General features: G+C 43.3%; 119 protein-coding genes (2 of these 119 only partly in view). 117 read left to right on the top strand and 2 right to left on the bottom strand.

The window, feature by feature from the left end; translation table 11 throughout:
• From remA to spoVM, 15 genes are all read left to right on the top strand, one after another.
• On the top strand, positions 1–39 hold the 3' portion of the coding sequence (gene remA / locus MOC09_RS04980; protein ID WP_003154355.1) for an extracellular matrix/biofilm regulator RemA. 231 nt of this gene lie to the left of the window's left edge; only the last 39 of its 270 coding nucleotides appear in the window; the start codon falls outside the window, past its left edge; its stop codon occupies positions 37–39.
• 7 nt (positions 40–46) lie between these two features.
• Positions 47–661: a guanylate kinase gene (gene gmk, locus MOC09_RS04975; RefSeq protein WP_268358670.1), complete on the top strand. Its 615-nt coding sequence runs from the start codon at positions 47–49 to the stop codon at positions 659–661.
• Positions 662–664: 3 nt separating this feature from the next.
• Positions 665–868 carry a DNA-directed RNA polymerase subunit omega gene (rpoZ, locus tag MOC09_RS04970; RefSeq protein WP_003221520.1) on the top strand — a complete coding sequence of 68 codons (204 nt, stop codon included), beginning with the start codon at positions 665–667 and terminating at the stop codon, positions 866–868.
• Positions 869–948: 80 nt separating this feature from the next.
• On the top strand, positions 949–2,169 hold the full coding sequence (gene coaBC / locus MOC09_RS04965; RefSeq protein ID WP_268369744.1) for a bifunctional phosphopantothenoylcysteine decarboxylase/phosphopantothenate--cysteine ligase CoaBC: 1,221 nt from the start codon (positions 949–951) through the stop codon (positions 2,167–2,169).
• Entirely contained in the window at positions 2,166–4,583 is a 2,418-nt protein-coding gene (gene priA, locus MOC09_RS04960) for a primosomal protein N' (protein ID WP_268369742.1), read from the top strand. Before coaBC ends, priA begins: the two co-directional genes overlap by 4 nt.
• A 26-nt stretch (positions 4,584–4,609) precedes the next feature.
• Positions 4,610–5,092, top strand: a complete 483-nt coding sequence (def, locus tag MOC09_RS04955) for a peptide deformylase (RefSeq protein ID WP_268369741.1) — start codon at positions 4,610–4,612, stop codon at positions 5,090–5,092.
• 4 nt (positions 5,093–5,096) lie between these two features.
• Positions 5,097–6,050 (top strand): methionyl-tRNA formyltransferase, encoded by a 954-nt coding sequence (fmt, locus tag MOC09_RS04950; protein ID WP_268369739.1) that lies wholly within the window; start codon positions 5,097–5,099, stop codon positions 6,048–6,050.
• Entirely contained in the window at positions 6,037–7,380 is a 1,344-nt protein-coding gene (gene rsmB / locus MOC09_RS04945) for a 16S rRNA (cytosine(967)-C(5))-methyltransferase RsmB (RefSeq protein WP_268369737.1), read from the top strand. Before fmt ends, rsmB begins: the two co-directional genes overlap by 14 nt.
• A gap of 3 nt (positions 7,381–7,383) precedes the next feature.
• Positions 7,384–8,475 (top strand): 23S rRNA (adenine(2503)-C(2))-methyltransferase RlmN, encoded by a 1,092-nt coding sequence (rlmN, locus tag MOC09_RS04940; protein ID WP_268367103.1) that lies wholly within the window; start codon positions 7,384–7,386, stop codon positions 8,473–8,475.
• A 6-nt stretch (positions 8,476–8,481) separates the two neighbouring features.
• Positions 8,482–9,246: a protein-serine/threonine phosphatase PrpC gene (gene prpC / locus MOC09_RS04935; protein ID WP_268360655.1), complete on the top strand. Its 765-nt coding sequence runs from the start codon at positions 8,482–8,484 to the stop codon at positions 9,244–9,246.
• Positions 9,240–11,186, top strand: a complete 1,947-nt coding sequence (gene prkC, locus MOC09_RS04930) for a serine/threonine protein kinase PrkC (protein WP_268369735.1) — start codon at positions 9,240–9,242, stop codon at positions 11,184–11,186. Before prpC ends, prkC begins: the two co-directional genes overlap by 7 nt.
• Before the next feature lie 14 nt (positions 11,187–11,200).
• Positions 11,201–12,097: a ribosome small subunit-dependent GTPase A gene (gene rsgA / locus MOC09_RS04925; protein WP_268360659.1), complete on the top strand. Its 897-nt coding sequence runs from the start codon at positions 11,201–11,203 to the stop codon at positions 12,095–12,097.
• A gap of 4 nt (positions 12,098–12,101) precedes the next feature.
• Positions 12,102–12,755 (top strand): ribulose-phosphate 3-epimerase, encoded by a 654-nt coding sequence (gene rpe, locus MOC09_RS04920; protein WP_268360661.1) that lies wholly within the window; start codon positions 12,102–12,104, stop codon positions 12,753–12,755.
• A 70-nt stretch (positions 12,756–12,825) separates the two neighbouring features.
• Positions 12,826–13,470, top strand: coding sequence for a thiamine diphosphokinase (locus MOC09_RS04915; protein ID WP_268360663.1), 645 nt, complete (start codon positions 12,826–12,828; stop codon positions 13,468–13,470).
• Between the two features lie 69 nt (positions 13,471–13,539).
• The gene (gene spoVM, locus MOC09_RS04910; RefSeq protein ID WP_003221545.1) at positions 13,540–13,620 is read left to right on the top strand and encodes a stage V sporulation protein SpoVM; all 81 of its coding nucleotides are present in this window, start codon (positions 13,540–13,542) and stop codon (positions 13,618–13,620) included.
• A gap of 73 nt (positions 13,621–13,693) precedes the next feature.
• Here spoVM and rpmB read toward each other — a convergent pair whose 3' ends face one another.
• Positions 13,694–13,882 (bottom strand): 50S ribosomal protein L28, encoded by a 189-nt coding sequence (gene rpmB / locus MOC09_RS04905; RefSeq protein ID WP_003221548.1) that lies wholly within the window; start codon positions 13,880–13,882, stop codon positions 13,694–13,696.
• A gap of 278 nt (positions 13,883–14,160) precedes the next feature.
• Between rpmB and MOC09_RS04900 the strand changes: the two genes are divergently transcribed.
• The 13 genes from MOC09_RS04900 (at position 14,161) to ftsY (ending at position 29,223) form a co-directional block, all read left to right on the top strand.
• The gene (locus tag MOC09_RS04900; RefSeq protein WP_003238605.1) at positions 14,161–14,523 is read left to right on the top strand and encodes an Asp23/Gls24 family envelope stress response protein; all 363 of its coding nucleotides are present in this window, start codon (positions 14,161–14,163) and stop codon (positions 14,521–14,523) included.
• Between the two features lie 15 nt (positions 14,524–14,538).
• Complete coding sequence (locus tag MOC09_RS04895) at positions 14,539–16,200, top strand: DAK2 domain-containing protein (RefSeq protein WP_268360665.1); 1,662 nt, start codon at positions 14,539–14,541, stop codon at positions 16,198–16,200.
• A 138-nt stretch (positions 16,201–16,338) separates the two neighbouring features.
• Positions 16,339–17,001: an L-serine ammonia-lyase, iron-sulfur-dependent subunit beta gene (gene sdaAB / locus MOC09_RS04890; RefSeq protein WP_268360666.1), complete on the top strand. Its 663-nt coding sequence runs from the start codon at positions 16,339–16,341 to the stop codon at positions 16,999–17,001.
• A 23-nt stretch (positions 17,002–17,024) separates the two neighbouring features.
• Positions 17,025–17,927: an L-serine ammonia-lyase, iron-sulfur-dependent, subunit alpha gene (gene sdaAA / locus MOC09_RS04885; RefSeq protein ID WP_268369733.1), complete on the top strand. Its 903-nt coding sequence runs from the start codon at positions 17,025–17,027 to the stop codon at positions 17,925–17,927.
• Positions 17,905–19,953: an ATP-dependent DNA helicase RecG gene (gene recG, locus MOC09_RS04880; protein ID WP_268360669.1), complete on the top strand. Its 2,049-nt coding sequence runs from the start codon at positions 17,905–17,907 to the stop codon at positions 19,951–19,953. Before sdaAA ends, recG begins: the two co-directional genes overlap by 23 nt.
• Before the next feature lie 108 nt (positions 19,954–20,061).
• Positions 20,062–20,628: a transcription factor FapR gene (fapR, locus tag MOC09_RS04875; RefSeq protein WP_003221561.1), complete on the top strand. Its 567-nt coding sequence runs from the start codon at positions 20,062–20,064 to the stop codon at positions 20,626–20,628.
• Positions 20,629–20,641: 13 nt separating this feature from the next.
• On the top strand, positions 20,642–21,643 hold the full coding sequence (gene plsX, locus MOC09_RS04870; RefSeq protein WP_268360670.1) for a phosphate acyltransferase PlsX: 1,002 nt from the start codon (positions 20,642–20,644) through the stop codon (positions 21,641–21,643).
• Between the two features lie 18 nt (positions 21,644–21,661).
• Entirely contained in the window at positions 21,662–22,615 is a 954-nt protein-coding gene (fabD, locus tag MOC09_RS04865) for an ACP S-malonyltransferase (protein ID WP_268369731.1), read from the top strand.
• Positions 22,608–23,348 (top strand): 3-oxoacyl-[acyl-carrier-protein] reductase, encoded by a 741-nt coding sequence (gene fabG, locus MOC09_RS04860; protein WP_268360672.1) that lies wholly within the window; start codon positions 22,608–22,610, stop codon positions 23,346–23,348. Before fabD ends, fabG begins: the two co-directional genes overlap by 8 nt.
• A gap of 82 nt (positions 23,349–23,430) precedes the next feature.
• Positions 23,431–23,664, top strand: coding sequence for an acyl carrier protein (acpP, locus tag MOC09_RS04855; protein WP_003154310.1), 234 nt, complete (start codon positions 23,431–23,433; stop codon positions 23,662–23,664).
• A 139-nt stretch (positions 23,665–23,803) separates the two neighbouring features.
• Positions 23,804–24,553 (top strand): ribonuclease III, encoded by a 750-nt coding sequence (gene rncS / locus MOC09_RS04850; RefSeq protein WP_003232030.1) that lies wholly within the window; start codon positions 23,804–23,806, stop codon positions 24,551–24,553.
• Positions 24,554–24,653: 100 nt separating this feature from the next.
• Positions 24,654–28,214: a chromosome segregation protein SMC gene (gene smc / locus MOC09_RS04845; RefSeq protein ID WP_268369729.1), complete on the top strand. Its 3,561-nt coding sequence runs from the start codon at positions 24,654–24,656 to the stop codon at positions 28,212–28,214.
• A gap of 19 nt (positions 28,215–28,233) precedes the next feature.
• Positions 28,234–29,223 carry a signal recognition particle-docking protein FtsY gene (gene ftsY, locus MOC09_RS04840; RefSeq protein ID WP_003232026.1) on the top strand — a complete coding sequence of 330 codons (990 nt, stop codon included), beginning with the start codon at positions 28,234–28,236 and terminating at the stop codon, positions 29,221–29,223.
• Positions 29,224–29,257: 34 nt separating this feature from the next.
• Here the strand turns inward: ftsY and MOC09_RS04835 are convergent, their stop codons facing one another.
• Complete coding sequence (locus tag MOC09_RS04835; RefSeq protein ID WP_268369727.1) at positions 29,258–29,743, bottom strand: Ig-like domain-containing protein; 486 nt, start codon at positions 29,741–29,743, stop codon at positions 29,258–29,260.
• A gap of 178 nt (positions 29,744–29,921) precedes the next feature.
• Here MOC09_RS04835 and MOC09_RS04830 point away from each other — a divergent pair, with 178 nt between their 5' ends.
• From MOC09_RS04830 to yfmF, 89 genes are all read left to right on the top strand, one after another.
• Entirely contained in the window at positions 29,922–30,254 is a 333-nt protein-coding gene (locus MOC09_RS04830; protein WP_003238590.1) for a putative DNA-binding protein, read from the top strand.
• Between the two features lie 13 nt (positions 30,255–30,267).
• Positions 30,268–31,608, top strand: a complete 1,341-nt coding sequence (gene ffh, locus MOC09_RS04825; RefSeq protein ID WP_268362903.1) for a signal recognition particle protein — start codon at positions 30,268–30,270, stop codon at positions 31,606–31,608.
• Between the two features lie 105 nt (positions 31,609–31,713).
• Complete coding sequence (gene rpsP / locus MOC09_RS04820) at positions 31,714–31,986, top strand: 30S ribosomal protein S16 (protein ID WP_003220815.1); 273 nt, start codon at positions 31,714–31,716, stop codon at positions 31,984–31,986.
• Complete coding sequence (locus tag MOC09_RS04815; protein ID WP_075746093.1) at positions 31,986–32,231, top strand: KH domain-containing protein; 246 nt, start codon at positions 31,986–31,988, stop codon at positions 32,229–32,231. Before rpsP ends, MOC09_RS04815 begins: the two co-directional genes overlap by 1 nt.
• Positions 32,232–32,351: 120 nt before the next feature.
• A complete protein-coding gene (locus MOC09_RS04810; RefSeq protein WP_268362902.1) occupies positions 32,352–32,738 on the top strand; it encodes a YlqD family protein in 387 nt (128 codons plus the stop codon).
• A gap of 4 nt (positions 32,739–32,742) precedes the next feature.
• A complete protein-coding gene (gene rimM / locus MOC09_RS04805) occupies positions 32,743–33,267 on the top strand; it encodes a ribosome maturation factor RimM (RefSeq protein WP_268362901.1) in 525 nt (174 codons plus the stop codon).
• The gene (gene trmD / locus MOC09_RS04800) at positions 33,264–33,995 is read left to right on the top strand and encodes a tRNA (guanosine(37)-N1)-methyltransferase TrmD (protein WP_268362900.1); all 732 of its coding nucleotides are present in this window, start codon (positions 33,264–33,266) and stop codon (positions 33,993–33,995) included. The genes rimM and trmD overlap by 4 nt, the downstream gene beginning before the upstream one ends.
• Positions 33,996–34,133: 138 nt before the next feature.
• On the top strand, positions 34,134–34,481 hold the full coding sequence (gene rplS / locus MOC09_RS04795; protein ID WP_003220825.1) for a 50S ribosomal protein L19: 348 nt from the start codon (positions 34,134–34,136) through the stop codon (positions 34,479–34,481).
• A gap of 143 nt (positions 34,482–34,624) precedes the next feature.
• The gene (ylqF, locus tag MOC09_RS04790) at positions 34,625–35,473 is read left to right on the top strand and encodes a ribosome biogenesis GTPase YlqF (RefSeq protein ID WP_009967235.1); all 849 of its coding nucleotides are present in this window, start codon (positions 34,625–34,627) and stop codon (positions 35,471–35,473) included.
• 69 nt (positions 35,474–35,542) lie between these two features.
• Entirely contained in the window at positions 35,543–36,310 is a 768-nt protein-coding gene (rnhB, locus tag MOC09_RS04785) for a ribonuclease HII (protein WP_268369725.1), read from the top strand.
• A 30-nt stretch (positions 36,311–36,340) separates the two neighbouring features.
• Positions 36,341–38,068 carry a hypothetical protein gene (locus MOC09_RS04780; RefSeq protein WP_268369723.1) on the top strand — a complete coding sequence of 576 codons (1,728 nt, stop codon included), beginning with the start codon at positions 36,341–36,343 and terminating at the stop codon, positions 38,066–38,068.
• Positions 38,065–38,346, top strand: coding sequence for a FlhB-like flagellar biosynthesis protein (locus MOC09_RS04775; protein WP_268360416.1), 282 nt, complete (start codon positions 38,065–38,067; stop codon positions 38,344–38,346). The genes MOC09_RS04780 and MOC09_RS04775 overlap by 4 nt, the downstream gene beginning before the upstream one ends.
• A gap of 173 nt (positions 38,347–38,519) precedes the next feature.
• Complete coding sequence (gene sucC / locus MOC09_RS04770) at positions 38,520–39,677, top strand: ADP-forming succinate--CoA ligase subunit beta (RefSeq protein ID WP_268360415.1); 1,158 nt, start codon at positions 38,520–38,522, stop codon at positions 39,675–39,677.
• A 28-nt stretch (positions 39,678–39,705) separates the two neighbouring features.
• Positions 39,706–40,608 carry a succinate--CoA ligase subunit alpha gene (gene sucD / locus MOC09_RS04765; RefSeq protein WP_268360414.1) on the top strand — a complete coding sequence of 301 codons (903 nt, stop codon included), beginning with the start codon at positions 39,706–39,708 and terminating at the stop codon, positions 40,606–40,608.
• 60 nt (positions 40,609–40,668) lie between these two features.
• Positions 40,669–41,562 carry a DNA-processing protein DprA gene (dprA, locus tag MOC09_RS04760; RefSeq protein WP_268360413.1) on the top strand — a complete coding sequence of 298 codons (894 nt, stop codon included), beginning with the start codon at positions 40,669–40,671 and terminating at the stop codon, positions 41,560–41,562.
• Positions 41,563–41,748: 186 nt separating this feature from the next.
• Entirely contained in the window at positions 41,749–43,824 is a 2,076-nt protein-coding gene (gene topA, locus MOC09_RS04755) for a type I DNA topoisomerase (RefSeq protein ID WP_268360412.1), read from the top strand.
• Positions 43,825–43,899: 75 nt separating this feature from the next.
• Complete coding sequence (trmFO, locus tag MOC09_RS04750; protein WP_268369722.1) at positions 43,900–45,207, top strand: FADH(2)-oxidizing methylenetetrahydrofolate--tRNA-(uracil(54)-C(5))-methyltransferase TrmFO; 1,308 nt, start codon at positions 43,900–43,902, stop codon at positions 45,205–45,207.
• A gap of 67 nt (positions 45,208–45,274) precedes the next feature.
• Positions 45,275–46,189: a tyrosine recombinase XerC gene (gene xerC / locus MOC09_RS04745; RefSeq protein WP_268360410.1), complete on the top strand. Its 915-nt coding sequence runs from the start codon at positions 45,275–45,277 to the stop codon at positions 46,187–46,189.
• A 12-nt stretch (positions 46,190–46,201) separates the two neighbouring features.
• Positions 46,202–46,747: an ATP-dependent protease subunit ClpQ gene (clpQ, locus tag MOC09_RS04740; protein ID WP_003238555.1), complete on the top strand. Its 546-nt coding sequence runs from the start codon at positions 46,202–46,204 to the stop codon at positions 46,745–46,747.
• Positions 46,748–46,763: 16 nt separating this feature from the next.
• Entirely contained in the window at positions 46,764–48,167 is a 1,404-nt protein-coding gene (hslU, locus tag MOC09_RS04735) for an HslU--HslV peptidase ATPase subunit (RefSeq protein ID WP_419901062.1), read from the top strand.
• A 39-nt stretch (positions 48,168–48,206) separates the two neighbouring features.
• Positions 48,207–48,986, top strand: a complete 780-nt coding sequence (gene codY / locus MOC09_RS04730; RefSeq protein WP_003220850.1) for a GTP-sensing pleiotropic transcriptional regulator CodY — start codon at positions 48,207–48,209, stop codon at positions 48,984–48,986.
• Positions 48,987–49,367: 381 nt separating this feature from the next.
• A complete protein-coding gene (gene flgB, locus MOC09_RS04725) occupies positions 49,368–49,757 on the top strand; it encodes a flagellar basal body rod protein FlgB (RefSeq protein WP_268360742.1) in 390 nt (129 codons plus the stop codon).
• On the top strand, positions 49,757–50,209 hold the full coding sequence (gene flgC, locus MOC09_RS04720; RefSeq protein ID WP_268360743.1) for a flagellar basal body rod protein FlgC: 453 nt from the start codon (positions 49,757–49,759) through the stop codon (positions 50,207–50,209). The genes flgB and flgC overlap by 1 nt, the downstream gene beginning before the upstream one ends.
• 11 nt (positions 50,210–50,220) lie before the next feature.
• A complete protein-coding gene (fliE, locus tag MOC09_RS04715) occupies positions 50,221–50,541 on the top strand; it encodes a flagellar hook-basal body complex protein FliE (protein WP_268360745.1) in 321 nt (106 codons plus the stop codon).
• Between the two features lie 45 nt (positions 50,542–50,586).
• The gene (gene fliF / locus MOC09_RS04710; RefSeq protein WP_268369721.1) at positions 50,587–52,197 is read left to right on the top strand and encodes a flagellar basal-body MS-ring/collar protein FliF; all 1,611 of its coding nucleotides are present in this window, start codon (positions 50,587–50,589) and stop codon (positions 52,195–52,197) included.
• A 12-nt stretch (positions 52,198–52,209) separates the two neighbouring features.
• The gene (fliG, locus tag MOC09_RS04705; protein ID WP_014663967.1) at positions 52,210–53,226 is read left to right on the top strand and encodes a flagellar motor switch protein FliG; all 1,017 of its coding nucleotides are present in this window, start codon (positions 52,210–52,212) and stop codon (positions 53,224–53,226) included.
• Positions 53,219–53,971: a flagellar assembly protein FliH gene (fliH, locus tag MOC09_RS04700; protein ID WP_268369720.1), complete on the top strand. Its 753-nt coding sequence runs from the start codon at positions 53,219–53,221 to the stop codon at positions 53,969–53,971. Before fliG ends, fliH begins: the two co-directional genes overlap by 8 nt.
• A complete protein-coding gene (gene fliI, locus MOC09_RS04695; RefSeq protein ID WP_268369718.1) occupies positions 53,968–55,284 on the top strand; it encodes a flagellar protein export ATPase FliI in 1,317 nt (438 codons plus the stop codon). Before fliH ends, fliI begins: the two co-directional genes overlap by 4 nt.
• Positions 55,285–55,286: 2 nt before the next feature.
• On the top strand, positions 55,287–55,730 hold the full coding sequence (gene fliJ, locus MOC09_RS04690) for a flagellar export protein FliJ (RefSeq protein WP_268360750.1): 444 nt from the start codon (positions 55,287–55,289) through the stop codon (positions 55,728–55,730).
• An 11-nt stretch (positions 55,731–55,741) separates the two neighbouring features.
• Positions 55,742–56,356 carry a MotE family protein gene (locus MOC09_RS04685; protein WP_268360752.1) on the top strand — a complete coding sequence of 205 codons (615 nt, stop codon included), beginning with the start codon at positions 55,742–55,744 and terminating at the stop codon, positions 56,354–56,356.
• A 12-nt stretch (positions 56,357–56,368) separates the two neighbouring features.
• Complete coding sequence (locus MOC09_RS04680; RefSeq protein WP_268369716.1) at positions 56,369–57,832, top strand: flagellar hook-length control protein FliK; 1,464 nt, start codon at positions 56,369–56,371, stop codon at positions 57,830–57,832.
• Positions 57,829–58,251, top strand: a complete 423-nt coding sequence (gene flgD / locus MOC09_RS04675; protein ID WP_268360754.1) for a flagellar hook assembly protein FlgD — start codon at positions 57,829–57,831, stop codon at positions 58,249–58,251. Before MOC09_RS04680 ends, flgD begins: the two co-directional genes overlap by 4 nt.
• Positions 58,252–58,271: 20 nt before the next feature.
• Positions 58,272–59,066, top strand: a complete 795-nt coding sequence (flgG, locus tag MOC09_RS04670) for a flagellar basal body rod protein FlgG (protein ID WP_268360755.1) — start codon at positions 58,272–58,274, stop codon at positions 59,064–59,066.
• 39 nt (positions 59,067–59,105) lie between these two features.
• Complete coding sequence (gene swrD, locus MOC09_RS04665; RefSeq protein ID WP_268360757.1) at positions 59,106–59,321, top strand: swarming motility protein SwrD; 216 nt, start codon at positions 59,106–59,108, stop codon at positions 59,319–59,321.
• Positions 59,318–59,740, top strand: a complete 423-nt coding sequence (fliL, locus tag MOC09_RS04660) for a flagellar basal body-associated protein FliL (RefSeq protein WP_019258401.1) — start codon at positions 59,318–59,320, stop codon at positions 59,738–59,740. The genes swrD and fliL overlap by 4 nt, the downstream gene beginning before the upstream one ends.
• A gap of 33 nt (positions 59,741–59,773) precedes the next feature.
• Positions 59,774–60,772: a flagellar motor switch protein FliM gene (gene fliM / locus MOC09_RS04655; RefSeq protein WP_003220879.1), complete on the top strand. Its 999-nt coding sequence runs from the start codon at positions 59,774–59,776 to the stop codon at positions 60,770–60,772.
• Positions 60,762–61,904 (top strand): flagellar motor switch phosphatase FliY, encoded by a 1,143-nt coding sequence (gene fliY / locus MOC09_RS04650; RefSeq protein ID WP_268369714.1) that lies wholly within the window; start codon positions 60,762–60,764, stop codon positions 61,902–61,904. The genes fliM and fliY overlap by 11 nt, the downstream gene beginning before the upstream one ends.
• A gap of 25 nt (positions 61,905–61,929) precedes the next feature.
• Positions 61,930–62,292 (top strand): chemotaxis protein CheY, encoded by a 363-nt coding sequence (gene cheY, locus MOC09_RS04645; protein WP_003220882.1) that lies wholly within the window; start codon positions 61,930–61,932, stop codon positions 62,290–62,292.
• A 14-nt stretch (positions 62,293–62,306) separates the two neighbouring features.
• On the top strand, positions 62,307–62,966 hold the full coding sequence (gene fliZ / locus MOC09_RS04640; protein ID WP_268360759.1) for a flagella biosynthesis regulatory protein FliZ: 660 nt from the start codon (positions 62,307–62,309) through the stop codon (positions 62,964–62,966).
• Positions 62,959–63,624, top strand: a complete 666-nt coding sequence (gene fliP / locus MOC09_RS04635; RefSeq protein ID WP_003245692.1) for a flagellar type III secretion system pore protein FliP — start codon at positions 62,959–62,961, stop codon at positions 63,622–63,624. The genes fliZ and fliP overlap by 8 nt, the downstream gene beginning before the upstream one ends.
• Before the next feature lie 14 nt (positions 63,625–63,638).
• Entirely contained in the window at positions 63,639–63,908 is a 270-nt protein-coding gene (gene fliQ / locus MOC09_RS04630; RefSeq protein WP_014113798.1) for a flagellar biosynthesis protein FliQ, read from the top strand.
• 7 nt (positions 63,909–63,915) lie between these two features.
• A complete protein-coding gene (fliR, locus tag MOC09_RS04625; RefSeq protein ID WP_268369711.1) occupies positions 63,916–64,695 on the top strand; it encodes a flagellar biosynthetic protein FliR in 780 nt (259 codons plus the stop codon).
• Positions 64,695–65,780, top strand: a complete 1,086-nt coding sequence (flhB, locus tag MOC09_RS04620; RefSeq protein ID WP_268369709.1) for a flagellar biosynthesis protein FlhB — start codon at positions 64,695–64,697, stop codon at positions 65,778–65,780. The genes fliR and flhB overlap by 1 nt, the downstream gene beginning before the upstream one ends.
• 32 nt (positions 65,781–65,812) lie before the next feature.
• A complete protein-coding gene (gene flhA, locus MOC09_RS04615; protein WP_268369707.1) occupies positions 65,813–67,846 on the top strand; it encodes a flagellar biosynthesis protein FlhA in 2,034 nt (677 codons plus the stop codon).
• Positions 67,846–68,946 carry a flagellar biosynthesis protein FlhF gene (locus MOC09_RS04610; RefSeq protein ID WP_268369706.1) on the top strand — a complete coding sequence of 367 codons (1,101 nt, stop codon included), beginning with the start codon at positions 67,846–67,848 and terminating at the stop codon, positions 68,944–68,946. The genes flhA and MOC09_RS04610 overlap by 1 nt, the downstream gene beginning before the upstream one ends.
• Complete coding sequence (gene flhG / locus MOC09_RS04605) at positions 68,937–69,833, top strand: flagellum location/number ATPase FlhG (protein WP_268369704.1); 897 nt, start codon at positions 68,937–68,939, stop codon at positions 69,831–69,833. Before MOC09_RS04610 ends, flhG begins: the two co-directional genes overlap by 10 nt.
• 1 nt (position 69,834) lies before the next feature.
• Positions 69,835–70,905 (top strand): protein-glutamate O-methylesterase CheB, encoded by a 1,071-nt coding sequence (cheB, locus tag MOC09_RS04600; protein WP_268369702.1) that lies wholly within the window; start codon positions 69,835–69,837, stop codon positions 70,903–70,905.
• Positions 70,906–70,910: 5 nt separating this feature from the next.
• Positions 70,911–72,926 (top strand): chemotaxis protein CheA, encoded by a 2,016-nt coding sequence (gene cheA / locus MOC09_RS04595; protein WP_268369700.1) that lies wholly within the window; start codon positions 70,911–70,913, stop codon positions 72,924–72,926.
• A gap of 21 nt (positions 72,927–72,947) precedes the next feature.
• Positions 72,948–73,415 (top strand): chemotaxis protein CheW, encoded by a 468-nt coding sequence (cheW, locus tag MOC09_RS04590; protein WP_268369698.1) that lies wholly within the window; start codon positions 72,948–72,950, stop codon positions 73,413–73,415.
• Between the two features lie 18 nt (positions 73,416–73,433).
• Positions 73,434–74,063 carry a CheY-P phosphatase CheC gene (gene cheC / locus MOC09_RS04585; RefSeq protein ID WP_268369696.1) on the top strand — a complete coding sequence of 210 codons (630 nt, stop codon included), beginning with the start codon at positions 73,434–73,436 and terminating at the stop codon, positions 74,061–74,063.
• A complete protein-coding gene (gene cheD / locus MOC09_RS04580) occupies positions 74,060–74,560 on the top strand; it encodes a chemoreceptor glutamine deamidase CheD (RefSeq protein WP_268362140.1) in 501 nt (166 codons plus the stop codon). The genes cheC and cheD overlap by 4 nt, the downstream gene beginning before the upstream one ends.
• A 22-nt stretch (positions 74,561–74,582) precedes the next feature.
• The gene (gene sigD, locus MOC09_RS04575; protein ID WP_268362143.1) at positions 74,583–75,347 is read left to right on the top strand and encodes an RNA polymerase sigma-28 factor SigD; all 765 of its coding nucleotides are present in this window, start codon (positions 74,583–74,585) and stop codon (positions 75,345–75,347) included.
• A gap of 29 nt (positions 75,348–75,376) precedes the next feature.
• Positions 75,377–75,880, top strand: coding sequence for a DUF6115 domain-containing protein (locus MOC09_RS04570; protein ID WP_268362145.1), 504 nt, complete (start codon positions 75,377–75,379; stop codon positions 75,878–75,880).
• A gap of 143 nt (positions 75,881–76,023) precedes the next feature.
• A complete protein-coding gene (gene rpsB, locus MOC09_RS04565; RefSeq protein WP_003220918.1) occupies positions 76,024–76,764 on the top strand; it encodes a 30S ribosomal protein S2 in 741 nt (246 codons plus the stop codon).
• A gap of 100 nt (positions 76,765–76,864) precedes the next feature.
• Positions 76,865–77,746, top strand: coding sequence for a translation elongation factor Ts (gene tsf, locus MOC09_RS04560; protein ID WP_268369695.1), 882 nt, complete (start codon positions 76,865–76,867; stop codon positions 77,744–77,746).
• Between the two features lie 145 nt (positions 77,747–77,891).
• The gene (gene pyrH, locus MOC09_RS04555) at positions 77,892–78,614 is read left to right on the top strand and encodes a UMP kinase (RefSeq protein WP_003220923.1); all 723 of its coding nucleotides are present in this window, start codon (positions 77,892–77,894) and stop codon (positions 78,612–78,614) included.
• Position 78,615: 1 nt separating this feature from the next.
• The gene (frr, locus tag MOC09_RS04550) at positions 78,616–79,173 is read left to right on the top strand and encodes a ribosome recycling factor (RefSeq protein WP_268362150.1); all 558 of its coding nucleotides are present in this window, start codon (positions 78,616–78,618) and stop codon (positions 79,171–79,173) included.
• 130 nt (positions 79,174–79,303) lie between these two features.
• The gene (locus MOC09_RS04545) at positions 79,304–80,086 is read left to right on the top strand and encodes an isoprenyl transferase (protein ID WP_268362152.1); all 783 of its coding nucleotides are present in this window, start codon (positions 79,304–79,306) and stop codon (positions 80,084–80,086) included.
• A gap of 3 nt (positions 80,087–80,089) precedes the next feature.
• The gene (gene cdsA, locus MOC09_RS04540; protein ID WP_268362154.1) at positions 80,090–80,899 is read left to right on the top strand and encodes a phosphatidate cytidylyltransferase; all 810 of its coding nucleotides are present in this window, start codon (positions 80,090–80,092) and stop codon (positions 80,897–80,899) included.
• A gap of 60 nt (positions 80,900–80,959) precedes the next feature.
• The gene (dxr, locus tag MOC09_RS04535) at positions 80,960–82,111 is read left to right on the top strand and encodes a 1-deoxy-D-xylulose-5-phosphate reductoisomerase (protein WP_268362155.1); all 1,152 of its coding nucleotides are present in this window, start codon (positions 80,960–80,962) and stop codon (positions 82,109–82,111) included.
• A gap of 6 nt (positions 82,112–82,117) precedes the next feature.
• Positions 82,118–83,386: an RIP metalloprotease RseP gene (gene rseP, locus MOC09_RS04530; protein ID WP_268362157.1), complete on the top strand. Its 1,269-nt coding sequence runs from the start codon at positions 82,118–82,120 to the stop codon at positions 83,384–83,386.
• Positions 83,387–83,418: 32 nt separating this feature from the next.
• Positions 83,419–85,113, top strand: coding sequence for a proline--tRNA ligase (gene proS, locus MOC09_RS04525; RefSeq protein WP_268369694.1), 1,695 nt, complete (start codon positions 83,419–83,421; stop codon positions 85,111–85,113).
• A 108-nt stretch (positions 85,114–85,221) separates the two neighbouring features.
• Positions 85,222–89,535: a PolC-type DNA polymerase III gene (locus MOC09_RS04520; protein WP_014476824.1), complete on the top strand. Its 4,314-nt coding sequence runs from the start codon at positions 85,222–85,224 to the stop codon at positions 89,533–89,535.
• Between the two features lie 329 nt (positions 89,536–89,864).
• The gene (gene rimP / locus MOC09_RS04515) at positions 89,865–90,335 is read left to right on the top strand and encodes a ribosome maturation factor RimP (RefSeq protein WP_003231915.1); all 471 of its coding nucleotides are present in this window, start codon (positions 89,865–89,867) and stop codon (positions 90,333–90,335) included.
• 34 nt (positions 90,336–90,369) lie between these two features.
• The gene (nusA, locus tag MOC09_RS04510) at positions 90,370–91,488 is read left to right on the top strand and encodes a transcription termination factor NusA (RefSeq protein WP_268358439.1); all 1,119 of its coding nucleotides are present in this window, start codon (positions 90,370–90,372) and stop codon (positions 91,486–91,488) included.
• A 13-nt stretch (positions 91,489–91,501) separates the two neighbouring features.
• Entirely contained in the window at positions 91,502–91,777 is a 276-nt protein-coding gene (rulR, locus tag MOC09_RS04505) for a glucose-induced regulator RulR (protein WP_010334283.1), read from the top strand.
• 1 nt (position 91,778) lies between these two features.
• Positions 91,779–92,081: a YlxQ family RNA-binding protein gene (locus MOC09_RS04500; protein ID WP_003220946.1), complete on the top strand. Its 303-nt coding sequence runs from the start codon at positions 91,779–91,781 to the stop codon at positions 92,079–92,081.
• A 19-nt stretch (positions 92,082–92,100) separates the two neighbouring features.
• Positions 92,101–94,248: a translation initiation factor IF-2 gene (gene infB / locus MOC09_RS04495; protein ID WP_268358438.1), complete on the top strand. Its 2,148-nt coding sequence runs from the start codon at positions 92,101–92,103 to the stop codon at positions 94,246–94,248.
• A complete protein-coding gene (locus tag MOC09_RS04490; protein WP_003220950.1) occupies positions 94,245–94,523 on the top strand; it encodes a DUF503 domain-containing protein in 279 nt (92 codons plus the stop codon). Before infB ends, MOC09_RS04490 begins: the two co-directional genes overlap by 4 nt.
• 16 nt (positions 94,524–94,539) lie before the next feature.
• On the top strand, positions 94,540–94,893 hold the full coding sequence (gene rbfA, locus MOC09_RS04485; RefSeq protein WP_009967251.1) for a 30S ribosome-binding factor RbfA: 354 nt from the start codon (positions 94,540–94,542) through the stop codon (positions 94,891–94,893).
• An 83-nt stretch (positions 94,894–94,976) separates the two neighbouring features.
• Positions 94,977–95,906 carry a tRNA pseudouridine(55) synthase TruB gene (gene truB, locus MOC09_RS04480; RefSeq protein WP_268358436.1) on the top strand — a complete coding sequence of 310 codons (930 nt, stop codon included), beginning with the start codon at positions 94,977–94,979 and terminating at the stop codon, positions 95,904–95,906.
• An 18-nt stretch (positions 95,907–95,924) separates the two neighbouring features.
• A complete protein-coding gene (gene ribF / locus MOC09_RS04475) occupies positions 95,925–96,875 on the top strand; it encodes a bifunctional riboflavin kinase/FAD synthetase (protein ID WP_268358435.1) in 951 nt (316 codons plus the stop codon).
• Positions 96,876–97,031: 156 nt separating this feature from the next.
• Positions 97,032–97,301 carry a 30S ribosomal protein S15 gene (gene rpsO / locus MOC09_RS04470; protein WP_003220957.1) on the top strand — a complete coding sequence of 90 codons (270 nt, stop codon included), beginning with the start codon at positions 97,032–97,034 and terminating at the stop codon, positions 97,299–97,301.
• 172 nt (positions 97,302–97,473) lie between these two features.
• The gene (gene pnp, locus MOC09_RS04465) at positions 97,474–99,591 is read left to right on the top strand and encodes a polyribonucleotide nucleotidyltransferase (RefSeq protein WP_268358433.1); all 2,118 of its coding nucleotides are present in this window, start codon (positions 97,474–97,476) and stop codon (positions 99,589–99,591) included.
• A 116-nt stretch (positions 99,592–99,707) separates the two neighbouring features.
• Positions 99,708–100,667 (top strand): polysaccharide deacetylase family protein, encoded by a 960-nt coding sequence (locus MOC09_RS04460; protein WP_268369692.1) that lies wholly within the window; start codon positions 99,708–99,710, stop codon positions 100,665–100,667.
• Positions 100,668–100,706: 39 nt separating this feature from the next.
• Positions 100,707–101,936, top strand: coding sequence for a M16 family metallopeptidase (locus tag MOC09_RS04455; protein WP_003238480.1), 1,230 nt, complete (start codon positions 100,707–100,709; stop codon positions 101,934–101,936).
• An 81-nt stretch (positions 101,937–102,017) separates the two neighbouring features.
• Positions 102,018–102,275, top strand: a complete 258-nt coding sequence (locus MOC09_RS04450) for a YlmC/YmxH family sporulation protein (protein WP_003220966.1) — start codon at positions 102,018–102,020, stop codon at positions 102,273–102,275.
• A 191-nt stretch (positions 102,276–102,466) separates the two neighbouring features.
• On the top strand, positions 102,467–103,360 hold the full coding sequence (gene dpaA, locus MOC09_RS04445) for a dipicolinic acid synthetase subunit A (RefSeq protein WP_268369690.1): 894 nt from the start codon (positions 102,467–102,469) through the stop codon (positions 103,358–103,360).
• Between the two features lie 2 nt (positions 103,361–103,362).
• A complete protein-coding gene (dpaB, locus tag MOC09_RS04440) occupies positions 103,363–103,965 on the top strand; it encodes a dipicolinate synthase subunit B (protein ID WP_268358428.1) in 603 nt (200 codons plus the stop codon).
• Positions 103,966–104,090: 125 nt separating this feature from the next.
• The gene (asd, locus tag MOC09_RS04435; RefSeq protein WP_268358426.1) at positions 104,091–105,131 is read left to right on the top strand and encodes an aspartate-semialdehyde dehydrogenase; all 1,041 of its coding nucleotides are present in this window, start codon (positions 104,091–104,093) and stop codon (positions 105,129–105,131) included.
• Positions 105,132–105,222: 91 nt separating this feature from the next.
• Complete coding sequence (gene dapG, locus MOC09_RS04430) at positions 105,223–106,437, top strand: aspartate kinase (protein WP_268358425.1); 1,215 nt, start codon at positions 105,223–105,225, stop codon at positions 106,435–106,437.
• Positions 106,438–106,467: 30 nt separating this feature from the next.
• The gene (gene dapA / locus MOC09_RS04425) at positions 106,468–107,340 is read left to right on the top strand and encodes a 4-hydroxy-tetrahydrodipicolinate synthase (RefSeq protein ID WP_268358424.1); all 873 of its coding nucleotides are present in this window, start codon (positions 106,468–106,470) and stop codon (positions 107,338–107,340) included.
• A gap of 178 nt (positions 107,341–107,518) precedes the next feature.
• Positions 107,519–109,186, top strand: a complete 1,668-nt coding sequence (gene rnjB, locus MOC09_RS04420) for a ribonuclease J2 (protein WP_268358423.1) — start codon at positions 107,519–107,521, stop codon at positions 109,184–109,186.
• Positions 109,187–109,301: 115 nt separating this feature from the next.
• A complete protein-coding gene (tepA, locus tag MOC09_RS04415; RefSeq protein WP_268358422.1) occupies positions 109,302–110,039 on the top strand; it encodes a translocation-enhancing protein TepA in 738 nt (245 codons plus the stop codon).
• Complete coding sequence (tepJ, locus tag MOC09_RS04410) at positions 110,036–110,248, top strand: TepA modulator TepJ (RefSeq protein ID WP_268358421.1); 213 nt, start codon at positions 110,036–110,038, stop codon at positions 110,246–110,248. Before tepA ends, tepJ begins: the two co-directional genes overlap by 4 nt.
• 130 nt (positions 110,249–110,378) lie before the next feature.
• Positions 110,379–112,742, top strand: a complete 2,364-nt coding sequence (spoIIIE, locus tag MOC09_RS04405) for a DNA translocase SpoIIIE (protein WP_268358420.1) — start codon at positions 110,379–110,381, stop codon at positions 112,740–112,742.
• A gap of 142 nt (positions 112,743–112,884) precedes the next feature.
• Positions 112,885–113,610: a GntR family transcriptional regulator gene (locus MOC09_RS04400; RefSeq protein WP_268369688.1), complete on the top strand. Its 726-nt coding sequence runs from the start codon at positions 112,885–112,887 to the stop codon at positions 113,608–113,610.
• A 139-nt stretch (positions 113,611–113,749) separates the two neighbouring features.
• Positions 113,750–114,961 (top strand): bacillibactin exporter BcbE, encoded by a 1,212-nt coding sequence (gene bcbE / locus MOC09_RS04395; protein ID WP_268358443.1) that lies wholly within the window; start codon positions 113,750–113,752, stop codon positions 114,959–114,961.
• 259 nt (positions 114,962–115,220) lie between these two features.
• Positions 115,221–115,343 carry the 5' portion of an EF-P 5-aminopentanol modification-associated protein YfmF gene (yfmF, locus tag MOC09_RS04390; protein ID WP_268369686.1) on the top strand. The gene runs 1,158 nt beyond the window's last position, so 123 of the gene's 1,281 nt are visible here — the first part of the coding sequence; it begins with the start codon at positions 115,221–115,223; the stop codon falls past the right edge of the window.

The raw sequence follows: 115,343 nt of genomic DNA, 5'->3' as shown, positions 1-115,343 counted from the left end.
TCTGTTAAAGAAGAAATTATGGATGAAGGGCAGGGATAGTTGCCGCATGAAAGAAAGAGGGTTATTAATCGTTCTCTCAGGTCCCTCAGGAGTTGGTAAAGGAACGGTTCGGCAAGCGATCTTTTCGCAGGAAGACACAAAATTTGAATACTCGATTTCAGTAACCACAAGAAACCCGCGTGAGGGCGAAGTGAACGGAGTCGATTATTTTTTCAAAACAAGAGAAGAATTTGAGCAAATGATTGCAGACAACAAGCTGCTTGAATGGGCGGAGTATGTCGGCAATTATTACGGCACGCCTGTCGATTATGTTGAACAGACGCTTCAAGAAGGAAAAGACGTCTTTTTAGAAATCGAAGTTCAAGGGGCTCTTCAAGTAAGAAATGCTTTCCCGGAAGGCCTGTTTATTTTCCTTGCGCCTCCAAGCCTTTCTGAACTGAAGAACAGAATCGTGACAAGAGGAACGGAAACTGACGCTCTCATTGAAAATCGAATGAAAGCCGCAAAAGCTGAGATCGAAATGATGGATGCTTATGATTATGTCGTTGAAAACGATAATGTCGAAACGGCTTGCGATAAAATCAAAGCAATCGTTCTCGCTGAACATTTGAAGCGCGAGCGCGTTGCACCAAGATATAAGAAAATGCTGGAGGTTGAATAACAAATGTTAGATCCGTCAATTGACTCTTTAATGAATAAATTAGATTCCAAATACACGCTCGTGACGGTTTCTGCGAGACGTGCCCGTGAAATGCAAATCAAAAAAGACCAAATGATTGAACATACGATTTCACACAAATATGTAGGCAAAGCTTTAGAAGAAATTGATGCAGGCCTGCTTTCGTTTGAAAAGGAAGACCGCGAATAGTAGCACAAGTAGCAACCTATATCATGTAGGTTGTTATTTTTTTCCGTGCGGTTTTGTAAAGTGCAGAGGGGGAGAATTCATTGCTTAACAATCGAAATGTGTTACTTTGCGTGAGCGGAGGCATCGCTGTCTATAAAGCCTGTGCATTAACGAGCAAGCTTGTTCAGGCAGGAGCAAATGTCAAAGTGATTATGACTGAGTCTGCTTGCCGATTCGTTTCACCGCTGACATTTCAGGCATTGAGCCGCCACGAAGTCTATACAGATACATTTAAAGAACAAAATCCAAGCGTCATTTCTCATATTGATGCTGCAGACTGGGCCGACTTGGTTATCGTGGCGCCGGCTACGGCTAATGTGATTGGAAAAATGGCTAACGGCATCGCTGATGATATGCTGACGACGACATTGTTAGCAACGACGGCCCCCGTTTGGATCGCGCCGGCCATGAACGTTCACATGTATGACCATCCGGCAGTCAAACGGAATATTTCTGTCCTTTATCAGGACGGTTATCGTTTTATCGAGCCTAGTGAGGGCTATTTAGCATGCGGTTACGTCGGTAAAGGCAGATTGGAAGAACCCGAAAATATCGTGAAACTGGCCGAAAAGCATTTTGCTGACGAAAAAGTCGCTCCTTTAGAAGGCAAACATGTAGTTATCACAGCTGGCCCGACAAGGGAAGCGGTTGATCCTGTCCGATTTTTCACCAATAAATCAACGGGCAAAATGGGATACGCATTAGCGGAGGCGGCTGTCCAGCTCGGCGCGCGGGTAACCTTAATCTCTGGCCCTGTTTCGCTTGATCAGCCTAAAGGCCTTGCTCAGTTTATCCCTGTTCAATCGGCTGCAGATATGCGCGAAGCGGTGCTCTCTGTGTATGGCTCAAGCGATATTGTCATCAAAACAGCTGCGGTAGCCGATTTTACGCCGAAAACAGTTTTTGATCATAAAATGAAAAAACAAGACGGCGGCATGACCTTAGAACTGAAAAGAACGGTCGATATATTAAAAGAATTAGGCGAGAAAAAGCAGGAGCAGGTATTGGTCGGATTTGCAGCTGAAACCCAAGACGTTGAACACTATGCCCGTAAAAAGCTCGCCTCCAAAAATCTTGATATGATTGTGGCAAATGATGTGAAAGCAAATGGAGCCGGTTTTGGTGCTGATACGAATATCGTGACAATCTTTTTCAAAGACGGGCGCAAACGCGAGCTTCCGATCATGTCTAAGCTTGATGTTTCCTTTGAAATCCTTCAGGAAATTGCAGCCCTCTCAAAACAAACCGGAGAGCACTCATGAATTTTGCCGAAGTCATTGTTGATGTCAGCACCAAAAATATAGACAGGCCTTTTGATTACAAAATCCCAGATCATCTCAAAGGCATGATCAAAACGGGCATGCGGGTCATTGTTCCGTTTGGCCCCCGTAAAATTCAAGGGTTTGTGACAGCTGTCAAAGAAGCATCTGATCTCACGGGGAAATCTGTCAAGGAAGTGGAGGACTTATTAGATCTTACACCTGTTTTGACAGAGGAGCTTATGAATCTGTCATCATGGCTGTCCGACAAAACGCTGTCTTTTAAAATAACGGCGCTTCAAGCGATGCTGCCAGCCGCATTAAAGGCAAAATATGAAAAAGAGTTAAAAATCGCACACGGCGCCGATCTTCCGCCGCAAGTGGAACGGCTGTTTTCTGAAACAAAGACTCTGCTGTATTCAGATATACCCGATCATGATACGCTGAAAATGATTCAAAAGCATGTTCAAAAAGGCAGCATTGACGTGACGTATAAAGTCGCGCAAAAAACCAATAAAAAAATGGTCAGACACATTCAGGCCAATGCAAGCAAAGAAGAGCTGGCCAAGCAGGCTGAGGGACTATCCCGCCAAGCCGCCAAGCAGCAGGCAATTCTTCACTTTTTCATCGCTGAGCCGGAAGGTGTAAAGATCCCTGCAGCAGATTTGTGCAAAAAAACGGACGCGAGCTCTGCGACCATTAAAACACTTATCCAAAAGGGGCTATTGAAGGAAACGTATGAAGAGGTTTACAGAGATCCCTATCAGGACAAAATGTTCAAAAAAACAGAGCCGCTGCCGTTGACAGACGAACAGAGCGCAGCCTTTGAGTCAATACGTCAGACATTGGACAACAATGAGCATAAAGTGTTCCTCCTTCACGGCGTGACAGGAAGCGGAAAAACGGAAATTTATCTGCAATCGATTGAAAAAGTACTGGCGAAAGGAAAAGAAGCCATCGTCCTTGTGCCGGAAATATCGCTGACGCCGCAGATGGTTAATCGCTTCAAGGGACGTTTCGGCTCTCAGGTGGCAGTCATGCACAGCGGATTATCCACAGGGGAAAAATATGACGAGTGGCGTAAAATCCACCGGAAGGAAGTGCGGCTTGTCGTCGGCGCCAGGTCGGCTATTTTTGCCCCGTTTGAAAATCTCGGAATGATTATCATCGATGAAGAGCATGAATCCTCGTATAAACAAGAGGAAATGCCGCGCTATCATGCGAAAGAGGTGGCAATCAAACGGGCTGAGCATCACAGCTGTCCTGTTGTGCTAGGCAGTGCTACGCCAACATTAGAGTCATATGCGCGGGCGCAAAAGGGTGTGTACGAGCTTCTTTCGCTCAAGCATCGCGTTAACCGCCAGGTGATGCCTGAGGTTTCGCTTGTCGATATGAGAGAGGAGCTCAGAAACGGCAATCGTTCAATGTTTTCAGTTGAATTGATGGAAAAGCTTGAAGAAACGATTGCCAAGGGTGAGCAGGCTGTCCTGTTTTTAAATAAAAGGGGCTATTCTTCCTTTGTGATGTGCAGAGATTGCGGATATGTCCCGCAATGCCCGCACTGCGACATTTCCATGACGTACCATCGTTACGGCCAAAGGCTGAAATGCCATTATTGCGGACATGAAGAGCCTGTTCCGCATACTTGTCCCGAATGCGCAAGCGAGCATATCCGCTTTTTCGGAACGGGAACGCAGCGAGTGGAGGAAGAGCTGACAAAAGTGCTGCCAAGTGCGAGAGTGATTCGGATGGATGTTGACACGACATCGCGGAAAGGCGCCCATGAAAAGTTATTGTCAGCTTTCGGAGAAGGAAAAGCGGATATTCTTCTCGGAACGCAAATGATCGCGAAAGGGCTTGATTTTCCGAATGTCACACTTGTCGGAGTGCTAAGTGCCGATACAACACTTCATATTCCTGATTTCAGGTCAGCCGAAAAAACATTTCAGCTGTTAACGCAAGTCAGCGGCCGGGCAGGCAGGCATGAAAAGCCCGGACACGTCATCATTCAAACGTACACGCCATCCCACTACAGCGTCCAGCTGACGAAGACGCACGATTATGAAACGTTCTATCAGCATGAAATGGCGCACAGGAGAGAGCAATCTTATCCGCCCTATTACTATTTGGCTCTTGTGACTGTTTCTCATGAGGAAGTGGCGAAAGCTGCTGTCACAGCTGAAAAAATTACCCACTTTTTAAAAGCAAACTGCGGAGCTGACACGAAAATTCTCGGACCGAGCGCGTCGCCGATAGCCAGGATCAAAGATAGATATCGCTATCAATGCGTGATAAAATACAAACAGGAAAACCAGTTATCCGCTTTATTGAAGAGGATACTGGAACATTATAAACGCGAAATTGAACAAAAGCATGTAATGATTTCAATTGATATGAATCCTTATATGATGATGTAAGATCTCACGTCTTGGAGGGTAACAAATTGGCAGTAAAAAAGGTTGTCACACATCCTGCTGAGGTGTTGGAAACACCTGCGGAAACCGTGACTGTTTTTGATAAAAAATTAAAAAAACTGCTTGACGACATGTACGACACCATGCTTGAAATGGATGGAGTAGGGCTGGCAGCGCCGCAGATCGGCATTTTAAAAAGAGCGGCTGTCGTAGATATCGGGGATGACAGCGGCAGAATTGATCTCGTTAATCCCGAGATTTTAGAAAAAAGCGGTGAGCAAAGTGGAATTGAAGGATGCCTGAGCTTTCCTGGCGTCTATGGTGATGTCACACGTGCCGATTATGTCAAAGTGCGTGCGTTTAACCGTCAGGGAAAACCGTTTATTCTGGAAGCGCGGGGCTTTTTGGCGAGGGCCGTGCAGCACGAAATGGACCATTTAGACGGTGTGCTGTTTACATCTAAAATCAGTAAATACTATACAGAAGATGAACTAGCGGATATGGAAGGATGATTTGATGACGAGAATCGTATTTATGGGGACGCCGGATTTTTCAGTTCCTGTTCTAAGAACCCTGATTGAGGACGGATATGAGGTAGTGGGGGTCGTCACACAGCCGGACCGTCCGAAGGGCAGAAAAAAAGTACTGACACCTCCTCCGGTAAAGGAAGAGGCTATGCGTCACGGCATCCAGGTTCTTCAGCCGGAAAAAGTCAGATTGAAAGAAGAAATTGAGAAAGTGCTGGCATTAAAGCCGGATCTTATCGTAACGGCAGCGTTCGGACAAATTCTGCCTAAGGAGCTTCTTGACAGCCCGAAATACGGCTGCATTAACGTTCACGCGTCTCTTTTGCCGGAACTGCGGGGCGGGGCTCCGATCCATTACTCTATTTTGCAGGGAAAGAAAAAAACCGGTGTCACCATTATGTATATGGTAGAAAAATTGGATGCCGGCGATATGATCTCAAAAGTGGAAGTGGACATTGAGGAAACCGATAATGTCGGAACGCTGCACGATAAATTAAGCGTAGCTGGCGCGAAGCTATTGTCTGAAACGATACCAAACGTCATTGCCGGAACCATATCACCTGAAAAGCAGGATGAAGAGAAAGCGACATATGCGCCTAATATCAAAAGAGAGCAAGAGCTGCTCGACTGGTCCAGAACGGGCGAAGAGCTTTACAACCAGGTCCGCGGCTTAAATCCTTGGCCAGTTGCCTATACGACGTTAAACGGGCAAAACTTGAAAGTATGGGCGTCGAAAAAAACACCCGCACAAACAAAAGCTGAGCCCGGCACAGTCGTTGCAGTTGAAAAGGAAGGAATTATTGTTGCCACAGGTAATGATACGGCCCTGTTATTAACCGAACTTCAGCCGGCCGGCAAAAAACGCATGAAAGGCGAGGACTTTGTGCGCGGCGCTCATGTTGAAGCCGGTGATGTGTTAGGAGTATACAATGAAAAAAACTAGTGTTCGTGATATCGCCCTAGAGGCGCTGATCAAGCTGGAACAAAACCAGGCATACAGCAACCTTCTACTGAAATCGGTCATTAAATCAAATGAACTGAGTGATCAGGACAGAGGGCTTTTGACTGAACTTGTCTATGGTACATTGCAAAACAAGATCGCGCTCGATTATATGCTCAAACCGTTTATCAATAAGCCTCAAAAAGTAAAGCCTTGGGTGATTCAGCTTCTGCGCCTATCCTTATATCAAATGGAGTATCTGGAGAAAATTCCAGACAGGGCGGCCATTCATGAAGCGGTTGAGATTGCTAAAATCCGCGGGCATAAAGGCATTGCTTCATTTGTCAACGGTGTGCTTCGTTCTATTCAGCGCGAAGGTGTTCCATCCTTTGACGCTATCGAAGATCCTGTCCGCCGGCTGGCGACAGAGACAAGCCATCCGATATGGCTTGTGAAAGAGTGGGCGGATGCATATGGATTTGATGCGGCCGAAAAGATTTGCCGGATCCACCTCATTCCGCCGAAGCAGACACTGCGTGTCAATCAAATGAAAACAGACAGAACGCATTTGCTTGATCAAATGGCTGCCGAGGGAATCGAAGTTGAAAAAGGCGATCTCGCTGAAGACGCTGTGAAGCTCTTAAAGGGAACAATTGCTGGAACTCATTTCTTCCAAAACGGCGAAGTTTCCATCCAGGATGAGAGCTCCATGCTCGTCGCCCGCGCCCTTGACCCTAAGCCTGGTGAAACGGTGCTTGACGCGTGTGCGGCGCCTGGCGGGAAATCGGCTCATATTGCAGAATTAATGGAGAACAAGGGAAGTGTTACGTCGCTTGATCTTCACAAACATAAAGTGAAGCTCATCAAAGAAGCGGCAGACCGGCTTGGCCTTACAATCATTGACCCGAAAACAATGGACGCGAGAAAAGCTGGGGAAACGTTTGAAAACGAACAGTTTGACCGGATATTGGTTGATGCCCCATGCTCAGGCTTCGGCGTCATAAGAAGAAAGCCGGACATGAAATACACGAAAAAGCCTGACGACAGTGCGCGGCTTGCTGAAATCCAGCTGTCGATTTTAAGGGAAATCGCTCCATTAGTAAAAAAAGGTGGCACTATTGTCTACAGTACGTGTACAATGGATCGGACAGAAAATGAAGAAGTAATACATGCGTTTATACAAGAACATCCTGATTTTGAACCCGATTTGTCTCTTGAAAAGCGGCTGCCCGAAAAGGCGAGACCCTTTGTTCGGGATGGAAGGCTGCAAATCCTTCCTCATTATTTCGGAACAGATGGTTTCTTTATTTGCAGCATGAGAAAGAAGGGATAAGCAATGGCAGAACTAAAAAAAACAAAAGTAAGAAAAGAATTGCGGACAGAGCGTCCGTCTATTTATTCTTTTGAATTAGATGAAATCAAACAATGGCTGACAGACAACGGAGAGAAACCTTTCCGTGCGGCTCAGATCTTTGAATGGCTATATGAAAAACGCGTATCTTCTTTTGATGAAATGACAAACCTGTCAAAGGATCTGCGCGAGAAATTAAACACTCATTTTGTGTTAACTACGCTGAAAACAGCTGTTAAACAAACATCCCAAGACGGTACAATGAAGTTTTTGTTCGAGCTTCATGACGGTTATACGATCGAAACCGTTTTAATGAGACACGAGTATGGCAATTCTGTATGTGTAACGACACAAGTCGGCTGCCGTATTGGCTGTACATTCTGTGCATCAACGCTCGGAGGTTTAAAACGAAACCTTGAGGCTGGTGAAATTGTCGCTCAAGTAGTCAAAGTTCAAAAAGCACTTGATGAAACGGATGAACGTGTCAGCTCAGTCGTCATCATGGGTATCGGTGAACCTTTTGATAACTTTAATGAAATGCTCGCTTTCCTGAAAATCATTAACCACGACAAAGGCTTGAACATCGGTGCGCGCCATATTACGGTCTCTACAAGCGGAATCATCCCGAAAATTTACGAATTCGCTGATCAGCAAATGCAGATTAACTTTGCGATTTCACTGCACGCGCCAAATACAGAAATCCGTAGCCGTTTGATGCCGATTAACAGAGCATATAAATTGCCTGATTTAATGGAAGCCGTTAAATATTACATTAACAAAACGGGACGCCGTATCAGCTTTGAATATGGACTGTTCGGAGGTGTAAACGACCAGGTCGAGCACGCTGAAGAGCTTGCCGACTTGCTGGAAGGAATCAAATGCCATGTGAACTTGATTCCGGTAAACTATGTGCCTGAACGGGACTATGTGCGCACACCGCGTGATCAGATTTTTGCTTTTGAAAAAACGCTGAAATCCCGCGGAGTAAATGTCACAATCCGAAGAGAGCAAGGACATGACATTGACGCAGCCTGCGGTCAGCTTCGCGCGAAGGAGCGTCAAGACGAGACGAGGTGATGAGGGTTGTTAACAGCCTTAAAAACAGATACAGGAAAAATCCGCCAGCATAATGAAGATGATGCGGGGATATTCAAAGGAAAAGACGAATTTGTATTAGCGGTTGTCGCTGATGGCATGGGCGGCCATCTTGCTGGAGATGTTGCAAGCAAGATGGCTGTAAAAGCCATGGGGGAAAAGTGGAATGAGGCTGAAACGATTCCAGCTGCGCCCTCGGAATGTGAAGAGTGGCTTATAAAACAGATCCTTGCGGTAAACAGCAAAATATACGATCATGCCCAAGCCCATGAAGAATGCCAAGGCATGGGGACGACGATAGTATGTGCGCTTTTTACAGGGAAAACGGTTTCTGTTGCCCATATAGGTGACAGCAGATGCTATTTGCTTCAGGATGATGATTTCATTCAAGTGACAGAAGACCATTCACTTGTAAATGAACTGGTTCGCACTGGAGAAATTTCCAGAGAAGACGCTGAACATCATCCACGAAAAAATGTGTTGACGAAGGCACTTGGAACAGACCAGTCAGTCAGCATTGACACACGTTCCTTTGACATCGAACCGGGGGACAAGCTGCTTTTATGTTCTGACGGACTGACGAATAAAGTGGAAGGCACTGAATTAAAAGACATCCTGCAAAGCGATTCAGCTCCTCAGGAAAAAGTGAACCTGCTTGTAGACAAAGCCAATCAGAATGGCGGGGAAGACAACATTACAGCAGTTTTGCTTGAGCTTGCTTTACATGTTGAAGAGGGTGAAGATCAGTGCTAATCGGCAAGCGGATCAGCGGGCGTTACCAAATTCTCCGCGTTATAGGCGGCGGGGGAATGGCCAACGTGTATTTAGCTGAGGATATCATTCTAGACCGTGAAGTCGCCATCAAAATCCTGCGGTTTGACTATGTGAATGACAATGAGTTTATCAGGCGTTTCCGCAGAGAAGCCCAATCGGCATCAAGCCTTGATCACCCGAATATCGTCAGCATTTACGATTTGGGCGAGGAGGGTGATATTTATTATATTGTCATGGAATACGTTGAGGGCATGACGCTCAAAGAATACATAACAGCAAACGGGCCGCTTCACCCTAAAGAAGCGCTGAACATCATGGAGCAAATTGTCTCAGCCATCGCTCATGCCCATCAAAATCAGATTGTTCACAGAGACATCAAGCCGCATAACATTTTGATTGACCACATGGGAAATATCAAAGTGACGGATTTCGGAATTGCGACGGCACTCAGTTCGACAACAATCACCCATACCAATTCTGTGCTGGGCTCAGTCCATTACTTATCGCCTGAACAGGCGCGGGGCGGTTTGGCAACAAAAAAATCGGATATTTATGCGCTTGGAATCGTTTTATTTGAGCTTCTAACCGGCCGTATCCCCTTTGATGGAGAATCTGCAGTCAGCATCGCCTTAAAGCATCTTCAAGCGGAAACTCCTTCGGCGAGAAGATGGAATCCGTCAGTACCCCAAAGCGTTGAAAACATCATCCTAAAGGCAACTGCCAAAGATCCTTTTCATCGCTACGAAACGGCTGAAGACATGGAAGCAGATATAAAAACAGCTTTTGATGCCGATAGACTCAATGAAAAGAGATTTACGATTCAAGAAGACGAAGAAATGACGAAAGCGATTCCTATCATTAAAGATGAAGAGCTTGCTAAGGCTTCTGATGAAAAAGAATCAGAATTGACATCTGCCAAAAAAAATGAAACAAAGAAAAACGGTAAAAGAAAAAAGTGGCCGTGGGTTTTGCTCACGGTATGCATCGTTTTTATTACGGCTGGAATTCTCGCTGTCACTGTTTTTCCGTCGCTATTTATGCCTAAAGATGTCAAAATACCCGATGTCTCCGGAATGGAATACGAAAAGGCGGCAGAGCTCTTAGAAAAAGATGGATTGCAGGTTGATTCCGAGGTGCTGGAAATTTCGGATGAGAAAATTGATGAAGGCCTAATGGTAAAAACGGATCCTAAAGCAGATTCCACGGTCAAAGAAGGCGCAACGGTCACGCTTTATAAGAGCACGGGAAAAGCAAAAACGGAGATCGGTGATGTAACTGGACAAACGGTCGATCAGGCAAAAAAAGCGTTAAAGGACCAGGGGTTTAAACATGTAACCGTAAATGAAGTAAATGACGAGAAAGACGCGGGTACTGTCATTGACCAGAATCCGTCGGCAGGGACTGAACTTGTGCCGGGTGATGATCAAGTCAAACTCACAGTCAGCATAGGACCTGAAGACATTACGCTTAGAGACTTGAAAACGTACAGTAAGGAGGCAGCGTCTGGTTATCTGGAGGACAACGGACTGAAGCTGATAGAAAAAGAAGCACATTCGGATGACGTTCCAGAAGGACAGGTTGTCAAACAAAAACCAGCAGCAGGCACGGCAGTAAAGCCGGGAAATGAGGTTGAAGTGACATTTTCCCTCGGACCTGAGAAAAAACCGGCGAAAACAGTGAAAGAAAAGGTCAAGATCCCCTACGAGCCAGAAAGTGAAGGGGACGAACTTGAAGTGCAAATCGCGATTGACGATGCAGATCACAGCATCTCTGACACTTACGAAGAATTTAAGATAAAAGAGCCGACTGAACGGACGATCGAACTAAAGATTGAACCCGGCCAAAAAGGGTACTATCAAGTGATGGTAAACAATAAAGTTGTCAGCTACAAAACCATTGAGTATCCGATAGATGAATAACAAGGAGGGAAAATATGCCTGAGGGCAAAATTATTAAGGCGCTAAGCGGCTTTTACTATGTACTGGATGAATCTGAGGATTCAGATAAAGTGATACAATGCAGAGGAAGAGGCATTTTCAGAAAGAACAAAATCACCCCTCTCGTCGGCGATTACGTTGTGTATCAGGCTGAAAATGATAAAGAGGGATATCTGATGGAAATTAAAGAAAGAACCAATGAGCTGATCAGGCCGCCAATTTGCAACGTTGATCAAGCAGTCCTTGTTTTCTCAGCGGTTCAGCCTTCTTTCAGTACGGCATTGCTCGACCGTTTCTTGGTTCTCGTTGAGGCCAATGAGATTCAGCCGATTATATGCATTACAAAAATGGATCTGATAGAAGATCAAGATACACGGGATGCGATTCAAGCCTATGCAGAGGATTATCGGAATATTGGGTATGACGTGTATCTCACCTCCTCTAAGGACCAAGACAGTTTATCGGACATTATCCCGCATTTTCAGGACAAAACAACGGTATTTGCCGGTCAGTCCGGTGTTGGAAAATCCTCGCTTCTCAACGCGATCAGCCCGGAGCTTGGTTTGAGAACAAACGAGATTTCCGAGCATTTGGGCCGCGGGAAACATACAACCCGCCATGTGGAGCTGATTCACACGTCCGGAGGTTTGGTTGCAGATACTCCGGGGTTCAGCTCGCTTGAATTTACAGACATTGAGGAAGAAGAGCTGGGTTATACATTCCCTGATATCAGAGAAAAAAGCTCTTCATGCAAATTTAGAGGATGTCTGCATTTAAAAGAGCCGAAATGTGCGGTGAAACAAGCAGTTGAAGACGGGGAATTAAAGCAGTACCGCTATGACCATTATGTTGAATTTATGACGGAGATTAAAGACAGAAAGCCGAGGTATTAGCATAATGATAAAGGTTGCACCATCTATTCTTTCCGCTGATTTTGCCGCTTTAGGCAATGAGATTAAAGATGTAGAAAAAGGCGGAGCCGATTGTATTCATATTGATGTTATGGACGGCCATTTTGTCCCGAATATCACGATTGGTCCGCTGATTGTAGAAGCGGTCCGGCCGGTAACAGATCTGCCGCTTGATGTTCATTTAATGATAGAAGAGCCGGATCGTTATATTCCGGCTTTCGCGAAAGCGGGCGCAGATATCCTGTCTGTGCATGCTGAAGCATGTCCGCACCTGCACCGTACCATCCAGCTCATTAAAGAGCAGGGCGTGAAGGCTGGTGTTGTTCTGAACCCGCATACGCCTGTTCAAGTCATTGAGCATATTTTCGACGATCTTGATCTTGTGCTTTTAATGACGGTGAACCCGGGATTTGGCGGGCAGAAATTTATTCATTCCGTCCTTCCTAAAATAAAAGAGGTTAAGCGAATGGCGGATGAAAGAGGGAAACAGGATCTTCTAATTGAAGTGGACGGCGGCGTCAACAAAGAAACCGCTCCGTTAGTGATTGAAGCGGGTGCAAATTTACTTGTTGCCGGTTCAGCTGTGTATGGCCAGCCTGACCGCAAGAAAGCGATTTCTGAAATCAGAGGAAGCAAATAAGCAGATGAAAAAAGAGCTGGGCATACTAAGCCCAAGCTCTTTTTCCTGTATGTAGAGAAAGGGATCAGAAATGAAAACAATCAATATCGTAGCCGGAGGCCCGAAAGATTTAATTCCCGATCTAACCGGCTGTCCGGCTGAGCACATCCTCTGGGTAGGTGTTGACAAAGGCACAGTCACTCTTTTAGATGCCGGGATCATTCCTGATGAAGCCTTTGGGGATTTTGACAGCATAACAGAGCATGAACGCTGCCGAATTGAAAAAGCCGCTCCCGCACTCCATGTATACCAAGCGGAAAAAGACCAAACAGATTTAGATCTCGCTCTTGATTGGGCACTGGAAAAGCAGCCGGATGTCATTCAGATTTTCGGCATTACAGGCGGCAGAGCTGATCACTTTTTAGGAAACATCCAGCTTCTATATAGAGGTGTAAAAACAAATATAAAAATTAGGCTGATAGACAAACAAAATCATATTCAAATGTTCCCTCCCGGTGAATATGATATTGAGAAGGATGAAAACAAGCGATATATCTCCTTTATACCGTTTTCCGAAGAAATACATGAGCTGACGCTGGACGGTTTTAAATATCCGCTAAATAAGTGTCATATTACGCTTGGTTCAACACTATGTATTAGTAACGAACTCATTCATTCACGAGGTACTTTTTCGTTTGCAAAAGGCATATTAATAATGATAAGAAGCACGGATTAGCATGTGCTTTCATTCATTTGCTGAAATCAATGAACAGGCGGTTACGGGACGTTATAGGAGGGGACAAAAATGAAATTTTACACCATTAAATTGCCGAAGTTTTTAGGAGGAATTGTCCGGGCGATGCTGGGCTCATTTAGAAAAGATTAATTGCCCAGGGGTTCAAAGCCCTCTTTCACCACATAAAAACGCCTGCCACATATCGGGGCAGGCGTTCATTTTGTTATACACGCTCAACTTTACCGGATTTCAAAGCTCGAGCAGATACATATACTTTTTTAGGTTTCCCGTTCACAAGGATACGAACCTTTTGAAGATTCGCGCCCCAAGTGCGCTTAGAAGCGTTCATTGCGTGAGAACGGTTATTCCCAGCTGTTGTTTTTTTACCAGTGATAACGCATTTACGTGCCATTTGTTTCCCTCCTCACTTGCACAAAACATCTACTTTTAAACATTCAAATGATCTTAGATGCTTTCGATATGGATACTTTAAATAATTTACCACAGCTAAAAAACGTTTGCAACTATTGTTTCATCATCTTTCAAGAAAATTCACTTGACATCTTGCAGAAACAGCGGTGCTATAGTATATGTAGAGGGACGGGCAGCGATACCCGGGTCTTTTCTTTCCTTAATGGAAACCATATAGTAGAATAGCTGTAACTCTATGCATTCGAAGGAGGAACTAGTGTGTCCATTGAATTAAGAACGAAGTACGGGCAGATTGATATATCTAATGAAGTCATTGCGATGGTTGCAGGAGGGGCGGCGATTGACTGTTACGGCATTGTCGGCATGGCCTCTAAAAATCAGATTAAAGACGGACTGACTGAAATCCTTCGGAAAGAGAATTTCAGCAGGGGTGTCCAAGTTCGCCAAGAAGGAGAACAGATACATATTGACATGTATATCATTGTCAGCTACGGCACGAAAATTTCTGAAGTGGCACATAATGTCCAAACAAAAGTAAAGTACACAGTAAATCAAACGATCGGACTGGCAGTAGACTCTGTCAATATTTATGTCCAAGGCGTACGAGTGACGAACCCGTAGTTAGGAGGAGTAGGATTGTCTATCAGAACATTAGACGGCAGAACCTTTGCCGAGATGATTCTTGCGGGAGCGCAGAATCTGTCTCAAAACGCGAGTGCGGTTGATGCGCTGAACGTGTTTCCGGTGCCGGACGGCGATACGGGAACGAACATGAACCTGTCAATGACTTCCGGAGCAAGAGAAGTGGAGCAAATGAATACGGATGATATCGGTAAGGTGGGCTCCGCGTTATCTAAAGGACTGCTCATGGGAGCACGCGGAAATTCAGGAGTTATCCTGTCTCAATTGTTCCGCGGATTCAGTAAAAGCATTGAAACAAAAAAAGAAATTAATGCGTTAGAGTTTGCACAAGCACTGCAAGCAGGTGTTGATATGGCGTATAAAGCTGTCATGAAACCTGTAGAGGGCACTATTTTAACAGTTGCAAAAGACGCTGCAAAAAAAGCGATGGAACTGGCAGAAAAAGAAACCGATATCACAGCGCTGATGACTGCCGTGATAGAAGAAGCAGAGGCGTCACTAAACCGGACCCCTGAATTGCTTCCAGTCCTGAAGGAAGTAGGCGTTGTCGACAGCGGCGGCAAAGGGCTGCTTTGTGTGTATGAAGGTTTTCTCGCTTCATTAAAAGGTGAAACTGTGCCCCAGAAAGCCGTTCTTCCGTCACTTGACGACATGGTCAGCGCAGAGCATCATAAGAGCGCACAAAGCATGATGAATACCGAAGATATTGAATTCGGTTTTTGTACCGAAGTGATGGTTAGGCTTGATCAGACAAAACGAGAATTCGACGAAGGCACCTTCAGACAAGACCTCAGCCAGTTCGGTGATTCTCTGTTAGTCATTGCGGATGAATCGCTGGCGAAGGTTCATATTCATGCGGAAGAGCCGGGAAACGTATTAAACTATGCCCAGCATTACGGTGAATTGATCAAAATTAAAATCGAAAATATGAGAGAGCAGCATACCTCCATCATCAGCCAAGAAAGCAAGCCTGCAGATAACGAAACACCGCCTGCAAAGCAGCCGTACGGCATTGTGACTGTAGCAATGGGAGAAGGCATTTCTGACTTATTCAAAAGCATCGGGGCTTCTGTTGTGATCGAAGGCGGGCAGACTATGAACCCGAGCACTGAGGATATTGTCGAAGCCGTGAAGTCTGTAAATGCAGAAACGGTGTTTATCTTACCGAATAACTCGAACATCATTATGGCTGCTAATCAAGCGGCCAGCGTAATGGATGAACAGGTTTTTGTCATTCCGGCTAAAACGGTTCCGCAAGGGATGTCAGCCCTGCTGGCATTTCATCCTGATCAAGAAGCTGAAGCGAACAAAGCCAATATGCTCAGTGCCATTCAGCAAGTAAAAAGCGGGCAGGTGACGTACTCAGTCAGAGACACTCATATCGACGGCAAAGACATTAAAAAAGGCGACTTTATGGGCATTCTGAATGGAACGATTATCGGAACTGCTGAAGATCAGCTGTCAGCCGCGAAAATGCTGCTGGCAGAAATGATCGGAGAAGACGACGAAATTGTCACTATCCTTTATGGTGAGGATGCGTCCCAGGAAGAAGCTGAGGAGCTTGAAGCGTTTCTTAGTGAAAAGTACGAGGATATTGAGGTTGAGGTCCACAATGGAAAACAGCCGCTGTATTCGTATATCGTTTCCGCAGAATAGAAGGGCGATTCGCCCTTCTATTCTTATGTCTGCTTTTAAGTGCGGCAGCGCTGTAACGCGCCCGCTTGCCATTTTATATCTGATCAATTAGTCTAGAAGCAAAGCGCTTATAAGCTCAGGTTCATAAGGGGGAATAGCATGAAATACAGAAGCGTTTTTGATATTATTGGCCCGGTTATGATCGGTCCATCCAGTTCGCATACGGCGGGAGCGGCTAGAATCGGGAGAGTGGCCAGAAGTTTATTTGGCAGAGAGCCTGAGCGCATCGTCGTATCCTTTTACGGCTCTTTTGCAGAAACGTATAAGGGCCACGGTACAGATGTCGCGATTATCGGCGGATTGCTTGATTTTGATACATTCGACGAGCGGATTAAAACTGCTATACAACTTGCAGAGGGTAAAGGAATTGATATAGAGTTTCGGGTTGAAGACGCTGTCCCGGTCCATCCGAATACAGCCAAAATCACCATATCTGATGAAAAGGGAGAGCTTGAGCTGACGGGTATTTCGATTGGCGGGGGAAAGATCGAAATCACAGAATTGAATGGTTTTGAACTCCGGCTGTCAGGAAACCATCCGGCCATATTAGTTGTTCATAATGACAAGTTTGGCACAATTGCCGGTGTTGCCAATGTCCTCGCGAAATTTTCAATCAACGTAGGCCATATGGAAGTAGCCCGCAAAGATATCGGGCAGCTTGCGCTGATGACAATAGAGGTGGATCAAAATATTGACGACCACGTTCTCGACGAGCTGTCGAAGCTGCCGAATATTATTCAAGTGACAAAGATTGCTGACTAGCGAAGGGTCAGGAGGAGCCAGTTATGTTTCGTAATGTAAAAGAATTAATTGAGATTACCAAAGAAAAGCAAATATCGATCTCTGATGTAATGATCGCGCAAGAGATGGAAGTTACAGAAAAAACAAAAGAAGAGATTTTTCAGCAGATGGATCACAATCTGACTGTCATGGAAGCAGCGGTTCAGAAAGGACTTGAGGGCGTTACGAGCCAAACGGGCTTAACAGGCGGGGATGCCGTTAAATTGCAGGCCTACATTCAATCAGGTAAAAGCCTGTCTGGTCCGCTGATTCTAGATGCAGTATCGAAAGCTGTTGCAACAAATGAAGTAAATGCAGCCATGGGAACCATCTGTGCGACACCGACTGCAGGTTCTGCCGGGGTGGTGCCTGGCACGTTATTTGCTGTAAAAGAAAAGCTGAATCCGACAAGAGAACAAATGATCCGCTTTTTATTTACGGCCGGGGCTTTCGGATTTGTCGTGGCGAATAACGCAAGTATTTCCGGTGCCGCCGGGGGATGTCAGGCAGAGGTTGGATCAGCCTCAGGCATGGCTGCAGCGGCTATTGTTGAAATGGCAGGCGGAACACCCGAGCAAAGTGCGGAGGCCATGGCTATTACATTAAAAAATATGCTCGGCCTTGTGTGCGACCCTGTTGCAGGGCTAGTTGAAGTGCCTTGCGTGAAACGGAATGCAATGGGCGCTTCAAATGCAATGATTGCTGCTGATATGGCATTGGCGGGCATTACAAGCCGCATTCCATGTGATGAAGTTATCGATGCAATGTATAAAATTGGCCAAACGATGCCGACTGCACTTAGAGAAACAGGCCAGGGCGGTTTAGCAGCAACACCGACTGGAAGAGAGTTAGAGAAAAAAATTTTCGGAGGAGCGCTAGGTTCACGTGAAACAACATCAGCAAACTAGTATAGCTAACATTAAGGGTATTGGGCCGGAAACAGAAAAAACATTACATGAACTCGGTATATATGACATTTCTGATCTTCTGAATTATTTCCCTTATCGCTATGATGACTACGAGCTGAGGGACTTAGAAGAAGTAAAGCATGATGAAAGAGTCACAGTCGAAGGGAAGGTTCATTCAGAGCCTTCTCTTACCTATTACGGAAAGAAACGAAACAGGCTGACATTCAGGCTTCTTGTCGGCCGCTATTTAATCACAGCCGTATGTTTTAACCGGCCTTACTTGAAGAAGAAGCTTTCACTGGGCTCTATTGTGACGGTCTCCGGTAAATGGGACAAGCACCGCCAAACCATCTCTGTTCAGGAGCTGAAAAATGGGCCGCATCAAGAGGATAAAAGCATTGAACCAGTGTATTCTGTGAAAGAAAATGTTACCGTCAAAATGATGAGACGATTTATTCAGCAGGCGCTGACCCAATATGCAGACTCACTTCCTGATCCTCTTCCGGAAAAGCTAAGAAATAGCTATAAGCTGCCGGATTATCACGAGGCGTTAAAAGCAATGCACCAGCCTGAAACTAGAGAAGCATTAAAGCTTGCCAGACGCCGGTTTGTTTACGAAGAATTTTTGCTGTTTCAGTTGAAAATGCAGGCGTTCCGAAAGGCGGAAAGAGAGCAGACACAAGGGATACGGCAGCGTTTTTCAAATGAAGAACTCATGAAATTTATCAACAGCCTCCCGTTCCCCCTCACAAATGCCCAGTCACGCGTGCTTCGCGAAATAACAGCAGACATGTCTTCTCCATACAGAATGAACCGTCTTCTTCAAGGGGACGTAGGGTCAGGAAAAACAGCAGTCGCCGCCATTGCACTGTATGCCGCAATCCTGTCCGGATACCAGGGAGCACTCATGGTGCCGACAGAAATTCTGGCCGAACAGCATGCTGATTCGCTCGTTTCATTATTTGAAAAGTGGGATGTCAGTGTGGCGCTTTTGACAAGCTCTGTCAAAGGGAAGCGGCGAAGAGAACTGCTTGAGCGCCTTGCCGCAGGAGAGATTGATATTCTTGTAGGAACCCACGCCTTAATCCAGGATGAGGTGGAGTTTAAGGCGCTGAGTCTCGTCATTACAGATGAACAGCATCGATTTGGGGTTGAACAGCGCAAAAAACTTCGAAACAAAGGTCAGGATCCCGATGTTCTCTTTATGACAGCGACTCCAATCCCAAGAACGTTAGCCATCACAGTGTTTGGTGAAATGGATGTATCTGTCATTGATGAAATGCCAGCAGGCCGGAAACAAATCGAGACCTATTGGGTAAAGCATGACATGCTGGACCGTATTTTGGCATTCGTCGAAAAAGAATTAAAGCAGGGCAGACAGGCTTATATCATCTGCCCGCTGATTGAAGAATCAGACAAGCTCGATGTGCAAAACGCCATTGACGTGTACAATATGCTTTCTGACATTTTCCGGGGGAAATGGAACGTCGGCCTCATGCATGGAAAGCTGCATTCGGAGGAAAAAGATCAGGTGATGAGAGAATTCAGCGCAAATCACTGTCAAATTCTCGTATCGACCACTGTTGTTGAGGTTGGCGTGAATGTTCCGAATGCAACTATTATGGTGATTTATGATGCCGACCGCTTCGGGCTGTCACAGCTTCACCAGCTGCGCGGCCGTGTCGGACGGGGAGAGCATCAATCTTTCTGTATTCTGATGGCCGATCCTAAATCAGAAACAGGAAAAGAACGGATGAGAATTATGTCCGAGACCAATGATGGCTTCGAGCTTTCTGAAAAAGACCTCGAGTTGAGAGGTCCCGGAGATTTCTTCGGGAAAAAACAAAGCGGAATGCCTGAATTTAAGGTGGCGGACATGGTTCATGACTACAGAGCGCTTGAAACGGCAAGGCAGGATGCTGCGAATCTTGTGGCCTCTGACGCGTTCTGGAAGGAGCCGGAATACGGGGTGTTGAGAGAGGAATTGCTGAAGAGCGGAGTATTAGACGGGGAAAAATTGAGCTGAACACCATAAGTTTTTGGTGCTCAGTCAGAAACAATCGTTGCATTCCAATCTATGAAATTATATACTACTATTAGTACCTAGTCTTAATTATCCGGATGGTGTTTAGATATGAGAAGAAATAAGAGAGAACGCCAGGAATTACTTCAGCAGACAATTCAAGCAACCCCCTTTATTACAGATGAAGAATTAGCGGGTAAATTTGGGGTGAGCATCCAGACGATACGTTTGGACCGTTTAGAGCTTTCCATACCGGAGCTGAGAGAAAGAATTAAGAACGTGGCAGAGAAGACGCTTGAAGATGAAGTGAAATCCCTGTCACTTGACGAAGTTATCGGAGAAATTATTGACCTTGAGCTGGATGATCAGGCGATATCTATTTTAGAAATCAAACAGGAGCATGTGTTCAGCCGGAATCAAATTGCGAGAGGACACCATTTATTTGCACAGGCGAATTCTTTGGCCGTTGCAGTCATTGATGACGAGCTGGCGCTGACTGCAAGTGCAGACATCCGCTTTACAAGACAGGTAAAGCAGGGGGAACGTGTTGTAGCGAAAGCAAAAGTGACGGCGGTTGAAAAAGAAAAAGGAAGAACGGTTGTCGAAGTGAACAGCTATGTCGGCGAAGAAATTGTTTTTTCTGGACATTTTGACATGTACCGTTCAAAACATTCATAAAGGTGGAGCATGCATGAGAATAGCTGTAGATGCAATGGGAGGAGACCACGCTCCCAAAGCTGTTATTGACGGAGTTAAAAAGGGTATAGAGGCATTTGATGATCTCCATATCACACTTGTCGGTGACAAAACAACGATAGAATCACATTTAACAACAACATCAGATCGCATCACGGTGCTGCACGCAGATGAAGTGATTGAGCCGACGGATGAACCGGTTCGCGCCGTGCGAAGAAAAAAGAACTCATCTATGGTCTTGATGGCTCAGGAAGTTGCGGAAAACAGAGCTGACGCCTGCATTTCAGCAGGAAACACCGGTGCGTTAATGACAGCCGGTCTGTTTATTGTCGGAAGAATTAAAGGGATTGACCGCCCGGCGCTTGCCCCTACACTTCCGACCGTTTCAGGAGACGGATTTCTTCTCCTTGATGTCGGCGCCAATGTCGATGCCAAACCGGAGCATCTCGTTCAATACGCCATCATGGGTTCTGTTTATTCTCAGCAAGTGCGTGGTGTTTCTTCACCGAGAGTCGGTCTTTTAAATGTCGGAACAGAAGATAAAAAAGGAAACGAACTCACGAAGCAGACGTTTCAATTACTAAAAGAAACAGCAAACATCAATTTTATCGGAAACGTGGAGGCGCGAGACCTATTAGATGATGTAGCGGATGTTGTAGTAACAGACGGTTTTACCGGGAATGTTACACTCAAAACGCTGGAAGGCTCTGCGTTGTCTATTTTTAAAATGATGAAAGAAGTGCTGATGTCTAATTTCACATCTAAGCTTGCGGCAGCCGTATTAAAGCCGAAGTTGAAAGAAATGAAAATGAAAATGGAGTATTCGAATTATGGCGGAGCAAGTCTTTTCGGCTTGAAAGCACCTGTGATCAAGGCGCACGGCTCTTCAGATTCGAATGCAGTTTTTCATGCGATTCGTCAAGCAAGAGAGATGGTCAGCCAAAATGTGGCTGCGCTCATTCAGGAAGAAGTTAAAGAAGAAAAAACAGATGAGTAGTCTGGAGGTTTTTACATCATGAGTAAGATTGCATTTTTATTCCCGGGTCAGGGATCACAATTTATCGGCATGGGAAAAGAGCTTTATGATCAGGTGCCTGCTGCAAAGCGTCTGTTCGATGAAGCGGATGAAACGTTGGAAACAAAACTCAGCTCATTGATTTTTGAAGGTGACGCTAAAGAATTAACACTTACATACAATGCGCAGCCTGCTTTGCTAACAACAAGCATTGCTGTTCTTGAAAAATTCAAAGAATCAGGCATTACACCTGATTTCACAGCAGGGCACAGCCTTGGCGAATATTCCGCACTGGTCGCGTCTGGCGCACTGTCTTTCAAAGATGCTGTTTATACTGTCAGAAAACGCGGAGAGTTTATGAATGAAGCGGTGCCGGCTGGTGAAGGAGCTATGGCTGCGATTCTTGGCATGGACGCTGAAGCGTTAAAGCAAGTAACTGATAAAGTTACGGAAGAAGGCCACCTTGTACAGCTTGCGAATCTCAACTGTCCCGGACAAATCGTTATATCCGGAACAGCTAAAGGGGTAGAGCTTGCATCTGAACAGGCAAAAGGGAACGGCGCAAAACGTGCAATTTCGCTTGAAGTAAGCGGTCCGTTCCATTCTGAACTGATGAAGCCTGCTGCTGAAAAGCTGAAGGAAGTATTAGACGCCTGTGCCATCCAAGACGCTGATGTCCCGGTCATCTCTAATGTTTCTGCTGATGTTATGACTGATAAAGCAGAAATCAAAGAGAAACTGATTGAGCAGCTCTATTCTCCGGTTCGTTTTGAGGAAAGCATTAACAAGCTGATTGCAGAGGGTGTTACGACTTTTATTGAAATCGGTCCCGGAAAAGTGCTTTCAGGCCTAGTGAAAAAAGTAAACAGACGCTTAAAAACAATTGCTGTATCAGATCCGGAAACGATCGAGCTGGCAATTCAAACGCTCAAGGAGGAGAATGAAAATGCTTAATGACAAAACGGCTATTGTCACTGGCGCATCCCGCGGTATCGGCCGCTCAATCGCCCTTGACCTGGCAAAAAGCGGCGCCAATGTTGTCGTGAACTACTCCGGCAATGAAGCGAAAGCAAATGAAGTGGTAGATGAAATCAAATCTATGGGCAGAAACGCAATTGCTGTCAAAGCGGATGTATCAAATCCCGAAGATGTACAAAACATGATAAAAGAAACGCTATCAGTTTTTTCTACGATTGACATTCTTGTTAATAATGCCGGGATTACAAAAGACAATCTTATCATGAGAATGAAAGAAGACGAATGGGATGACGTTATTAACATTAACCTGAAGGGTGTTTTCAACTGCACGAAAGCTGTTACAAGACAAATGATGAAACAGCGTTCAGGCCGCATTATTAACGTATCGTCTATCGTCGGCGTCAGCGGAAATCCTGGACAGGCCAACTACGTGGCTGCAAAAGCCGGCGTGATCGGTTTAACAAAATCATCTGCTAAGGAGCTTGCAAGCCGCAATATTACAGTAAATGCGATTGCGCCTGGATTTATCTCAACCGATATGACAGATAAGCTTACAAAAGACGTTCAAGACGAAATGCTGAAACAAATTCCGCTCGCGCGCTTTGGGGAACCTAGCGATGTCAGCAGCGTTGTCACGTTCCTTGCTTCAGAGGGAGCCCGTTACATGACAGGCCAAACGCTTCATATTGACGGCGGAATGGTGATGTAAGTTTTTCTCGAAAATTTCATCATAGTTTCTCTAGTTTTTTAAAAACGAATCCACTATAATACTTGAGGGGAGGTGAATTGCTATGGCAGATACATTAGAGCGTGTAACGAAAATCATCGTAGATCGCCTTGGCGTTGATGAAGCAGACGTCAAACTTGAAGCTTCTTTCAAGGAAGACTTAGGTGCTGATTCCCTAGATGTAGTTGAGCTTGTTATGGAACTTGAAGACGAGTTTGATATGGAAATTTCTGACGAAGATGCTGAAAAGATTGCAACAGTCGGCGACGCTGTGAACTACATACAAAACCAGCAATAAGCTGATGCTAAAAGTCCCGCCGAAATGCGGGGCTTTAGCCCTTTATTCGTGCAGTTATTACAGCATGCCGCTTTTACGCGCGCTGTATCCGGTTTAGTCAGAGAAGCGCGGTGAACCTGATGTGCCTATGGAGGTTACTATGTCAAAACACTCACATTATAAAGATAAAAAAAAGTTCTATAAAAAAGTAGAACAATTTAAAGAGTTTCAAGAACGGATTTCGGTTCACTTTCAAAATGAAAAGCTTTTGTATCAAGCATTTACACATTCATCTTATGTGAATGAGCATCGGAAAAAGCCGTATGAAGATAATGAAAGGCTTGAATTTTTAGGTGACGCTGTTTTGGAACTGACGATCTCCAGATTCTTATTTGCCAAGTACCCGGCTATGAGTGAAGGAGATTTGACGAAATTGAGAGCCGCGATTGTATGCGAACCGTCTCTCGTTTCATTGGCTCACGAACTGTCATTTGGCGACCTTGTCCTCTTGGGGAAAGGTGAGGAAATGACAGGAGGAAGAAAGCGTCCTGCTCTATTAGCGGATGTTTTTGAGGCATTTATCGGAGCCTTGTATCTTGACCAAGGATTAGAGCCGGTCGAAAGTTTCTTAAAAGTTTATGTGTTCCCTAAAATTAACGATGGTGCTTTTTCTCATGTGATGGATTTCAAAAGCCAGCTGCAGGAATACGTGCAGCGGGACGGCAAAGGCTCTCTGGAGTATAAAATCTCCAACGAAAAAGGACCTGCGCACAACCGTGAATTTGAAGCCATCGTATCTCTAAAAGGTGAACCACTCGGAGTCGGAAACGGCCGTTCAAAGAAAGAAGCCGAACAGCACGCAGCTCAGGAAGCTTTAGCTAAATTGCAAAAACACCATACGAAACAATAAAATCCCCCTTATGACTCAGGGGGATTTCAGTATGTATGCCGTCTTATTTCACCAATGTTTATGATAGAATTGAAATACTTATTACATAAGGAGGATCGCTATGTTCCTCAAACGTTTAGACGTTATAGGATTTAAATCATTTGCAGAACGGATTTCCGTAGATTTTGTAAAAGGCGTTACAGCGGTTGTCGGCCCGAACGGAAGCGGAAAAAGCAATATCACAGATGCTATTCGCTGGGTTCTCGGAGAACAATCCGCCCGGTCTCTTCGCGGCGGAAAAATGGAAGATATCATTTTTGCCGGCAGTGATTCGAGAAAGCGATTAAATCTAGCTGAAGTTACGCTTACTCTTGATAATGATGACCATTTCTTGCCGATTGACTTCCATGAGGTCAGTGTCACAAGGCGTGTGTACAGATCAGGCGAGAGTGAGTTTCTGATTAACAATCAGCCGTGCCGCTTAAAAGATATTATTGATTTATTTATGGACTCTGGACTAGGTAAAGAAGCATTTTCTATTATCAGCCAAGGGAAAGTGGAAGAGATTCTGAGCAGCAAAGCAGAGGATCGCCGCAGTATCTTTGAAGAAGCGGCCGGGGTGCTTAAATATAAAACGAGAAAGAAAAAAGCAGAAAATAAACTGTTTGAGACACAGGACAATTTAAATCGGGTAGAAGATATATTACATGAGCTTGAAGGACAGGTTGAACCTCTTAAAATTCAAGCTTCAATAGCGAAAGACTACCTTGAGAAAAAGAAAGAGCTGGAGCATGTTGAAATTGCGCTGACTGCCTATGATATCGAAGAGCTGCATGGTAAATGGTCAACGCTTAAAGAGAAAGTGCAGCTTGCAAAGGAAGAAGAGCTCGCTGAATCGTCTGCGATTTCTGCGAAGGAAGCAAAAATTGAGGATACGCGGGACAAAATTCAAGCACTTGATGAATCTGTAGATGAGCTTCAGCAGGTCTTATTGGTGACGAGTGAAGAGCTGGAGAAGCTTGAAGGCCGTAAAGAAGTCTTGAAAGAACGCAAGAAAAACGCTGTGCAAAACCAAGAACAGCTTGAGGAAGCCATCGTTCAGTTCCAGCAAAAGGAAACGGAGCTGAAAGAAGAGCTTGCGAAGCAGGAAGCAGTCTTCGAAACGCTTCAGGCAGAGGTGAAACAGTTAAGAGCTCAGGTAAAAGAAAAACAGCAGGCTCTCAGTCTTCACAATGAAAATGTCGAAGAGAAAATCGAGCAGCTGAAAAGCGATTACTTTGAGCTGTTGAACAGCCAGGCTTCAATTCGCAACGAGCTCCAGCTGCTGGATGACCAGATGTCCCAATCGGCTGTTATATTGCAGAGGCTTGCGGACAACAATGAAAAGCATCTACAGGAACGGCGCGATATTTCTGCGCGAAAAGCCGCATGTGAAACAGAGTTTGCCCGAATCGAGCAGGAGATTCACAGCCAAGTCGGTGCATATCGTGACATGCAGACAAAATATGAGCAGAAAAAGCGCCAATACGAAAAAAATGAATCGGCTCTCTATCAGGCATACCAATATGTTCAGCAGGCGAGATCGAAAAAGGACATGCTTGAGACGATGCAGGGGGATTTCTCAGGCTTTTATCAAGGTGTTAAAGAAGTGCTGAAAGCAAAAGATCGCCTTGGCGGCATTCGCGGAGCGGTCCTTGAGCTGATCTCAACAGAGCGAAAGTATGAAACGGCCATTGAGATTGCACTTGGCGCTTCTGCCCAGCATGTTGTGACCGACGATGAACAATCTGCCCGCAAAGCGATTCAATATTTAAAACAGAATTCCTTCGGCCGGGCGACGTTTTTGCCTCTATCTGTTATCAAAGATCGTCAGCTTCAAAGCCGGGACGCAGAAACGGCAGCACAGCACTCGTCATTTCTCGGAGTTGCCAGTGAGCTTGTCACATTTGATCCAACGTATCGGCGCGTCATCCAGAATCTTCTTGGAACGGTACTGATCACAGAGGATTTAAAGGGAGCAAACGAGCTTGCGAAGCTTCTCGGGCACCGGTACCGCATCGTGACCCTTGAGGGAGATGTCGTGAATCCTGGAGGTTCGATGACGGGAGGCGCAGTGAAAAAGAAAAACAACTCGCTGCTTGGAAGAAGCCGGGAGCTTGAAGATGTGACGAAACGGCTTGCTGAAATGGAAGAGAAAACAGCACTGCTTGAACAAGAAGTGAAAACCCTTAAGCAATCCATTCAGGATATGGAGAAAAAACTGGCTGATTTAAGAGAAACCGGGGAAGGCTTAAGGTTAAAACAGCAAGACGTAAAAGGACAGCTGTATGAACTTCAGGTTGCCGAGAAAAATATCAACACCCATTTAGAGCTCTATGATCAAGAAAAATCTGCTCTGGCAGAAAGCGATGAAGAGAAGAAAGCGCGTAAACAAAAGCTGGAAGAAGAGCTTTCTGCCGTGTCAGAAAAGATGAAACAGCTAGAAGAGAACATTGACAGACTGACAAAACAAAAACAAACCCAATCCTCAACGAAAGAGTCTCTCTCCAACGAGCTGACTGAGCTGAAGATCACAGCGGCCAAAAAAGAGCAGGCATGCAAGGGGGAAGAGGATAACCTTGCGAGATTAAAGAAAGAGCTCACAGAAACAGTGCTTGCTTTAAAAGAAGCGAAAGAAGACTTAAGCTTCTTAACGTCAGAAATGTCATCAAGCACCAGCGGCGAAGAGAAGCTGGAAGAAGCCGCAAAACATAAATTGAATGACAAAACGAAAACGATCGAACTGATTGCGTTAAGACGCGATCAGCGTATCAAGCTTCAGCAGGGGCTTGATACGTGTGAGCGTGAGCTGAAAGAAATGAAACGCCTGTATAAACAAAAAACAACGCTTCTCAGAGACGAAGAAGTCAAACTCGGGCGAATGGAAGTCGAGCTTGATAATTTACTCCAGTACTTACGGGAGGAATACAGCCTGTCCTTTGAGGGGGCAAAAGAGAAATACCAGCTTGAAACTGATCCAGAGGAAGCGCGAAAGCGCGTGAAGCTGATTAAACTCGCAATCGAAGAGCTGGGCACCGTAAACCTCGGAAGCATAGATGAGTTTGAGAGGGTCAACGAACGGTATAAGTTTCTGTCAGAACAAAAAGAAGATTTGACAGAAGCGAAAAATACCCTGTTCCAAGTGATTGAAGAAATGGATGAAGAAATGACGAAGCGCTTTAACGACACATTCGTCCAAATCCGCTCACACTTTGATCAAGTCTTCCGCTCATTATTTGGAGGAGGAAGAGCTGAACTCAGACTCACCGACCCTAACGACCTGCTTCACTCAGGAGTCGAAATTATTGCACAGCCGCCGGGGAAAAAACTGCAAAACTTAAATCTGCTGTCTGGCGGAGAGCGTGCGCTTACTGCTATAGCGCTCTTATTCTCAATCTTAAAGGTCCGTCCTGTGCCGTTTTGCGTCCTTGACGAAGTAGAGGCTGCGCTTGACGAAGCAAATGTGTTCCGATTTGCGCAGTATTTAAAAAAATACAGCAGCGATACTCAGTTTATTGTGATTACCCACAGAAAAGGGACGATGGAGGAAGCGGATGTGCTTTATGGCATAACAATGCAGGAATCCGGTGTTTCCAAGGTAATCTCAGTGAAGCTGGAAGAAACAAAAGAATTCGTTCAGTAACGAGGAAAGAGGTTAAAAGATGAGCTTTTTTAAAAAATTAAAAGAGAAAATCACAAAACAGACAGATTCCGTATCTGAGAAGTTTAAGGATGGCCTTGAAAAAACAAGAAACTCCTTTCAAAACAAAGTGAATGATCTTGTGTCCCGTTACCGTAAAGTGGATGAGGATTTCTTTGAAGAGCTTGAAGAGGTTCTCATCAGCGCGGATGTCGGTTTTACAACCGTTATGGAATTAATAGATGAGCTGAAAAAAGAAGTCAAACGCAGAAATATTCAAGATCCAAAGGAAGTCCAGTCAGTGATTTCTGAGAAACTGGTCGAGATTTATAACAGCGGAGATGAACAAATTTCAGAACTGAACATCCAGGATGGGCGTTTAAACGTAATCCTTCTGGTAGGTGTAAACGGCGTCGGGAAAACAACAACGATCGGAAAGCTTGCCCATAAAATGAAACAAGAAGGAAAATCTGTCGTACTTGCCGCCGGAGACACTTTCAGAGCGGGAGCCATTGAACAGCTGGAAGTATGGGGAGAGCGCACGGGAGTGCCTGTCATTAAGCAGACGGCCGGAAGCGATCCAGCGGCTGTCATTTACGATGCTGTTCATGCTGCTAAAGCCAGAAATGCAGATGTATTAATCTGTGATACGGCAGGGCGTCTCCAAAACAAAGTAAACCTGATGAAAGAGCTTGAAAAAGTGAAGCGCGTTATCGAAAGAGAAGTTCCTGAAGCGCCGCATGAGGTACTGCTAGCCCTTGATGCCACTACCGGCCAAAACGCAATGGCGCAGGCGAAGGAATTCTCTAAAGCAACAAACGTGACCGGCATTGCTTTAACCAAGCTTGATGGTACGGCAAAAGGCGGTATTGTCCTTGCGATCCGCAACGAGCTACACATCCCGGTTAAACTAGTCGGATTAGGCGAAAAAGTTGATGATCTTCAGGAATTTGATCCTGAATCGTATGTGTACGGACTCTTTTCAGATTTAGTGGAAAAAGCCGACGATTAAAAAAAGGCCCCCACCTTTTGGGGCCTTTTTCTTTTTATCTTCTCACTTGATAAGCGAAATGATAAAGGCTGTTATCAGTGGATACCAGTCTTGAATCTCCTGAATAAACTCTGAATGGAATAATGTCATAGTAATGAACGGAAACAGATGTGTAATATGTGTAGTATCCAGCGGCTGGTCCTAAATACATTGGAACATCAAAAGTTCCGTTTGCATCAGTTGTTCCTGAAGCTGTTTTTGTTGTGTTTCCGACCTTCGTATCTGCTTCAAATCTTACCGGAGCGTTTGGCACCGGCTGCCCGTTTTGGTCGAGTAATTTGCCGCTTATCGTAATATTGTACTTCACTCGCCAAAATTGACCTTGTCCGTAATTGATTTTACCGTAAACCCCCCCATCTGTACTGATATTTGTAATTGAAGCCTTATAAGGCGCCTCAGCAGCGTCTGCTTGCTGTGCGGGGGAAGCGATTGTCAACACAGCTGCCAAACACAGCATAAACAATAAACCGATTTTTTTCATAAGACATCCTCCTTTAAAATAGGGTTCATATACAATATCGGAATAAATTGGATGATATTTAGCGCATTTTGGAAAAAACAATCAATGCTTTGACAAGATAAAAACTTGACAGTCTCAACAAAACCATGTAAACTAAGTTATCGTAAAGGGATTTGACTTAACAAAGGGGAGAGCTCAAATGTCACTCGAAAAGACAACGAGAATGAACTATCTGTTTGATTTTTATCAGTCGTTGTTGACGTCAAAACAGAAGAGCTATATGTCGCTTTATTATTTGGACGATTTCTCCCTAGGCGAAATAGCCGAAGAATATGAGGTTTCAAGACAAGCTGTTTATGATAACATCAAACGAACAGAAGCGATGCTTGAACAATATGAAGAAAAGCTGCTCCTTTTGAAAAAGTTTCAGGAGCGTAAAGAGATGTTTAATAAGCTGAAGGAGCTTGCTTCCGGTTCAAAAGAAGAGGAAGAAATTACAGCTCTGATTGAAGCGCTTGAGAAATTAGATTAGGAGGCGGCAAACTATGGCATTTGAAGGATTAGCCGACCGACTGCAGCAGACGATTTCTAAAATCCGCGGAAAAGGGAAAGTCAGCGAACAAGATGTTAAAGAAATGATGCGTGAGGTTCGTCTTGCGCTGCTTGAGGCTGACGTTAACTTTAAAGTAGTCAAGGATTTTGTTAAAAAAGTAAGTGAACGCGCTGTAGGCCAAGACGTCATGAAAAGTCTGACGCCCGGCCAGCAGGTCATTAAAGTTGTTAAAGAGGAACTGACTGAGCTGATGGGCGGCGAAGAGAGCAAAATCGCCGTCGCAAAAAGGCCGCCGACTGTTATTATGATGGTCGGTCTCCAAGGTGCAGGTAAAACGACAACAAGCGGTAAGCTTGCGAATCTGCTGCGCAAAAAGCATAATCGCAAACCCATGCTGGTTGCTGCCGATATTTACCGTCCAGCCGCTATTAAGCAGCTGGAAACGCTCGGCAAACAGCTTGACATGCCTGTTTTCTCTCTTGGTGATCAGGTCAGTCCTGTAGAAATAGCGAAACAGGCTATTGAGAAAGCCAAAGAAGAACATTATGACTATGTTATTTTGGATACGGCAGGCCGCTTGCATATCGACCATGAACTGATGGATGAACTGACTAACGTCAAAGAAATCGCAAATCCGGAAGAAATCTTCCTAGTTGTCGATTCAATGACCGGGCAGGACGCTGTAAATGTTGCCAAAAGCTTTAATGAACAGCTCGGCTTAACCGGTGTTGTGTTGACTAAGCTTGATGGAGACACACGCGGCGGTGCAGCCCTTTCTATTCGCGCGGTCACAAACACGCCGATTAAGTTCGCCGGTTTAGGCGAAAAGCTCGATGCATTAGAACCGTTCCATCCTGAACGCATGGCATCAAGGATTCTCGGCATGGGCGACGTGCTGACATTGATTGAAAAAGCACAGGCCAGCGTTGATGAAGACAAAGCCAAAGAGCTGGAACAAAAAATGAGAACGATGAGCTTCACATTGGACGATTTTCTGGAGCAGCTCGGGCAGGTCAGAAACATGGGGCCGCTTGATGAGCTTCTGCAAATGATGCCGGGTGCAGGTAAAATGAAAGGCCTGAAAAACATCCAGGTTGATGAAAAGCAGCTGAATCATGTGGAAGCGATCATCAAATCAATGACTGTTCTTGAAAAAGAACAGCCGGATATCATCAATGCCAGCCGGCGGAAGCGGATTGCGAAAGGAAGCGGGACGTCCGTGCAGGAGGTCAACCGTCTGCTTAAGCAGTTTGAAGAAATGAAAAAAATGATGAAGCAGATGACAAACATGTCAAAAGGCAAGAAAAAAGGGTTTAAGCTACCTTTTATGTAATCGGTTATACATGATAAAACCGTTGTTAAGAAAAAACACTTTACAAACACTTTTATCATTGTTAATATACTATCTTGTTGAAATATTTTCGGAGGTGCTAGTAAAATGGCAGTAAAAATTCGTTTAAAACGTATGGGAGCAAAAAAATCTCCTTTCTATCGTATTGTTGTAGCAGATTCTCGTTCACCACGTGACGGCCGTTTCATTGAAACAGTCGGAACTTACAACCCGGTTGCAAAACCAGCGGAAGTAAAAATCGACGAAGAGCTTGCTCTTAAATGGCTTCAAACTGGAGCGAAACCATCTGATACAGTTCGCAACTTGTTCTCTAGCCAAGGAATCATGGAAAAATTCCACAACGCTAAACAAGGCAAGTAATGACTGATCAACACTTGGAAGATTTGATTGTCCAAATTGTGACGCCGCTTGTTGATCATCCAGATGACATTCGCGTCATAAGAGAAGAAACCGATCAAAAGATTGCGCTGCGCTTATCTGTCCATAAGTCAGATACCGGTAAAGTTATCGGAAAGCAAGGCCGGACTGCAAAAGCGATTCGAACAGCTGTATTTGCAGCTGGCGCACAGTCTTCTAAGAAAGTTCAATTTGAGATATTTGACTAAAAGGGAGAGGGCCGGCACCTCCCCTTTTTTTACACGCAAAAAAAGGGTAAACTGATAGAAGCTTAGGCAAAATAGAAAAGCCTGGGCCAAAAAAGTTTTAAAAGCAGGGAGCTTGGTGTGATGCAAATTATTCACCGTGTAGCCGTTATGCAAGTCTTAACCGAGCACAGCAAAGAAAAGCTTTTAGCTTCTTTTGCCGAAAAGAAACAAATGCTTGAACGAGAATGCAGCCAGCTCTATTTTCAGCTTAGAAAACATGAGAAAGAACAGCAAAACCCAGATATGATTGAACAATTTAAAAAGGCAATAGAAAAGCGAAAAGATAATATAAAAATCATCGATTTTCAAATTGCTCAAGTACATACATTGCCGCTTGGCAGTGAGATGAAAGAAAAGGAAGTCGATGCGCTGCTGACAATCGAAGCCGGGGATGACTGGCATGAGAAAACAGCAGCAAACACCATCGTCATAAAAGACGGAAAAGTAATTGAAATTCGCCAGAGGTGATCATATGACAAAGCGATGGTTTAATGTAGGTAAAATCGTAAACACCCACGGGATTAAAGGCGAGGTGCGGGTGATTTCGAAAACAGATTTTGCGGAAGAACGGTACAAGCCGGGCAACAAGCTGTATTTGTTTATGGACGGACGTAACGAACCAGTAGAAGTAACAGTAAACACGCACAGACTGCATAAGCAATTTCACCTGCTGCAGTTTCAAGAAAGACAAAGCCTGAATGAAGCAGAGGAACTTAAAAACGCAATCATTAAAGTGCCTGAAGAAGATTTAGGAGAGCTGAATGAGGGAGAATTTTATTTCCACGAAATCATAGGGTGCGAAGTATTTACCGAAGACGGTGAACTCATTGGAAAGGTCAAAGAAATTTTGACGCCTGGGGCTAATGACGTTTGGGTTATCGGGCGAAAAGGGAAAAAAGATGCACTCATTCCTTATATTGAATCAGTGGTCAAACATATCGATGTCAGCGAAAAGAAAATTGAGATTGAACTTATGGAAGGATTAATAGACGAATGAAAATCGACTTTTTGACGCTGTTTCCCGAAATGTTTGAAGGCGTGCTCGGCTCATCCATTCTCCAAAAAGCCCAGGAAAAAGAGGCGGTGCAGTTTCAGGTCGTAAATTTCCGGGAGTATTCTGATAACAAGCATAATACTGTTGATGATTACCCTTATGGCGGCGGCGCAGGCATGGTTCTCAAGCCTCAGCCTGTTTTTGACGCCGTCGAGGACCTGACATCAAAGGCAGCTGCTCCTCCGCGTATTATCCTCGTCTGTCCGCAAGGTGAGCGTTTTACCCAAAAAAAAGCTGAACAATTAGCAAAGGAAGAGCATTTGCTGTTTATTTGCGGCCACTATGAAGGCTATGATGAACGCATTCGCGAGCATCTGGTGACAGATGAAATATCCATTGGTGATTTTGTCCTGACGGGCGGTGAGCTTCCTGCAATGATGATTGCAGACAGTGTCGTCAGACTGCTTCCGGGTGTGCTGGGCAAAGAAGCTTCTCATATTGAGGATTCATTCAGCACCGGCCTCTTAGAGCACCCGCATTATACAAGACCGGCAGATTACAAAGGTTTAAAAGTGCCTGAAACACTCCTGTCAGGAAACCATGCAAAAATCAAAGAATGGCGGAGTAAAGAATCGATCAGAAGGACCTATTTAAGACGCCCGGATCTTTTAAAAGACTACCCCCTTACAGAGCAGCAAAGAAAATGGATTTCTGAATGGGAAAAAGAATAGATTTTATTGCACAGGCTATGAAATTGTGATAAGATACTATTTGTGGCTTAAGCGGGCTTATCCGCTGCAGCTTGAAAACGATGTTCCGCTGTGCCGGGTTTTGTGGCCAAGAGCATCTGTTGGAAGGAGTTGAAAACGATGCAAAAACTAATTGAAGATATCACAAAAGAACAGCTTCGCACTGATCTTCCTGCGTTCCGTCCTGGTGACACTTTACGTGTACACGTGAAAGTTGTTGAGGGTAACCGTGAGCGTATCCAGATCTTTGAAGGTGTTGTGATTAAGCGTCGTGGTGGTGGAATCAGCGAAACGTTCACAGTTCGTAAGATTTCTTACGGTGTTGGCGTTGAACGTACTTTCCCTGTACACACACCAAAAATCGCGAAAATCGAAGTTGTACGTTACGGTAAAGTACGCCGTGCTAAACTTTACTACCTGCGTGAACTTCGCGGAAAAGCGGCTCGTATTAAAGAGATCAGACGATAATGATAACGAACGAAAAGAGCTTGTTACCTGTAACAAGCTCTTTTTTTATACAGAATTTGAAAATGCCGGACAGGCATCGTAAAATACATAAAGGGCAACAAAGAATCTTGCATACTGAAGAGATAAAGGCGGTGTTCGGTCACATGACAATCCAATGGTTCCCAGGCCATATGGCGAAGGCAAGAAGAGAAGTAACCGAAAAATTAAAATTAATTGATATTGTATATGAATTGGTAGATGCCAGAATCCCAATGTCATCAAGAAACCCAATGATTGAAGACATTCTAAAAAATAAGCCGCGAATTATGCTGCTAAACAAGGCCGACAAAGCAGATGCGGCAGTTACACAGCAGTGGAAAGAGCACTTTGAGAACCAGGGGATCCGCTCTCTGTCCATTAACTCTGTAAACGGACAAGGCTTAAATCAAATTGTGCCGGCGTCAAAAGAGATCCTCCAAGAAAAATTTGACCGGATGCGGGCAAAAGGTGTGAAGCCGAGAGCAATTCGCGCTTTGATCATCGGCATTCCGAACGTTGGAAAGTCAACGCTCATTAATCGGCTTGCAAAGAAAAATATAGCAAAAACAGGAGACAGACCTGGTATTACAACATCTCAGCAGTGGGTGAAAGTCGGAAAGGAATTAGAGCTCTTAGATACACCGGGGATTTTATGGCCTAAATTTGAGGACGAGCTAGTCGGCTTGAGACTGGCAGTCACCGGTGCTATTAAAGATTCAATTATCAATTTGCAGGACGTGGCGGTGTTTGGCCTTCGTTTTCTTGAAGAACACTATCCTGAACGGCTTAAAGAGCGCTACGGCCTTGATGAGATCCCAGAGGACATTGCGGAGCTGTTTGATGCAATAGGTGAAAAGCGCGGCTGTCTCATGAGCGGAGGTCTCATTAACTACGATAAGACGACTGAAGTCATCATTCGCGATATCCGCACTGAAAAGTTCGGCAGGCTGTCATTTGAACAGCCAACTATGTAAAGGCGCGCAGAAATGCGGGTCTTTATTTTTTCCTGGCCGAACCGATACATACAGTAAGGAGAAGAGAAAGTGAATACATTAACCGTAAAGGACATTAAAGACCGTTTGCAGGAAGTGAAAGATGAACAAGACCCTTTTATTGCCCAATGCGGAAAAGACCCGAGAAAAAGCGTTCAAACGCTTGTAGAGCAGTGGCTTAAAAAGCAGGCGAAAGAAAAAGCGCTGAAGGAACAATGGCTGAGCATGACTTCCTATGAAAGGCTGGCAAGAAACAAAGGATTTCGCTTGATTGCAGGTGTTGACGAGGTCGGCCGGGGGCCATTGGCAGGACCCGTTGTCGCCAGCGCAGTCATCCTTCCAGAGGAATGTGAAATCCTTGGGCTGACAGACTCCAAAAAGCTTTCAGAAAAAAAGCGTGAGGAATACTACGAGCTTATTATGAAGGAAGCATTAGCGGTCGGAATAGGAATTGTAGAAGCCTCTGTGATTGATGAAATCAATATATATGAAGCTTCAAAGATGGCAATGATGAAAGCGATACACGATATGTCAGAAACACCTGATTATTTGCTTATTGACGCAATGACGCTGCCGCTCGACACGGCTCAGTCATCCATTATAAAAGGTGATGCCAAAAGCGTGTCAATTGCGGCAGGTGCGTGTATTGCGAAAGTAACGAGGGACCGAATGATGAGCGCCTATGCCAAAACATATCCGATGTATGGGTTTGAAAAAAATAAAGGCTATGGGACAAAAGAGCATCTCGAAGCTCTCGCTGCATACGGCCCAACTGAATTGCACCGCAAAACTTTCGCTCCTGTTCAAACTTTCAGATAAACCAATGGACAAGGAGGCACCTTTTTTTAAATGAATATACGAAATGATGTGCAAAAGGCGCTGCAGCACCTTTTTGGAAATACAGCAGTCCCGCAGGAAACAGCAAATGTCAGCGATGCGTTAAATGGGAAGAAGCGTCTCCTTTTAGGAAAAGTGCTTCGTTTATTAGGGGACCAGCATGCGCTGATCCAAGTCGGCAATCAAACTGTTCAGGGAAAACTTGAAACCCAGCTTCGTCCTCAGGCATATTATTGGTTTTCCTACGAAAAAAATACGGCAGAACAGATAGGACGTCTTCAGGTCGTTCAAAGCTTTGACCAAAATCCGAAAACCATTCAGGATGCAGCTGGCAAGCTTTTACATGCCATATCATTGAGACCGTCAAATACGGCTCTCATGATGACAGAAGCAATGCTGAAGAGCAAATCACCCGTAACAGAAAATGATATCAAAACAGCTGTCCGCTGGATGGATACGCTGCCTGCACAAGACACAAAAAAAGCGATTGAAACGGTTCTGTTCGCTTTGAAGCGTGACCTTCCCATTCACCCCGAGGTTTTGAGCGGTGTTCATGCTGTAAAATCGCCTGTTCCTCTGCATCAGCACGTATCCCAGCTGCTTCAGGCAATCAATCAAAGCCCTCAGCAGAGCCAAATGATGGCAAAGCTAAAGGAAGCTGTTACGGTACTTCTTAATAGTGAGATCGATGTCCATGCAGAACGTCTGATTGATAAGCTCAGCTCTCTAACGGACAATAACAAAGCATCTTCTTTAGGCAATACAGTTGGAAACAAGGAGCTTAGCGCACCAGCCGGCTCCCCTAGAGAGGCCAATTTGCCGCCTGTAAACCACACGGCGGAACAGAGAAGCCAGAGAGAGCCTGTTAAAACTTCACCAGACATTCCAATCAAAGAAGCTAGCCAGCTGCTGACAAAGCTGACGGAATCTGCTGAAAAAAACAGTCTTGACATTGTAAAAGAAGCAGCAAATTGGATTAAAGCGGCTGCCTCGTCGGGTAACCGTAAGTCACCTGTTACTTCAGCAATTCTACAGGCGGCACATGTAACAGATCAGGAAGCTGAAGTCTTTTTAAAAGCTGTTCAGCAGACGGCACCTAGTTTGGCCGATAAAGCAGATGTTCTTTCTTTCTTATCCAAAGTGAAAATGGCAATCGGTGCAAGGGACGAGCTTGCATTCATTAAAGCGTTTGAACAAGGAAGCTCAGTCACACCTGACGATATACAATCCATCAAGCTGGCCCTTCATGCCGCAAGAGCGTCGCATGATGTAGCAGATCCTGTCAAACAGGAAGCCGACCAGCTCTTTCATAAATTAAACGGCCAGCTTTTTATGCAGCAGGACCATCCGTCACACAGCCAAATTGTGATGTCGTTTCCGCTGTTTTCGAAGTCTGGAGTTCAGGACATGACTGTTCTTTTTAAAGGAAAGAAAGAAGCGGATGGAAAGCTTGATCCTTCCCATTGCCGCCTTTTGTTTTTGCTGCAGCTGGATACGTTAAAAGAAACGGTTGTTGATTGCTTGATACAGCAAAAAGTCATGACCATTACAATTGAGACTGATTTCGAGCTTCAGGCTGCGATTGATCCGATGGTGCCCGCGCTAAAACAGGGTCTCAAGGAAATGGGATACAGCCTTTCAGGAGTAAAAGCTAAAAAAAGGAGTCTAACTGAAGAAAAGGCTGCAATCGATCAATATATAACAAGCATCAGCAATCAGGAAGTGGATGTGAAAGTATGAAAGAACAGACGCCGATTAGAAAAGCTGTAGCCCTCCATTATGACGAACGAAAAGACAAGGCGCCGAGAGTGATTGCGACAGGAAAGGGCCATGTAGCCGACAATATTATCAAAGAAGCGAAAAAAGCAGGGGTTCCGATTCAAGAAGATCGGACCCTTGTCGAATTAATGCGCCATTTGACTGTAGATGATCAAATTCCGGAAGCCCTTTATGAAACGGTAGCCGAAATTTTTTCGTTTATTTACCGGTTGGACGAGAGTGTAAAAAACAAAAAATAACTAAAATATTCTCCATTCTCTGTTTGAAATTTATGTTTTTAATAAAATAAAAGTTTGAATGTTTAGAAGGATTTTAAGATTTTGCATCGAACTCTAGACAATTCTTCCAGTATTATTATAGAATGAAAGCGCAGTCTATTTTAGTTTTGTTACATAAGTTAGGAGGATGGGAAATGAATATCCATGAGTACCAGGGAAAAGAAGTCCTCAGAAAATATGGGGTATCTGTTCCTGAAGGTAAAGTGGCTTTTACAGCAGATGAAGCAGTTGAGAAAGCAAAGAGCTTATCCAGCTCGGTTTATGTCGTAAAGGCTCAAATTCATGCTGGCGGTCGAGGCAAAGCCGGTGGGGTAAAAATAGCAAAATCATTAGACGAAGTGAAAGCGTATGCCGAGGAACTATTAGGAAAGACCCTCGTTACACATCAGACGGGTCCGGACGGCCAAGTAATAAAACGCTTACTTATTGAAGAAGGCTGCGATATTAAAAAGGAATACTATGTGGGGCTCGTGCTTGACCGCGCCACTTCTAGAATCGTTCTGATGGCTTCTGAAGAAGGCGGAACGGAGATTGAAGAAGTAGCGGAGAAAACACCGGAAAAAATCAAAAAAGCTGTCATTGATCCGGCTGTCGGCCTCCAAGGCTATCAAGCCAGAGAAATCGCATTCGCAATTAATATTCCAAAGGAGCTTGTGGGAAAAGCTGCTAAATTTATGCTTGGACTATATAAAGCCTTTGTTGAGAAAGACTGCTCAATCGCCGAAATCAATCCGCTCGTTGTAACAGGCGACGGAAATGTGATGGCGCTTGATGCGAAATTAAATTTTGACAGCAACGCGTTGTACAGACAAAAGGACATTTTGGAGTACAGAGATTTGGATGAAGAAGATCCGAAAGAAATCGAAGCGTCCAAATATGACTTAAGCTACATTTCCCTAGATGGAAATATCGGCTGTATGGTAAACGGTGCGGGACTTGCAATGTCAACAATGGACATTATCAAGCATTATGGAGGAGAACCGGCCAACTTCCTTGATGTGGGCGGCGGTGCAACCGCAGAAAAAGTCACGGAAGCATTTAAAATCATTCTTTCTGATCAAAACGTTAAAGGGATTTTTGTCAACATTTTCGGCGGCATTATGAAATGTGATGTTATCGCAGAAGGGGTTGTTGAAGCGACAAGACAAGTCGGTTTGACATTGCCGCTGGTCGTCCGACTTGAAGGCACAAACGTGGATCTAGGGAAGAAAATCCTTAGTGAATCAGGATTAAACATAACATCTGCGGAATCAATGGCTGACGGCGCGCAGAAAATCGTATCCTTAGTTTAGGAAAGAATGAAAGGCAGGGGACCAGATAATGAGTGTTTTTATTAATAAAGATACAAGAGTTATTGTACAAGGGATTACAGGTTCTACCGCTTTATTTCATACGAAGCAGATGCTCGAATACGGCACAAATATCGTAGGCGGTGTAACACCTGGAAAAGGCGGAACTGAAGTGGAAGGAGTTCCGGTCTTTAATACAGTGGCTGAAGCAGTTCAAACAACTGGCGCTAACGCCTCTGTAATATATGTGCCGGCGCCTTTTGCAGCAGATGCGATTATGGAAGCGGTGGATGCGGAGCTTGATCTCGTGATTTGCATCACTGAGCATATTCCGGTTTTGGATATGGTCAAGGTCAAACGCTTCATGGAAGGCAAGAAAACGAGATTGATAGGGCCGAACTGCCCTGGTGTCATCACACCTGAAGAATGTAAAATCGGCATTATGCCTGGATATATCCATAAAAAGGGTCATGTAGGCGTTGTATCGCGTTCAGGAACATTAACATACGAAGCGGTGCATCAGCTCTCAGAAGCGGGCGTAGGACAATCTACAGCTGTTGGAATCGGCGGCGATCCTGTAAATGGAACAAACTTTATTGATGTCTTAAAAGCGTTTAACGAAGATCCTGAAACACACGCTGTCATTATGATTGGCGAAATCGGTGGTACTGCCGAAGAGGAAGCAGCAGAGTGGGTAAAAGCAAACATGACAAAACCTGTAGTCGGATTTATCGGCGGTAAAACAGCACCTCCAGGGAAACGCATGGGACATGCCGGGGCCATTATTTCCGGCGGAAAAGGGACAGCTGATGAAAAAATCAAAACCCTTAATGCATGCGGCATTGAAGTTGCAGAGACACCTTCAGTAATGGGTGAAACCTTAATCAAGGTGCTGAAAGAGAAAAACTTATTCGAAACTTGCAAAACACATTAATAAAGAAGGGACAGCCGTCTAGGCTGTTCCTGCTTTTTCTGTCAAAAGGAGGTCAATATATTGGATCAGGCCGCAGCCTGTTTAATGATTTGCAGAATCAATCAATTATTATCCCCATCCCTTCTATTAAAATGGTGGAAAGCCGATCCGTCTATGTCGCTGACATCGCCTGTGTTCGAAACTGTTACTCGCGGTAAAGTAAAGGCAGCTGCATTAAAAAATAAAATAGAAGAATATTATCCAAAGCTTCAGCGTGTACTTGCTGTTTATCATGAGCAAGGCATTAACACCATCCCGATTTCTTCAAAGCAATATCCTTTCTGGCTGAAAACCATCTATGATCCCCCTGCCGTCCTGTTTGCAAAGGGTGATATGACCCTTCTTTCTAAAGGAAGGAAAATTGGAATTGTAGGGACAAGACATCCAACAGCTTATGGGATACATGTTGTCAATCATCTTACAAAAGAGCTTTGCCGCAAAGATTGGGTGATTGTCAGCGGATTGGCGGCTGGGATAGACGGAATGTCCCATGCTGCAAGTATTGAGGCGAAAGGCCGGACAATCGGCGTCATTGCAGGCGGATTTCAGAACATTTATCCCCGGGAAAACCTTCAGTTAGCACATTACATGGCTAAACACCATATCCTTCTGTCAGAGCATCCACCGGAAACCAAACCCCAAAAATGGCATTTCCCTATGAGAAACCGTATCATTAGCGGATTAAGTGAAGGCGTTATTGTCGTGCAGGGTAAAGAAAAAAGCGGTTCGCTGATTACTGCATACCAAGCATTGGAGCAAGGGAGAGAAGTATTTGCCGTGCCCGGTTCATTATTTGATCCTTACGCCGGAGGTCCTATTAAACTGATTCAGCAGGGGGCTAAAGCCATATGGTCAGCAGAGGATATTTTCGAGGAGCTTCCTGAGAGAAACGTTCAATATACGGAACCCTTTTGAATTATCGTTTGACAAACGGCATTGTAATATTTAATAATAGTGAGGATTTAAAGTTGCATATTGTTTTGTATTTAAATAATGACGTTCATCATAAAGAATGAATTGTTGAAAGCCAAATAAAGACAGCTGCAAAAATAAAATTGAAATACTTGAAAAGAGAGAGAACACCTCTTGAGGGGGATGAAAATGTCTGATTATCTAGTCATCGTGGAATCGCCCGCTAAGGCGAAAACGATTGAACGTTACTTAGGTAAAAAATATAAAGTAAAAGCATCGATGGGACATGTCCGGGATCTTCCAAAAAGTCAAATGGGAGTTGACATAGAACAAAATTTTGAACCGAAATACATTACCATTCGAGGTAAAGGACCTGTACTAAAAGAGCTTAAAACCGCTGCAAAAAAAGCCAAAAAAGTGTTTCTTGCAGCTGACCCCGACAGAGAAGGGGAAGCGATTGCATGGCACTTGGCACACAGCCTTGATTTGGATCTCAATTCAGACTGCCGCGTGGTATTTAATGAAATTACAAAAGACGCCATCAAGGAATCGTTTAAGCATCCCCGCATGATCAATATGGATTTAGTGGATGCACAGCAGGCGAGACGTATTTTAGACAGGCTTGTCGGATATAAAATCAGTCCAATCCTATGGAAAAAAGTCAAAAAAGGGCTTAGCGCAGGCCGTGTGCAATCTGTTGCCCTCCGTTTGATTATTGACCGTGAAAAAGAAATTAACGACTTTAAACCTGAGGAATATTGGACAATTGACGGCACGTTCTTAAAAGGACAGGAAACGTTTGAAGCGAGCTTTTTCGGAAAGAACGGCAAAAAACTTCCTTTAAATAGTGAAGCTGATGTTAAAGACATCCTTTCTCAGCTTAAAGGCAATAAATATACAGTTGAAAAAGTAACGAAAAAGGAACGCAAACGTAATCCGGCATTGCCTTTTACAACTTCCACCCTGCAGCAGGAAGCGGCCCGCAAACTCAATTTCAGAGCCAAGAAAACGATGATGATTGCACAGCAATTATATGAAGGAATCGATCTTGGAAGAGAAGGAACTGTCGGTCTGATCACGTATATGAGAACGGATTCAACGCGTATTTCAAATACGGCGGTTGAAGAAGCAGCTGCATTTATTGATCAGTCATACGGCAAAGAGTTCTTAGGCGGCAAACGAAAGCCTGCGAAAAAGAATGAAAATGCTCAGGACGCTCACGAAGCAATCCGCCCGACGTCAGTTCTCAGAAAACCAAGCGAATTAAAAGCAGTACTTGGCAGAGATCAGATGAGATTGTATAAATTAATTTGGGAGCGCTTTGTAGCCAGCCAAATGGCGCCTGCAGTTCTCGATACAATGAGTGTCGACCTGACAAACAACGGTTTGACATTCCGTGCAAATGGAAGTAAAGTCAAGTTTTCCGGGTTTATGAAGGTGTATGTTGAAGGAAAAGACGACCAACTGGAAGAAAAAGACCGGATGCTGCCTGATTTGCAAGAAGGCGACACGGTATTATCAAAAGATATAGAACCGGAGCAGCATTTTACCCAGCCGCCTCCGCGCTATACTGAGGCTCGTCTCGTTAAAACCCTTGAAGAACTCGGTATCGGCCGTCCTTCCACATACGCTCCGACGCTTGATACCATTCAGCGGCGCGGCTACGTGGCTTTGGATAATAAACGCTTTGTTCCGACTGAACTAGGGCAGATCGTCCTTGACTTGATCATGGAATTCTTCCCTGAAATCATTAATGTTGAGTTTACGGCAAAAATGGAAAAAGACCTTGATCATGTTGAAGAAGGCAACACGGAATGGGTTAAGATTATCGATAACTTCTATACCGATTTTGAAAAACGGGTCAAAAAGGCCGAAGCGGAAATGAAGGAAGTTGAAATCGAACCGGAATATGCAGGAGAAGATTGTGAATTGTGCAGTTCTCCAATGGTATATAAAATGGGCCGGTATGGTAAATTCTTAGCTTGCTCCAACTTCCCGGACTGCCGGAACACAAAACCGATTGTAAAACAGATCGGCGTGAAGTGCCCGAGCTGCGGTGAAGGAAATATTGTGGAGCGAAAATCGAAAAAGAAACGGGTTTTTTACGGCTGTGACCGTTATCCGGACTGTGAATTCGTTTCCTGGGACAAACCAATTGAACGAAAATGCCCGAAATGCGGAAAAATGCTCGTCGAGAAAAAACTCAAAAAAGGCATACAAGTCCAATGCGTGGAATGCGATTATAAGGAAGAACCACAGAAGTAGCGGTGAGCAGGGTCTTGCTCACCTTCTTTGTGTGTTAAAAGAAGGCCTTGAATAATAAACTAGGAGATGTGAAAGATGAACCAACAAACAGTGAATGTAATCGGAGCCGGACTAGCAGGTAGTGAGGCAGCGTGGCAGCTTGCCAAACGGGGAATTCAAGTCAAATTATATGAAATGCGCCCTGTTAAACAAACGCCTGCGCACCATACAGATAAATTTGCCGAGCTTGTGTGCAGCAACTCTCTGCGCTCCAACACGCTTGCTAACGCTGTCGGTGTATTAAAGGAAGAAATGCGGGCGCTTGATTCAGCTATCATCGCGGCTGCTGACGAATGTTCCGTTCCTGCCGGGGGCGCTCTCGCAGTTGACCGCCATGAATTTGCCGAAAGTGTGACAAATCGGGTAAAAAATCATCCAAACGTAACTGTTATTAATGAAGAAGTCACAGAAATACCCGAAGGCCCTACCATTATCGCAACGGGTCCATTAACGTCAGAATCGTTGTCTGCCCAGCTGAAGGAGCTGACTGGAGAGGACTATTTATATTTTTATGATGCAGCGGCGCCGATTGTAGAAAAAGACAGCCTTGATATGGATAAAGTATACCTGAAATCCCGTTACGATAAAGGGGAAGCAGCGTATTTGAACTGCCCGATGACAGAAGAAGAGTTTGACCGTTTTCATGAAGCATTAACATCAGCAGAAACAGTCCCGTTAAAAGAATTCGAAAAAGAAATCTTCTTTGAAGGCTGCATGCCGATTGAAGTCATGGCAAAACGGGGAAAGAAAACAATGCTTTTCGGACCAATGAAACCCGTTGGTTTAGAGCATCCTGTTACAGGAAAGCGCCCTTATGCTGTTGTTCAGCTCAGACAGGATGATGCTGCAGGAACACTCTACAATATTGTAGGGTTCCAGACTCATTTAAAATGGGGGGACCAAAAAGAAGTTCTTAAATTGATTCCAGGGCTTGAAAATGTAGAAATTGTGAGATACGGCGTGATGCACAGAAATACATTCATTAACTCTCCAAGCCTGTTAAAGCCAACTTATCAATTTAAAAACCGCAGTGACCTGTTCTTTGCAGGCCAAATGACGGGAGTAGAAGGATATGTGGAATCAGCTGCTTCAGGACTGGTAGCAGGCATTAATGCGGCTAAACTTGTTTTAGGAGAAGAGCTTGTCACTTTCCCTCAGGAAACAGCAATAGGCAGCATGGCTCACTATATTACAACAACAAATCAGAAGAACTTCCAGCCGATGAATGCAAACTTTGGGCTTTTAAAAGAATTGCCTGTTAAAATTAAAAATAAAAAAGAGCGGAATGAACAATACGCGAACCGCGCAATTGAGACAATTCGAACAATTTCGAAAACAATATAGGTATTGATTGCAACTTGAACGCGATTTGTGATACCATTTAAAAGCCCTTTCTGGGGAGGAATTAGGCATGGAGAATGTTAAGAATTTCGTAAAGTTATTCGTTGAATATTTACAAATTGAAAAAAATTATTCACAATATACTATTGTGAATTATGTGGATTCAATTGAAGAATTCGAGACTTTCCTGCGCGTTCAAGGTATAAATGGATTTGAAGAAGCTGCATATCAAGATACTAGGATTTTTTTGACAGAAGCCTATGAAAAAGGTTTATCGAGACGAACAATAAGCAAAAAGATATCTGCATTGAGAAGCTTTTATAAATTCCTGATGCGAGAAAAGCTTGTTGAAGAAAATCCGTTTCAGCTTGTTCACTTGCCGAAACAAGAGAAACGGATACCGAAGTTTCTCTATCAAAAAGAGCTTGAAGAACTGTTTGAAGTTTCAGATATAAGCCAGCCGGCCGGAATGAGGGATCAAGCGCTGTTAGAGCTTCTTTATGCCACCGGAATGAGGGTCAGTGAATGCTGTTCCATAACTGTCAGCGATGTAGATTTATTTATGGACACTGTGCTTGTTCACGGTAAAGGCAAGAAGCAGCGCTATATCCCTTTTGGGTCTTACGCCCGCGAAGCGTTGGATAGATATATGAATAGCGGAAGGCAGTGCTTGCTGATAAAAGCAAAAGAACCTCACGATCTATTATTTGTGAATCAAAGAGGCGGACCGCTTACAGCCCGAGGTATCAGACATATTTTAAGCGGGCTTGTCCAAAAAGCGTCCGGCACTTTACATATCCATCCGCATATGCTTCGACATACGTTCGCCACTCATCTGTTAAACGAAGGAGCGGATTTGAGGAGCGTTCAAGAACTGCTCGGGCATTCCAATCTGTCTTCGACACAGATATACACGCACGTTTCGAAGGAAATGTTGAGAAACACATATATGTCTCACCATCCAAGAGCTTTTAAGAAAAATTAAAGGAGGCCCTTTATGTCATCTTTTCATGCGACCACAATATTCGCCGTCCAGCATAAGGGACGAAGTGCAATGTCCGGAGACGGCCAAGTGACGTTTGGTCAGGCTGTTGTCATGAAACATACTGCGAGAAAAGTAAGAAAACTGTTTAATGGGAAGGTTCTTGCTGGGTTTGCGGGATCTGTTGCAGACGCTTTCACTTTATTCGAAAAGTTTGAAGCTAAGCTTGAAGAGTATAACGGCAACTTAAAACGGGCGGCTGTTGAGCTTGCAAAAGAATGGCGCAGCGACAAAGTGCTTAGAAAGCTTGAAGCCATGCTGATTGTGATGAATCAGGATACCTTGCTTCTCGTATCGGGAACAGGCGAGGTGATCGAACCAGATGACGGCATTCTCGCGATTGGATCAGGAGGCAATTACGCTTTGGCAGCCGGAAGAGCTTTGAAAAAGCATGCCGGTGAAAGCATGTCTGCAAGTGAGATTGCTAGAGCCGCGTTAGAAACAGCAGGCGAAATTTGTGTTTACACGAACGATCAAATCATACTGGAAGAGCTTGAATAGAAAGGACTTGAGGCGCATGGAAAAAAATCCGTTAACACCAAGACAGATTGTAGATCGGTTAGACCAATATATTGTCGGTCAGCAAAACGCGAAAAAAGCTGTCGCCGTGGCATTAAGAAACCGCTATAGAAGAAGTCTTCTGGATGAAAAGCTGAAGGACGAGGTCGTTCCGAAAAACATTTTAATGATGGGGCCTACCGGCGTTGGAAAAACTGAAATTGCCAGACGTATCGCCAAGCTTTCAGGTGCGCCATTTATTAAAATTGAAGCAACAAAATTCACCGAAGTCGGCTATGTAGGCAGGGATGTTGAATCAATGGTCAGAGACCTTGTGGAGACGTCCGTTCGGCTTATAAAAGAAGAGAAAATGAATGAAGTAAAGGAGCAGGCAGAAGAAAATGCCAACAAACGCATTGTTCGTCTGTTAGTTCCTGGGAAGAAAAAACAATCAGGCGTGAAAAATCCGTTTGAAATGTTTTTTGGCGGCAGCCAGCCGAATGGTGAAGATGAGGCAGAGAGTCAGGAAGAAGCAAACATTGAAGAAAAAAGAAAACGCATGGCGCATCAGCTGGCTTTAGGAGAGCTTGAAGACTACTATGTAACAGTAGAAGTCGAAGAGCAGCAGCCTTCTATGTTTGATATGCTGCAGGGCTCGGGTATGGAGCAGATGGGCATGAACATGCAGGACGCATTGAGCGGACTAATGCCAAAGAAAAAGAAACGGCGCAAAATGACCGTCAGAGAAGCCAGAAAAGTCCTGACAAATGAAGAAGCAAGCAAACTCATTGATATGGATGAAGTCAGCCAGGAAGCTGTTCAGAGAGCAGAAGAGAGCGGCATTATCTTTATCGACGAGATTGATAAAATTGCAAAAAACGGCGGCGCGTCATCCTCTGCCGATGTATCAAGGGAAGGCGTTCAGCGGGACATTCTCCCGATCGTTGAGGGATCTACTGTTGTCACTAAGTATGGATCAGTAAAAACAGACCATGTGTTATTTATTGCAGCAGGAGCGTTTCATATGGCCAAACCATCTGATTTGATTCCTGAGTTGCAGGGACGTTTCCCGATTCGTGTAGAACTGAGCAAACTGACGGTAGACGACTTCGTGAGAATTTTGGTTGAGCCGGATAATGCGCTGCTGAAACAATACCAGGCTTTATTGCAGACAGAAGGTATATCTCTTGAATTTTCTGACGAAGCTATTCATAAGATTGCTGAAATTGCTTATCATGTGAACCAGGACACAGATAATATCGGTGCGAGACGCCTTCATACAATACTTGAACGCCTATTAGAAGATCTGTCGTTTGAAGCTCCTGATGTAACAATGGAGAAAATAACGATTACACCACAGTATGTCGAAGAAAAGCTCGGAACGATAGCCAAAAACAAAGATTTAAGTCAATTTATATTGTGAAAAATTTAATAAGAGGAATGTTTAGGAGGATTATTTATCATGGCTTTATTACAAAAAACAAGAATTATTAACTCCATGCTGCAGGCTGCAGCAGGAAAACCGGTAAACTTCAAGGAAATGGCGGAGACATTGCGGGATGTAATTGATTCCAATATTTTCGTTGTAAGCCGCCGAGGCAAACTCCTTGGATATTCTATTAACCAGCAAATTGAAAATGATCGTATGAAAAAAATGCTTGAGGATCGCCAATTCCCTGAGGAATATACAAAAAATCTGTTTAATGTTCCTGAAACATCTTCTAACTTGGATATTAACAGTGAATATACTGCTTTTCCCGTTGAGAACAGAGACCTGTTCCAAGCTGGTTTAACAACAATTGTACCGATTATCGGAGGCGGAGAAAGATTGGGAACACTCATTCTTTCACGTTTACAGGACCAATTTAATGACGATGATTTAATTCTTGCTGAATATGGTGCTACGGTTGTTGGAATGGAGATCCTGAGAGAAAAAGCAGAAGAAATCGAAGAGGAAGCAAGAAGCAAAGCTGTCGTGCAAATGGCTATCAGCTCTCTTTCTTATAGTGAGCTTGAAGCGATTGAACATATTTTTGAAGAGCTTGACGGAAACGAAGGTCTTCTCGTTGCAAGTAAAATCGCAGATCGCGTCGGCATTACCCGCTCTGTTATTGTGAACGCACTCAGAAAGCTGGAAAGTGCGGGTGTTATCGAGTCAAGATCATTAGGAATGAAAGGTACGTATATCAAAGTTCTTAACAACAAATTCCTAATTGAGTTAGAAAATCTAAAATCTCATTAATGACAGAAAGAACCCCTTAAAAAGGGGTTCTTTTTTATACTCAAATAAAGGAAATTGATAAGCTTTATTTCCTGGGTTTAAAGTCTTTCTTTGTAATAATTTTAATAAAGCTTACAATTATCTTCAAAAAAACTCAAAAATGTCGAAAATAATAAAGAAAAAACAGAAATTCTGCTATTTTCAGGCTTATATCAAAGCGGGAAACATAGTTCAAATAATCTAGGACTATATACCTAGTTATAAAATAGATAATTGTGAGCACATTTTTTTACACGATCTTCATAGACTTTATGCCTGTTATTTCTTACAATAAGCATATAGTTTTACAATTCTCGACAAGGATATTGAGGGTGAAAAAAACTGAAATGGAGGTAAGTGGATTTGGGCTTATTTTCTGGAACGATACAAAATCTTGAAAATGCCTTGAGCAGAGCGGATATTAAGCAAAAAGTCATAACTAATAATATCGCTAATATAGATACACCGAACTATAAGGCAAAAAAAGTTTCTTTCCAAAATTTATTAGATCAAGAATCCTCTCGTCTTGATGCGATAAAAACAGACTATCGTCATGTTGATTTTTCTGATACTGATTCGAATTATTCAATCGTAACAAGCAAGAATACATCGTATCAGCAAAATGGAAACAATGTTGATGTTGACAAAGAGATGACAGAATTAGCGCAAAATCAAATCAACTATCAAGCTTTAGTTGAAAGAATGAACGGCAAATTTAATTCGCTGAAGACCGTATTAACAGGAGGAAAATGATGACAGCTTTTCATAGCTTAAACGTTTCAGCATCAGCTTTAACTGCTCAGCGTGTCAGAATGGACGTGGTGTCGTCTAACTTGGCTAATATGGATACGACAAGAGCTAAGCAGGTGAACGGAGAGTGGGTGCCTTACAGAAGAAAAATGGTTTCTCTTCAGTCAAAGGGTGAATCGTTCTCTTCTATTCTCAATTCACAGATGAGCGGAAGCGGCAATGCTGGAAGCGGTGTGAAAGTTTCAAAAATCACAGAAGATGATTCGAATTTTAATCTTGTTTATGATCCGACAGACCCTGATGCAAATGCTGAGGGATATGTACAAAAGCCTAATGTTGATCCATTAAAGGAAATGGTTGACCTTGTCAGCAGCACCAGATCATACGAGGCGAATGTCACTGCGATGAATGCCACAAAGGGAATGCTGATGAAGGCGTTAGAAATCGGAAAGTAAGGTGAATGAATGTGATTAATGCAATTTCTCCTTTTCAGGTTCAAAATACTCAAAACACTCAAAATGCAACAAATCAAGTAAACAATAGCCAAAAAACAGATTCTTCAAATCAAACAAGCTTTTCGGAGCTTTTAAAAAACTCTATTAGTTCGTTAAATGAGTCCCAAATAGCTTCTGACAACATGACTAATGCCTTAGCTGCAGGAAAAGATGTAAATCTTGATGAGGTCATGATAGCCGCTCAAAAAGCAAGCATCTCTCTGACGGCTGCAACAGAGTTCCGCAATAAAGCTGTGGAAGCGTATCAGGAGATTATGAGAATGCAAATGTAGGGGGTCTGACGATTAAGAGAAAGAGTGGAATGACCGGGGGTTAACATGAATCGTACTCTAATGCAAATGAAAAACAAAACGAGTGAGTTTTGGAAAAACAGATCTAAATCACAAAAGATTTTAATGGTTAGTGCTTTAGCGGCAGTTATTATTCTTGGAATTATTATTAGCGTTTTTGCTTCAAGCACAAAAATGGCGCCGCTGTACAAAGATTTGTCTGCCGAAGAAGCAGGCAAAATCAAAGAAGAGCTGGATGCGAAAAAAGTGCCGAACGAACTTTCGAATGGCGGTACAGTGATTAGCGTTCCGGAGGACCAGGTTGATTCATTGAAAGTCCAGCTGGCTGCGGAAGGACTGCCTAAAACCGGATCGATTGACTATTCATTTTTTGGGCAAAATGCCGGGTTTGGTTTGACAGACAATGAGTTTGATATGGTGAAAGTGAAAGCCACACAGACAGAACTGTCAAATTTGATCAATGAAATGGACGGTATCAAAAATTCAAAAGTAATGATTAACCTCCCGAAAGACGCTGTGTTTGTCGGTGAGGAGCAATCTGCAGCATCTGCATCAATCGTTCTGCAGATTCAGCCGGGCTATACACTTGATCAAAGCCAGATCAACGGATTGTATCATCTGGTATCGAAAAGTGTGCCGAACTTAAAAGAAGATAACATTGTCATCATGGACCAAAATTCTACATACTACGACAAATCAGACAGCGATGCAGGGTCCTACGCGGATAGTTATTCTTCACAGCAGGGAATTAAGTCCCAAGTTGAAAAAGACATTCAAAAACATGTTCAGTCACTGCTTGGAACGATGATGGGACAAGATAAAGTCGTTGTCTCCGTTACAGCGGACATTGATTTCACGAAAGAAAATCGTACAGAAGATATAGTCGAACCTGTTGATAAAGAAAACATGGAAGGCATTGCAGTCAGCGCGGAAAAGGTATCTGAAACATACCAGGGTGACGGTGCAGCCAATGGCGGAACCGCCGGAACCGGGGACGAGGATGTAACTAATTATCAAGCTGACGGTGAAAATACCGAAAGTGGGAACTACGAAAAAAGCAGTAATAAAATCAATTATGAAGTGAACAGAATCCATAAAGAAATCGCTGAAAGCCCATATAAAATCAGAGATTTGGGGATTCAAGTCATGGTAGAGCCGCCTGATGCCAAAAACACAGCGTCGCTATCAACTGAAAGACAGGATGATATACAAAAAATCCTTTCAACTGTTGTCAGAACATCACTGGATAAGGACGCAACACAAAACCAGAACCTTTCTGATCAAGATATTAATAATAAAATTGTGGTCTCCGTTCAGCCGTTTGACGGAAAAGTCAATTTGGATACAAATACGGAGAAATCATCTGGTATCCCGCTATGGGCATATATCGTAGGCGGTGTTTTAATCGCAGCGATCATCGTTCTCATTATTATGCTTGTCAGAAAGAAACGAGTGCAAGAGGATGAATATGAGGAGTATGAATATGAGGTTCCTCAAGAACCGATTAATCTGCCTGATATCAACGAAGAGGAAAATGAAACAGCGGAAACAGTCAGACGAAAACAGCTTGAAAAGATGGCGAAAGACAAGCCGGAAGATTTTGCAAAACTGCTGAGAAGCTGGCTGGCCGAGGATTAGGAGGAATTAGAAATGGCGAGACGTGATCAAGATAAGCTTACAGGAAAACAAAAAGCAGCCATTCTCATGATTTCCTTGGGGTTAGACGTGTCAGCTTCTGTATATAAGCACTTAACCGATGAAGAAATTGAAAGGCTTACCCTGGAAATATCAGGTGTTCGAAGTGTCGATCATCAAAAAAAGGATGAAATTATAGAAGAATTTCATAATATAGCCATTGCGCAAGATTATATTTCTCAAGGCGGTCTAAGCTATGCGAGACAAGTTCTTGAGAAGGCGCTTGGTGAGGACAAGGCGGAAAACATTTTAAACAGGCTGACTTCTTCTTTACAGGTTAAACCGTTTGATTTTGCCAGAAAAGCGGAGCCTGAACAAATTTTGAATTTTATACAGCAAGAGCATCCGCAGACGATGGCTTTAATCTTGTCTTATCTAGATCCTGTGCAAGCCGGGCAAATTTTATCGGAGCTGAATCCTGAAGTGCAGGCTGAGGTCGCGAGAAGAATCGCGGTCATGGACAGAACGTCACCAGAAATTATTAATGAGGTGGAACGGATTCTGGAACAAAAATTATCTTCTGCATTTACTCAGGATTATACACAAACAGGCGGAATTGAAGCTGTTGTGGAAGTGTTAAACGGGGTAGACAGAGGAACAGAGAAGACGATCTTGGATTCATTGGAAATTCAGGATCCCGATCTTGCTGAAGAAATTAAAAAGCGTATGTTTGTCTTTGAAGACATTGTTACACTTGATAACCGCGCCATTCAGAGAGTCATTCGCGATGTTGAGAACGACGATCTGCTCCTTTCATTAAAGGTTGCGAGCGAGGAAGTCAAAGAAATTGTATTCAGCAATATGTCACAGCGTATGGTTGAAACCTTCAAAGAAGAAATGGAATTTATGGGCCCTGTACGTTTGAAAGATGTAGAAGAGGCTCAATCAAGGATTGTAAGCATCGTCAGAAAGCTTGAAGAAGCCGGTGAAATTGTAATAGCAAGAGGCGGAGGGGACGATATTATTGTCTAATATCATTAAACAAGAATCATCTTTTTCTCCACAAAAGGAAAGAAGAAAACTCTCTATACAAGAGGTGCGTATCGAGCATTCTCACCTTTTGCAGGCCGAAGAGCAGCCAGAAGCGCTTATGGCCAGAGTGAAAGAAGAAGCTGACCGGATTTCTCAGCAGGCTAACAGCCATATAGAAAATATTCGCCGCCAAATTGAACAGGAAAAAAATGAATGGGCCGCTGAAAAACAAAAGCTTATCGAGGAAGCAAAAGCTGAGGGCTTTGAACAAGGTGTGGCATTAGGCAAAGCAGAGGCGCTTCAGCAGTATGCTGAGCTGATCGACCAAGCGAACAGCATAACTAAAATGTCCAGAAAAGCTGTTGAGGATAAGCTTGAAGATGCTTCTGAAGAAATCGTTGAGCTTGCCGTTGCACTGGCTAAAAAAGTATGGCAGCAAAAATCTGATGATAAAGAGGCGTTTCTCCTGCTGGTGAAAGAGGTTGTAAACGAAGTAAAGGAATATGACGATATAGCAATATATGTGGATCCATATTACTACGAGACGGTTTATCAGCAAAAAGATGAAATCCTGCAGCTTCTTTATAAAGAATGCCGGCTTGGCATATATGCTGATGAAAAAGCTCAAAAAGGATCCTGTTATGTAGAAACTCCTTTTGGCAGAGTAGATGCCAGCGTAGACACTCAATTAATGCAATTGAAAGATAAACTTCTGACAGCGCTGGAAGCGGGTGCAGCTGAATGAAGACACAGAGTCTGATCGATTGTATAAAAATAACGGACTCGTATAAACGATACGGAAAAGTGAAACGGGTGATCGGCCTGATGATTGAATCAAAAGGGCCTGCTAGCTCAATTGGCGACGTGTGCCTGATTTATGCAAAAGGGCAATCCGGTAAAGTCATTAAAGCTGAGGTTGTCGGCTTCCAGGAAGAAAATATTTTGCTTATGCCTTACTTAGAGGCTGCAAGCATTGCGCCCGGCAGTATTGTAGAAGCCACTGGTGAATCTCTTCGGGTTAAAGTGGGAGCTGGACTGATTGGACAGGTCATTGATGCTTTTGGTGAGCCGCTTGACGGAAAACTGCTGCCGAAAGGGCTATCGCCTGTATCGACAGAGCAATCACCTCCCAACCCGATGAAACGGCCGCCTATCCGGGAAAAGATGGGTGTCGGGGTCAGATCAATCGATAGCTTGCTGACAGTCGGTAAAGGCCAGCGGATAGGGATTTTTGCTGGGAGCGGTGTCGGTAAAAGCACATTAATGGGGATGATCGCCAAGCAGACAGAGGCTGACTTAAACGTCATTGCACTTGTCGGGGAACGCGGACGTGAGGTTCGTGAATTTATTGAAAAAGATCTGGGAGAAGAAGGGCTGAAACGATCGATTGTAGTCGTGGCCACCTCAGATCAGCCAGCATTAATGAGATTGAAAGCGGCATATACAGCGACAGCTATTGCTGAGTATTTCCGCGATAAAGGCCAAAATGTCATGTTTATGATGGACTCTGTTACAAGGGTGGCAATGGCGCAGCGTGAAATTGGGCTGGCTGCCGGAGAACCACCGACGACAAAAGGCTATACACCTTCTGTGTTCGCTATTTTACCTCGTTTATTAGAACGAACGGGTGCAAATGAATACGGAACCATTACAGCGTTTTATACGGTATTGGTAGACGGGGATGACATGAATGAGCCGATTGCTGACACTGTTCGCGGTATTTTAGACGGACATATTGTATTGGACAGGGCGCTTGCCAACAAAGGCCAGTTTCCTGCAGTTAATGTGCTGAAAAGCATCAGCAGGGTGATGTCAAACATATCGACAAAACAACACCTAGACGCAGCAAATAAATTCCGTGAACTTCTATCGACATATCAAAATTCAGAAGATCTCATTAATATTGGAGCTTACAAAAGAGGATCCTCCAGGGAAATTGATGAAGCGATACAATTTTACCCGCAGCTTATTCAATTTTTAAAACAGGGAACGGACGAATCAGCATTATTGGAAGAAAGCATTGCGGCATTAACTAGTTTGACAGGAAATGAGGAATAAACGTGGCCTATCAATTTAGATTCCAAAAGCTGCTGGAACTAAAAGAAAATGAGAAAGATCAATCCTTATCAGAGTATCAGCAATCAGTTTCTGAATTTGAAAATGTTGCTGAAAAATTATATGAGAATATGAGCAAGAAGGAATTGCTTGAACAAAATAAGGAAAAGAAATTAAAAAGCGGCATGAGTGTACAGGAAATGAGGCATTACCAGCAATTTGTCTCAAACCTTGATAATACGATTTATCACTATCAAAAACTTGTCATGATGAAAAGAAATCAAATGAATCAAAAACAAGAAATTTTAACAGAGAAAAATATAGAAGTGAAAAAGTTTGAAAAAATGCGTGAAAAACAGTTTAAAATGTTTGCTCTTGAAGACAAAGCTGCAGAGATGAAAGAAATGGACGATATTTCGATCAAGCAGTTTATGATTCAAGGCCATTAGGAGCGAATGTAATGTCCGGCAAAAAGAAAGAATCAGGTAAGTTCCGTTCGGTTTTGCTTATCGTTATCCTCCCGCTGATGTTTCTTTTCATCGCAGGGGGGATTGTTCTTTGGGCTGCTGGTGTCAATGTCTTAAAGCCGATACAGGAAGCTGCGGCAAAAACGCCGGTTCTTAAAGAATTGGTTCCTGAAGCCGAAAATACTAAAGACACAGCATCAAGTAAGGATAGCAGTAATACAGCAGCTCTCGAAAAGACGATTAAGAATCAAAAAAGTGAAATCAGTATATTGAATAAAGATTTAGAGACGAGTAAATCTGAAATCGACAGGCTCAACCAAAAGATCCGCTCACTGGAAAAGACGGCGGAAGATCAAAAAAAGTCGTCAGAAAATAATAATGAAGGAACATCAGGTTCGAATTCATCTTCTAAGGATGACAAAGTGATTAGTGTTTATAAAAGCATGGACAGCGGAAAGGCTGCTAAAATTATTACCCAATTAAAGGAGCAAGAAGCGCTGAAAATATTGAATGGTCTAAGCAAAAAGCAGCTTGCTGACATATTGGCGAAAATGACTCCTGAGCAAGCGGCAACCTATACAGAAAAAATTGCTGCCAGCCAAGAATAGGGGGAATTAAAGGTGAAGCTGCTTGAATTGGCGGGACCTTTGCTGCAAACCACAGCGGGACCTGCGGCTAAAAGCCTGAAAAATAACCAGGGAGTTTTTCAAAACTGGCTGATGTCTGAGGCTGGATTGAAGGAAATCTCAGAAGAAGGAAAGGGAACTCCTAATTCCAGCGACCAGCTTTTGGCAGATTCGCTTAAAAAGATCAGTGATTGGCTAAAAGCAAGTCCCGAGGATCAGGACAAACAACACGCTGAACTTCTGCAAACATTAAGCAAACTAACAGGAATGCAGTTGGATACAACTGCTCAGCAAATGCTGGAGAACTTGTTGCAGACAGTTGAACTAAAAATGTCCGGCGGGACGGATGAATTACTTTCAGAAGCGGGGAAAATCATTTCAGAAGGTAAAACAGCCCTGGCTGCCAATGATTCTGCTGCTGACACTAATGGAGAACTGAAGTCTGATACAGAGCAATCAAATCAAGAGAATGAAGGATCTGAGGGCAAGAAAGAACTTATCGTTCTCCAGGTGTTCATTAGTCAGCTGCTGGAAGGGAATAAGCTGGCTGAACGCGGGAATGGCAATGAAGCTCATGTTGTTTATCAGAATGGAGATCAATTTCTTTCTTCTCTTGAAAAAAAAGGCGTATCTCAGCAGCTTATTCAGGATCTTAAACAGCAAATATTCACTAAAGATGAATCGAGCTCAAAACTTTACTCGATGACAGCGTCAGAGCTGAAAAGCTTTCAAAGCTTAATGGAACAAATGTCTATGCTTCCTCAAAAAGGGACTAAAGAATGGAATGTAGCAGAAAGTCAGCTGAAAGCTTTCTTGTTAACGAAATCATCCGAATCATCGCAAGACTTTGGAAAGCGTGTCCTCGCACCGCTCCCGCAAAGTTCATCCAGCAAACGTGCTTTGGATGTATCAGGAAGTATTCAGCCTGTAGATAGTAAATCAGGGCTCCACATGCTCTTTTCAGGGTATCGGGGCATTGGAGGAGTTCAAACATTTGATCTGCATCAGCTCTCATCAGATTTACCGACCGCAGAAACCAAAACGGTGGCTGATCAAGTGATCAATGCGTGGAAGCAGATGAAATATACGCCTTTCGGCAGATCGACGGGAAGTTTCACCATTCGGCTGAACCCCGAACATTTAGGATTTGTCACGATCAAGCTGACAAATGAAAATGGGATGTTCCAGAGTAAAATTATTGCATCTAGCCAATCAGCAAAAGAACTGCTTGAACAGCATCTTCCTCAGCTCAAGCAATCATTGCCGAATATGGCTGTCCAAATTGACCGTTTTACTCTCCCGGTTCAGAGCGCAGATCAGCCGATATACGGCCAGCTCTCAGATGAACAGAAACAGCAGCAAGAGGGGCAGAAACAGCAAAGACAGAAAAAACAATCAACTGATTTTGACGATCTGCTCGATGAAGTGTCGATGGTTGAAATGGAGGAAGAAGAATGACTTCTATAAGTTCAGAATATAAACTGCCTGAAAAAACGAACACTGTGTCGACTAACAACAGCAGCTTGGGGAAAGATGAGTTTTTAAAAATATTAATGACCCAAGTCCAAAACCAAGATCCGCTCAACCCGGTTGATGATAAAGAATTTATCAGTCAGATGGCGACTTTTTCGAGTCTGGAGCAAATGATGAATCTGAACACTACAATGACTCAATTCGTCGAAAAACAAGATCCGTTTACCACATACCTAGACTGGATGGGCAAAGAAGTTTCTTGGACTGCTGACGGAGGTGCAACAGAAAAAACAGGCACGGTAAGCTCAGTAAAGCAGTCAAAAGGAAAATATTATCTCGTTCTAAGTGATGGTACTGAAATCAGTCCGTCGCATGTGTTGTCTGTAGAACAATCTTCTAAATAAAAAATCTGGAGGAATACATTATGTTACGTTCACTTTATTCTGGAATCAGCGGTATGAAAAACTTTCAAACAAAGCTTGACGTTATTGGTAACAACATTGCCAATGTGAATACAGTTGGTTTCAAAAAGAGCCGTGTTACCTTTAAAGATATGGTAAGCCAAACGATTGCCGGCGGTTCTGCGGCTGGAGGGGCAATTGGAGGTACGAACTCTAAGCAAATCGGTTTAGGTTCATCTTCTGGCACAATTGATACAATTCATTCAACAAGTGCGACACAAAACACAGGAAGAACACTTGATTTAGCGATTGACGGAGACGGTTACTTTAGAATTGATACAGGCGACGGAACGGCTTATACAAGAGCAGGAAACTTCTATTTAGATAATACCGGAACACTGGTTACCGGTGATGGCTACCATGTGTTAAATATGACTGGGGGCACAATTCAAATTCCTACTGATGCACAAAGCTTCAGCATTGGTTCTGATGGAAAGGTATCAATCGTTGATGCAGGCGGTAAGACTCAAGACGGCGGGCAAATCGGGATTGTTACATTTGCAAACAGTGACGGTTTGGATAAAATCGGAAATAACTTGTATCGAGAATCTTTAAACTCTGGAACGGCGAGTGCAGCTAACCAGCCTGGTGATGGGGGTACAGGTTCCCTTAAATCAGGGTTTCTCGAAATGTCTAACGTTGATTTAACTGACGAATTTACTGAAATGATCGTTGCCCAGCGCGGATTCCAATCAAACTCGAAAATTATTACAACATCTGATGAAATCCTTCAAGAGCTGGTTAACCTTAAACGTTAAGGAGGGAGGGGAGGCGAGTAATCGCTTCTCCGCTGTTTTATGATTAAAGTAACCCGTTTGAATGGGCAGCCCTTTACACTGAATGCGCTATTTATTGAACAGATTGAATGCTTTCCGGATACTACAATCACTCTGTCAAATGGTAAGAAGTTTGTAGTAAAAGAAGATGAAGAAGCTGTTCTGGAAAGGATCGCATCTTTCTACCGAAACATACAAATATTTTCAATGGATCAAGGAATAGAGGAACCGGAATGAAGAAAAAATTAATGATCATTTTACTAATTATTCTTATCATAATTGGTGCTCTCGGTGCTGCGGCTTATTTTGTTCTAGGCGGTAAGTCCGAAAAAAGTGAAGCGAAAAAAAGTATTGATGAAATCGTTGCATCTTCTGTTGATGTAGAAGAGATCACAACAAATTTAAAGTCTGATAATATTATCCGTCTTGCTATTAAACTTGAAACTGATTCTGATAAATCAAAAGAAGAGCTTGAGAAACGTGACTTCCAAGTGAAGGATGCAGTAATATCACTGCTGGCAGATACGAATGCTGATGAGATTGAGGGAGACAAGGGAAAAGAAACCTTTAAGAAGGAACTAAAAGATAAAATAAATAGCTACCTCCAAGAAGGAAAAGTAGAAAAAGTGTATATTACCTCCTTTAATCTGCAATAAAGCATAATTTGACAGAATACGGAGGTGAGGAAAATGTCAGGAGAAGTTCTCTCCCAAAATGAAATAGATGCACTGCTTTCTGCAATATCAACTGGTGAAATGGATGCTGAAGAGCTGAAAAAAGAAGAAAAGGAGAAGAAAGTAAAGGTCTATGATTTCAAACGTGCGCTGCGTTTTTCTAAGGATCAGATCCGCAGTTTAACGAGAATTCATGACAATTTTGCAAGACTTCTTACTACTCACTTTTCTGCTCAGCTCAGAACCTATATTCACATATCTGTCAGTTCTGTTGACCAGGTCCCGTATGAGGAATTTATCAGATCCATCCCGAACATGACGATTTTGAATCTGTTTGATGTCCATCCGATGGAAGGCAGAATTATGATGGAGGTTAACCCGACGATTGCTTATACGATGATGGATCGCGTCATGGGCGGTATTGGCATCAGTCATAATAAGGTGGACAGCTTGACAGAAATTGAAACAAAAATCATTTCTAATTTATTTGAAAATGCACTGGGGAATTATAAAGAAGCTTGGCAGTCAATTGCTGATATTGAACCGGAAATGACTGAGTTTGAAGTGAACCCGCAATTCGTTCAGATGGTATCCCCTAATGAAACAGTCGTGGTCATCTCACTCAATACCCAAATCGGTGAAATCAGCGGTGTCATTAATCTCTGTATTCCGCATATCGTCCTCGAGCCGCTCATACCGAAGCTTTCAGTCCACTATTGGATGCAATCAGATAGAAATGAGCCAAAGCCTGAGGAAACAAAGTCGCTTGAAAAACGTATCATGACAGCACAAATACCTGTCGTGGCCGAGCTCGGCACATCTGAACTGACAATAGAAGAGTTTTTAAGTTTAGAAGTCGGAGACTGCATAACTTTGGACAAATCAGTCACGGATCCTCTTACTGTATTGGTCGGAGATAAGCCGAAATTTTTAGGACAAGCCGGCCGGGTGAATCGAAAACAGGCAGTGCAAATTTTAGATCACGACATAAGAGGTGAACAAGATGGAGAATAATAGATTATCTCAAGATGAGATTGACGCGCTTCTTAATGGCACTGGCAGCACGCTGGATGAGCCAGAGGTTCCGGAAGTACATGACTTATCGGAAATGGAGCGTGATGCGATCGGTGAAATTGGAAATATTTCATTCGGCAGTTCTGCGACAGCACTATCAACACTTTTAAATCAAAAAGTCGATATTACGACTCCAAGCGTAACTGTCATTCCTAGAAGTAAAATCAGCGATGCGTTTCCTGAACCGTATGTAGCGATTGAAGTGAATTATACGGAGGGCTTCAGCGGCAGCAATCTGCTGGTCGTGGAACAAAATGACGCGGCGATCATTGCTGACTTAATGATCGGTGGAGACGGAAAAGGCGCGGACCCTTCACTGGGTGAAATCCATTTAAGTGCGGTTCAAGAAGCAATGAACCAAATGATGGGATCTGCAGCCACATCAATGTCTACTGTATTCAGTAAAAAAATTGATATTTCACCGCCTCGGGTTGAACTGCTCGATGTCACTGAAGAAAAGGGAACAGACCGTATTCCTGATGATGAAATGCTGGTGAAAGTTTCTTTTAACTTAAAGGTGGGAGAATTAATAGATTCCAGCATTATGCAGCTTTACCCACTGACATTTGCAAAGGATTTAATTTCAAGCCTTATGAACTCAGGAAGTGCAGAGGAAGACACAACGCCGCTGCCTAATGTTACATATGAACAGCCGAAGGAGCCTGTGACGCCAGAGCCGCGCATTGAACCGCAGCAACAGCAACCACAACAGCCGCCGAAAAGGCAGGGAACAGCGAAAAAAGCAGCACCAGTTCAGGTTTCACCGGTTGAATTTTCCGCTTTTGATCCAAACGAGGCTTCGCAAGCTCCTATTAACAATCTGGATATGCTTTTGGATATCCCGCTTTCGATTACTGTTGAGCTTGGCAGAACGAAGAGAAGCGTAAAAGAGATTTTGGAGCTTTCTGCCGGAAGTATTATTGAGCTTGATAAATTAGCCGGTGAGCCGGTAGATATTTTAGTTAATCAGCGTATCGTTGCCAAAGGTGAAGTCGTAGTGATTGAAGAAAACTTCGGAGTACGAGTCACTGACATTTTAAGCCAGGCAGAGCGCATTAATAATTTAAAATAACGAAACACAAGGAGAGAGATAGATTATGGCACACAGAATTTTAATTGTAGATGACGCAGCATTTATGCGAATGATGATTAAAGACATTTTGGTGAAAAACGGTTTTGAAGTAGTAGCGGAAGCTGAAAATGGAGCACAAGCAGTAGAAAAATATAAAGAGCATTCTCCTGATCTTGTTACGATGGATATCACGATGCCGGAAATGGATGGTATTTCTGCATTAAAAGAAATTAAACAAATTGATGCACAGGCAAGAATCATTATGTGCTCAGCTATGGGACAGCAATCGATGGTTATCGATGCCATTCAGGCCGGTGCTAAGGATTTCATCGTAAAACCTTTCCAGGCAGACCGGGTGCTTGAAGCAATTAACAAAACATTAAGTTAAAGGGTGTACGACTGTTGAAAAAGAGTCAATATTTCATTGCTTTTATTTGTTTTTTCGTTTTATTCAGTGTACATCCGATTGCTGCTGACGCGGCAGACTCTGATAATTCAACTGTAAACGAATGGTTTCAAAAAAAAGATGAAAAAAATGCAGATAAGTCAGAGCAAAAGGAAGAAAAAACAACACAAACTGCTGATGAGACGGAGGGAGCGGCTGCTCCTTCTGTTTCAGCTTTTGATTTTGTGAAGATGATTTTCGCTTTACTGTTTGTTATCGTGCTGATTTACGCGCTGGTTAAGCTGATGAACAAAAGAAATCGGCTCCTCAAGCCTTTTCAATATGTTGAAAATATTGGCGGCACATCGGTCGGACAAAACAGGTCAATCCAATTGGTCAAAGTCGGAAACAGCGTGCTCGTCGTCGGCGTAGGGGAAACAATCCAGCTGCTGAAAGAAATTGAGGATGAAAAAGAGATTGAAGTCATTCTCAGCCAGCATGAAGAGGCGATGTCAAGCAAAATAGAGTGGCAAAAGCTTGTGAAGCCGCTGAAGGGATCTGAGAATCAGCCGCAGCAGAAACTGCCTTCATTTTCAAAAGCATTGAAAGAGCAGCTTGAAGAGTTAAAACAAAACCGTTCTGAAGGAAAGAAGAAAGGCCCACGTCATCATGAATGAGTTTATAAATATTTTCAGTTCAAGCGATCCGGAAAACGTAAGTTCAACTGTTAAATTACTATTATTGTTAACTGTATTTTCAGTGGCGCCTGGAATATTGATTCTTATGACTTGTTTTACTCGCATCGTCATTGTACTGTCATTTGTCAGGACTTCACTGGCGACGCAGTCTATGCCGCCAAACCAGGTTCTTATCGGGCTGGCGCTGTTTTTAACGTTTTTTATTATGGCTCCTACTTTTTCAGAGATTAATAAAGAAGCGCTGACGCCATTGATGGACAACAAAATCAGCTTGGACGAAGCGTATACAAAAGCTGAGGAACCGATTAAGGAATTTATGAGTAAACACACAAGGCAGAAGGATTTGGCGCTGTTTATGAATTACGCGAAAATGGATAAACCCGAATCATTAAAGGATATTCCGCTCACAACAATGGTTCCCGCTTTTGCCATATCGGAGCTCAAAACAGCGTTTCAAATAGGTTTTATGATTTTTATTCCATTTTTAATTATAGATATGGTAGTGGCGAGCGTTTTAATGTCAATGGGAATGATGATGCTCCCTCCAGTTATGATTTCTCTGCCCTTTAAAATATTACTTTTTGTTTTAGTAGACGGCTGGTATTTAATTGTGAAATCTTTGCTTCAGAGCTTTTAGGGTAGGTGCTAAACGTGAGTTCAGAATTTGTAATTTCTATGGCGGAAAAAGCCGTATACGTAACACTGATGATCAGCGCGCCATTGCTGGCTATTGCTTTACTGGTCGGTTTAATCGTCAGCATCTTTCAGGCGACAACTCAAATACAGGAACAGACTTTGGCGTTTATTCCGAAAATCGTGGCGGTTCTTCTGGCCCTGATTTTTTTTGGACCATGGATGCTATCGACCATTCTTTCATTTACAACAGAGCTGTTTTCTAATTTAAACCGTTTTGCAGGGTAATGTAGAGATGAATTCGATTATTGATTTATTTCCTGCTTTTTTATTGGTTTTTATTAGAATCTCTGCTTTTTTTGTAACGATTCCGCTTTTCGGACACCGGAATGTGCCAGCTGTTCATCGTATTGGATTTGCTTTTTTTCTCGCGGTCATTTGTTTCAGCACCATTGATAAGCCTCCCTCTTTGGAGATAGATGGGCAATATATGCTCCTGGTGTGTAAAGAAGCTTTGGTTGGTCTTTGTCTAGGCTTAATCGCTTATATGATGATTGCCGCAGTTCAGATTGCCGGCTCTTTTATAGATTTTCAAATGGGATTTTCAATTGCGAACGTTATCGATCCGCAAACCGGTGCACAAAGTCCGCTGATCGGGCAGTTTATTTATACGATGGCACTTTTGTTTATGCTGAGTGTCAATGCCCACCATTTGCTGCTGGACGGCATTTACTACAGCTTTCAATACATTTCAGTTGATCAGGCGTTTCCGAATTTCGGCGATGAAAAGTTTGCTTATTTTATAGCGAAAAGCTTTAATGCAATGTTTATTATCGCTTTTCAAATGTCAGCTCCGGTGGTGGCCAGTTTGTTTCTTGTTGACTTAGCATTAGGCATCGTGGCTCGAACTGTTCCGCAATTAAACGTATTTGTGGTCGGTCTGCCTTTAAAGATCGCTGTCAGTTTCATCATGCTCATTGTGTGTATGTCCGTTATCTTCGTCGTTGTTCGGAATGTCTTCAGTTTAACGATTGAAACAATGCGGAATCTTTTAGCATTGGTCGGTGTTTCTTAATGAAGCAGCTTAGAATTGACCTGCAGTTTTTTGCGGGAGAAAAGACTGAAAAAGCCACTCCGAAAAAACGAAAGGATACACGAAAAAAAGGGCAGGTAGCAAAAAGCTCGGATGTCAATACTGCGGTTTCTTTACTAGTAGTTTTCCTTTCGCTTATTGCGATTGGCCCGTATATGAGAGATAAGCTTCTGTCATTTATAGAAACATTTTATACCGATTCGCTCACAATGAAGCTCTCTGAATCAAATGTCCATACACTGTTTATCAGTTTATTGAAAGATACGGGCATGATCCTAGCACCGATTTTGCTTGTCGCTCTTGTTGCAGGGGTCGTAAGCAACTATATGCAGGTTGGGTTCTTGTTTTCTGCTGAAGTCATACAGCCTAAGCTTGAAAAATTGGACCCGATCAAAGGCTTTAAACGAATATACAGTATGAGGGCGATTGTAGAGCTGATTAAATCCATATTGAAAATTGCAGTTGTCGGTTTTGCGGCATTCGCTGTGCTTTGGCTGCATTACGGAGAAATTCTCCGGCTCCCGCTTCTGACACCCGAAGAGACACTTTCTTTTGTTTCAAAACTCACCCTGTGGATGGGACTGAGCGGTGCAGGAGCTTTGTTGATTCTTGCAGGACTCGATTATTTATATCAGCGATTTGACTATGAGAAAAATATCAAAATGTCAAAACAAGATATAAAAGATGAGTACAAAAAATCTGAAGGTGACCCGATTATCAAGTCTAAAATTAAGCAAAGACAGCGGGAAATGGCGATGAGGCGGATGATGCAGGAAGTTCCAAAAGCAGATGTCATTATCACAAACCCGACTCACTATGCGATTGCCCTGAAATATGATGAAGAAAAAATGGACGCTCCTTATATTGTTGCAAAAGGTGTTGACCACCTGGCGTTAAAAATCAGGAAAATTGCTAAAGAGCATGATGTCATGATGGTAGAAAACAGACCGCTTGCCCGTGCGTTATATGATCAGGTGGAAATCGACCAGGCAGTGCCGGAAGAATTTTTTAAAGTCTTGGCAGAAATTCTGGCCTACGTATATAAGACAAAACAAAAAGTATATTGAATTTTTCGATTTGAAAGGAGAGAAAAAACAGCATGTCAACAAGAGATTTATCCGTTTTAATAAGTGTGGTCCTCATTGTGGCGATGCTGGTGATTCCATTTCCTCCATGGCTGTTAAGTATTTTAATCATTATAAATATTTCTCTTGCGTTGATCGTGCTTCTCACCACAATGAATATGCAGGAAGCGCTTCAGTTTTCGATTTTTCCGTCACTGTTGCTGCTTTTAACCCTATTTCGTTTGGGCTTGAACGTCTCAACTACCCGTTCGATTCTTTCACATGGTGAAGGAGGAAAAGTCGTCGAGACTTTCGGAAATTTCGTTGTCGGCGGAAATGTATTAGTTGGACTTGTCGTATTTATCATCCTGATTATTATTCAGTTTATCGTCATTACGAAAGGTGCTGAACGTGTTTCCGAAGTGGCAGCAAGGTTTACGCTGGACGCAATGCCTGGGAAGCAAATGAGTATTGATGCTGATTTAAACGCAGGGATGATTACCGAACAGGAAGCGAAGCACCGCCGCGAAAAAGTGGCAAGAGAAGCAGACTTTTATGGAGCAATGGACGGTGCCAGTAAATTTGTAAAAGGCGACGCGATTGCCGGAATCATTATCGTGCTGATCAATATAATATTCGGTATCGTGATTGGAATGCTTCAGCAAGGCATGTCCATTCAAGAGGCCGCTTCGCACTTTACGATGCTGACTGTGGGCGATGGAATTGTTTCGCAAATTCCGGCGCTGTTAATTTCTACAGCTACGGGGATTGTCGTAACAAGAGCTGCCTCTGAAGGAAACTTAGGGCATGACATTACAGGCCAGCTATTTGCTTATCCAAAGCTTTTATACGTCGCCGCAGCTACGATTCTGCTTCTTGGTATCTTCACTCCGATTGGCATCTTTCTGACGGGACCGCTTGCAGGGCTGCTTGCTTTCGGCGCTTATACGCTATCTAAACCAGGCAAGGAAAAAGAAGAAGTGGACGAGATTCTCGAGGAAGAGGCTGAGGTTGATGAGCTAAAAAGCCCTGAAAGTGTTGTTCAGCTTCTCCACATAGATCCGATAGAATTTGAGTTTGGGTATGGTCTGATACCGCTTGCTGATGCCAATCAGGGCGGTGATTTATTAGACCGAATTGTGATGATTCGCCGTCAGTTAGCCCTGGAACTCGGGCTTGTCATTCCTGTTGTGCGCATCAGAGACAATATAGCGCTGCAGCCTAATGAATACCGATTAAAAATTAAAGGAAACGAAGTAGCAAAAGGCGAGCTGCTGCTTGATCATTATTTAGCAATGTCGCCAACGCCTGAAGACGATCTCATTGAAGGGATTGAAACAGTGGAGCCGTCATTCGGATTGCCGGCAAAATGGATTAGCGAATCGGTAAAGGATGAAGCTGACATGCTTGGCTATACAGTTGTCGATCCTGCTTCAGTTGTTTCAACCCATATTACGGAGAAAATTAAGCAGCATGCCCATGAATTGATCGGAAGACAGGAGACGAAACAGCTGATCGACCATTTAAAAGAAACGTACCCGGTCCTCGTGGAAGAGGTTACGCCAAATCCATTGTCTGTCGGTGATATTCAGAAGGTGCTGGCTAAGCTTTTAAGAGAAAAGGTTTCAATCCGAAATTTAGTAACGATCTTTGAAACGCTTGCTGATTATGGAAAACTGACAACAGACTCTGATCTTTTAACAGAGTATACAAGACAAGCGCTGGCTAAACAAATTACAGCCCAGTTTGCCAAAGAAAATGAAGTGTTGAAGGTTGTTACTTGTTCGGGCCGTGTAGAAAAGGCGATAGCAGACGGTGTACAGCAAACGGAACACGGGAATTACTTGTCGCTTGAACCAGATATTTCAGAAAGTATTGTGCGCTCTGTCGCTAAAGAAGCCGAACAGCTCTCATTACGTCAGGAAACTGCGATACTTCTTTGCTCGCCGCCTGTCAGAATGTATGTGAAGCAGCTTCTGGAACGATATTTCCCTGATCTTCCGGTACTCTCCTATAACGAACTTGAGGCGAATGTTGAGGTACAAAGCATTGGAGTGGTGGATTTTTAATGAAAATAAAAAAAATTACTGCTGCTTCAATGCAAGAAGCGGCACTTCTCATCAGAAAAGAGTTAGGTAATGAAGCGGTCATCTTAAATTCGAAAAAAATTAATAAGCGAAAATGGTTTGGGCTCATCAACAAGCCTGCTGTTGAAGTAATAGCCGTATTGGATCAAGACTTTCTTGAGAAAAGAGCCTCCCAGAATACAGCTGAGCCGAAACAAACATTAAAAACTCCGGTCAGCAGTCCGAAAATAGAGGAGCGGACATATCCCCCTCAATTTCCGGCGCAACATGAGCCGGGTGATTTTTCAGCTTATCAATCTGTACTTCCTGAGCCGCTGCGAAAAGCAGAAAAGCTATTACAAAAAACGGGGATTAAAGAGTCAACGAAGACGAGCGCTTTGAAGAATTTACTGCGCTGCTCTGTGGAAGCGGGCGGTCTGACGGAAGAAAACGTGGTCGGCAAACTTGAGGATATACTATGCGGTACACTGCCTTCAGCGGATAAGTGGCAGGAGCCTATTCATTCAAAGTATATCGTTCTGTTTGGTTCAACGGGGGCAGGTAAAACAACAACGCTGGCTAAGCTCGCAGCCATATCTATGCTTGAAAAACAGAAGAAAATCGCTTTCATTACAACAGATACGTATCGGATTGCAGCTGTTGAACAGTTGAAAACATACGCCGAACTGCTGCAGGCTCCTCTGGAAGTTTGCTATACAAAAGAAGAATTCCAGCAGGCGAAAGAGTTATTTTCTGAGTATGATCATGTGTTTATTGATACAGCCGGAAGAAACTTCAAGGAGCAGCAATACATTGATGAATTGAAAGAAACGATTCCTTTTGAGGGCAGCATTCAGTCATTTCTCGTTTTATCCGCTACTGCAAAATATGAAGATATGAAGCATATTGTCAAACGGTTTTCATCCGTCCCTGTCAATCAGTTTATTTTTACAAAAATAGATGAAACTGCTTCCCTAGGTTCTGTATTTAATATACTGGCAGAATCAAAAATAGGTGCCGGGTTTATAACAAACGGCCAGAATGTGCCTGAGGATATTCAGACTGTATCCCCTCTTGATTTTGTAAGGATGCTTTGCAGATGAACAGATTTGACCAAGCAGCAACTTTACGGGCGAAAATGGAAAAGCGTCAGCGCGTTCTGCCAATGGTTTATTCACAAAAAGCGAAGACACTTGCTGTCATCAGCGGCAAGGGCGGTGTTGGAAAATCCAATATTACCTTAAATATGGCCCTTGCACTGCAGGACAAAGGTAAGAAGGTACTGCTCATCGATCTTGATATCGGGATGGGGAACATTGATATATTAATGGGAAATTCGTCGTCAGCCACAATTATCGATGTATTGACCGATCGTAAACCGTTAATGCAGTCATTATCCGCTGGACCAAAAGGTTTGCGGTATATATCAGGAGGAACCGGTCTGGATGTAATGTTTCAGCTGGATCAGAGACAATGGACGTTATTCGCCAATGAGCTTTCTCATGCGCTAAGCCAGTTCGATTATGTACTGTTTGACATGGGAGCGGGATTATCAAAAGATCAGTTGCCTTTTATTTTATCGGCAGAAGATATTTTGGTCATCACAACTCCCGAACCTACTGCTATCATGGACGCATACAGCGCTGTCAAGCATTTGGTGTTGACAGAAAATAAGCTTTCAATGAAGGTCGCTGTCAACCGGTGCCGTGATCAAAAAGAAGGGCTGAACGCTTTTACCCGCCTTTCCCGTACAATTCATATGTTTTTGGATGTTCAGGTTCAGTTTGCTGGTTCCGTTTCTGACGATCCGATCGTGAGCAAAGCAGTTGTCGAACAGGTTCCTTTTTTCATAAAAAGTCCTCAGGCAAAAGCCAGCCGGTCAGTCCGTCTTTTAGCGGACGCCTTGTTTGAAAGAGAAGAAACAAGACACAAAGAAGACAAACAGACATTTATAGAGAAATTATCTTCTTTTTTAATGAGGAGGGCTTAATTTGATTCGTGTGCTTGTAGTTGATGATTCAGCTTTTATGAGAAAAATGATAAGTGATTTTCTAACCGAGGAAAAGCAGATAGAAGTAATCGGAACTGCGAGAAACGGAGAAGAAGCGCTTAAGAAGATTGAATTACTAAAGCCGGATGTTGTTACTCTTGATGTTGAAATGCCGGTCATGAATGGGACAGACACACTGCGCAAAATTATTGAGATTTATAACTTGCCGGTCATCATGGTGTCAAGCCAGACCGAAAAAGGAAAAGAGTGCACAATTAATTGTTTAGAGATCGGTGCCTTTGATTTCATTACAAAGCCATCAGGCTCTATATCTCTGGATTTGTACAAAATTAAAGAACAATTGGTTGAGCGTGTCGTCGCTGCTGGACTTTCCGGCCAGCGGAAACATCCAGTGTCACAGGCGGTCCGGCCTGAGCCTATCGTGCGGCCTGTGAAGCCTGAATTAAGCAAACCGAAAAACACCACGGGCAGACAAATTGTATGCATCGGCACGTCGACAGGCGGCCCAAGGGCGTTACAAAAGGTGATACCGAAGCTTCCTAAGGATTTGAACGCGCCAGTGGTTGTTGTTCAGCACATGCCCGAAGGCTTTACTGCTTCTTTGGCTGAGCGGCTCAATCATTTATCCGACATTCAAGTAAAAGAAGCAAAAGATGGTGAAGCAGCTCTTAATGGCTGTGTCTACATAGCGCCGGGCGGTAAAAACATATCCGTTATCAAAAGCAGCGGAGGACTTCAGATCGTGCTTGATAATCTCGATACGCCGAGCCGTCATAAACCATCAGCTGATTATTTATTCCGTTCTGTCGGTAAACTGGCAGACTATGAAAAAGTGGCTGTTATCATGACCGGAATGGGCAGTGACGGCACTGCTGGCTTAAAGGACATGCTTATGGCCGGCAATGTGAAAGCCATTGCGGAGTCTGAAGAATCTTGTGTCGTATATGGGATGCCGAAAGCAGCTGTTAAAGCGGGCCTCATTCATGAGATTAAACATGTGGAAGATATCGCAGCATCCATCACAAGCTGTGTGAAAAAAGAGAGGGTGTGATTCAAATGGATATGAATCAGTATTTAGATGTCTTTATTGATGAGAGTAAAGAACATTTACAAACATGTAATGAAAAGCTTCTCCTTTTAGAGAAAGACCCGACTGATCTTCAGCTCGTACATGATATATTCAGGGCTGCCCATACATTAAAAGGAATGAGCGCAACGATGGGCTACACAGATTTAGCACATCTAACCCATCTGCTTGAAAACGTGCTGGATGCAATCCGAAACGGAGACATGGCAGTCACCTCAGACTGGCTGGATATTTTGTTTGAAGCCTTGGATCATCTGGAAGCGATGGTTCAGTCTATTATTGACGGCGGGGATGGTAAAAGAGATATCTCAGAGGTAAGCGCAAAGCTTGATGTAAATGGTGCGCACACTGAAATGGCTGCCTCGGCGGAACCTGCAGAAGCACAGAGTTCAGCATCTGATTGGGAATATGACGAATTTGAACGGACTGTCATACAAGAAGCGGAGGAGCAAGGTTTCAAACGTTATGAAATCAAGATTTCTCTTAATGAAAACTGTATGTTAAAAGCAGTTCGTGTCTATATGGTGTTTGAAAAACTTAATGAAGTCGGAGAAGTAGCCAAAACAATTCCAAGTGCGGAAGTGCTTGAAACAGAAGATTTCGGTACTGAATTTCAAGTTTGTTTCTTAACACATCAATCAGCGGAAGAAATTGAGCAATTAATCAATGGCGTGTCAGAAATTGAGCATGTTGAAATCATTCAAGGGGCTCCTTTAACATCAGCTGAAAAGCCGGAAGAATCTAAGCCGGAGGATTCACCAGCAGCTGTACCTGCGAAGCAGGAGAAACAAAAACAGCCTGCTAAAAACGATGAACAGGCGAAGCATACAGCCGGCGGATCTAAAACAATTCGTGTCAACATTGACAGACTTGATTCTTTAATGAACTTATTTGAAGAGCTTGTCATTGACCGAGGGCGTCTCGAGCAGATTGCAAAAGAGCTTGAGCACAATGAACTGACCGAAACGGTTGAACGAATGACGAGAATTTCCGGAGATTTGCAATCAATTATTCTTAATATGAGAATGGTTCCTGTCGAAACCGTTTTTAACCGTTTCCCAAGAATGATTCGCCAGCTTCAAAAAGAGCTGAATAAAAAAATCGAACTCTCGATCATCGGTGCGGAAACTGAATTGGATCGAACAGTGATTGATGAAATCGGAGATCCTCTCGTTCACTTGATCAGAAACAGTATTGATCATGGCATCGAGTCACCGGAAACACGGTTGGAAAAGGGGAAACCGGAATCAGGTAAAGTTGTGCTTAAAGCGTACCACAGCGGCAACCATGTCTTTATCGAAGTCGAGGATGACGGTGCAGGCCTTAATCGCAAAAAAATCCTTGAAAAAGCGCTTGAACGCGGGGTCATTACGGAAAAAGAAGCTGAAACCTTAGGAGACAATGAAATTTACGAGTTAATCTTTGCTCCAGGGTTCTCAACTGCTGATCAAATTTCTGATATTTCCGGCCGCGGTGTCGGACTTGACGTTGTGAAAAATAAACTGGAATCTCTGGGCGGTTCAGTCAGTGTAAAATCTGCAGAAGGCCAAGGTTCACTATTCAGTATCCAGCTTCCGCTCACCTTGTCCATAATTTCAGTTCTGCTGATCAAATTGGAAGAAGAGACATTTGCCATTCCGATTTCTTCTATTATCGAAACGGCAGTTATTGACAGAAAAGACATTTTGCAAACGCATGACCGTGAAGTGATTGACTTTAGAGGGCATATTGTCCCTGTCGTTTATTTAAAAGATGAATTTAAAATAGAGGATACAAAACAAGATGCCGAACAGCTCCATATCATTATCGTGAAAAAAGGCGATAAACCTACTGCATTTGTGGTGGACTCCTTTATTGGCCAGCAGGAAGTTGTGCTGAAATCACTCGGAGATTATTTAACAAACGTCTTTGCAATTTCCGGAGCTACTATTTTAGGAGACGGAGAAGTAGCGCTCATTATTGATTGTAATGCATTGATTATTTAACCATTCGAGGAGGTGTCTCACATGACTGCAGAAATTAAAACAGGCGAAAAAATGATTGTCTTTATGGTAAATGGAAAAGAATATGCCATTTCCGTCACTCAGGTGAAATCAATTGAAAAATGGCAAAAGCCAACGAGAGTGCCTGGCGTCGAACCCTATATTTGCGGGGTAATCAATTTGCGCGGGGTAGTGACTCCGGTTATTGATTTACGAAAGCGCCTGAATTTGCCAGAGTATGAAATTACCGATGAAACACGAATTATCATTATTGCTTATCGTGATACTGAAATCGGCTGGATAGTAGATGAAGCGAATGATGTGATTACCGTACACGAAAGTGAAATCGAATCCGCTCCAGAAAGCATCCAGAAAGATACGGATGTGTCGATCGAACAGATTGTGAAACAAGAGAACAGGCTCTTAAATATTATTGATGCGAACGCGGTTTTGGATAAAGAATCTCAGTCCGCTGTGCCCGATCAAGCTTAATCTTAAAGGGGTTATGACATGAGTATTTTTAATGGAATCAAAGAAGAGCAGATGGACATTTTGCGGGAAGTCGGCAATATTGGCGCCGGCCACTCCGCCTCTGCAATGGCCCAGCTGTTAAATAGAAAGATAGATATGGAAGTCCCGTTTGCAAAGCTGTTATCTTTCGATGAGCTTGTCGATTTTTTCGGCGGCGCCGAGATGCCGGTTGCAAGCATCTTTTTAAGAATGGAAGGCGACTTAACGGGCTCGATGTTCTTTATAATGCCTTTTTATCAGGCGGAGCAGTTTATCAGAGAGCTGATTGGAAACCCCGATTTTGATATAGAGGACTTAGGCGAAGATCATATGAGCTCATCCGCTTTGCATGAACTGGGCAATATTTTAGCAGGATCATATTTAACGGCATTGGCGGATTTGACGAAACTCCAGCTTTATCCCAGTGTTCCTGAAGTTTCATTAGATATGTTCGGAGCTGTGATCAGCGAAGGGCTGATGGAGCTCAGCCAGGTTGGAGAACACGCTATTGTTGTGGATACGTCAATTTTTGACCAAAGCCATCAGCAGGAGCTGAAAGCGCATATGTTTATGCTGCCGGACTATGATTCATTTGAAAAGCTCTTTGTCGCCTTGGGTGCATCATTATGAGTACAACTGAGGCTGTTGTTGTAAAGGTTGGAATAGCTGACGTAAAAATCGCCCGCTTCCCGGACACCATCCGGACCTCTGGTTTGGGCTCCTGTGTCGGACTGGTGCTTTATGATAAAGATAAGCAAACGGCGGGGCTTGTTCATGTTATGCTGCCTGATTCAACATTATCGAAAACTGCCGAACTCAATCGGGCTAAGTATGCTGACACCGCCGTGAAGACCACGATTGATATGCTGGTAGAAGCAGGATGCCGGAAATTTGCTTTAAAAGCAAAGCTTGCCGGCGGATCAGAGATGTTTAAATTTAAATCGACAAATGATTTGATGAAGATCGGACCGAGAAATGTATTAGCGATAAAGGAACAGCTGTCTTTATATAATATTCCTATTGTTAGTGAAGATACGGGCGGCTCAAGCGGCCGGACGATAGAATTTGAACCGAAGTCCTGCATGCTGCATATTCGAACTGTTAAACAAGGTGAAAAAACGATTTAATTAAGGTATTAGGGGGATAACAATGCAATCCTTGAATTATGAAGATCAGGTGCTTTGGACGCGCTGGAAAGAGTGGAAAGATCCTAAAGCCGGTGACGATTTAATGCGCCGTTACATGCCGCTTGTTACATATCATGTAGGCAGAATTTCTGTCGGGCTGCCGAAATCCGTGCATAAAGACGATCTTATGAGCCTTGGTATGCTTGGTTTATATGATGCCCTTGAAAAATTTGACCCCAGCCGGGACTTAAAATTTGATACCTACGCCTCGTTTAGAATTCGCGGCGCAATCATAGACGGGCTTCGTAAAGAAGATTGGCTGCCCAGAACCTCACGTGAAAAAACAAAGAAGGTTGAAGCAGCAATTGAAAAGCTTGAACAGCGCTATCTTCGGAATGTATCGCCCGCAGAAATCGCAGAGGAACTCGGAATGACGGTACAGGATGTCGTGTCAACAATGAATGAAGGTTTTTTTGCAAATCTGCTGTCAATTGATGAAAAGCTCCATGATCAAGATGACGGTGAAAACATTCAGGTCATGATCAGAGATGACAAAAATGTCCCGCCTGAAGAAAAGATTATGAAGGATGAATTGATTGCACAGCTTGCCGAAAAAATTCACGAACTCTCTGAAAAAGAACAGCTGGTGGTCAGCTTGTTCTACAAAGAGGAATTGACATTGACAGAAATCGGACAAGTATTAAATCTTTCTACGTCCCGCATATCACAAATCCATTCAAAGGCACTATTTAAATTAAGAAATCTGCTGGAAAAAGTAATTCAATAAATGAATTTCATGGTTAGCGAGTGAAAAACATGTCAACACTATTATGGCTTTTAAGCTTTACGCTCCACGGCGTTCTTCTGTACGCTGTCATTATTCTGTATACAAGGCTCGCGGCTGTGAAAGAAACAGAAAAACAGCAAAAGAAGATACTTGAAGAGACAGAGAACACCCTGGCGGCATTTCTTCTTGAATTAAAAGAAGAAAATGAGAAACTGATAGAAAACACCGGTCCCCCTACAAGGCAAGCAAAAGAAGGGACCCAAAAGCCAGACTTTCAGCACTTTGAAAACGATTCAGAGCAGGATGCAGTTCAGGAAGAAGAGCATCTTCCAGAACACATTGAAGATCTGATTACTGAGGTTGAGCGTCAGGAAGAGAGCGTAAACAGTGATGTACCATCATTTGAAGACCAGGTCATAGAATTATATGAGCAGGGATATTCGGCCAGTCAGATAGCTCAAAAGCTGAAGAGCGGAAAGACAGAAATCGAGCTATTTTTAAAATTTCGCTCCAAAGGTGTAAAGGATTCTTGATTGTCGGATAAAGCTGTGTTATATTATGTCTTGGTGTTAAATACACACGCTTAACGATTTATGCAGAGGGTGCTGCAGGCGGCAGTTCTGCACAAAAATGACCTAAGCGGAGGAAAAAAACCATTATATTAGGAGGAAATAACATGTCAGTCATTTCTATGAAGCAATTGCTTGAAGCTGGTGTTCACTTCGGTCACCAAACACGCCGTTGGAACCCAAAAATGAAGCGTTACATTTTCACGGAGCGTAACGGAATCTACATCATCGACCTTCAAAAAACAGTTAAAAAAGTAGAGGAAGCTTACAACTTCACTAAAAATCTTGCTGCTGAAGGCGGAAAAATCCTTTTCGTCGGAACAAAAAAACAAGCTCAAGATTCTGTTAAAGAAGAAGCTCAACGCTCTGGCATGTACTATGTCAACCAACGCTGGTTGGGCGGTACATTAACAAACTTTGAAACAATTCAAAAACGTATTAAACGTCTTAAAGACATTGAAAAAATGCAAGAAAACGGTACGTTTGATGTACTTCCTAAAAAAGAAGTCGTTCAATTGAAAAAAGAATTAGAGCGTCTTGAAAAATTCCTAGGCGGAATTAAAGATATGAAGGATCTTCCTGATGCATTATTCATCATCGATCCTCGCAAAGAGCGCATCGCTGTTGCGGAAGCTCGCAAATTAAACATTCCTATCATCGGTATCGTAGATACTAACTGTGATCCAGATGAAATCGATGTTGTAATCCCAGCGAACGATGACGCTATCCGCGCTGTTAAACTTCTAACTTCTAAAATGGCAGATGCAATCTTAGAAGCGAAGCAAGGCGAAGAAGAAGCGGAAGTTGCTGAAGAAACTGCACCAGAAACAGAAACAACAACTGCGTAACCTATTCAAAAGGTGATAAGAGGGACTGCCTTTTATCACCTTTTTTCAAGAAAATGTGTAATATACATACTCTTGTTTTAACATATAAGGAGGAATACAAATGGCAATTACTGCACAGCAAGTAAAAGAACTGCGTGAAAAAACTGGCGCGGGCATGATGGATTGTAAAAAAGCGTTAACTGAAACTGGCGGAGATATGGACAAAGCAATTGACCTTTTAAGAGAAAAAGGGATTGCGAAAGCAGCGAAAAAAGCTGACCGTATCGCAGCAGAAGGTTCTACTCTTATTAAAACTGACGGCAACAAAGGTGTTATCCTGGAAGTAAACTCTGAAACTGACTTCGTTGCGAAAAACGAAGGCTTCAAAGAGCTTCTTAACACGTTAGCTGACCACCTTCTTGCAAATGCTCCTGCAGATGTTGAAGAAGCGATGGGTCAAAAAATGGAAAACGGTTCTACTGTTGAAGAATACATCACAAGTGCAGTTGCTAAAATTGGTGAGAAAATCACTCTTCGCCGCTTTACAGTTCTTACAAAAGACGACAGCTCTGCATTCGGTGCTTATCTCCACATGGGCGGCCGCATCGGCGTATTAACTGTTCTTAACGGTACAACTGACGAAGAAACTGCGAAAGATATCGCAATGCACGTTGCTGCGGTTAACCCTCGTTACATTTCTCGTGATCAAGTATCTGAAGAAGAAACAAACCACGAGCGTCAAATCTTAACTCAGCAAGCCCTTCAAGAAGGCAAACCTGAAAACATCGTAGCGAAAATGGTTGAAGGCCGTCTGAACAAATTCTTCGAAGAGATTTGCCTTTTAGACCAAGCTTTCGTTAAAAACCCAGATGAAAAAGTAAAACAAGTTGTTGCAGCGAAAAACGCAACTGTTCAAACTTTTGTCCGCTATGAAGTTGGAGAAGGTATCGAAAAACGTCAAGAAAACTTTGCTGAAGAAGTAATGAACCAAGTGAAAAAATAATGGTGAAAAGATTTCGCGGCCAGGTCGCGTCTTTTCAGGCAGTATAGGGGACACACTTTGTGTTCCCTATTTTTAAAACTATATTTACAAACCTTTTTTTCTCTTGCATAATAGAAAACGGCAATGTTTACACTTGGAGGTTATCATGGAAAAACCAAAATACAAACGTATCGTATTAAAGCTTAGCGGGGAAGCATTGGCAGGAGAACAGGGAAACGGAATTAACCCGACTGTCATTCAATCCATTGCAAAGCAAGTGAAAGAAATCGCTGAGCTTGAAGTCGAAGTGGCTGTTGTAGTAGGCGGCGGCAACTTATGGCGCGGAAAAACAGGAAGTGACCTGGGCATGGACCGTGCAACGGCTGACTATATGGGAATGCTGGCGACAGTGATGAATTCGCTTGCGCTTCAAGACAGCTTGGAAACACTCGGAATCCAGTCCAGAGTGCAAACATCCATTGAAATGAGACAAGTTGCTGAACCGTACATAAGAAGAAAAGCGATACGCCACTTAGAGAAAAAACGTGTCGTTATTTTCGCTGCGGGCACAGGAAACCCATATTTCTCAACTGATACGACAGCTGCACTGCGGGCTGCTGAAATTGAAGCAGACGTTATTTTAATGGCTAAAAATAATGTTGACGGTGTGTATAATGCTGATCCTAGAAAAGATGAATCAGCTGTTAAGTATGAGTCACTATCTTATCTTGACGTTCTGAAAGACGGCCTGGAAGTCATGGATTCAACAGCGTCATCTTTATGCATGGACAATGACATTCCGCTTATCGTCTTTTCTATTATGGAAGAAGGAAATATCAAACGTGCCGTTATCGGTGAATCAATCGGAACGATCGTGAGGGGGAAATAACGTGTCAAAAGAAGTATTAACTCAAACAAAAGAAAAAATGGAAAAAGCAATTGCCGCTTATCAGCGCGAATTGGCTACTGTACGTGCAGGCCGAGCAAATCCATCTTTATTAGATAAAGTAACGGTTGAATATTACGGAGCACAGACACCTTTAAATCAGCTGTCTTCTATTAACGTGCCTGAAGCTCGTATGCTGGTCGTTACGCCATACGACAAAACAGCAATCGGCGATATCGAGAAAGCGATTTTAAAAGCTGATTTAGGCCTTACGCCAACTAGTGACGGCAATATGATTCGTATTGCGATTCCGGCATTAACAGAAGAAAGACGGAAAGAATTAGTGAAAGTTGTAAAAAAATATGCTGAAGACGCAAAAGTAGCTGTCCGTAACGTCCGCCGTGATGCTAACGATGATCTCAAAAAACTTGAGAAAAACGGAGACATTACTGAGGATGAACTGCGTGCTTCAACAGAAGACGTTCAAAAACTGACAGATGAATATGTGTCAAAAATTGACAGTGTCACAAAAGACAAAGAAAAAGAAATCATGGAAGTTTAATGAAAAACTATGTACAATAGATAATAGTGAAAAGACCCTCTCATGTTTACAGGGGGTTTTTTTGTTAATACTGTTGATTACATTGGTTATCAGCAGGGAATGCAACCTTTTTGGGTGACGGAGGAATCTCATGCTCAACATACTCAAAAATTGGAAGAATCAGCAAACTGCGGCTTCCAACTTAGAACGTTATACAAAAGAAGACATACTTAAGGGAGAAATTCCTGAACACATCGCCATTATCATGGATGGAAATGGCCGTTGGGCTAAAAAACGCTCTCTTCCCCGAATTGCAGGCCACCATGAAGGGATGAAGGTAGTAAAAAGTACAACAAAGCTTGCGAATGAACTAGGTGTCAAAGTATTGACATTGTATGCATTTTCAACAGAAAACTGGAAGAGGCCGAAAATGGAAGTCGATTTTTTAATGAAGCTTCCGGAAGAATTTTTAAATACGTATCTTCCAGAGCTTGTGGAGGAAAATGTACAGGTTCGGATCATTGGAGATGAAACAGCTTTGCCGGCGCACACATTACGTGCGATTGAAAAGGCTGTACGGGATACGGCGCAAAACGACGGAATGATCCTCAATTTTGCTCTCAATTATGGAGGACGTACTGAAATTGTCACCGCTGCAAAATCACTCGCGGAAAAAGTGAAGGAAGGCTCCTTGAATATTGAAGACATCGATGAATCGCTTTTTTCTAATTATTTAATGACTGAATCTTTGCAGGATCCTGAACTTTTAATTCGAACGAGCGGTGAGATTAGACTGAGCAATTTTATGCTATGGCAGGTTGCCTACAGCGAATTTGTGTTTACTGATGTCTTGTGGCCTGACTTTAAAGAAGATCACTTCTTACAGGCGTTAGGAGAATTTCAGCAGAGGGGCCGGAGGTTTGGCGGAATTTAGAGGATGGTGGACATGAAACAAAGAATTTTGACAGGTGTTCTGGCAGCAATTGTATTTTTATTTTTGGTTATTGTCGGGAATTTGCCGTTCACCATATTAATTTATGCTATGGGCAGTGTAGCGCTTTTTGAACTTTTACGGATGAAAAAGCTGAAGCTAGTTTCACTGCCGGGTTTGATCAGTCTTTTATTATTATGGATGTTCTTATTGCCAAGCCAGTATTCGTTTTTTGAAGCGAACGGCATTTCAAAAATGGAAATTGCTTTGTTCGCGGTACTGCTTTTGCTGACTTACACGGTGTTGGTGAAAAACACCTTTACCTTTGATGAAGTCGGATTTATTACGCTTGCAACAATTTACATCGGAATGTGTTTTCATTATTTTATAGAAATCAGAAATCTTGACCAGTACGGGTTAACATACATTTTTTACGCGTGTGTTGTCATTTGGTCCACTGATTCCGGTGCATATTTTGTCGGGAAATCGATTGGGAAGCGAAAACTGTGGCCTGAAATCAGTCCGAATAAAACAGTGGAAGGATTTGCAGGCGGAATTGTCATCGCACTTATACTCGCGACGATTTTTCAGCTTGTTGTACATCTTCCGGTCCCGTATATCTATCTGCTGTTGATCACGCTGTTTTTATCTGTTTTCGGACAACTTGGGGATTTAGTGGAATCCGCCTTAAAAAGACATTACGATGTTAAGGATTCTGGAAAGATTCTTCCCGGGCATGGCGGTATCTTGGACCGTTTCGACAGTTTCTTGTTTGTCATGCCTTTCTTGTACTTTCTGCTTGCCCTTTTTTCATAAAAAAGTCTAATATGAATATAAGGCTGATCATGCAGCAAATAGAATAGGAGTAGTGGCACTTTGAAAAATATTTGTCTTTTAGGAGCAACAGGATCAATCGGCGAACAGACACTTGACGTATTGCGTACACATCAAGATCAATTTCAGCTGGTATCTATGTCGTTTGGCAGAAATATTGATAAGGCCGTTCCAATGATAGAGGCCTTTAAGCCGAAGTTTGTCTCTGTCGGTGATCTGGATACATATCATAAATTAAAACAAATGTCTTTCTCTTTTGAATGCCAGATTGGGCTGGGAGAAGAAGGGCTGATAGAAGCAGCAGTGATGGAAGAGGTTGACGTTGTGGTCAACGCCTTACTCGGAAGCGTTGGCCTTATCCCGACGTTAAAGGCAATTGAACAGAAAAAAACAATTGCGCTTGCAAATAAGGAAACTCTTGTCACTGCAGGGCATATAGTAAAAGAACATGCTAAGAAATACGATGTTCCGCTGTTGCCTGTTGACAGTGAGCATTCAGCAATTTTTCAAGCTCTCCAAGGCGAACAGTCTAAAAATATTGAACGCCTCATCATCACGGCGTCCGGCGGAAGCTTTCGGGACAAGACGCGAGAGGAGCTCGAATCAGTAACAGTTGAGGATGCATTAAAACACCCGAATTGGTCAATGGGTGCAAAAATTACAATTGATTCGGCTACAATGATGAATAAGGGATTAGAGGTGATCGAGGCACATTGGCTTTTCGATATACCATATGAACAAATTGATGTGGTTTTACATAAGGAGAGCATCATCCATTCAATGGTTGAGTTTCATGACAAAAGTGTGATCGCGCAGCTTGGCACGCCTGATATGAGGGTTCCAATTCAATATGCGCTCACCTATCCTGACCGGTTGCCTTTACCAGATGCGAAAAGGCTTGAATTATGGGAAATCGGCAGCCTTCATTTTGAGAAAGCTGATTTTGACAGGTTCCGATGCTTACAATTTGCTTTTGAATCAGGTAAAATAGGAGGAACAATGCCGACAGTCTTGAATGCGGCAAATGAAGTAGCTGTCGCTGCCTTTTTAGCTGGCAAGATACCGTTTTTGGCTATTGAAGACTGTATCGAAAAGGCACTATCCCGCCATCAGATTATAAAAAAACCGAGTCTGGCGGACATTCAAGAAGTGGACAAAGATACCCGGGGATACGTCAATTCAATACTCACATAAGGTGGTATGTTCGTGAATACAGTTATAGCGTTTATCATTATTTTCGGAACGCTCGTTTTCTTCCATGAACTGGGCCATTTATTGCTTGCCCAAAGAGCGGGGATTCTCTGCCGTGAATTTGCAATCGGCTTCGGTCCAAAGATTTTTTCTTTCAAAAAAAATGAAACAGTTTATACGATCAGGCTGCTTCCGGTCGGCGGGTTTGTCCGCATGGCCGGCGAAGATCCGGAAATGATTGAGGTGAAACCCGGTTACACGGTCGGCCTTCTGTTTAATAAAGAAGATCAAGTTGAGAAAGTCATCATCAATCAAAAGGAAAAATACCCGGATGCTTTAGTCATTGAAGTGGAAACCGCGGATCTAGAGCATGACATGAAGATCACCGGCTATGAACAAGGGAAAGAGGATGAGCTTTCCAGCTTCACTGTCAGCGAAACTTCTTTTTTCATAGTAGATGGAGAAGAAGTACAGATCGCGCCGTATAATCGCCAATTTGGTTCCAAACCTGTGTGGCAGCGAATTAAAGCGATTGCTGCAGGGCCGATTATGAACTTTATTTTAGCTTACGTCATTTTAGTAATGCTTGGGCTGATTCAAGGCGTACCGTCAAATGAGCCTATGCTCGGGCAGCTGACGGACAATGGACGGGCGGCCGAAGCAGGGCTAAAAGAAGGGGATTACATCCAAAGCATTAACGGAGAGAAAATGAGGTCTTGGACTGACATTGTCTCTGCTGTAAAAGAAAACCCGGAAAAAGAAATGGACGTTGCAGTAAAAAGGGATAACAAAACGCTTCATATTTCAGTGACTCCGGAAGCTGTTAAAGATGAGAACAAAAAAACAATCGGACGCTTCGGTTCCTATGCGCCGACTGAAAAAGGCGTTCTCTCAGCAGTTGCTTACGGCGCGACATCAACAGTTGATGTCACCAAAGCCATTTTAACCAACTTAAGCAAATTGGTGACAGGCCAATTTAAACTTGATATGCTGTCAGGCCCTGTCGGCATATATGATATGACAGACCAAGTGGCAAAAACAGGGTTAGTGAACTTATTCCAGTTTGCGGCGTTTTTAAGCATTAACCTTGGTATTGTCAACCTGCTTCCGATTCCGGCACTAGACGGAGGAAGATTGTTATTTCTATTTATTGAAGCGATTCGGGGCAAACCGATTAACAGAGAAAAAGAAGCATTCGTTGTGTTTATCGGGGTAGCTTTCTTAATGCTTCTTATGCTGGTCGTCACATGGAACGATATCCAGCGGCTGTTCTTGTAAACGAAAAGTAAATCAATCAGAGGTGCGAAGAAATGAGACAAAGTTTGACGCTTATTCCTACGCTCCGTGAAGTTCCAGCTGATGCCGAAGCAAAAAGTCATCAGCTTCTTCTGAGAGCAGGATTTATCAGACAGAATACGAGCGGGGTATACAGCTATATGCCTCTTGCGTATAAGGTGATTCAAAACATTCAGCAGATTGTTCGTGAAGAAATGGAGAAAATTGATGCCGTAGAAATGCTTATGCCCGCATTACAGCAGGCGGAGACATGGCAGGAATCAGGCAGATGGTATACGTATGGCCCTGAACTGATGAGACTGAAAGACCGTCATGGCCGTGAATTTGCTTTAGGGGCAACGCATGAAGAAGTTATCACTTCACTTGTTCGCGATGAGGTTAAATCCTATAAGCGTCTCCCTCTGACACTGTATCAAATTCAGTCTAAGTTCAGAGATGAAAAGCGTCCTCGCTTCGGTTTGTTAAGAGGCCGCGAATTTATAATGAAGGATGCGTATTCTTTCCATGCATCTGAAGAAAGCCTGGATGAAACGTATCAAAAAATGTACGAGGCCTATTCTAATATTTTTGCCCGCTGCGGCATTAATGTAAGGCCTGTTATTGCCGATTCAGGTGCAATGGGAGGAAAGGATACGCACGAGTTTATGGCGCTTTCTGCGATCGGAGAGGATACGATTGCGTATTCTGATGAATCACAGTATGCAGCGAATATCGAAATGGCTGAAGTTCTTTATCAAGAAGTCCCTTCTAATGAAGAGCCTGAAGCTTTAGAAAAGGTCCATACCCCTAACGTGAAAACAATCGAAGAACTGACTGCGTTTTTACAGGTTTCCGCTGAAGACTGCATTAAATCAGTATTGTTTAAAGCAGATGACCGTTTTGTCTTAGTGCTTGTAAGAGGAGATCATGAAGTTAACGATATTAAAGTGAAAAACTTGCTTCAAGCAGAAGTTGTGGAACTTGCTTCACACGAAGAGGTTATTCAGCAGCTTGGAACAGAGCCAGGCTTTGTCGGCCCTGTCGGTGTTAAACAAGAAGTTGAAGTTTATGCCGATCTTGCTGTGAAAGCAATGGTTAATGCTATTGCTGGTGCGAATGAAGGAGATCATCATTATAAAAATGTCAACGTGAACCGTGACGCGCAAATTAAAGAATTTGCTGATCTTCGATTTATTAAAGAAGGTGACCCATCACCAGACGGCAAGGGCACGATCCGTTTTGCGGAAGGAATCGAAGTCGGACAAGTCTTTAAGCTCGGAACACGCTATTCAGAAGCGATGAATGCGACATACTTAGATGAAAACGGACGCGCGCAGCCAATGCTGATGGGCTGTTACGGAATCGGTGTGTCAAGAACGCTGTCTGCTATTGCTGAACAGCATCATGACGAAAAAGGATTAATTTGGCCAAAAAGCGTTGCGCCGTACGATCTTCATATTCTTGCTTTGAACATGAAAAACGATGGGCAAAGAGAGCTAGCAGAAAAGCTGTATGCCGATTTAAAAGCGGAAGGCTATGAAGTGCTCTATGATGACCGTGCTGAGCGTGCCGGCGTAAAATTCGCTGATTCAGATCTAATCGGCCTTCCAATCCGCATCACTGTCGGAAAACGAGCTGACGAAGGAATCGTCGAAGTGAAAATTCGTCAAACTGGTGAGTCAACTGAGATTTCAGTAGACGAATTATCTGCGTTTATCAGCAAGCAGTAATCACCATAACGATTTATCAAAAAACATGTTAAAATAGAAATAATAGAAGGTACCTCATTGCCTGAGGTACCTTCACTTATGATGTTTTTAGGGAGGGATACTGTCTTAATGGAACAGTTATCAGTAAACAGAAGGCAGTTTCAAATTCTTCTGCAGCAGATTAATATGACAGATGATACCTTCATGACATACTTTGAACATGGCGAGATTAAAAAGCTGACAATTCACAAAGCTTCTAAGTCTTGGCATTTTCATTTTCAATTTAAATCTTTGCTGCCTTTTCAAATATATGACACATTAACAACGAGGCTGACGCAATCGTTTGCCCACATAGCAAAAGTGACATCTTCAATTGAAGTTCACGATGCCGAGGTCAGTGAAAGTATCGTTCAAGACTACTGGTCACGCTGCATTGAAGAACTGCAGGGCATTTCGCCGCCGATTATCAGTCTTTTAAACCAGCAAAAACCGAAGCTGAAGGGCAATAAACTGATTGTCAAAACCAAAACGGATACAGAAGCGGCTGCGCTAAAGAACAAATATAGTTCCATGATACAAGCAGGCTACCGTCAATTTGGCTTTCCGGATCTTCAGCTTGATGCTGAAATATTTGTATCCGAGCAGGAAGTTCAAAAGTTTCGGGAGCAAAAGCTTGCAGAAGACCAAGAGCGGGCTATGCAGGCCTTGATTGAAATGGAGAAGAAAGATAAAGAAAGTGATGAAGACCAAGCACCATCTGGTCCTCTTGTTATCGGTTATCAAATTAAAGATAACGAGGAAATCCGGACACTTGACAGCATCATGGACGAAGAACGGAGAATTACGGTCCAAGGTTATGTGTTTGATGTGGAGACGCGCGAGCTGAAGAGCGGGCGCACGCTGTGTATCTTCAAAATTACAGACTATACAAATAGTATTTTGATCAAAATGTTTGCACGTGAAAAAGAAGATGCGGCACTGATGAAGTCTCTGAAAAAAGGAATGTGGGTAAAAGCACGCGGAAGCATTCAAAATGATACATTTGTCAGAGACCTTGTCATGATCGCAAATGACGTGAACGAAATAAAAGCAAAAACCCGTGAAGATTCAGCACCTGAAGGAGAAAAAAGAGTGGAATTGCATCTTCATTCCCCAATGAGCCAAATGGATGCTGTTACGGGTATCGGAAAGCTTGTCGAACAGGCTAAAAAATGGGGGCATGAGGCCATCGCTTTGACCGACCATGCTGTCGTTCAATCCTTCCCTGATGCGTATTCTGCGGCCAAAAAGCATGGAATTAAAATGATTTACGGGATGGAAGCGAATCTCGTGGATGATGGCGTGCCAATTGCTTATAATGCCGCACATCGTCTGCTCGAAGAAGAAACATATGTTGTTTTTGACGTTGAGACGACAGGATTGTCTGCTGTATACGATACCATTATTGAGCTGGCTGCAGTAAAAGTAAAAGGCGGAGAAATTATTGATAAATTTGAGGCGTTTGCGAACCCGCATCGTCCGCTTTCCGCCACTATCATAGAGCTGACAGGGATCACTGATGATATGCTACAAGACGCTCCGGATGTCGTAGATGTAATAAGAGATTTCAGAGAATGGATTGGCGATGATATCCTTGTCGCTCATAATGCAAGCTTTGATATGGGATTCTTAAATGTAGCCTATAAAAAGCTTCTTGAAGTCGATAAAGCTAAAAACCCAGTCATTGACACGCTTGAACTTGGACGTTTTCTCTATCCGGAATTTAAGAACCACCGGTTGAACACACTTTGTAAAAAGTTTGATATCGAACTCACACAGCATCACCGTGCGATCTATGATACTGAGGCAACCGCTTATTTGCTTCTGAAAATGCTGAAAGACGCAGCTGAAAAAGGTATTCAGTACCATGATGAGTTGAATGAAAATATGGGTCAGTCCAATGCTTATCAAAGATCAAGACCGTATCATGCAACATTACTTGCCGTGAACAGCACGGGACTTAAAAATTTATTTAAGCTTGTGTCACTTTCTCATATTCATTATTTTTACAGAGTGCCACGTATCCCGAGATCTCAGCTTGAAAAATACAGGGAAGGGCTTCTGATCGGTTCTGCCTGTGACAGGGGAGAGGTTTTTGAGGGAATGATGCAAAAATCGCCTGAAGAGGTGGAAGATATCGCGTCATTCTATGATTACCTTGAGGTTCAGCCGCCTGAAGTGTATCGTCACTTGCTGGAGCTTGAACTGGTCCGTGATGAAAAAGCGTTGAAAGAAATTATTGCGAATATCACGAAGCTGGGGGAAAAGCTTAATAAACCGGTTGTTGCTACGGGAAATGTTCATTACTTGAATGATGAGGATAAAATCTACAGAAAGATTTTAATATCCTCACAAGGCGGGGCAAATCCGCTAAACAGGCATGAACTGCCGAAAGTGCATTTCAGAACGACAGACGAAATGCTTGAAGCTTTTTCTTTCTTAGGTGAAGAAAAAGCGAAGGAGATCGTAGTCACCAATACCCAAAAGGTTGCTTCTTTAGTTGATGACATCAAGCCGATTAAAGATGATTTATATACGCCGAAAATCGAAGGCGCCGATGAAGAGATCAGAGAAATGAGCTATCAGCGCGCAAGAAGCATTTACGGGGAAGAGCTGCCTGAAATTGTCGAAGCTCGGATTGAAAAAGAGTTAAAGAGTATCATTGGCCACGGATTTGCTGTTATTTACTTGATCTCTCACAAACTTGTAAAACGTTCACTAGATGACGGGTATCTCGTTGGTTCCCGTGGTTCCGTAGGATCTTCATTAGTTGCGACACTTACTGAGATTACTGAGGTAAACCCGCTGCCGCCGCACTATGTTTGTCCTGAGTGCCAGCATTCTGAGTTCTTTAATGACGGTTCTGTCGGTTCTGGTTTTGACCTGCCTGACAAGACATGTCCTCATTGCGGAACGCCTTTGAAAAAAGACGGCCATGATATTCCATTTGAAACGTTCTTAGGATTTAAAGGGGACAAAGTACCTGATATCGATTTGAACTTCTCAGGGGAATATCAGCCGCAAGCACACAATTACACAAAAGTATTGTTCGGAGAAGACAATGTATATCGTGCGGGAACAATAGGCACGGTGGCAGAAAAAACAGCCTACGGTTATGTAAAAGGCTATGCCGGAGATAACAATCTTCATATGCGCGGTGCCGAAATAGATCGGCTCGTACAGGGGTGCACAGGTGTAAAACGTACAACTGGACAGCACCCTGGCGGTATTATCGTAGTTCCGGATTATATGGATATTTATGATTTTTCACCGATCCAGTTCCCGGCAGATGCCACAGGTTCAGAGTGGAAAACGACTCATTTTGATTTCCACTCCATCCATGACAACCTGTTAAAGCTTGATATTCTAGGACACGATGACCCGACCGTTATTCGGATGCTTCAAGACTTAAGCGGAATAGATCCGAAAACAATTCCGACGGATGATCCTGAAGTGATGAAGATCTTCCAGGGAACCGAATCACTCGGTGTGACTGAAGAACAGATTGGCTGTAAAACGGGCACTCTTGGAATTCCTGAATTCGGTACCCGATTTGTCCGGCAGATGCTTGAAGATACAAAGCCGACCACTTTTTCTGAGCTTGTTCAGATTTCAGGCTTGTCTCACGGAACTGATGTATGGCTTGGCAATGCACAGGAGCTCATCCACAATAATATTTGTGAGCTGAGTGAGGTGATCGGCTGCCGTGATGACATTATGGTTTATTTAATCTATCAAGGCCTTGAGCCGTCCCTTGCCTTTAAAATCATGGAATTCGTGCGTAAAGGAAAAGGATTAACGCCTGAATGGGAAGAAGAAATGAAAAATAACAATGTCCCAGACTGGTATATTGATTCTTGTAAAAAGATTAAATACATGTTCCCGAAAGCCCACGCCGCGGCATATGTCTTAATGGCAGTCCGCATTGCTTACTTTAAAGTGCATCATGCTCTTTTGTATTATGCGGCTTATTTTACCGTTCGTGCAGATGACTTTGATATCGATACAATGATCAAGGGCTCTACAGCAATCAGAGCGGTAATGGAGGATATAAACTCTAAAGGACTTGATGCTTCACCGAAGGAAAAGAACCTTCTGACTGTTTTAGAATTAGCGCTTGAGATGTGTGAGAGAGGCTATTCATTCCAAAAAGTCGATTTATATCGCTCCAGCGCCACAGAGTTTATTATTGACGGCAACAGTCTTATTCCGCCGTTTAACTCTATTCCAGGGTTAGGGACGAACGCTGCTTTGAACATTGTAAAAGCGCGCGAAGAAGGCGAATTCCTCTCTAAAGAAGATTTGCAAAAGAGAGGGAAAGTATCAAAAACGATTTTAGAGTACTTAGATCGCCATGGCTGTCTGGAGTCACTGCCTGATCAAAACCAATTATCACTGTTCTAACATGGAAAGCAGAATTTCACGGAAATTCTGCTTCTATGCATACATAAGCGCAAAAAGTGCCATTGTAATATTAGAGTTTCTGTCACTTACTTAGGTATGAAGGTAAGCGTATATCCATTTGCAATAAAAATATGGTTATGGTATAGTTTTATTGGAAATGCTAACGATTACCGAGGCAAAGAGTGGGGAAACCCGCTCTTTTGTATTGAACAGGAGAATTTTGTCTCGACATGTTCATCGTTTACTTTTTAGCCCCTGCTCTTTTGAAGCAGGGTTTTTATGCAGAGTGACGAGACGAATATGAGATCGACAGCACAAGGAGGAAGAACATGAGCAAAAAAGTGACTGACACCGTTCAAGAAATGGCTCAGCCAATCGTAGACAGCCTTCAGCTGGAACTCGTTGACATTGAATTTGTCAAAGAGGGCCAAAGCTGGTTCCTTCGCGTGTTTATTGATTCCGATGACGGTGTGGATATTGAGGAATGTGCCAAAGTAAGCGAAGCTTTAAGCGAAAAGCTTGATGAGGCAGACCCAATCAGCCAAAATTACTTTCTTGAAGTCTCATCTCCAGGAGCTGAGCGTCCGCTAAAGAAAAAAGCCGATTTCGAAAAATCACTAGGAAAAAACGTATACATTAAGACGTATGAGCCTATTGACGGCGTAAAAGTGTTTGAAGGTGAACTGGCTGAATTTGATGGACAAACAGTGACAGTTGAGATCACGATCAAAACAAGAAAGAAACGGATCAATATTCCGTATGAAAAGATAGCTAATGCAAGATTAGCTGTTACATTCTAATGAATACAAATGTTTTAAGGGGGGAGACCGTTAAATGAGCAGTGAATTATTAGATGCTCTCACGATTCTTGAAAAAGAAAAAGGCATCAGTAAAGAAATTATCATTGAAGCAATCGAAGCTGCGTTAATTTCTGCTTATAAGCGGAATTTTAATCAAGCGCAAAATGTACGGGTGGATTTAAACCGTGAAACTGGCTCCATCCGTGTATTTGCAAGAAAAGATGTCGTTGACGAAGTATACGACCAAAGACTAGAGATCTCTATTGAAGAGGCGCAGGGCATCCACCCGGAATATATGGTCGGCGACGTCGTCGAAATCGAAGTAACACCTAAGGATTTCGGGCGTATAGCTGCTCAAACAGCGAAGCAGGTCGTTACACAGCGTGTGCGCGAAGCTGAGCGCGGTGTGATTTATTCTGAATTTATCGACCGTGAAGAAGACATCATGACAGGTATCGTCCAGCGTCTGGACAATAAGTTTATCTACGTGTCTTTAGGAAAAATAGAAGCCTTGCTGCCTGTTAATGAGCAAATGCCAAATGAAACCTACAAGCCTCATGACCGCATTAAGGTATATATCACAAAAGTAGAGAAAACGACGAAGGGCCCGCAGATTTATGTGTCAAGAACACATCCAGGCCTGTTAAAGCGTTTGTTTGAAATTGAAGTGCCTGAAATTTATGATGGAACTGTCGAGCTGAAATCTGTTGCCAGAGAAGCCGGCGACCGTTCAAAAATTTCTGTCCGCACCGATGATCCTGACGTGGACCCTGTCGGCTCATGCGTAGGCCCTAAAGGCCAGCGTGTTCAGGCGATCGTCAATGAATTAAAAGGTGAAAAAATTGACATTGTCAACTGGTCCAGTGATCCTGTAGAATTTGTCGCGAATGCACTCAGCCCTTCGAAAGTGCTGGATGTCATCGTAAATGAAGAAGAAAAAGCGACAACTGTTATTGTTCCTGATTACCAGCTGTCTCTGGCGATTGGCAAAAGAGGACAAAACGCACGCTTAGCTGCTAAACTGACAGGCTGGAAGATTGATATTAAGAGCGAAACGGACGCGAGAGAACTTGGAATCTATCCGAGAGAACTTGAAGAAGAAGACGATGAGCCGCTCTTTACGGAGCCTGAAACTGCTGAATCGGATGAATAAGAGGTGACCTTAGGTGAATAAACACAAGAAGATCCCGTTACGCAAATGTGTAGTGACTGGTGAAATGAAGCCTAAAAAGGAACTGATCCGAGTTGTACGTTCGAAAGAAGGCGAAATCTCAGTAGACCCGACCGGAAAAAAGAACGGACGGGGTGCTTATTTAACGCTTGATAAAGAGTGCATCTTAGCAGCAAAAAAGAAAAACACTTTGCAAAATCAATTTCAATCACAAATCGATGACCAGATTTTCGAAGAATTGCTGGAGCTGGCGGAAAAGGTGAAAAAATAAAATGTCTGGAATGGAATGGTTTCCCTTGCTGGGTCTGGCCAATCGAGCTCGTAAGGTCGTGTCAGGCGAGGACTTGGTAATTAAAGAAATCAGGAATGCGCGTGCAAAGCTTGTCCTGCTTACAGAGGATGCATCTTCTAACACAGCGAAAAAAGTAACTGACAAGTGCAATTATTATAAAGTCCCTTATAAAAAAGTCGAGAGTCGCGCGGTTCTTGGACGCTCTATCGGTAAAGAAGCCCGTGTCGTTGTCGCCGTCACTGACCAAGGTTTTGCGAATAAGCTGATCAGCTTGCTCGATTAATATTTTTGGGGGTGAACGAATGGCTAAAATGAGAGTATACGAATATGCAAAAGCGTTAAATGTTTCAAGTAAGGAAATTTTGACCGCACTGAAAAACATGGATTTAGAAGTGAATAATCACATGGCCATGCTTGAAGAAAAGGCCATTAAACAGCTTGATGCCAAATATAAAAAAGGCGGCGCAGCCGCTAAATCTCAAAAGCCTGCAGAAACGAACAAAAACAAACAGCCGCAAGGGATTAATCAGCAATCAGCTGGAAATCAACCAAATAAAATTCGAGACGGAAAGAAGAATGACGTGCAGAATAATCAATTTAACAAAAACAAGAAAAATAACAACAACAAAAAAAATAAACGCAACAACAACAATAAAAACCAATATCAGCAAAAGCCTGTAAAGCCGAAAAAAGAGCTTCCTGAGAAAATTACGTTCTCCGGTACTTTAACTGTCGGTGCACTGGCTGAAGAGCTTGGCAAAGAGCCTTCAGAAATTATTAAAAAGCTGATGCTTCTTGGTGTAATGGCTACCATTAACCAAGAGCTTGATAAGGACACAATTGAACTCATTGCATCAGAATATGGTGTAGAAACAGAAGAAGTTATTGTGCTTGAGGAAACAGAATTGGAGAAATACGAAGAGCCTGATAATGAAGAGGATCTTGAAATTCGTCCTCCTGTCGTGACGATCATGGGTCACGTTGACCATGGGAAAACGACGCTTCTTGACAGCATCCGTAAAACGAAGGTTGTTGAAGGAGAAGCAGGCGGAATCACTCAGCATATCGGTGCTTACCAAATTGAAGAGAACGGCAAAAAAATTACGTTCTTGGATACTCCGGGACACGCCGCATTTACAACAATGCGTGCACGCGGTGCAGAAGTAACTGATATTACAATTCTCGTTGTAGCTGCCGATGACGGTGTAATGCCGCAAACAGTAGAAGCGATTAACCATGCAAAAGCAGCTGAGGTTCCAATTATCGTTGCTGTGAATAAAATTGATAAAGAATCCGCAAATCCTGACCGTGTAATGCAAGAACTGACGGAATACGGACTTGTCCCTGAAGCCTGGGGCGGAGAAACGATTTTTGTGCCTCTTTCCGCTTTAACTGGAAAAGGCATTGATGAACTCGTTGAAATGATTTTGCTTGTCAGTGAGGTAGAGGAACTGAAGGCGAATCCGAACCGTCAGGCAAAAGGAACCGTTATTGAAGCAGAACTTGATAAAGGCAGAGGATCAGTTGCGACATTGCTCGTACAGACTGGAACACTGCATGTCGGAGATCCGATCGTAGTCGGCAATACTTTTGGCCGTGTCCGTGCAATGGTCAACGACATTGGACGCCGCGTGAAAACTGCCGGCCCGTCAACTCCGGTTGAAATTACCGGTCTGAACGATGTCCCTCAAGCGGGAGACCAATTCCTTGTCTTTAAAGATGAAAAAACAGCACGTTCTGTCGGGGAAGCACGTGCTGCGAAACAGCTTGAAGAGCAGCGCAGTGATAAAGCGAAGCTCAGTCTTGATGACTTATTCGAGCAAATTAAACAAGGTGATGTAAAAGACATCAACCTCATCGTAAAAGCTGACGTTCAAGGATCTGCTGAAGCTTTAACGGCTGCACTTCAGAAAATTGAAGTGGAAGGCGTTAAAGTGAAAATCATCCATACCGGCGTTGGCGCGATTACTGAATCTGACATTATCTTGGCATCTGCTTCCAATGCAATAGTTATTGGGTTTAATGTGAGACCGGACGGAAATGCTAAGAGTACGGCTGAAGCTGAAAATGTAGATATTCGTCTTCACCGTATCATTTACAAAGTAATCGACGAGATTGAAGCTGCCATGAAAGGTATGCTAGATCCTGAATATGAAGAAAAAGTAATTGGTCAAGTAGAAGTGCGCCAAACATTCAAAGTATCTAAAATTGGTACAATTGCCGGCGGATATGTTACTGAAGGAACTATTACGCGCGACAGCGGTCTCCGTTTAATTCGTGACGGCGTCGTCATCTTCGAAGGCGAAGTAGACGTTCTGAAACGCTTTAAAGATGATGTGAAAGAAGTTTCACAAGGCTATGAATGTGGTATTACAATTAAGAAATACAATGACATTCGTGAAGGTGACATCCTTGAAGCGTTTGTCATGCAGGAAATTGAAAGAACGTGATCGGATTTGCGGAGTGTGAATGCATCATTTATGATGCGGGATCACTAAAAGAAAAGCGTGCCGTTCTGAAGCGGATCTTAACCAGGGTTCAAAATAAGTTCAATGTTTCGATTTCGGAGATTGGCTATCAGGACACTTGGCAAAGAACCAGCTTCGGAATCGCCGCTGTTTCTTCCTCTCGCGTTCAAACAGAAAAAGAGCTGCAGCGTGTTTTGGCGTTTATCGACTCTTTTCCTGAAATTGAACGGACGATCACTAGAACAGAGTGGTTTTAACTTAGAGGTGATTGAATTGAGTATGAGAGCAAACCGTGTCGGCGAGCAAATGAAAAAAGAACTCGGTGATATTATCAGCCGCAAGCTGAAGGACCCGAGAATTGGTTTTCTGACAGTAACGGATGTACGTGTATCAGGTGATTTACAAATTGCAAAGGTGTATATCTCGGTTCTCGGTGACGAGAAAAAACGGGAGGAAGCGCTGAAAGGGCTGGCAAAGGCGAAAGGATTTATCCGTTCTGAAATCGGCAGCCGCATCAGACTTCGAAAAACGCCTGAAATTGAATTTGAGTTCGATGAATCAATCGATTACGGAAATCGTATCGAAACACTGATTCACGAATTACATTCAGAGAAACCATCTGAATAAAAATGGAGAGGATAGGCGTATATCGTCTGTCCTCTTTTCTGCGTTTTTAGAGAAAAAAGCTTAAAAGAAGGAGTGAAAGACAAATGGTTAACGGAGTTCTCCTTTTACATAAACCTGTTGGCATGACATCGCACGACTGTGTCATGAAGATCCGAAAACTGTTAAAAACAAAAAAAGTAGGACATACGGGAACGCTCGATCCTGAAGTGTCAGGGGTGCTTCCGATTTGTGTGGGAAGGGCCACAAAAATTGTCGAATACTTAACTGAAAAGTCAAAAACGTATGATGCGGAAATAACGCTTGGCTTTTCAACCACAACAGAGGATCAGACTGGCGAAACGGTTGAAAGAAAGCCTGTCAAACAAGACATTGATAAAACGGAAGTAGAAAAGGTGTTAAACAGTTTAAAGGGAAAACAGGAACAAATTCCTCCTATGTATTCCGCTGTAAAAGTAAATGGCAAAAAATTATACGAGTACGCCAGAGCAGGGATTGAAGTAGAACGTCCAAAACGTATGATTACCATTGAAGACATTGAGCTGACGACAGGGATTAAGCATAGCGAAGAAACAGCGAGTTTCCGGTTTACAGTGACATGCTCAAAAGGCACCTATGTAAGGACGCTGGCGGTCATGATTGGAGAAAAGCTTGGATATCCGGCTCATATGTCTCATTTAATCCGGACGGCATCCGGAGATTTTTCCCTCGACGAATGCTTTACCTTCGATGAACTGGAAGCACAAGCCCAATCCGGAACCGTGGAAGAGCATACAGTTCCTATTGAACGTGCGCTCAATCATTTGCCGAAATGGATCATAAGTGATACATTAGCTAAGAAAGTAGAAAATGGGGCTTTGCTTGAGACGCCCGAGCAGTTTTCTGAGATGACAAGTGAAGACCGAATTGCCGTCTTTACTGAATCCGGAACCTGTTTGGCGATCTATTTCCCCCATCCTGCAAAAAAAGGGCTGTTAAAGCCGGCAAAAGTATTGATGCAAAAAAGCGAACAATAGAAAAAAGGTGACCGTTCTGTGAAGACGATACATATTACACATCCTCATCATTTAATAAAAGAGGAGCAAGCAAAATCAGTGATGGCGTTAGGCTATTTTGACGGCGTTCATCTCGGGCATCAAAAGGTAATCGGCACAGCGAAGCAAATAGCCGAAGAAAAAGGCCTGGCACTTGCTGTAATGACCTTTCATCCCCATCCTTCTCACGTTTTAGGAAGGGATAAGGAGCCGAAGGATCTGATTACGCCTCTTGAAGACAAAATAAACCAAATTGAACAATTAGGCACAGAGATTCTGTATGTCGTTAAATTTAATGAAGTGTTTGCTTCTCTTTCTCCTAAGCAGTTTATCGACCAGTATATCATCGGCCTTAATGTGCAGCACGCAGTGGCAGGCTTTGACTTTACGTATGGCAAATACGGCAAGGGAACCATGGAGACCATGCCGGATGATTTAGACGGAAGAGCTGAGTGCACAATGGTAGAAAAATTAACGGAGCAGGATAAAAAAATCAGTTCTTCGTATATCCGTACCGCGCTTCAAAACGGTGATGTGGAATTGGCGAAAGTCCTGCTTGGACAGCCTTATTTTATAAAAGGAATTGTCATTCACGGTGATAAAAGAGGGCGGACCATCGGGTTTCCGACAGCCAATATCGGTTTAAATAACAGCTATATCGTTCCTCCGACGGGTGTATATGCCGTAAAAGCGGAAGTGAACGGCGAAGTCTATAATGGCGTTTGCAATATCGGCTATAAGCCGACGTTCTATGAAAAACGTCCGGAGCAGCCTTCAATTGAGGTTAATCTGTTTGATTTTGATCAGGATGTATACGGAGCCGCTATAAAAATTGAATGGTATAAACGGATTCGGAGCGAGCGGAAATTCAATGGCATCAAAGAATTAACAGAGCAAATTGAGAAAGATAAGCAGGAAGCCATTCGTTATTTCAGCAATTTGCGGAAATAACATGCAACGCACACAAATTTTATTCTAAAATATTTGCATATAGGCCCGATTTTTAGTATGATAGTTTTCGTAGTCTTAAAACCATTGCTTGGCAATCCGAAGTCACCGACGGTTGCTAGGTAACTGGGGCTAAATATGATTTGGAGGTGAAACAGGATGGCAATTACTCAAGAGCGTAAAAACCAACTCATCAATGAGTTCAAAACACACGAATCTGATACTGGATCTCCAGAAGTTCAGATCGCTATCCTAACTGACTCAATTAACAACTTGAACGAGCATTTACGTACTCACAAGAAAGACCACCACTCACGTCGCGGTCTTCTTAAAATGGTAGGTAAGCGTCGTAATCTTCTTACGTATCTACGTAATAAAGACGTAACTCGTTACCGTGAGTTAATTAACAAACTAGGCTTACGTCGATAATCGTAAAAAGCGGGAGGATTCCCGCTTTTTTATCGTATTAAAGCGAAAATTCTTATAACAAATCATTGAAATCCTTTTACATACTACTTTGACATTGATATGTTCAATTCATTTCGTTCATAATAGGAGTAATTGATTATTTCACACAACGAAGAGAGGAGTTCGTAATCGTATGGGACAAGAAAAACATGTCTTTACCATAGATTGGGCCGGAAGAACGCTTACCGTTGAAACCGGCCAGCTTGCCAAACAGGCAAACGGTGCTGTGATGATTCGCTACGGTGATACAGCAGTGCTTAGTACAGCAACCGCTTCAAAAGAACCAAAACCGCTTGATTTCTTCCCACTTACTGTAAACTATGAGGAAAGATTATATGCGGTAGGGAAAATTCCGGGCGGATTTATTAAAAGAGAAGGACGTCCGAGTGAAAAAGCGGTTCTTGCCAGCCGCCTAATCGACCGGCCGATCCGTCCTTTGTTTGCCGATGGATTCCGTAATGAAGTTCAAGTCATCAGCATTGTCATGAGTGTTGACCAAAACTGCTCTTCAGAAATGGCTGCCATGTTCGGTTCATCTCTAGCCCTTTCTGTATCGGATATTCCGTTTGAAGGCCCGATTGCAGGGGTTACTGTCGGACGCATTGATGATCAGTTTATCATTAATCCGACAGTCGATCAGCTTGAGAAAAGTGACATCAATCTTGTCGTTGCCGGCACGAAAGATGCCATTAACATGGTAGAAGCGGGAGCGGATGAGGTTCCTGAGGAAACCATGCTTGAGGCCATTATGTTCGGCCATGAAGAGATTAAACGCCTGATTGCATTCCAAGAAGAAATTGTCGCAGCAGTCGGCAAAGAGAAATCTGAAATTACGCTCTTTGAAATTGATGAAGAGCTTAGCGAAAAAGTAAAAGCTTTAGCAGAAGAGGATTTGCTGAAAGCTATCCAAGTTCATGAAAAGCATGCCCGCGAAGATGCCATTAATGAAGTGAAAAACGCAGTTGTGGCAAAATTCGAGGATGAAGAGCATGACGAGGAAACCATCAAACAAGTCAAACAGATTCTGTCCAAGCTTGTTAAAAACGAAGTGCGCCGCCTGATTACTGAAGAGAAAGTTAGACCGGACGGCCGCGGTGTCGATCAAATCCGCCCGCTTTCTTCAGAGGTCGGCCTCTTGCCAAGAACGCACGGATCAGGTCTCTTTACAAGGGGACAAACGCAGGCCCTCAGCGTATGTACGTTAGGTGCTCTGGGAGATGTGCAAATCCTTGACGGCTTAGGTGTAGAAGAGTCGAAACGGTTTATGCATCACTACAACTTCCCGCAATTCAGCGTTGGGGAAACAGGACCAATGCGCGGACCGGGACGCCGTGAAATCGGACATGGAGCACTGGGTGAGCGTGCGCTTGAGCCAGTTATTCCGTCTGAAAAAGACTTCCCTTACACAGTCCGTCTTGTATCAGAAGTGCTTGAATCAAACGGTTCCACGTCTCAAGCAAGCATTTGCGCAAGCACACTTGCAATGATGGATGCCGGTGTGCCAATTAAAGCGCCAGTTGCGGGTATTGCAATGGGGCTTGTCAAATCAGGTGAACACTACACGGTTCTGACTGATATTCAAGGCATGGAAGATGCGCTTGGAGATATGGACTTTAAAGTAGCCGGAACGGAAAAAGGCGTAACGGCACTGCAAATGGACATTAAAATCGAAGGTCTTTCCAGAGAGATTCTTGAAGAAGCGCTTCAGCAAGCGAAAAAAGGAAGAATGGAAATTCTCAACAGCATGCTTGCGACTTTAAGCGAATCAAGAAAAGAGCTTTCTCAATATGCGCCTAAGATTTTAACAATGGCCATTAATCCTGATAAAATCCGCGATGTCATCGGGCCAAGCGGAAAACAAATCAATAAAATCATCGAAGAAACCGGTGTTAAAATTGATATTGAACAGGACGGCACAATCTTTATTTCTTCAACAGATGAAAGCAGTAACCAAAAAGCGAAAAAAATCATCGAAGACCTTGTCCGAGAGGTTGTAGTCGGCCAGCTTTACCTAGGTAAAGTAAAACGAATCGAAAAATTCGGGGCTTTCGTTGAAATTTTCAGCGGAAAAGACGGCTTGGTGCACATTTCAGAGCTTGCGCTTGAACGCGTAGGAAAAGTTGAAGATGTTGTGAAAATCGGAGACGAGATTCTTGTCAAGGTCACTGAAATTGATAAACAAGGACGAGTCAATTTGTCCCGTAAAGCGGTGCTCCGTGAAGAGAAAGAAAAAGAAGAACAACAATCTTAAATGAAAACATAAAAGGAGCCTGGGAGACCCGGCTTCTTTATTTTGAAGCTTTTAAAACGCAGGCGGGTTCTACCTTGTCCTTCACTTTCATAATGTGAGGTGAGGGGGGACAGAACATGTACAAAAGATTTGTACCGTTTGCCGTTTTTCTATTTCTTTTTTTTGTCTCATTTGAGATGATGAATAATCCGCACACACTTGATTACATAGGGGCAATGAAAAAAGATACGGTGACTGTCACGGCGTCCAAAGACCCGTTGTATGAAGAATTGCTTCAAAAAGCGCCGGAGTATGAAGTCAAGCCCCAGGATGCCAGAATAGATAAGGTGTGGAAAAGCATTCCCGGCTATAATGGATTGAAGGTCAATATTGAAAAATCATATAAAAAAATGAAAAAGCACGGCGAGTTTCGGGAAAGCGATCTGGTGTACAGCCAAGTAAAACCAAGCGTTCATCTGGAATCTCTTCACCCAGAACCTATTTATAAAGGAAATCCTGACAAACCGATGGTGGCTTTTTTAATTAATGTGGCATGGGGAAACGAATATTTGGAAAAAATGCTCCCTGTTCTGCAAAAGCACCAAGTTAAAGCTACGTTCTTTTTAGAAGGCAATTGGGTGAGCAATAATGAACAGCTCGCTAAGAAGATTGCGGAAGACGGACATGAAATCGGAAATCATTCATACAATCATCCGGATATGAGCAAACTGACTACAGGAAGAATTTCCGAGCAGCTCGACAAGACAAATAAACAAATAGAACAAACGACCGGCGTTAAGCCAAAGTGGTTCGCTCCGCCGAGCGGAAGTTTCCGAAAAGCGGTTGTCGACATTGCAGCTGAGAGACAGATGGGAACAGTCATGTGGACAGTTGATACGATCGATTGGCAAAAACCGGCTCCGTCTGTGCTTCAAACGAGAGTGTTAAGCAAGATACATAATGGTGCCATGATTTTAATGCATCCGACTGACCCAACGGCGGAAAGTCTTGAAGCGCTGATTATAAAGATTAAAGATAAAGGATACGCGCTTGGAACAGTCACTGAACTGATGGATGAAACCAGACTGTTGAAGTAACAGATGCAGGCAGCTTGTCTTTGAATAGGAGGAACAAATTTGATAAAACGATATACGTGTCAAAATGGTGTAAGAGTTGTGCTGGAAAATAACCCGACAGTCCGTTCTGTTGCGATCGGCGTATGGATCGGTACAGGTTCGCGGCACGAAACGCCGGAGATAAACGGGATTTCTCACTTTTTAGAGCACATGTTCTTTAAAGGGACGAGCACAAGATCTGCACGCGAGATAGCAGAATCTTTTGATCGTATTGGCGGTCAGGTCAATGCGTTTACTTCAAAGGAATATACCTGCTACTATGCAAAGGTGCTTGATGAGCATGCAAATTACGCGCTGGACGTATTAGCAGATATGTTCTTTCATTCAACGTTTGATGAAAACGAGCTGAAAAAAGAGAAAAATGTAGTGTATGAAGAAATTAAAATGTACGAAGATGCGCCGGACGACATTGTGCATGATTTACTGAGCAAAGCCACTTACGGCAATCATTCTTTAGGGTATCCAATTCTTGGCACGGAGGAAACACTTGCTTCCTTTAACGGCGACTCCCTCAGACAGTACATGCATGATTATTATACGCCGGACCGAGTGGTGATTTCGGTAGCGGGCAATATATCTGACAGTTTTATCAAAGATGTGGAAAAATGGTTCGGGTCATACGAGGCGAAAGGCAAAGCGACAGGTCTTGAAAAACCCGAGTTCTACACGGAAAAACTGACGAGAAAAAAAGAAACAGAGCAGGCTCACTTATGTCTCGGATTTAAAGGCCTTGAGGTTGGCCATGAACGCATTTATGATTTAATCGTCCTGAATAATGTGCTCGGTGGCAGTATGAGCAGCCGGCTGTTCCAAGATGTCCGTGAAGATAAAGGCCTTGCTTATTCTGTTTACAGCTATCATAGCTCTTATGAGGACAGCGGAATGCTTACCATTTACGGCGGAACGGGTGCAAATCAGCTTCAGCAGCTGTCAGAAACAATCCAAGAAACCCTTGCCACATTAAAACGAGACGGCATTACCTCAAAAGAGCTGGAGAACAGCAAAGAGCAAATGAAAGGAAGCTTGATGCTGAGCTTAGAAAGCACAAACAGCAAAATGAGCCGAAACGGGAAAAATGAACTGCTGCTCGGCAAACATAAAACATTAGATGAGATCATCAATGAATTAAACGCCGTGAACTTAGAGCGTGTCAACGGCCTTGCCAGACAGTTGTTTACTGATGATTATGCACTGGCACTCATCAGCCCTTCCGGCAATATGCCGTCCTAAAAAAAGGAAATGCCTGCCCCGAAACGGGGCAGGCATTTTTTTATTTTTTAGATCATACATAGTACAAGGGGGGTGACAGACATGCGGCTCAGTGAATTATCAGGAAAGGAAATTGTAGACATCAAAAGAGCTGAACGGCTGGGAGTGCTCGGCCAGACCGATTTAGAAATCAATGAACAGGATGGCCAGATTACAGCGCTCCTCATTCCGACAGTTAAGTGGTTTGGTTTGAGAAAACACGGTCATGACATTCGTGTCCCCTGGCATCATATTCAAAAAATCGGTTCAGATATGATCATATTAGACGTACCTGAGGAAATGTCTCCTCGACAAGAGTAAATGAAAAAGGCCCAAAATGGCTATGGTGCGGGCTCTAAAGGTAATTCCTGAAACATCGGCTTCGGCAGCCGATGTTTTTTTATATGTAAAAAACGCATGTTTTAATTCACCGGTATTTCCTTTTGAACATAAGATGAAGGGGAGCTTAACAACTAGAGATCCAGTATATACAAAGAAGGTGAACGTTTAGAATGTTAACCGGATTGAAGATTGCAGTTATCGGCGGTGACGCTAGACAGCTCGAAATTATAAGAAAGTTCACTGAACAGCAGGCTGACATCTATCTTGTCGGTTTTGACCAATTGGATCACGGTTTTACCGGAGCAGTAAAATGCAATATTGATGAAATTCCTTTTCAGCAAATAGACAGCATCATTCTTCCAGTATCTGCGACAACGGGAGAAGGTTTCGTTTCGACTGTATTTTCAAATGAAGAGGTTGTGTTAAAACAGGAGCATCTCAACAAAACGCCTGCACACTGTGTCATTTTCTCAGGGATTTCTAACGCCTATTTAGAAAACATTGCAGCTCAAGCAAACAGAAAACTTGTTAAGCTGTTTGAGCGGGATGACATTGCGATATACAATTCGATTCCGACAGTAGAAGGAACGATCATGCTGGCGATTCAGCATACGGATTATACGATACACGGATCTCAGGTAGCCGTTCTCGGTCTGGGACGCACCGGAATGACGATAGCCCGCACATTTGCTGCGCTCGGAGCGAATGTAAAAGTGGGAGCAAGAAGTTCAGCGCATCTGGCGCGTATTACCGAAATGGGACTCGTTCCTTTTCACACCGATGAGCTGAAAGAGCATGTAAAAGATATAGATATTTGTATCAATACCATACCGAGCATGATATTAAATCAAACGGTACTTTCTAGCATGACACCAAAAACCTTAATATTGGATCTGGCCTCACGTCCCGGGGGAACGGATTTTAAATATGCCGAAAAGCAGGGGATTAAAGCACTTCTTGCCCCAGGTCTTCCAGGGATTGTCGCTCCTAAAACAGCCGGGCAAATCCTTGCAAATGTCTTAAGCAAGCTTTTGGCTGAAATACAAGCTGAGGAGGGGAAATAAGCATGTCGTCATTAAAAGGAAAAAGAATCGGGTTTGGGCTGACCGGATCACATTGCACATATGAAGCCGTTTTCCCGCAGATTGAGGCACTGGTCAACGAAGGGGCTGAAGTCCGTCCGGTTGTCACATTTAACGTGAAATCGACAAATACCCGATTTGGAGAGGGCGCAGAATGGGTCAAAAAAATTGAAGAACTGACCGGATATGAGGCCATTGATTCGATTGTAAAGGCAGAGCCCCTTGGGCCGAAGCTGCCTCTTGACTGCATGGTCATTGCTCCTTTAACAGGCAATTCAATGAGCAAGCTGGCAAATGCGATGACAGACAGTCCGGTGTTAATGGCGGCAAAAGCGACAATCCGAAACAATCGGCCGGTCGTTCTTGGCATCTCGACAAATGATGCTCTCGGTTTAAACGGAACCAATTTAATGAGACTAATGTCAACAAAAAATATCTTTTTTATACCATTCGGGCAAGACGATCCATTTAAAAAACCGAATTCAATGGTGGCCAAAATGGATCTGCTTCCGCAAACGATTGAAAAGGCGCTATTGCATCAGCAGCTTCAGCCAGTTCTAGTTGAGAATTATCAGGGAAATGACTAAATTTACAGAAAATCTTTCCCAAACTAAAAAATTCGGTCATCACCCGCATATTCTATGGTAAAATAAAACGTAAAATCATAGTCAAATCAATTCAATGATGCTGATTGGCGGAAGGAGTTTTACAGATGGGAAGAGGTTTACACGTAGCTGTTGTCGGAGCGACAGGAGCTGTAGGGCAACAAATGCTTAGAACACTTGAAGACAGAAACTTTGAAATGGACACACTTACATTGCTATCCTCAAAACGCTCTGCGGGGACAAAAGTCACGTTTAAAGGCCAAGAGCTGACTGTTCAAGAAGCTTCTCCTGAGAGCTTTGAAGGGATAGATATTGCTTTATTCAGCGCCGGCGGAAGCGTATCACAAGCATTGGCACCAGAAGCTGTAAAACGCGGCGCTATTGTTATAGATAATACGAGTGCATTCCGTATGGACGAAAATACACCGCTTGTCGTGCCTGAAGTGAATGAGGCAGACTTGCATGAACACAACGGCATTATTGCCAATCCTAACTGCTCTACAATCCAAATGGTTGCGGCTCTTGAACCGATCCGCAAAGCATATGGCTTAAACAAAGTCATCGTATCAACTTACCAGGCGGTATCAGGAGCGGGAAATGAAGCTGTAAAAGAGCTTTACAGCCAAACACAGGCCATTTTAAATCAAGAAGAAATTGAGCCTGCGATCATGCCTGTAAAAGGTGACAAAAAACACTATCAAATCGCCTTCAACGCGATTCCGCAAATTGATAAATTCCAAGATAACGGCTATACGTTTGAGGAAATGAAAATGATAAATGAAACGAAAAAAATCATGCACATGCCGGAGCTTCAAGTTGCGGCGACCTGTGTAAGACTGCCAATTCAAACTGGGCACTCAGAGTCCGTCTACATTGAGGTAGACCGTGATGACGCTACCGTTGAAGATATTAAAAATCTATTAAAAGAAGCTCCGGGCGTGACACTTCAGGATGACCCAAGCCAGCAGCTTTATCCGATGCCTGCTGATGCCGTCGGCAAAAACGATGTGTTTGTAGGCCGCATCCGCAAAGACTTGGACAGAGCAAACGGTTTTCATTTATGGGTTGTTTCTGATAACCTATTAAAAGGCGCGGCATGGAACTCTGTTCAGATTGCAGAAAGCCTGAAAAAACTAAACCTCGTATAAAAGAGAGAATTTCCCAAAGACGAATAGAAGAGAGTAAGGCGCTATCAGCCTGCTCTCTTCTGTTACGTCCGAATAATTTGGAGTGAAAACAGTGAAGATAATTGTTCAAAAGTTTGGCGGAACTTCTGTAAAAGATGATAAAGGCCGCAAACTGGCTTTAGGGCATATTAAAGAAGCAATTAGTGAAGGATATAAGGTTGTCGTTGTCGTTTCAGCGATGGGCCGGAAAGGAGACCCGTACGCAACAGATTCTTTGCTGGGGCTGCTTTACGGCGATCAGTCAGCGATTTCTCCACGGGAGCAGGATTTGCTTTTATCTTGCGGAGAGACTATTTCCTCTGTCGTCTTTACCAGCATGCTGCTTGATAACGGTGTGAAAGCAGCTGCACTGACAGGAGCGCAGGCTGGCTTTTTAACAAATGACCAGCATACCAATGCGAAAATCATTGAAATGAGACCAGAGCGTTTGTTCAGTGTGCTCGCGAATCATGACGCAGTCGTCGTCGCAGGATTCCAGGGCGCAACTGAAAAAGGTGATACAACAACAATCGGCAGGGGAGGAAGCGATACGTCCGCAGCCGCACTCGGAGCAGCGGTTGATGCAGACTACATCGATATTTTCACCGATGTTGAAGGCGTGATGACCGCTGACCCGAGAGTGGTGGAAAATGCGAAACCGCTTCCTGTCGTGACGTATACGGAAATTTGCAACCTGGCGTATCAAGGGGCAAAAGTCATTCATCCGCGGGCTGTGGAAATTGCAATGCAGGCAAAAGTACCGATCCGCGTCCGTTCGACTTATTCGAAAGATAAAGGCACGTTGGTGACATCGCATCACTCTTCCAAAGTCGGAAGCGATGTTTTCGAAAGGCTGATTACGGGAATTGCCCATGTCAAAGATGTCACACAGTTCAAAGTGCCAGCGAAAATCGGCCAGTATAATGTTCAGACTGAAGTGTTCAAAGCGATGGCGAATGCGGGAATCAGCGTTGATTTCTTTAACATTACACCTAGTGAGATCGTCTATACGGTGGCCGGCAATAAAACAGAAACGGCTCAGCGTATTTTAATGGATATGGGCTATGATCCGATGATAACGAGAAACTGTGCGAAGGTATCAGCGGTCGGAGCAGGCATTATGGGTGTTCCTGGTGTCACGTCCAAAATTGTATCGGCTCTTTCAGAAAAAGAAATTCCGATCCTTCAGTCGGCTGACAGCCATACGACGATATGGGTGCTCGTCCATGAAGCGGATATGGTTCCTGCTGTAAACGCTTTGCATGAAGTGTTTGAACTTTCCAAGTAAATGTGATTGAATCATGATGAGGTGAAAAAAATGAATTTCGGAAATGTGTCTACAGCGATGATTACGCCCTTTGACAATAAAGGGAACGTAGACTTTCAAAAACTGTCTACACTGATTGATTACTTGTTGAAAAACGGATCGGATTCTTTAGTAGTGGCGGGAACAACTGGAGAGTCTCCAACCCTTTCAACCGAAGAAAAAATTGCGCTTTTTGAATATACGGTAAAAGAAGTGAACGGACGTGTACCTGTGATTGCGGGTACTGGAAGCAACAACACGAAAGATTCCATTAAGCTGACAAAAAAAGCTGAGGAAGCGGGCGTAGATGCGGTTATGCTTGTTACGCCGTATTACAATAAGCCTTCACAAGAAGGGATGTACCAGCATTTTAAAGCAATTGCGGCAGAAACGTCTCTTCCGGTTATGCTGTATAATGTGCCGGGCCGTACGGTTGCTTCTCTGGCTCCTGAAACGACGATTCGTTTGGCGGAAGACATTCCGAATGTTGTTGCGATTAAAGAAGCGAGCGGAGACCTCGAAGCAATTACCAAAATTGTTGCGGAAACGCCGGAAGACTTCTCTGTCTATTCAGGAGATGACGCCCTGACGCTTCCTATTCTCGCAGTCGGAGGAAGAGGAGTTGTTTCAGTGGCGAGCCATATTGCAGGCTCTGATATGCAGCAAATGATCAAAAATTATACGAATGGGCAAACAGCTAATGCGGCACTGATTCATCAGAAACTGCTGCCGATTATGAAGGAACTGTTTAAAGCGCCTAACCCTGCTCCGGTCAAAACAGCGCTTCAGCTAAGAGGCCTTGATGTCGGTTCAGTGCGTCTGCCCCTTGTCCCGTTAACCGAAGATGAACGGCTGAGCTTAAGCAGCACGATCAGCGAACTGTAAGAAAAATTTCATACAGTGAAACAAACGCGGTCATTCTCACATTCAGCTGAGTTTGACCGTTTCTTATACATATTGGTTTTCCCTAAACCTTCTGCTTTATCTTGTTTTCTAAATTTACTTTCAGTTATAATAGGAACAAGTGATGATGGACGGGTATGAGACTAGGAGGATATAGATTTTGAAAAAGAAAAATACAGAAAACGTTAGAATTATCGCCCTTGGCGGTGTCGGAGAAATTGGGAAGAACCTTTATGTCATCGAAATTGACTCAGACATATTTGTTGTTGATGCCGGCCTTATGCACCCAGAAAACGAGATGCTCGGTATTGATGTAGTAATTCCTGACATATCATATTTGATTGAACGGGCTGAACGCGTCAAGGCAATCTTTTTAACGCACGGGCACGATGAAAATATCGGCGGCGTTTTTTACTTATTAAACAAGCTGTCCGTTCCAGTGTATGGGACAAAGCTGACGCTTGCACTGTTAAGAGAAAAATTAAAACAATACGGACATAACCGAAAAACTGATTTAAGAGAAATTCACTCAAAATCTGTCATTACATTTGAATCGACTAAAGTATCGTTCTTTAGAACGATTCACAGCATCCCTGATTCCGTAGGTGTAAGTTTTAAAACATCACTTGGATCTATTGTATGCACAGGAGACTTCAAATTTGACCAAACACCTGCACTTAATCAAATGTGCGACATTGGCGAGATCGCCAAGATCGGCAATAGCGGCGTGCTCGCCCTGCTTTCTGACAGTGCAAATGCGGAACGTCCGGGTTATACCCCATCGGAAGCAGCTGTCAGCGGAGAAATTTCAGACGCGCTTTATAATTCTGATAATCGGGTGATTATTGCCGTTTTCGCATCCAATATTAACCGGATTCAGCAAGTCATTCATGCAGCGGCTCAAAATGGAAGAAAGATTGCCGTTGCCGGAAAAAATCTTCAATCTGTCCTGCAGCTGGCAAGAAAGCTTGGATATATTGAAGCAGATGATGAACTGTTTATTTCCGTGCAGGATGTCAAGAAATATCCGAAGCGCGAAGTGGCGATAGTTACAGCCGGCAGCCAAGGTGAACCGTTAGCTGCCCTGACAAGAATGGCAAACAAAGCTCATAAACAGCTGAACATTGAAGAAGGGGATACGGTTGTCATTGCGTCTACACCAATCCCTGGGCAAGAACTCATTTATTCAAAAACTGTAGATCTTCTCGCGAGAGCCGGTGCACAAGTCATCTTTGCCCAAAAACGTGTCCATGTGTCTGGCCACGGCTCGCAAGAAGAGTTAAAGCTGATGATCAATCTGCTGAAACCAAAATATTTAATTCCAGTAAACGGCGAATACAGAATGCAAAAAGCTCATTCAAAAATCGCTGAGGAAATCGGCATGAAGCGCAGTGACATCTTCTTAATTGAAAAAGGAGACGTCGTTGAATTCCGTGGGCAAAACGTGAAAATCGGGGATAAAGTTCCGTACGGCAATATTTTAATTGATGGATTAGGTGTCGGTGATATCGGCAATATCGTGTTGCGAGACCGCCGCTTACTTTCACAGGACGGAATTTTAATCGTTGTCATTACACTTGATAAACAAAAGAAACATCTTGTATCAGGGCCAGAAATTATCACTCGCGGTTTTGTTTATGTAAGAGAGTCTGAAGGCCTTATCGTACAGGCTACTGAGCTTGTCCGTTCCATCGTGACAGAAGCGACTGAAACATCAAATGTTGAATGGTCAACGCTGAAGCAGGCAATGCGGGATGCTTTGAACCAATTCCTATATGAAAAAACCAAACGTAAACCGATGATCATCCCAATTATTATGGAAGTATAATGTCTGACTAAAGACCGGAGCAGTTCCGGTCTTTATTTTTTGCCCTTTCAGCCGGGATTGAATTGAGTATCTTTGTTCATAATACAAAGAGAAACTCGGAAAGGGTGAAAGCGAGATGGATCATCGTATGGAAAACTCAGAAGAAGAACGTACTGAAAAAAATGATGCGAAAGACAGCATTATGAATAAAATACAGCAGCTTGGTGAAACGACGCTCCCGCAGCTGCCCCAAGATACCAATATTCATTGTCTGACCATTATCGGACAAATAGAAGGTCATGTTCAGCTTCCTCCGCAAAACAAAACAACAAAATATGAGCATGTTATCCCGCAGATTGTGGCAATTGAACAAAATCCTAAAATTGAAGGCTTACTGATTATATTAAATACTGTCGGAGGAGATGTAGAAGCCGGTCTCGCCATAGCTGAAATGCTCGCGTCTTTATCAAAACCGACCGTTTCCATCGTGCTTGGCGGAGGGCATTCCATCGGCGTTCCGATAGCGGTATCCTGTGATTACAGCTATATCGCCGAAACAGCAACAATGACGATTCATCCCGTTCGGCTGACAGGACTGGTCATCGGTGTGCCACAAACGTTTGAATACCTGGATAAGATGCAAGAAAGAGTTGTAAAATTTGTGACAAGCCATTCAAATATAACCGAAGAGAAGTTTAAAGAGCTGATGTTTTCAAAAGGAAATTTAACACGTGACATCGGAACAAATGTAGTCGGCAAGGATGCAGTTGAATACGGACTGATCGATCACGCTGGCGGTGTCGGACAAGCGATTAATAAGCTGAATGAACTGATTGAAGAGGCGAGACGAGAAGAAGGACGGATGATTCAATGATTTTGTATACCGTGATGCCGCAGGAAATTGTATTTGCGGAACAGAACCAACAGACGAGCCCACATGAGCAGATTGAATATAAAGGTGTGCCGCTCCTTGTCGAGATGAAAGGCAATGAAGCGGAAGTCATACAAATCATGAGCACAAATCCAATGCATTTTCTCCACCCGGACATTTCTCCGGGACAAAAGCTGAAATTAAACGTATAAGATTCCACCCCTTTTTTAAGGGCAAAATATGCTATAATAGGGGAATCCTACAGAAAAACCGCAGCCTGTAAACGGCTGCTTTCTTCATTATGTATGAACTTACATTTTTTAACGCAGTAAGGTGATGAGTGTGGCAAAGAAAAAACGAAAATCAAGAAAAAAACAGGCGAAACAGCTCAATATCAAATACGAACTCAACGGGTTGCTGTGTATCGCCATTTCAATTATCGCGATTCTGCAGCTGGGGGTAGTCGGGCAAACCTTTATTTACTTGTTCCGCTTTTTTGCTGGAGAATGGTTTATTTTATGCTTGTTAGGTTTATTGGTGTTAGGAGTCTCGCTGTTTTGGAAGAAGAAAACGCCTAGCTTATTAACGAGACGAAAGGCCGGGTTGTATTGCATTATTGCAAGCATATTGCTCCTTTCTCACGTGCAGCTGTTTAAAAATCTAACGCACAAAGGGTCGATAGAATCCGCAAGCGTTGTTCGCAACACATGGGAATTGTTTTTGATGGACATGAATGGCAGCTCCGCTTCACCTGATTTAGGTGGAGGGATGATCGGTGCGCTGCTGTTTGCGGCTTCACACTTTTTATTTGCGTCGACTGGTTCTCAAATTATGGCGATTGTAATGATTTTGATCGGAATGATTCTGGTCACAGGGCGCTCACTTCAAGAAACGCTGAAAAAGTGGATGAGCCCGATTGGCCGCTTTATAAAAGAACAATGGTTTGCATTTGTTGATGATATGAAATCCGTCAAAACGAATATGAAGTCATCGAAAAAAACGAAATCGCCGAGCAAAAAACATAAACCGGACCGCAAAAAAGAGCAAATGGAACCAGAGCCTTCTGATGAAGAGGAGGAACCAGAAACAGCATCGCCTCTTATTCATTCAGAGCCGATTATCTCAAGCTTTTCAGATCGAAATGAAGATGAAGAGCCTCCAGTTATAGATAAGCGCTCCGAACCTGTATCAGAGCCGCTTCAGGACATCCAACCGGAGACAAGTGATCAGGAAACTGTTTCTGCTCCACCAATGACCTTTACGGAGCTGGAAAATAAGGATTACGAGATGCCGTCACTGGATTTACTGGCAGATCCGAAGCATACCGGCCAGCAGGCTGATAAAAAGAATATTTATGAAAATGCGAGAAAGCTTGAGCGAACCTTCCAAAGCTTTGGCGTAAAGGCGAAAGTGACGCAGGTTCATCTCGGGCCGGCTGTAACAAAATATGAGGTGTATCCTGACGTCGGAGTGAAGGTTAGCAAAATTGTCAATTTAAGCGATGACTTAGCGCTAGCACTTGCGGCAAAAGATATCAGGATCGAGGCGCCTATACCAGGAAAATCAGCAATTGGTATTGAGGTTCCGAACGCAGAAGTGGCGATGGTATCACTGAAGGAAGTGCTCGAGTCTAAATTAAATGACAGACCGGATGCAAAGCTTCTAATCGGACTCGGCCGCAATATTTCAGGTGAGGCTGTGCTCGCTGAGTTAAATAAGATGCCCCATCTATTGGTTGCAGGCGCAACAGGAAGCGGGAAAAGCGTCTGTGTCAACGGCATTATTACAAGCATTTTGATGCGTGCGAAACCGCATGAAGTGAAAATGATGATGATCGATCCTAAAATGGTAGAACTGAATGTCTACAACGGGATTCCACATTTGCTTGCCCCAGTTGTAACCGATCCGAAAAAAGCCTCACAGGCTTTGAAAAAAGTCGTCAATGAAATGGAACGGCGATACGAATTATTTTCTCATACAGGTACAAGAAATATTGAAGGTTATAATGATTATATAAAGCGCTCCAACAATGAAGAAGGAGCGAAACAGCCTGAGCTGCCTTATATCGTTGTCATTGTGGACGAGCTGGCGGATCTGATGATGGTCGCTTCATCTGATGTGGAAGATTCGATTACGAGATTGTCCCAAATGGCGCGGGCTGCCGGCATCCATCTCATTATTGCGACACAGCGGCCGTCGGTTGACGTTATCACAGGTGTTATCAAAGCGAATATTCCATCACGAATTGCATTCAGCGTTTCTTCACAGACGGATTCCAGGACGATTCTTGACATGGGTGGCGCTGAGAAGCTGCTCGGACGCGGCGATATGCTGTTTTTGCCTGTCGGCGCTAATAAACCTGTCCGTGTGCAGGGAGCATTTTTGTCGGATGACGAAGTGGAAAAGGTCGTCGATCATGTGATTACGCAGCAGAAAGCGCAATATCAGGAAGAAATGATTCCTGAGGAAACAACGGAATCTCATTCCGAGGTTACTGATGAACTTTATGATGAAGCGGTTGAATTAATCGTCGGCATGCAGACAGCATCTGTTTCAATGCTGCAAAGAAGATTCAGAATCGGTTATACGAGAGCGGCGCGCCTGATTGACGCAATGGAGGAACGAGGGGTTGTCGGGCCGTATGAAGGCAGTAAACCCAGGGAAGTCTTATTATCAAAAGAAAAATATGATGAGCTCTCTTCGTAATGAAGGGAGTTCAGTTTTCTGTAGTTGTCAATAATATCATTATGTAAACTAACACCTGGCTATTTATTTTTTCGACAAAACATGATATAGTTGTCCCAATTGTTCAATAATTTTTATCGAAAGTGGTTTACGGAGGGGAAACATGTCTACAAAAGCTGATAATCGGCACTTGTATTTAAAAGTAATTGAACGAATTAAAGAGGATATTAAAAATGGAATCTACACCGAGAAGGAAAAGCTGCCTTCTGAATTTGAGCTTTCTAAAAAGCTTGGTGTCAGCAGAGCGACGCTTAGAGAAGCCTTGCGGATACTGGAAGAAGAGCATGTGATTATCAGAAGGCATGGTGTAGGCACTTTTGTCCATTCTAAGCCGTTATTTCTTTCGGGCATTGAACAGCTGAACAGTGTAACCAAGATGATAGAACAGGCGAATATGACGCCTGGCACGATTTTTCTATCATCGCAAGTGCTCATGCCGTCTGAAGACGACGTCAAGAGATTTCATTTGGCAGAAGGGCAAGAACTTTTTTACCTCGAACGAGTCAGGACAGCTAACGGCCAGCCGATTGTATATTGTATAGACAAAATTCCGATGGATATTTTGCCGAATTCTTTTTCTCATCAGCAAGAATCTATGTTTGATTTGCTTGAGAAAAATTCTGGCTCCGTGATCAGCTATGCAGTGACTGATATTGAACCGATCGGCTATCATGATACCATTTCTCCAGTGCTTGAATGCGATCCGGAAACAGCTCTTTTGCTGTTAAAACAAACCCATTACGATCAGCACGACCAACCGGTGCTTTATTCATTAAATTATTTTAGAGCGGATAAATTCAGATTTCATGTTTTACGTAAACGATTCTAAAACGGACGCCTGTGATGTGTCTGTTTTTTTTATTTGCGCTGATTCATGTTTCTTTGTACATACTTTGACGCTGATTAACGCAACATATAAGGGATGACAAGAAAGTGAATGGGTGAAAATGTTGAGAAAGAAAAATGGAATGAAAACGATTATTGCATTGTCTTCCGTACCGCTTGTAATGACACTCGGGAACTCCATGCTGATTCCCGTTCTGCCGATGATGGAGAAAAAACTGTCGGTGACTTCATTTCAAGTGTCTTTAATTATCACCGTATATTCAGTGGTGGCAATTATTTGCATACCAATTGCGGGGTATCTGTCAGATCGATTTGGGAGAAAGAAAATATTGCTACCTTGCCTCATCATTGCAGGATTAGGAGGGGTAGTGGCAGCTTTTGCTTCCACCTATATGAAAAATCCTTACGCTATGATTTTGGCGGGCAGGGTTCTTCAAGGGATCGGTTCTGCAGGTGCAGCTCCTATCGTCATGCCGTTTATCGGCGATTTGTTTGAAGGAGACGATGAAAAGGTAAGCGCCGGTCTTGGCGATATTGAAACCGCCAACACGTCAGGGAAAGTACTGAGTCCCATACTTGGTGCGTTACTGGCTTCTTGGTACTGGTTTGTTCCGTTTTGGTTTATTCCGTTTTTCTGTTTGGTCAGCTTTTTACTCGTGTTGTTTTTGGTGCCCAAGCCTGAAGAAGATGAAGATGCGCCTGCGGTTTCTGAGTTTATCAAGAGTGTGCGGAAAATCTTTAAACAGGATGGGCGCTGGCTTTATACAGTTTTTATTATCGGGTGTGTGATCATGTTTTTGTTATTCGGCGTATTATTTTATTTATCAGATACGCTGGAGAACAAGTATGCCATTGACGGGGTGGCAAAAGGCGGATTGCTGGCAATACCACTTTTATTTTTGTCAACCAGCTCTTTTATAGCCGGCAAAAAGATCGGCAAAGATAAAGGCCGAATGAAATTTTGCGTGGTGACAGGAATGATTATGTTAACGCTGTCGTTTATTGCTTTGTGGTGGAACCACAGTTTTTATTTATTATTCGCCTTTTTAAGTTTTGGCGGAATTGGGATCGGAATGGCTCTTCCTGCTTTAGATGCGCTGATAACCGAAGGCATTGAGAGTGAGCAATGCGGAACCATTTCTTCCTTTTACAATAGTATGCGCTTTATAGGAGTAGCTCTCGGTCCTCCTGTGTTTGCGGCGTTAATGTCTAATGCAAGCTGGCTTATTTTTATTCTATCGGCGTTTTGCAGCATTGTTTCTTTATTCCTAGTGATCTTTACTGTCGATGCTAAAAAAAGCGAAGAGGAAGAAAAAAACTTAGGGACGGTCTAACCAACCGTCTTTTTTGCTTTGACTATGATACCGGCCATTTAACGGCATATTTTCAGCAGTTTGCTTCTGTCATTTTGAGGCGCAAACAGGACTTTCTGAATGAAAAAGGATCAACTAAACATCCTCCGTCTTGTCAGGCGGAGGTTATTGTTTCCTTATAAATCCTACAGTTGCTATAATTACATGAAAGAGTGTTTCTGCGCATGCTGAAAATTGGTCATAATACATACTAATTAGAAATGAACGAAGGAGGTTCCATATGTCATATGTAAATGAAATCAAAACAAAGCACGGCGGTTTAACCGCACACATTGTAGAAACAGAAAAATTCAAAACCGTTTCACTTATATTTAAAATGCTTGCGCCGCTGACAAAAGACCAA

Origin of the sequence: Bacillus sp. N12A5, assembly GCF_026790125.1 — a bacterium.
Lineage (GTDB): Bacteria > Bacillota > Bacilli > Bacillales > Bacillaceae > Bacillus.
This window is presented reverse-complemented; position numbering and strand designations above follow the sequence as displayed.

Excerpts from the sequence above, each read along its gene's own strand:
- gmk (WP_268358670.1), top strand. The coding sequence starts at position 47 with ATGAAAGAAAGAGGGTTATTAATCGTTCTCTCAGGTCCCTCAGGAGTT.
- rpoZ (WP_003221520.1), top strand. The coding sequence starts at position 665 with ATGTTAGATCCGTCAATTGACTCTTTAATGAATAAATTAGATTCCAAA.
- priA (WP_268369742.1), top strand. The coding sequence starts at position 2,166 with ATGAATTTTGCCGAAGTCATTGTTGATGTCAGCACCAAAAATATAGAC.
- fmt (WP_268369739.1), top strand. The coding sequence starts at position 5,097 with ATGACGAGAATCGTATTTATGGGGACGCCGGATTTTTCAGTTCCTGTT.
- rsmB (WP_268369737.1), top strand. The coding sequence starts at position 6,037 with ATGAAAAAAACTAGTGTTCGTGATATCGCCCTAGAGGCGCTGATCAAG.
- rlmN (WP_268367103.1), top strand. The coding sequence starts at position 7,384 with ATGGCAGAACTAAAAAAAACAAAAGTAAGAAAAGAATTGCGGACAGAG.
- rsgA (WP_268360659.1), top strand. The coding sequence starts at position 11,201 with ATGCCTGAGGGCAAAATTATTAAGGCGCTAAGCGGCTTTTACTATGTA.
- rpe (WP_268360661.1), top strand. The coding sequence starts at position 12,102 with ATGATAAAGGTTGCACCATCTATTCTTTCCGCTGATTTTGCCGCTTTA.
- MOC09_RS04915 (WP_268360663.1), top strand. The coding sequence starts at position 12,826 with ATGAAAACAATCAATATCGTAGCCGGAGGCCCGAAAGATTTAATTCCC.
- spoVM (WP_003221545.1), top strand. The coding sequence starts at position 13,540 with ATGAAATTTTACACCATTAAATTGCCGAAGTTTTTAGGAGGAATTGTC.
- rpmB (WP_003221548.1), bottom strand. The coding sequence starts at position 13,882 with ATGGCACGTAAATGCGTTATCACTGGTAAAAAAACAACAGCTGGGAAT.
- sdaAB (WP_268360666.1), top strand. The coding sequence starts at position 16,339 with ATGAAATACAGAAGCGTTTTTGATATTATTGGCCCGGTTATGATCGGT.
- sdaAA (WP_268369733.1), top strand. The coding sequence starts at position 17,025 with ATGTTTCGTAATGTAAAAGAATTAATTGAGATTACCAAAGAAAAGCAA.
- fapR (WP_003221561.1), top strand. The coding sequence starts at position 20,062 with ATGAGAAGAAATAAGAGAGAACGCCAGGAATTACTTCAGCAGACAATT.
- plsX (WP_268360670.1), top strand. The coding sequence starts at position 20,642 with ATGAGAATAGCTGTAGATGCAATGGGAGGAGACCACGCTCCCAAAGCT.
- fabD (WP_268369731.1), top strand. The coding sequence starts at position 21,662 with ATGAGTAAGATTGCATTTTTATTCCCGGGTCAGGGATCACAATTTATC.
- fabG (WP_268360672.1), top strand. The coding sequence starts at position 22,608 with ATGCTTAATGACAAAACGGCTATTGTCACTGGCGCATCCCGCGGTATC.
- acpP (WP_003154310.1), top strand. The coding sequence starts at position 23,431 with ATGGCAGATACATTAGAGCGTGTAACGAAAATCATCGTAGATCGCCTT.
- rncS (WP_003232030.1), top strand. The coding sequence starts at position 23,804 with ATGTCAAAACACTCACATTATAAAGATAAAAAAAAGTTCTATAAAAAA.
- smc (WP_268369729.1), top strand. The coding sequence starts at position 24,654 with ATGTTCCTCAAACGTTTAGACGTTATAGGATTTAAATCATTTGCAGAA.
- ftsY (WP_003232026.1), top strand. The coding sequence starts at position 28,234 with ATGAGCTTTTTTAAAAAATTAAAAGAGAAAATCACAAAACAGACAGAT.
- MOC09_RS04835 (WP_268369727.1), bottom strand. The coding sequence starts at position 29,743 with ATGAAAAAAATCGGTTTATTGTTTATGCTGTGTTTGGCAGCTGTGTTG.
- MOC09_RS04830 (WP_003238590.1), top strand. The coding sequence starts at position 29,922 with ATGTCACTCGAAAAGACAACGAGAATGAACTATCTGTTTGATTTTTAT.
- ffh (WP_268362903.1), top strand. The coding sequence starts at position 30,268 with ATGGCATTTGAAGGATTAGCCGACCGACTGCAGCAGACGATTTCTAAA.
- rpsP (WP_003220815.1), top strand. The coding sequence starts at position 31,714 with ATGGCAGTAAAAATTCGTTTAAAACGTATGGGAGCAAAAAAATCTCCT.
- MOC09_RS04815 (WP_075746093.1), top strand. The coding sequence starts at position 31,986 with ATGACTGATCAACACTTGGAAGATTTGATTGTCCAAATTGTGACGCCG.
- MOC09_RS04810 (WP_268362902.1), top strand. The coding sequence starts at position 32,352 with ATGCAAATTATTCACCGTGTAGCCGTTATGCAAGTCTTAACCGAGCAC.
- rimM (WP_268362901.1), top strand. The coding sequence starts at position 32,743 with ATGACAAAGCGATGGTTTAATGTAGGTAAAATCGTAAACACCCACGGG.
- trmD (WP_268362900.1), top strand. The coding sequence starts at position 33,264 with ATGAAAATCGACTTTTTGACGCTGTTTCCCGAAATGTTTGAAGGCGTG.
- rplS (WP_003220825.1), top strand. The coding sequence starts at position 34,134 with ATGCAAAAACTAATTGAAGATATCACAAAAGAACAGCTTCGCACTGAT.
- ylqF (WP_009967235.1), top strand. The coding sequence starts at position 34,625 with ATGACAATCCAATGGTTCCCAGGCCATATGGCGAAGGCAAGAAGAGAA.
- MOC09_RS04780 (WP_268369723.1), top strand. The coding sequence starts at position 36,341 with ATGAATATACGAAATGATGTGCAAAAGGCGCTGCAGCACCTTTTTGGA.
- MOC09_RS04775 (WP_268360416.1), top strand. The coding sequence starts at position 38,065 with ATGAAAGAACAGACGCCGATTAGAAAAGCTGTAGCCCTCCATTATGAC.
- sucC (WP_268360415.1), top strand. The coding sequence starts at position 38,520 with ATGAATATCCATGAGTACCAGGGAAAAGAAGTCCTCAGAAAATATGGG.
- sucD (WP_268360414.1), top strand. The coding sequence starts at position 39,706 with ATGAGTGTTTTTATTAATAAAGATACAAGAGTTATTGTACAAGGGATT.
- topA (WP_268360412.1), top strand. The coding sequence starts at position 41,749 with ATGTCTGATTATCTAGTCATCGTGGAATCGCCCGCTAAGGCGAAAACG.
- trmFO (WP_268369722.1), top strand. The coding sequence starts at position 43,900 with ATGAACCAACAAACAGTGAATGTAATCGGAGCCGGACTAGCAGGTAGT.
- xerC (WP_268360410.1), top strand. The coding sequence starts at position 45,275 with ATGGAGAATGTTAAGAATTTCGTAAAGTTATTCGTTGAATATTTACAA.
- clpQ (WP_003238555.1), top strand. The coding sequence starts at position 46,202 with ATGTCATCTTTTCATGCGACCACAATATTCGCCGTCCAGCATAAGGGA.
- hslU (WP_419901062.1), top strand. The coding sequence starts at position 46,764 with ATGGAAAAAAATCCGTTAACACCAAGACAGATTGTAGATCGGTTAGAC.
- codY (WP_003220850.1), top strand. The coding sequence starts at position 48,207 with ATGGCTTTATTACAAAAAACAAGAATTATTAACTCCATGCTGCAGGCT.
- flgC (WP_268360743.1), top strand. The coding sequence starts at position 49,757 with ATGACAGCTTTTCATAGCTTAAACGTTTCAGCATCAGCTTTAACTGCT.
- fliF (WP_268369721.1), top strand. The coding sequence starts at position 50,587 with ATGAATCGTACTCTAATGCAAATGAAAAACAAAACGAGTGAGTTTTGG.
- fliG (WP_014663967.1), top strand. The coding sequence starts at position 52,210 with ATGGCGAGACGTGATCAAGATAAGCTTACAGGAAAACAAAAAGCAGCC.
- fliI (WP_268369718.1), top strand. The coding sequence starts at position 53,968 with ATGAAGACACAGAGTCTGATCGATTGTATAAAAATAACGGACTCGTAT.
- MOC09_RS04685 (WP_268360752.1), top strand. The coding sequence starts at position 55,742 with ATGTCCGGCAAAAAGAAAGAATCAGGTAAGTTCCGTTCGGTTTTGCTT.
- flgD (WP_268360754.1), top strand. The coding sequence starts at position 57,829 with ATGACTTCTATAAGTTCAGAATATAAACTGCCTGAAAAAACGAACACT.
- flgG (WP_268360755.1), top strand. The coding sequence starts at position 58,272 with ATGTTACGTTCACTTTATTCTGGAATCAGCGGTATGAAAAACTTTCAA.
- swrD (WP_268360757.1), top strand. The coding sequence starts at position 59,106 with ATGATTAAAGTAACCCGTTTGAATGGGCAGCCCTTTACACTGAATGCG.
- fliL (WP_019258401.1), top strand. The coding sequence starts at position 59,318 with ATGAAGAAAAAATTAATGATCATTTTACTAATTATTCTTATCATAATT.
- fliM (WP_003220879.1), top strand. The coding sequence starts at position 59,774 with ATGTCAGGAGAAGTTCTCTCCCAAAATGAAATAGATGCACTGCTTTCT.
- fliY (WP_268369714.1), top strand. The coding sequence starts at position 60,762 with ATGGAGAATAATAGATTATCTCAAGATGAGATTGACGCGCTTCTTAAT.
- cheY (WP_003220882.1), top strand. The coding sequence starts at position 61,930 with ATGGCACACAGAATTTTAATTGTAGATGACGCAGCATTTATGCGAATG.
- fliP (WP_003245692.1), top strand. The coding sequence starts at position 62,959 with ATGAATGAGTTTATAAATATTTTCAGTTCAAGCGATCCGGAAAACGTA.
- fliR (WP_268369711.1), top strand. The coding sequence starts at position 63,916 with ATGAATTCGATTATTGATTTATTTCCTGCTTTTTTATTGGTTTTTATT.
- flhB (WP_268369709.1), top strand. The coding sequence starts at position 64,695 with ATGAAGCAGCTTAGAATTGACCTGCAGTTTTTTGCGGGAGAAAAGACT.
- flhA (WP_268369707.1), top strand. The coding sequence starts at position 65,813 with ATGTCAACAAGAGATTTATCCGTTTTAATAAGTGTGGTCCTCATTGTG.
- MOC09_RS04610 (WP_268369706.1), top strand. The coding sequence starts at position 67,846 with ATGAAAATAAAAAAAATTACTGCTGCTTCAATGCAAGAAGCGGCACTT.
- cheA (WP_268369700.1), top strand. The coding sequence starts at position 70,911 with ATGGATATGAATCAGTATTTAGATGTCTTTATTGATGAGAGTAAAGAA.
- cheW (WP_268369698.1), top strand. The coding sequence starts at position 72,948 with ATGACTGCAGAAATTAAAACAGGCGAAAAAATGATTGTCTTTATGGTA.
- cheC (WP_268369696.1), top strand. The coding sequence starts at position 73,434 with ATGAGTATTTTTAATGGAATCAAAGAAGAGCAGATGGACATTTTGCGG.
- cheD (WP_268362140.1), top strand. The coding sequence starts at position 74,060 with ATGAGTACAACTGAGGCTGTTGTTGTAAAGGTTGGAATAGCTGACGTA.
- sigD (WP_268362143.1), top strand. The coding sequence starts at position 74,583 with ATGCAATCCTTGAATTATGAAGATCAGGTGCTTTGGACGCGCTGGAAA.
- MOC09_RS04570 (WP_268362145.1), top strand. The coding sequence starts at position 75,377 with ATGTCAACACTATTATGGCTTTTAAGCTTTACGCTCCACGGCGTTCTT.
- rpsB (WP_003220918.1), top strand. The coding sequence starts at position 76,024 with ATGTCAGTCATTTCTATGAAGCAATTGCTTGAAGCTGGTGTTCACTTC.
- tsf (WP_268369695.1), top strand. The coding sequence starts at position 76,865 with ATGGCAATTACTGCACAGCAAGTAAAAGAACTGCGTGAAAAAACTGGC.
- pyrH (WP_003220923.1), top strand. The coding sequence starts at position 77,892 with ATGGAAAAACCAAAATACAAACGTATCGTATTAAAGCTTAGCGGGGAA.
- MOC09_RS04545 (WP_268362152.1), top strand. The coding sequence starts at position 79,304 with ATGCTCAACATACTCAAAAATTGGAAGAATCAGCAAACTGCGGCTTCC.
- cdsA (WP_268362154.1), top strand. The coding sequence starts at position 80,090 with ATGGTGGACATGAAACAAAGAATTTTGACAGGTGTTCTGGCAGCAATT.
- rseP (WP_268362157.1), top strand. The coding sequence starts at position 82,118 with ATGTTCGTGAATACAGTTATAGCGTTTATCATTATTTTCGGAACGCTC.
- proS (WP_268369694.1), top strand. The coding sequence starts at position 83,419 with ATGAGACAAAGTTTGACGCTTATTCCTACGCTCCGTGAAGTTCCAGCT.
- MOC09_RS04520 (WP_014476824.1), top strand. The coding sequence starts at position 85,222 with ATGGAACAGTTATCAGTAAACAGAAGGCAGTTTCAAATTCTTCTGCAG.
- rimP (WP_003231915.1), top strand. The coding sequence starts at position 89,865 with ATGAGCAAAAAAGTGACTGACACCGTTCAAGAAATGGCTCAGCCAATC.
- nusA (WP_268358439.1), top strand. The coding sequence starts at position 90,370 with ATGAGCAGTGAATTATTAGATGCTCTCACGATTCTTGAAAAAGAAAAA.
- MOC09_RS04500 (WP_003220946.1), top strand. The coding sequence starts at position 91,779 with ATGTCTGGAATGGAATGGTTTCCCTTGCTGGGTCTGGCCAATCGAGCT.
- infB (WP_268358438.1), top strand. The coding sequence starts at position 92,101 with ATGGCTAAAATGAGAGTATACGAATATGCAAAAGCGTTAAATGTTTCA.
- truB (WP_268358436.1), top strand. The coding sequence starts at position 94,977 with ATGGTTAACGGAGTTCTCCTTTTACATAAACCTGTTGGCATGACATCG.
- rpsO (WP_003220957.1), top strand. The coding sequence starts at position 97,032 with ATGGCAATTACTCAAGAGCGTAAAAACCAACTCATCAATGAGTTCAAA.
- pnp (WP_268358433.1), top strand. The coding sequence starts at position 97,474 with ATGGGACAAGAAAAACATGTCTTTACCATAGATTGGGCCGGAAGAACG.
- MOC09_RS04460 (WP_268369692.1), top strand. The coding sequence starts at position 99,708 with ATGTACAAAAGATTTGTACCGTTTGCCGTTTTTCTATTTCTTTTTTTT.
- MOC09_RS04450 (WP_003220966.1), top strand. The coding sequence starts at position 102,018 with ATGCGGCTCAGTGAATTATCAGGAAAGGAAATTGTAGACATCAAAAGA.
- dpaA (WP_268369690.1), top strand. The coding sequence starts at position 102,467 with ATGTTAACCGGATTGAAGATTGCAGTTATCGGCGGTGACGCTAGACAG.
- dpaB (WP_268358428.1), top strand. The coding sequence starts at position 103,363 with ATGTCGTCATTAAAAGGAAAAAGAATCGGGTTTGGGCTGACCGGATCA.
- asd (WP_268358426.1), top strand. The coding sequence starts at position 104,091 with ATGGGAAGAGGTTTACACGTAGCTGTTGTCGGAGCGACAGGAGCTGTA.
- dapA (WP_268358424.1), top strand. The coding sequence starts at position 106,468 with ATGAATTTCGGAAATGTGTCTACAGCGATGATTACGCCCTTTGACAAT.
- tepA (WP_268358422.1), top strand. The coding sequence starts at position 109,302 with ATGGATCATCGTATGGAAAACTCAGAAGAAGAACGTACTGAAAAAAAT.
- tepJ (WP_268358421.1), top strand. The coding sequence starts at position 110,036 with ATGATTTTGTATACCGTGATGCCGCAGGAAATTGTATTTGCGGAACAG.
- MOC09_RS04400 (WP_268369688.1), top strand. The coding sequence starts at position 112,885 with ATGTCTACAAAAGCTGATAATCGGCACTTGTATTTAAAAGTAATTGAA.
- bcbE (WP_268358443.1), top strand. The coding sequence starts at position 113,750 with ATGAAAACGATTATTGCATTGTCTTCCGTACCGCTTGTAATGACACTC.